This window comes from Faecalibacterium sp. DFI.5.82 (genome assembly GCF_029076575.1).
Classification (GTDB): domain Bacteria; phylum Bacillota; class Clostridia; order Oscillospirales; family Ruminococcaceae; genus Faecalibacterium; species Faecalibacterium duncaniae.
Genome location: NZ_JARFIS010000001.1, coordinates 1 through 111,533, shown reverse-complemented (window position 1 = coordinate 111,533; position 111,533 = coordinate 1). Strand labels below are relative to the sequence as shown.

123 protein-coding genes, 6 tRNA genes, 2 pseudogenes and 1 other annotated feature (1 of these 132 running past the window's edge) are annotated in these 111,533 nt (G+C 60.5%); of the genes and pseudogenes, 94 read left to right on the top strand and 37 right to left on the bottom strand.

Annotated features, from left to right (window positions below; genetic code table 11):
* The 7 genes from P0G09_RS00655 to P0G09_RS00625 form a co-directional block, all read right to left on the bottom strand.
* A protein-coding gene (locus P0G09_RS00655) for an S-layer homology domain-containing protein (protein WP_275251664.1) crosses the window boundary here: on the bottom strand, positions 1-1,140 show its 5' portion. Its footprint begins 960 nt before the window's first position; the window shows 1,140 of its 2,100 coding nt (coding positions 1-1,140); the start codon lies at positions 1,138-1,140; the stop codon falls past the left edge of the window.
* Between the two features lie 99 nt (positions 1,141-1,239).
* Positions 1,240-2,436 carry an ABC transporter permease gene (locus P0G09_RS00650; protein WP_275251663.1) on the bottom strand — a complete coding sequence of 399 codons (1,197 nt, stop codon included), beginning with the start codon at positions 2,434-2,436 and terminating at the stop codon, positions 1,240-1,242.
* Positions 2,433-3,182 (bottom strand): ABC transporter ATP-binding protein, encoded by a 750-nt coding sequence (locus P0G09_RS00645; protein WP_275251662.1) that lies wholly within the window; start codon positions 3,180-3,182, stop codon positions 2,433-2,435. Before P0G09_RS00645 ends, P0G09_RS00650 begins: the two co-directional genes overlap by 4 nt.
* Positions 3,179-4,918: an HlyD family efflux transporter periplasmic adaptor subunit gene (locus tag P0G09_RS00640; protein WP_275251661.1), complete on the bottom strand. Its 1,740-nt coding sequence runs from the start codon at positions 4,916-4,918 to the stop codon at positions 3,179-3,181. Before P0G09_RS00640 ends, P0G09_RS00645 begins: the two co-directional genes overlap by 4 nt.
* Positions 4,919-5,191: 273 nt before the next feature.
* Entirely contained in the window at positions 5,192-6,511 is a 1,320-nt protein-coding gene (locus P0G09_RS00635; RefSeq protein WP_275251660.1) for a histidine kinase dimerization/phospho-acceptor domain-containing protein, read from the bottom strand.
* Complete coding sequence (locus P0G09_RS00630) at positions 6,504-7,232, bottom strand: response regulator transcription factor (protein WP_275251659.1); 729 nt, start codon at positions 7,230-7,232, stop codon at positions 6,504-6,506. The genes P0G09_RS00635 and P0G09_RS00630 overlap by 8 nt, the downstream gene beginning before the upstream one ends.
* Before the next feature lie 228 nt (positions 7,233-7,460).
* A complete protein-coding gene (locus tag P0G09_RS00625) occupies positions 7,461-8,426 on the bottom strand; it encodes a calcium/sodium antiporter (protein WP_275251658.1) in 966 nt (321 codons plus the stop codon).
* Positions 8,427-8,593: 167 nt separating this feature from the next.
* Here P0G09_RS00625 and P0G09_RS00620 point away from each other — a divergent pair, with 167 nt between their 5' ends.
* The 66 genes and pseudogenes from P0G09_RS00620 to P0G09_RS00295 all read left to right on the top strand — a co-directional run bounded on the left by P0G09_RS00620 (position 8,594) and on the right by P0G09_RS00295 (position 52,019).
* A complete protein-coding gene (locus P0G09_RS00620; RefSeq protein ID WP_020989852.1) occupies positions 8,594-8,854 on the top strand; it encodes a helix-turn-helix domain-containing protein in 261 nt (86 codons plus the stop codon).
* 205 nt (positions 8,855-9,059) lie between these two features.
* Positions 9,060-9,482: a hypothetical protein gene (locus P0G09_RS00615; protein ID WP_256175059.1), complete on the top strand. Its 423-nt coding sequence runs from the start codon at positions 9,060-9,062 to the stop codon at positions 9,480-9,482.
* Between the two features lie 13 nt (positions 9,483-9,495).
* The gene (locus tag P0G09_RS00610; RefSeq protein WP_256175061.1) at positions 9,496-9,882 is read left to right on the top strand and encodes a hypothetical protein; all 387 of its coding nucleotides are present in this window, start codon (positions 9,496-9,498) and stop codon (positions 9,880-9,882) included.
* Positions 9,870-10,601: a hypothetical protein gene (locus P0G09_RS00605; RefSeq protein ID WP_256175063.1), complete on the top strand. Its 732-nt coding sequence runs from the start codon at positions 9,870-9,872 to the stop codon at positions 10,599-10,601. Before P0G09_RS00610 ends, P0G09_RS00605 begins: the two co-directional genes overlap by 13 nt.
* Positions 10,598-10,777 carry a hypothetical protein gene (locus P0G09_RS00600; RefSeq protein WP_008981460.1) on the top strand — a complete coding sequence of 60 codons (180 nt, stop codon included), beginning with the start codon at positions 10,598-10,600 and terminating at the stop codon, positions 10,775-10,777. The genes P0G09_RS00605 and P0G09_RS00600 overlap by 4 nt, the downstream gene beginning before the upstream one ends.
* On the top strand, positions 10,774-11,478 hold the full coding sequence (locus P0G09_RS00595) for a DUF6273 domain-containing protein (protein ID WP_275251657.1): 705 nt from the start codon (positions 10,774-10,776) through the stop codon (positions 11,476-11,478). The genes P0G09_RS00600 and P0G09_RS00595 overlap by 4 nt, the downstream gene beginning before the upstream one ends.
* Entirely contained in the window at positions 11,471-12,181 is a 711-nt protein-coding gene (locus P0G09_RS00590) for a 3'-5' exonuclease (RefSeq protein WP_256175067.1), read from the top strand. The genes P0G09_RS00595 and P0G09_RS00590 overlap by 8 nt, the downstream gene beginning before the upstream one ends.
* 4 nt (positions 12,182-12,185) lie before the next feature.
* The gene (locus P0G09_RS00585) at positions 12,186-12,449 is read left to right on the top strand and encodes a chitinase (RefSeq protein ID WP_118761564.1); all 264 of its coding nucleotides are present in this window, start codon (positions 12,186-12,188) and stop codon (positions 12,447-12,449) included.
* Between the two features lie 195 nt (positions 12,450-12,644).
* Positions 12,645-13,142: a cell wall hydrolase gene (locus P0G09_RS00580; RefSeq protein WP_275251656.1), complete on the top strand. Its 498-nt coding sequence runs from the start codon at positions 12,645-12,647 to the stop codon at positions 13,140-13,142.
* Positions 13,139-13,288 (top strand): hypothetical protein, encoded by a 150-nt coding sequence (locus P0G09_RS00575; protein WP_008981455.1) that lies wholly within the window; start codon positions 13,139-13,141, stop codon positions 13,286-13,288. Before P0G09_RS00580 ends, P0G09_RS00575 begins: the two co-directional genes overlap by 4 nt.
* On the top strand, positions 13,278-13,910 hold the full coding sequence (locus P0G09_RS00570; RefSeq protein ID WP_256175069.1) for a host-nuclease inhibitor Gam family protein: 633 nt from the start codon (positions 13,278-13,280) through the stop codon (positions 13,908-13,910). Before P0G09_RS00575 ends, P0G09_RS00570 begins: the two co-directional genes overlap by 11 nt.
* A gap of 12 nt (positions 13,911-13,922) precedes the next feature.
* A complete protein-coding gene (locus P0G09_RS00565) occupies positions 13,923-14,714 on the top strand; it encodes an ERF family protein (RefSeq protein ID WP_256175071.1) in 792 nt (263 codons plus the stop codon).
* Positions 14,714-15,136, top strand: a complete 423-nt coding sequence (locus P0G09_RS00560) for a single-stranded DNA-binding protein (RefSeq protein WP_223474796.1) — start codon at positions 14,714-14,716, stop codon at positions 15,134-15,136. The genes P0G09_RS00565 and P0G09_RS00560 overlap by 1 nt, the downstream gene beginning before the upstream one ends.
* 44 nt (positions 15,137-15,180) lie before the next feature.
* Positions 15,181-16,062: a hypothetical protein gene (locus P0G09_RS00555; protein WP_256175073.1), complete on the top strand. Its 882-nt coding sequence runs from the start codon at positions 15,181-15,183 to the stop codon at positions 16,060-16,062.
* On the top strand, positions 15,977-16,942 hold the full coding sequence (locus tag P0G09_RS00550) for an ATP-binding protein (protein WP_256175075.1): 966 nt from the start codon (positions 15,977-15,979) through the stop codon (positions 16,940-16,942). Before P0G09_RS00555 ends, P0G09_RS00550 begins: the two co-directional genes overlap by 86 nt.
* A 10-nt stretch (positions 16,943-16,952) precedes the next feature.
* The gene (locus tag P0G09_RS00545) at positions 16,953-17,471 is read left to right on the top strand and encodes a DUF4406 domain-containing protein (RefSeq protein ID WP_256175077.1); all 519 of its coding nucleotides are present in this window, start codon (positions 16,953-16,955) and stop codon (positions 17,469-17,471) included.
* Between the two features lie 5 nt (positions 17,472-17,476).
* Positions 17,477-18,082, top strand: coding sequence for a Holliday junction resolvase RecU (locus P0G09_RS00540; protein ID WP_256175079.1), 606 nt, complete (start codon positions 17,477-17,479; stop codon positions 18,080-18,082).
* Positions 18,082-18,730 (top strand): annotated as a pseudogene (locus tag P0G09_RS00535) (MT-A70 family methyltransferase). The gene P0G09_RS00540 and the pseudogene P0G09_RS00535 overlap by 1 nt, the downstream one beginning before the upstream one ends.
* A complete protein-coding gene (locus P0G09_RS00530) occupies positions 18,690-19,058 on the top strand; it encodes a hypothetical protein (RefSeq protein ID WP_008981445.1) in 369 nt (122 codons plus the stop codon). The pseudogene P0G09_RS00535 and the gene P0G09_RS00530 overlap by 41 nt, the downstream one beginning before the upstream one ends.
* Before the next feature lie 13 nt (positions 19,059-19,071).
* Positions 19,072-19,338 (top strand): hypothetical protein, encoded by a 267-nt coding sequence (locus P0G09_RS00525; protein WP_256175083.1) that lies wholly within the window; start codon positions 19,072-19,074, stop codon positions 19,336-19,338.
* On the top strand, positions 19,335-19,706 hold the full coding sequence (locus tag P0G09_RS00520; RefSeq protein WP_195385495.1) for a hypothetical protein: 372 nt from the start codon (positions 19,335-19,337) through the stop codon (positions 19,704-19,706). The genes P0G09_RS00525 and P0G09_RS00520 overlap by 4 nt, the downstream gene beginning before the upstream one ends.
* 33 nt (positions 19,707-19,739) lie before the next feature.
* Entirely contained in the window at positions 19,740-20,453 is a 714-nt protein-coding gene (locus P0G09_RS00515; protein WP_256175084.1) for a hypothetical protein, read from the top strand.
* A gap of 54 nt (positions 20,454-20,507) precedes the next feature.
* Complete coding sequence (locus P0G09_RS00510) at positions 20,508-21,284, top strand: hypothetical protein (protein WP_256175086.1); 777 nt, start codon at positions 20,508-20,510, stop codon at positions 21,282-21,284.
* A gap of 15 nt (positions 21,285-21,299) precedes the next feature.
* On the top strand, positions 21,300-21,518 hold the full coding sequence (locus P0G09_RS00505) for a hypothetical protein (protein WP_256175087.1): 219 nt from the start codon (positions 21,300-21,302) through the stop codon (positions 21,516-21,518).
* Positions 21,518-21,880, top strand: coding sequence for a hypothetical protein (locus tag P0G09_RS00500; RefSeq protein WP_256175089.1), 363 nt, complete (start codon positions 21,518-21,520; stop codon positions 21,878-21,880). The genes P0G09_RS00505 and P0G09_RS00500 overlap by 1 nt, the downstream gene beginning before the upstream one ends.
* Positions 21,873-23,255, top strand: a complete 1,383-nt coding sequence (locus tag P0G09_RS00495) for a DNA methyltransferase (RefSeq protein WP_256175091.1) — start codon at positions 21,873-21,875, stop codon at positions 23,253-23,255. The genes P0G09_RS00500 and P0G09_RS00495 overlap by 8 nt, the downstream gene beginning before the upstream one ends.
* Positions 23,256-23,324: 69 nt before the next feature.
* Positions 23,325-23,765 carry a hypothetical protein gene (locus tag P0G09_RS00490; protein WP_275251655.1) on the top strand — a complete coding sequence of 147 codons (441 nt, stop codon included), beginning with the start codon at positions 23,325-23,327 and terminating at the stop codon, positions 23,763-23,765.
* A gap of 209 nt (positions 23,766-23,974) precedes the next feature.
* Positions 23,975-24,643 (top strand): serine/arginine repetitive matrix protein 2, encoded by a 669-nt coding sequence (locus tag P0G09_RS00485; protein WP_275251654.1) that lies wholly within the window; start codon positions 23,975-23,977, stop codon positions 24,641-24,643.
* Positions 24,644-24,886: 243 nt separating this feature from the next.
* A complete protein-coding gene (locus tag P0G09_RS00480; protein ID WP_256175097.1) occupies positions 24,887-25,462 on the top strand; it encodes a protoporphyrinogen oxidase in 576 nt (191 codons plus the stop codon).
* Complete coding sequence (locus tag P0G09_RS00475) at positions 25,446-27,368, top strand: phage terminase large subunit family protein (RefSeq protein WP_256175099.1); 1,923 nt, start codon at positions 25,446-25,448, stop codon at positions 27,366-27,368. The genes P0G09_RS00480 and P0G09_RS00475 overlap by 17 nt, the downstream gene beginning before the upstream one ends.
* A 15-nt stretch (positions 27,369-27,383) precedes the next feature.
* The gene (locus P0G09_RS00470; RefSeq protein ID WP_118647711.1) at positions 27,384-27,650 is read left to right on the top strand and encodes a hypothetical protein; all 267 of its coding nucleotides are present in this window, start codon (positions 27,384-27,386) and stop codon (positions 27,648-27,650) included.
* 156 nt (positions 27,651-27,806) lie between these two features.
* The gene (locus tag P0G09_RS00465) at positions 27,807-29,384 is read left to right on the top strand and encodes a phage portal protein (protein ID WP_256175101.1); all 1,578 of its coding nucleotides are present in this window, start codon (positions 27,807-27,809) and stop codon (positions 29,382-29,384) included.
* Positions 29,371-30,591: a head maturation protease, ClpP-related gene (locus P0G09_RS00460; RefSeq protein WP_195385487.1), complete on the top strand. Its 1,221-nt coding sequence runs from the start codon at positions 29,371-29,373 to the stop codon at positions 30,589-30,591. Before P0G09_RS00465 ends, P0G09_RS00460 begins: the two co-directional genes overlap by 14 nt.
* Positions 30,591-30,998 (top strand): head decoration protein, encoded by a 408-nt coding sequence (locus tag P0G09_RS00455; RefSeq protein WP_256175102.1) that lies wholly within the window; start codon positions 30,591-30,593, stop codon positions 30,996-30,998. The genes P0G09_RS00460 and P0G09_RS00455 overlap by 1 nt, the downstream gene beginning before the upstream one ends.
* Before the next feature lie 18 nt (positions 30,999-31,016).
* Positions 31,017-32,087, top strand: a complete 1,071-nt coding sequence (locus P0G09_RS00450) for a major capsid protein (RefSeq protein WP_256175104.1) — start codon at positions 31,017-31,019, stop codon at positions 32,085-32,087.
* A gap of 22 nt (positions 32,088-32,109) precedes the next feature.
* Positions 32,110-32,529: a Rho termination factor N-terminal domain-containing protein gene (locus P0G09_RS00445; RefSeq protein ID WP_195385484.1), complete on the top strand. Its 420-nt coding sequence runs from the start codon at positions 32,110-32,112 to the stop codon at positions 32,527-32,529.
* A complete protein-coding gene (locus tag P0G09_RS00440; RefSeq protein ID WP_033121172.1) occupies positions 32,529-32,852 on the top strand; it encodes a sugar ABC transporter ATP-binding protein in 324 nt (107 codons plus the stop codon). Before P0G09_RS00445 ends, P0G09_RS00440 begins: the two co-directional genes overlap by 1 nt.
* Before the next feature lie 11 nt (positions 32,853-32,863).
* Positions 32,864-33,481: a hypothetical protein gene (locus P0G09_RS00435; RefSeq protein WP_256175105.1), complete on the top strand. Its 618-nt coding sequence runs from the start codon at positions 32,864-32,866 to the stop codon at positions 33,479-33,481.
* Between the two features lie 47 nt (positions 33,482-33,528).
* Positions 33,529-35,037: a phage tail sheath family protein gene (locus P0G09_RS00430; RefSeq protein ID WP_195385481.1), complete on the top strand. Its 1,509-nt coding sequence runs from the start codon at positions 33,529-33,531 to the stop codon at positions 35,035-35,037.
* Positions 35,037-35,549 carry a phage major tail tube protein gene (locus P0G09_RS00425; protein WP_195385480.1) on the top strand — a complete coding sequence of 171 codons (513 nt, stop codon included), beginning with the start codon at positions 35,037-35,039 and terminating at the stop codon, positions 35,547-35,549. The genes P0G09_RS00430 and P0G09_RS00425 overlap by 1 nt, the downstream gene beginning before the upstream one ends.
* A 57-nt stretch (positions 35,550-35,606) precedes the next feature.
* Complete coding sequence (locus P0G09_RS00420) at positions 35,607-36,017, top strand: phage tail assembly protein (RefSeq protein ID WP_195385479.1); 411 nt, start codon at positions 35,607-35,609, stop codon at positions 36,015-36,017.
* Positions 36,018-36,132: 115 nt separating this feature from the next.
* Complete coding sequence (locus tag P0G09_RS00415) at positions 36,133-38,190, top strand: phage tail tape measure protein (protein WP_195385478.1); 2,058 nt, start codon at positions 36,133-36,135, stop codon at positions 38,188-38,190.
* The gene (locus P0G09_RS00410; protein ID WP_008981420.1) at positions 38,162-38,386 is read left to right on the top strand and encodes a LysM domain-containing protein; all 225 of its coding nucleotides are present in this window, start codon (positions 38,162-38,164) and stop codon (positions 38,384-38,386) included. Before P0G09_RS00415 ends, P0G09_RS00410 begins: the two co-directional genes overlap by 29 nt.
* 4 nt (positions 38,387-38,390) lie before the next feature.
* A complete protein-coding gene (locus tag P0G09_RS00405) occupies positions 38,391-39,311 on the top strand; it encodes a hypothetical protein (RefSeq protein WP_256175106.1) in 921 nt (306 codons plus the stop codon).
* Entirely contained in the window at positions 39,311-39,721 is a 411-nt protein-coding gene (locus tag P0G09_RS00400; protein ID WP_243252281.1) for a pre-mRNA-splicing factor, read from the top strand. The genes P0G09_RS00405 and P0G09_RS00400 overlap by 1 nt, the downstream gene beginning before the upstream one ends.
* A 12-nt stretch (positions 39,722-39,733) precedes the next feature.
* Positions 39,734-40,309, top strand: coding sequence for a hypothetical protein (locus tag P0G09_RS00395; RefSeq protein ID WP_195385477.1), 576 nt, complete (start codon positions 39,734-39,736; stop codon positions 40,307-40,309).
* A 15-nt stretch (positions 40,310-40,324) separates the two neighbouring features.
* Positions 40,325-40,597, top strand: coding sequence for an early E1A protein (locus P0G09_RS00390; protein WP_195385476.1), 273 nt, complete (start codon positions 40,325-40,327; stop codon positions 40,595-40,597).
* 14 nt (positions 40,598-40,611) lie between these two features.
* Positions 40,612-42,003 carry a baseplate J/gp47 family protein gene (locus P0G09_RS00385; RefSeq protein WP_256175108.1) on the top strand — a complete coding sequence of 464 codons (1,392 nt, stop codon included), beginning with the start codon at positions 40,612-40,614 and terminating at the stop codon, positions 42,001-42,003.
* Entirely contained in the window at positions 42,004-42,654 is a 651-nt protein-coding gene (locus tag P0G09_RS00380) for a phage tail protein I (RefSeq protein WP_256175110.1), read from the top strand.
* A gap of 15 nt (positions 42,655-42,669) precedes the next feature.
* Complete coding sequence (locus tag P0G09_RS00375) at positions 42,670-43,419, top strand: phage tail protein (protein WP_256175111.1); 750 nt, start codon at positions 42,670-42,672, stop codon at positions 43,417-43,419.
* 33 nt (positions 43,420-43,452) lie between these two features.
* Positions 43,453-43,797, top strand: coding sequence for a hypothetical protein (locus P0G09_RS00370; RefSeq protein ID WP_008981412.1), 345 nt, complete (start codon positions 43,453-43,455; stop codon positions 43,795-43,797).
* A gap of 57 nt (positions 43,798-43,854) precedes the next feature.
* The gene (locus tag P0G09_RS00365; protein ID WP_256175113.1) at positions 43,855-44,199 is read left to right on the top strand and encodes a hypothetical protein; all 345 of its coding nucleotides are present in this window, start codon (positions 43,855-43,857) and stop codon (positions 44,197-44,199) included.
* Between the two features lie 12 nt (positions 44,200-44,211).
* On the top strand, positions 44,212-45,438 hold the full coding sequence (locus P0G09_RS00360; RefSeq protein ID WP_256175115.1) for a hypothetical protein: 1,227 nt from the start codon (positions 44,212-44,214) through the stop codon (positions 45,436-45,438).
* Positions 45,439-45,450: 12 nt separating this feature from the next.
* Positions 45,451-45,669: a hypothetical protein gene (locus P0G09_RS00355; protein WP_256175117.1), complete on the top strand. Its 219-nt coding sequence runs from the start codon at positions 45,451-45,453 to the stop codon at positions 45,667-45,669.
* On the top strand, positions 45,663-45,926 hold the full coding sequence (locus P0G09_RS00350) for a hypothetical protein (protein ID WP_238043177.1): 264 nt from the start codon (positions 45,663-45,665) through the stop codon (positions 45,924-45,926). Before P0G09_RS00355 ends, P0G09_RS00350 begins: the two co-directional genes overlap by 7 nt.
* Before the next feature lie 13 nt (positions 45,927-45,939).
* Positions 45,940-46,338: a hypothetical protein gene (locus tag P0G09_RS00345; protein ID WP_008981408.1), complete on the top strand. Its 399-nt coding sequence runs from the start codon at positions 45,940-45,942 to the stop codon at positions 46,336-46,338.
* Positions 46,339-46,358: 20 nt separating this feature from the next.
* Positions 46,359-46,487, top strand: coding sequence for a hypothetical protein (locus P0G09_RS00340; protein ID WP_255653996.1), 129 nt, complete (start codon positions 46,359-46,361; stop codon positions 46,485-46,487).
* Between the two features lie 171 nt (positions 46,488-46,658).
* On the top strand, positions 46,659-47,882 hold the full coding sequence (locus P0G09_RS00335; protein WP_256175119.1) for an RNA-directed DNA polymerase: 1,224 nt from the start codon (positions 46,659-46,661) through the stop codon (positions 47,880-47,882).
* The gene (locus P0G09_RS00330; RefSeq protein ID WP_275251653.1) at positions 47,791-49,500 is read left to right on the top strand and encodes a DUF6273 domain-containing protein; all 1,710 of its coding nucleotides are present in this window, start codon (positions 47,791-47,793) and stop codon (positions 49,498-49,500) included. The genes P0G09_RS00335 and P0G09_RS00330 overlap by 92 nt, the downstream gene beginning before the upstream one ends.
* Positions 49,497-49,667 (top strand): hypothetical protein, encoded by a 171-nt coding sequence (locus tag P0G09_RS00325; protein ID WP_008981404.1) that lies wholly within the window; start codon positions 49,497-49,499, stop codon positions 49,665-49,667. The genes P0G09_RS00330 and P0G09_RS00325 overlap by 4 nt, the downstream gene beginning before the upstream one ends.
* Positions 49,664-49,828: a hypothetical protein gene (locus tag P0G09_RS00320; protein WP_256175123.1), complete on the top strand. Its 165-nt coding sequence runs from the start codon at positions 49,664-49,666 to the stop codon at positions 49,826-49,828. Before P0G09_RS00325 ends, P0G09_RS00320 begins: the two co-directional genes overlap by 4 nt.
* Before the next feature lie 56 nt (positions 49,829-49,884).
* The gene (locus tag P0G09_RS00315) at positions 49,885-50,016 is read left to right on the top strand and encodes a hypothetical protein (protein ID WP_020989839.1); all 132 of its coding nucleotides are present in this window, start codon (positions 49,885-49,887) and stop codon (positions 50,014-50,016) included.
* Positions 50,017-50,073: 57 nt separating this feature from the next.
* Positions 50,074-50,439, top strand: coding sequence for a serine/threonine protein kinase (locus tag P0G09_RS00310; protein WP_256175124.1), 366 nt, complete (start codon positions 50,074-50,076; stop codon positions 50,437-50,439).
* A gap of 14 nt (positions 50,440-50,453) precedes the next feature.
* Positions 50,454-50,762 carry a hypothetical protein gene (locus P0G09_RS00305; RefSeq protein WP_256175126.1) on the top strand — a complete coding sequence of 103 codons (309 nt, stop codon included), beginning with the start codon at positions 50,454-50,456 and terminating at the stop codon, positions 50,760-50,762.
* A complete protein-coding gene (locus P0G09_RS00300) occupies positions 50,759-51,073 on the top strand; it encodes a phage holin, LLH family (RefSeq protein ID WP_195385466.1) in 315 nt (104 codons plus the stop codon). Before P0G09_RS00305 ends, P0G09_RS00300 begins: the two co-directional genes overlap by 4 nt.
* Before the next feature lie 58 nt (positions 51,074-51,131).
* Positions 51,132-52,019: a LysM peptidoglycan-binding domain-containing protein gene (locus tag P0G09_RS00295; RefSeq protein ID WP_275251652.1), complete on the top strand. Its 888-nt coding sequence runs from the start codon at positions 51,132-51,134 to the stop codon at positions 52,017-52,019.
* A 60-nt stretch (positions 52,020-52,079) separates the two neighbouring features.
* Here the strand turns inward: P0G09_RS00295 and P0G09_RS00290 are convergent, their stop codons facing one another.
* Positions 52,080-52,859, bottom strand: a complete 780-nt coding sequence (locus P0G09_RS00290) for a hypothetical protein (protein ID WP_256175128.1) — start codon at positions 52,857-52,859, stop codon at positions 52,080-52,082.
* Between the two features lie 132 nt (positions 52,860-52,991).
* On the opposite strand from P0G09_RS00290, the gene P0G09_RS00285 reads away from it, so the two are divergent.
* The 3 genes from P0G09_RS00285 (at position 52,992) to P0G09_RS00275 (ending at position 54,980) form a co-directional block, all read left to right on the top strand.
* A complete protein-coding gene (locus tag P0G09_RS00285; protein WP_342760514.1) occupies positions 52,992-53,228 on the top strand; it encodes a helix-turn-helix transcriptional regulator in 237 nt (78 codons plus the stop codon).
* Positions 53,229-53,608: 380 nt separating this feature from the next.
* Entirely contained in the window at positions 53,609-53,872 is a 264-nt protein-coding gene (locus P0G09_RS00280) for a helix-turn-helix transcriptional regulator (protein ID WP_008981396.1), read from the top strand.
* 58 nt (positions 53,873-53,930) lie between these two features.
* Positions 53,931-54,980, top strand: a complete 1,050-nt coding sequence (locus P0G09_RS00275; RefSeq protein ID WP_008981395.1) for an IS30 family transposase — start codon at positions 53,931-53,933, stop codon at positions 54,978-54,980.
* Between the two features lie 48 nt (positions 54,981-55,028).
* Here P0G09_RS00275 and P0G09_RS00270 read toward each other — a convergent pair whose 3' ends face one another.
* From P0G09_RS00270 to P0G09_RS00260, 3 genes are all read right to left on the bottom strand, one after another.
* Complete coding sequence (locus tag P0G09_RS00270; protein WP_275251651.1) at positions 55,029-56,327, bottom strand: putative ABC transporter permease; 1,299 nt, start codon at positions 56,325-56,327, stop codon at positions 55,029-55,031.
* A 70-nt stretch (positions 56,328-56,397) separates the two neighbouring features.
* Positions 56,398-57,546, bottom strand: a complete 1,149-nt coding sequence (fucO, locus tag P0G09_RS00265; protein WP_275251650.1) for a lactaldehyde reductase — start codon at positions 57,544-57,546, stop codon at positions 56,398-56,400.
* A gap of 293 nt (positions 57,547-57,839) precedes the next feature.
* Positions 57,840-58,499 (bottom strand): GntR family transcriptional regulator, encoded by a 660-nt coding sequence (locus P0G09_RS00260; RefSeq protein WP_005933151.1) that lies wholly within the window; start codon positions 58,497-58,499, stop codon positions 57,840-57,842.
* A 293-nt stretch (positions 58,500-58,792) separates the two neighbouring features.
* Between P0G09_RS00260 and P0G09_RS00255 the strand changes: the two genes are divergently transcribed.
* The gene (locus tag P0G09_RS00255; protein WP_005933149.1) at positions 58,793-59,269 is read left to right on the top strand and encodes a transcriptional repressor; all 477 of its coding nucleotides are present in this window, start codon (positions 58,793-58,795) and stop codon (positions 59,267-59,269) included.
* 13 nt (positions 59,270-59,282) lie between these two features.
* Positions 59,283-59,545 (top strand) — a binding site (T-box leader).
* 143 nt (positions 59,546-59,688) lie between these two features.
* Positions 59,689-61,263, top strand: a complete 1,575-nt coding sequence (gene asnB, locus P0G09_RS00250) for an asparagine synthase B (protein WP_275251948.1) — start codon at positions 59,689-59,691, stop codon at positions 61,261-61,263.
* Positions 61,264-61,320: 57 nt separating this feature from the next.
* On the opposite strand, the gene P0G09_RS00245 is transcribed toward asnB, so the two are convergent.
* From P0G09_RS00245 to P0G09_RS00155, 19 genes are all read right to left on the bottom strand, one after another.
* Positions 61,321-62,190: a hypothetical protein gene (locus tag P0G09_RS00245; protein ID WP_275251649.1), complete on the bottom strand. Its 870-nt coding sequence runs from the start codon at positions 62,188-62,190 to the stop codon at positions 61,321-61,323.
* Entirely contained in the window at positions 62,184-62,912 is a 729-nt protein-coding gene (locus tag P0G09_RS00240) for an ABC transporter ATP-binding protein (RefSeq protein WP_098922884.1), read from the bottom strand. The genes P0G09_RS00245 and P0G09_RS00240 overlap by 7 nt, the downstream gene beginning before the upstream one ends.
* Positions 62,905-63,285, bottom strand: a complete 381-nt coding sequence (locus P0G09_RS00235) for a GntR family transcriptional regulator (RefSeq protein WP_005933142.1) — start codon at positions 63,283-63,285, stop codon at positions 62,905-62,907. The genes P0G09_RS00240 and P0G09_RS00235 overlap by 8 nt, the downstream gene beginning before the upstream one ends.
* Before the next feature lie 153 nt (positions 63,286-63,438).
* On the bottom strand, positions 63,439-65,583 hold the full coding sequence (locus P0G09_RS00230) for a polyribonucleotide nucleotidyltransferase (RefSeq protein WP_005933140.1): 2,145 nt from the start codon (positions 65,581-65,583) through the stop codon (positions 63,439-63,441).
* A gap of 208 nt (positions 65,584-65,791) precedes the next feature.
* Complete coding sequence (gene rpsO, locus P0G09_RS00225) at positions 65,792-66,046, bottom strand: 30S ribosomal protein S15 (RefSeq protein ID WP_005933138.1); 255 nt, start codon at positions 66,044-66,046, stop codon at positions 65,792-65,794.
* Between the two features lie 147 nt (positions 66,047-66,193).
* Positions 66,194-67,114 carry a riboflavin biosynthesis protein RibF gene (gene ribF, locus P0G09_RS00220; protein ID WP_275251648.1) on the bottom strand — a complete coding sequence of 307 codons (921 nt, stop codon included), beginning with the start codon at positions 67,112-67,114 and terminating at the stop codon, positions 66,194-66,196.
* Between the two features lie 6 nt (positions 67,115-67,120).
* The gene (gene truB / locus P0G09_RS00215) at positions 67,121-68,005 is read right to left on the bottom strand and encodes a tRNA pseudouridine(55) synthase TruB (protein WP_342760513.1); all 885 of its coding nucleotides are present in this window, start codon (positions 68,003-68,005) and stop codon (positions 67,121-67,123) included.
* Positions 68,005-68,994 carry a bifunctional oligoribonuclease/PAP phosphatase NrnA gene (locus P0G09_RS00210; RefSeq protein ID WP_097772524.1) on the bottom strand — a complete coding sequence of 330 codons (990 nt, stop codon included), beginning with the start codon at positions 68,992-68,994 and terminating at the stop codon, positions 68,005-68,007. Before P0G09_RS00210 ends, truB begins: the two co-directional genes overlap by 1 nt.
* Positions 68,995-69,011: 17 nt before the next feature.
* Positions 69,012-69,401: a 30S ribosome-binding factor RbfA gene (gene rbfA, locus P0G09_RS00205; RefSeq protein ID WP_097772525.1), complete on the bottom strand. Its 390-nt coding sequence runs from the start codon at positions 69,399-69,401 to the stop codon at positions 69,012-69,014.
* 163 nt (positions 69,402-69,564) lie between these two features.
* A complete protein-coding gene (gene infB, locus P0G09_RS00200) occupies positions 69,565-72,042 on the bottom strand; it encodes a translation initiation factor IF-2 (protein WP_097770980.1) in 2,478 nt (825 codons plus the stop codon).
* Entirely contained in the window at positions 72,039-72,416 is a 378-nt protein-coding gene (locus tag P0G09_RS00195) for a 50S ribosomal protein L7ae (protein WP_098922892.1), read from the bottom strand. The genes infB and P0G09_RS00195 overlap by 4 nt, the downstream gene beginning before the upstream one ends.
* A complete protein-coding gene (locus tag P0G09_RS00190) occupies positions 72,403-72,699 on the bottom strand; it encodes a YlxR family protein (RefSeq protein ID WP_005933128.1) in 297 nt (98 codons plus the stop codon). The genes P0G09_RS00195 and P0G09_RS00190 overlap by 14 nt, the downstream gene beginning before the upstream one ends.
* 36 nt (positions 72,700-72,735) lie before the next feature.
* Positions 72,736-73,851, bottom strand: coding sequence for a transcription termination factor NusA (gene nusA, locus P0G09_RS00185; RefSeq protein ID WP_097772526.1), 1,116 nt, complete (start codon positions 73,849-73,851; stop codon positions 72,736-72,738).
* A 35-nt stretch (positions 73,852-73,886) separates the two neighbouring features.
* Positions 73,887-74,378, bottom strand: coding sequence for a ribosome maturation factor RimP (gene rimP / locus P0G09_RS00180; RefSeq protein WP_098922896.1), 492 nt, complete (start codon positions 74,376-74,378; stop codon positions 73,887-73,889).
* 124 nt (positions 74,379-74,502) lie between these two features.
* Positions 74,503-75,744 carry an aminopeptidase gene (locus tag P0G09_RS00175; protein ID WP_275251646.1) on the bottom strand — a complete coding sequence of 414 codons (1,242 nt, stop codon included), beginning with the start codon at positions 75,742-75,744 and terminating at the stop codon, positions 74,503-74,505.
* Between the two features lie 498 nt (positions 75,745-76,242).
* A complete protein-coding gene (locus tag P0G09_RS00170) occupies positions 76,243-77,664 on the bottom strand; it encodes a glycine--tRNA ligase (RefSeq protein ID WP_275251645.1) in 1,422 nt (473 codons plus the stop codon).
* Positions 77,665-77,903: 239 nt separating this feature from the next.
* Positions 77,904-78,389 carry a 23S rRNA (pseudouridine(1915)-N(3))-methyltransferase RlmH gene (gene rlmH / locus P0G09_RS00165; RefSeq protein ID WP_005933115.1) on the bottom strand — a complete coding sequence of 162 codons (486 nt, stop codon included), beginning with the start codon at positions 78,387-78,389 and terminating at the stop codon, positions 77,904-77,906.
* A 211-nt stretch (positions 78,390-78,600) separates the two neighbouring features.
* Positions 78,601-80,850: a DNA gyrase subunit A gene (locus P0G09_RS00160; protein WP_275251644.1), complete on the bottom strand. Its 2,250-nt coding sequence runs from the start codon at positions 80,848-80,850 to the stop codon at positions 78,601-78,603.
* A gap of 184 nt (positions 80,851-81,034) precedes the next feature.
* Positions 81,035-83,026 (bottom strand): toprim domain-containing protein, encoded by a 1,992-nt coding sequence (locus tag P0G09_RS00155; protein ID WP_097770972.1) that lies wholly within the window; start codon positions 83,024-83,026, stop codon positions 81,035-81,037.
* A gap of 326 nt (positions 83,027-83,352) precedes the next feature.
* Here P0G09_RS00155 and P0G09_RS00150 point away from each other — a divergent pair.
* From P0G09_RS00150 to recG, 6 genes are all read left to right on the top strand, one after another.
* Positions 83,353-83,428 (top strand) — tRNA-Phe (locus tag P0G09_RS00150).
* Between the two features lie 40 nt (positions 83,429-83,468).
* Positions 83,469-83,544: transfer RNA gene (locus tag P0G09_RS00145), tRNA-Gly, on the top strand.
* Positions 83,545-83,574: 30 nt separating this feature from the next.
* Positions 83,575-83,648, top strand: a tRNA-Asp gene (locus P0G09_RS00140).
* Positions 83,649-83,684: 36 nt separating this feature from the next.
* Positions 83,685-83,760, top strand: a tRNA-Gly gene (locus tag P0G09_RS00135).
* Positions 83,761-83,789: 29 nt separating this feature from the next.
* A tRNA-Cys gene (locus P0G09_RS00130) sits at positions 83,790-83,864 on the top strand.
* A gap of 94 nt (positions 83,865-83,958) precedes the next feature.
* The gene (gene recG / locus P0G09_RS00125; protein ID WP_035394160.1) at positions 83,959-86,019 is read left to right on the top strand and encodes an ATP-dependent DNA helicase RecG; all 2,061 of its coding nucleotides are present in this window, start codon (positions 83,959-83,961) and stop codon (positions 86,017-86,019) included.
* Positions 86,020-86,105: 86 nt separating this feature from the next.
* Here the strand turns inward: recG and P0G09_RS00120 are convergent, their stop codons facing one another.
* The 3 genes from P0G09_RS00120 to P0G09_RS00110 form a co-directional block, all read right to left on the bottom strand.
* Positions 86,106-86,642: a hypothetical protein gene (locus P0G09_RS00120; protein WP_005933107.1), complete on the bottom strand. Its 537-nt coding sequence runs from the start codon at positions 86,640-86,642 to the stop codon at positions 86,106-86,108.
* An 88-nt stretch (positions 86,643-86,730) separates the two neighbouring features.
* Positions 86,731-87,240, bottom strand: a complete 510-nt coding sequence (locus tag P0G09_RS00115; RefSeq protein WP_275251643.1) for a transcription repressor NadR — start codon at positions 87,238-87,240, stop codon at positions 86,731-86,733.
* 57 nt (positions 87,241-87,297) lie between these two features.
* Positions 87,298-88,656: an alpha-amylase family glycosyl hydrolase gene (locus P0G09_RS00110; RefSeq protein ID WP_215697076.1), complete on the bottom strand. Its 1,359-nt coding sequence runs from the start codon at positions 88,654-88,656 to the stop codon at positions 87,298-87,300.
* Between the two features lie 196 nt (positions 88,657-88,852).
* Between P0G09_RS00110 and glgB the strand changes: the two genes are divergently transcribed.
* The 5 genes from glgB to P0G09_RS00085 all read left to right on the top strand — a co-directional run bounded on the left by glgB (position 88,853) and on the right by P0G09_RS00085 (position 97,431).
* Positions 88,853-90,796, top strand: a complete 1,944-nt coding sequence (glgB, locus tag P0G09_RS00105; protein WP_275251642.1) for a 1,4-alpha-glucan branching protein GlgB — start codon at positions 88,853-88,855, stop codon at positions 90,794-90,796.
* Positions 90,797-90,936: 140 nt separating this feature from the next.
* Positions 90,937-92,859 (top strand): hypothetical protein, encoded by a 1,923-nt coding sequence (locus P0G09_RS00100; protein ID WP_275251641.1) that lies wholly within the window; start codon positions 90,937-90,939, stop codon positions 92,857-92,859.
* Between the two features lie 17 nt (positions 92,860-92,876).
* Positions 92,877-93,857 carry a trigger factor gene (gene tig / locus P0G09_RS00095; RefSeq protein ID WP_275251640.1) on the top strand — a complete coding sequence of 327 codons (981 nt, stop codon included), beginning with the start codon at positions 92,877-92,879 and terminating at the stop codon, positions 93,855-93,857.
* A 4-nt stretch (positions 93,858-93,861) separates the two neighbouring features.
* Positions 93,862-95,121 carry a 4Fe-4S dicluster domain-containing protein gene (locus P0G09_RS00090; RefSeq protein WP_275251639.1) on the top strand — a complete coding sequence of 420 codons (1,260 nt, stop codon included), beginning with the start codon at positions 93,862-93,864 and terminating at the stop codon, positions 95,119-95,121.
* A gap of 276 nt (positions 95,122-95,397) precedes the next feature.
* The gene (locus tag P0G09_RS00085; RefSeq protein WP_156059480.1) at positions 95,398-97,431 is read left to right on the top strand and encodes an ABC transporter substrate-binding protein; all 2,034 of its coding nucleotides are present in this window, start codon (positions 95,398-95,400) and stop codon (positions 97,429-97,431) included.
* Positions 97,432-97,524: 93 nt separating this feature from the next.
* Here P0G09_RS00085 and P0G09_RS00080 read toward each other — a convergent pair whose 3' ends face one another.
* Complete coding sequence (locus P0G09_RS00080) at positions 97,525-97,827, bottom strand: Dabb family protein (protein ID WP_156059481.1); 303 nt, start codon at positions 97,825-97,827, stop codon at positions 97,525-97,527.
* A gap of 85 nt (positions 97,828-97,912) precedes the next feature.
* On the bottom strand, positions 97,913-98,227 hold the full coding sequence (locus P0G09_RS00075) for a hypothetical protein (RefSeq protein ID WP_005933091.1): 315 nt from the start codon (positions 98,225-98,227) through the stop codon (positions 97,913-97,915).
* Positions 98,228-99,479: 1,252 nt separating this feature from the next.
* Here P0G09_RS00075 and P0G09_RS00070 point away from each other — a divergent pair.
* The 8 genes from P0G09_RS00070 (at position 99,480) to pepT (ending at position 106,926) form a co-directional block, all read left to right on the top strand.
* Positions 99,480-100,163: a F0F1 ATP synthase subunit A gene (locus P0G09_RS00070; RefSeq protein ID WP_227612855.1), complete on the top strand. Its 684-nt coding sequence runs from the start codon at positions 99,480-99,482 to the stop codon at positions 100,161-100,163.
* Between the two features lie 37 nt (positions 100,164-100,200).
* Positions 100,201-100,425, top strand: coding sequence for an ATP synthase F0 subunit C (atpE, locus tag P0G09_RS00065; RefSeq protein WP_005933085.1), 225 nt, complete (start codon positions 100,201-100,203; stop codon positions 100,423-100,425).
* A 17-nt stretch (positions 100,426-100,442) separates the two neighbouring features.
* Positions 100,443-100,934 carry a F0F1 ATP synthase subunit B gene (gene atpF / locus P0G09_RS00060; RefSeq protein WP_005933084.1) on the top strand — a complete coding sequence of 164 codons (492 nt, stop codon included), beginning with the start codon at positions 100,443-100,445 and terminating at the stop codon, positions 100,932-100,934.
* Positions 100,924-102,678, top strand: coding sequence for a F0F1 ATP synthase subunit alpha (gene atpA, locus P0G09_RS00055; RefSeq protein ID WP_275251638.1), 1,755 nt, complete (start codon positions 100,924-100,926; stop codon positions 102,676-102,678). Before atpF ends, atpA begins: the two co-directional genes overlap by 11 nt.
* Complete coding sequence (atpG, locus tag P0G09_RS00050) at positions 102,665-103,543, top strand: ATP synthase F1 subunit gamma (RefSeq protein ID WP_275251637.1); 879 nt, start codon at positions 102,665-102,667, stop codon at positions 103,541-103,543. The genes atpA and atpG overlap by 14 nt, the downstream gene beginning before the upstream one ends.
* 185 nt (positions 103,544-103,728) lie before the next feature.
* Positions 103,729-105,141, top strand: a complete 1,413-nt coding sequence (atpD, locus tag P0G09_RS00045; RefSeq protein ID WP_005933079.1) for a F0F1 ATP synthase subunit beta — start codon at positions 103,729-103,731, stop codon at positions 105,139-105,141.
* Positions 105,141-105,548 carry an ATP synthase F1 subunit epsilon gene (gene atpC, locus P0G09_RS00040; protein ID WP_097770960.1) on the top strand — a complete coding sequence of 136 codons (408 nt, stop codon included), beginning with the start codon at positions 105,141-105,143 and terminating at the stop codon, positions 105,546-105,548. Before atpD ends, atpC begins: the two co-directional genes overlap by 1 nt.
* A 160-nt stretch (positions 105,549-105,708) precedes the next feature.
* Positions 105,709-106,926 (top strand): peptidase T, encoded by a 1,218-nt coding sequence (pepT, locus tag P0G09_RS00035; RefSeq protein ID WP_253493372.1) that lies wholly within the window; start codon positions 105,709-105,711, stop codon positions 106,924-106,926.
* 78 nt (positions 106,927-107,004) lie between these two features.
* Here pepT and P0G09_RS00030 read toward each other — a convergent pair whose 3' ends face one another.
* The gene (locus P0G09_RS00030; protein WP_242700964.1) at positions 107,005-108,378 is read right to left on the bottom strand and encodes a potassium transporter TrkG; all 1,374 of its coding nucleotides are present in this window, start codon (positions 108,376-108,378) and stop codon (positions 107,005-107,007) included.
* Between the two features lie 524 nt (positions 108,379-108,902).
* Between P0G09_RS00030 and P0G09_RS00025 the strand changes: the two genes are divergently transcribed.
* From P0G09_RS00025 to P0G09_RS00010, 4 genes and pseudogenes are all read left to right on the top strand, one after another.
* Positions 108,903-108,979: transfer RNA gene (locus P0G09_RS00025), tRNA-Arg, on the top strand.
* Between the two features lie 569 nt (positions 108,980-109,548).
* Positions 109,549-109,752 carry a hypothetical protein gene (locus P0G09_RS00020; protein WP_223385014.1) on the top strand — a complete coding sequence of 68 codons (204 nt, stop codon included), beginning with the start codon at positions 109,549-109,551 and terminating at the stop codon, positions 109,750-109,752.
* Positions 109,749-110,678 (top strand): DUF6017 domain-containing protein, encoded by a 930-nt coding sequence (locus P0G09_RS00015; RefSeq protein ID WP_002304312.1) that lies wholly within the window; start codon positions 109,749-109,751, stop codon positions 110,676-110,678. The genes P0G09_RS00020 and P0G09_RS00015 overlap by 4 nt, the downstream gene beginning before the upstream one ends.
* A gap of 6 nt (positions 110,679-110,684) precedes the next feature.
* Positions 110,685-110,807, top strand: a pseudogene (locus tag P0G09_RS00010) (AAA family ATPase); the annotation flags it as partial.
* 65 nt (positions 110,808-110,872) lie between these two features.
* Here P0G09_RS00010 and P0G09_RS00005 read toward each other — a convergent pair.
* Positions 110,873-111,533 (bottom strand): DUF4368 domain-containing protein (locus tag P0G09_RS00005; RefSeq protein ID WP_275251636.1); only part of this gene is annotated, 661 nt, incomplete at its 5' end.

The following is a 111,533-nucleotide window of genomic DNA, read 5'->3' as shown; positions in this document are numbered from 1 at the left end:
GGGAAAGTTCAGGCTCTTGTCCACATTCACGGTGCGGGTCACGCCATCGGTACAGGCCACCTGCACGCTTTGGAGCACATCCGCGCCATTTTCCTCGGTCAGGCTGCGGGAGGCAGTCTGCACCACGCCATAGAACACGCTGTCGGCTTCCTCGCCGGTCAGAACGGCCACCGCCTCGTTGTTCATGCCCAACAGCAGGGTGACCACCTGCCCCACTCCGCCGCCATTGAGGGACGAGAGGACCGATGCCGCTGCCGAGGAAGCCAGCGTGTAGCTGGTGCCTGCCACTGTCACACTGGTGGGGGCGCTGGCGCTGGGTGAGACCGCCGTGATGCGGCCCGCCGCCTTGCGAGAGTAGATCCAGACCGTTCTGGCGCTGGCGCTGTAATAGTAGACATCGTAGGCGTTCAGAGTGGCATCTGTGGCCACGGTATCATTGCGGTAGACCGCCGCCGGGGCAAAGGGCAGCTGGGTGGTGCCATCGGCCACAAAGGGGCCCTCCACACTGCTGAGCAGCACTGAGGACAGGTCGATCCGGCCATCCGTCACGGTAAAGCCCAGCGTGGCGGCATAGGTCTGGTTCTCAGCGGTGCTGGCCGTCAGGGCATTATAGAAGAGCACAGCGGCATCCTCCAGGGTCAGGCCCTGCCCCTGCACGGCGCTCAAACCGGCCCGCAGGCCCAGGCTGCTGGCCTTGTTGAGCTGTGCCGCCGGGAAGCTGCCGCTCAGGGTGGTAACATCATAGCCCAGCAGCTTGAGGGCGGCGGTGCAGGCCTCTTCCAGCGTCACACCGTTATCGGGCCGGAAAGAACCGTCGGTGTAGCCGCTGAGCCATCCCTGCTGGACGGCAATGCGGATATAGGGGGCATATTCGTTTCCGCTGTCCACGTCGGTGAACAGGGTGCCGGTGTTCCCCTGCGTGGCGGCGCTCTCCCGATAGGCCGAGAATGCCACCAGCAGCTTTGCCAGCTGGCCCCGAGTCAGGGCGGTGCTCAGGGCGGAGGCCTGTTCGCTGGTCAAGCCGCCCAGCGTCACGGCAGTCTGCACCGCCGCATTGCTGGCAGCGGCATTTGCCGGCACCACCAGCATCAAGCAGGCAATGCTCACCGCCAGCAAAAGGGAAAGGATTCTTTTTTTCATGGAAGATTCTCCTTAAGATTGTGTTTCCTCTATTCCAGGCTCCCCTGCCAGGGGAGCTCCGCAAGGCGCTGGCGAAGCCAGACCGAAGCGGTGAGAGGTTTAATCATATCTCAATGCTTCAATGGGGTTCAGCCTTGCGGCGCGCTTGGCGGGCAGGTAGCCGAACAGTACACCGATGCCCACCGAGATGCCAAAGGCCACCAGCACTGAGGTCATGGAAGGGGCCACCGTCAGTTCCATATCCGACACCAGCAGCGGAAGCACCCGGTTGGCCAGAGCGCTGAACAGATAGCCCAGTGCAATGCCAAGCAGGCCGCCCAGCGCGGAGGTGGTGGCCGCCTCAGTGACGAACAGGCCCAGAATGCTGCGTTCCTTGGCACCCAGCGCCTTGCGAATGCCGATCTCCCGGGTGCGCTCGGTGACGGACACCATCATAATGTTCATAATGCCGATGCCGCCCACCAGCAGGGAGATGGCTGCAATGGCGGTCAGGATCGCCACCACCATGTTGATCATGCTGGTCATGGTCTCCAGCATCTCGCTCAGGCTGGTGATGAAATAGCCGTCCTCCGCGTGGAGGATGGATTCGATCCCTACTACCAGAAGATTCTTGCCCTCATCGGCAAGTTCATCGCTCACCAGAACCACGCCGTAGGAGCTGGCGCTGGTCTTGCTGATGCGCTGGGCGGTGGTATAGGGCACAAAGATCATGTCATCGTCGGTGCCCTCCTGATCGGTCGTACTGCTGACATTGGCTTCCAGCACGCCCACGATGGTAAATCTCTCACTGCCGATCTTGATGGTCTGGCCGATGGCGTTGCCGCCGTATGCCGCACGGGCAATGTAATCGCCCACCACGCAGACCTTTTTATTGTCCGTGATGTCCACATAGGTCAGGCCCCGGCCCTGAGCCAGCATGCGCCCCATCATATCCAGGTAGGTCTCATTCACGCCTTTGACGCTCGTATAGCCATAGGTGGTGGTATCCACCTTCACGGTGCTGTCCAGCGTGGTGGTGGGCGACATGCCGGTGAACACCTCCGGGTGGCTGTCCACGATATCGTACAGCTGCTGCACGGTCACAGTGCGGGAGCCGCGGCCCGTGATCTGGACGCTGAGGACATTGGTCCCCATCTCAGAAAAGCTGTCCTTGATGCTCTGGGTCATGCCGTTGCCCAAGCCCACGATGACGATAACCGCCGTGACACCGATGATGATGCCCAGCATGGTCAGAACGGTGCGGAATTTGTTGCTCCAGATATTCTTGACTGCTTCGCGGAAGGTCTCGTAGATCATGCGTCCCCCTCCTGTTCTGCCGGTTCAAAGTTCAGTGTCGGCTGAACGATGGCCTCCGGTGCCCGGGCATCGCCGTCGTAGACCACGCGGCCATCCTCCAGCCGGATGATGCGCTGGGCCTGCACGGCAATGGAGTTGTCGTGGGTGATGAGCACCACGGTGTTGCCCTGCCGGTGGAGCTGCTGCAGCATTCCCAGCACCTCGCGGCCGGTGTGGCTGTCCAGCGCGCCGGTGGGCTCGTCGGCCAGAATGACCGCCGGGTTCCCGGCCAGCGCCCGGGCAATGGAGACGCGCTGCTGCTGGCCGCCGGAAAGCTGGCTGGGCTTGTTTTTCAGCTTATCGCCCAGCCCCACCTGCTCCAGTGCCTGGCGGGCCCGGCGGCGGCGCTCGGCGCGGGGCACGCCCGCATAGATCAGCGGCACCTCCACGTTTTCCATCAGATTCAATTTGGGCAGCAGGTTATACTGCTGGAAGATGAAGCCCAGCATCTCGTTGCGCACCTCGGCCTGCTCATTGCCGGACATGTTGCCCACCTCCCGGCCATTGAGCCGGTAGCTGCCCGCTGTGGGCACATCCAGGCAGCCGATGATGTTCATGCAGGTGGATTTACCGGAGCCGGACTGGCCCACGATGGCCACGAACTCGCCCTTTTCAATTTTCATGCTGATGTGGTCGGCGGCTTTTACCGTGGTGTCACCCATCCGGTAATATTTGCACACATCCTCAAATTCGATCAGAGCGCTCATTGCGGGCCACCTCCCGGTGCACCGCCACCGTTCGGGCCGCCGCTTCCACCACCGCCCTGACCGGGTCCGCCGACCACCATCATCTCCTCCATCTGTCCGTCAGCGCTGACAGAGGCGGTGCTGCTGGCGGTGTAGGCTACGGTGTCGCCTTCCTGCAGGCCGCTTGTTACGGCGATGTAATCATCATCGCTGGTGCCGGTGGTCACCTTGACATAGACATAGCCCTCCGGAGCGGTCATGCTGGGGTCGGCGTTGGCAGCGCTGGGGGAATCCTTGGTCACCAGCACATAATCGCCCCGCACCACAGCAGCATTTGGGATGGAAAGCGCGTTCTCGGTGCTGGCCGTCGTGATCTCGGCGGTGGCATTCATGCCGGGCAGCAGGTCACCGGTATCGTCGATGCGGATGGTGACAGGATAGGTGGTGGTGCCGCCTGCCGTGGTGCCCGCCTTGGATACGCTGGTGACCACGCCGGTAAAGGTGCGGTCAGAGATGGCATCCGCGGTGATGGTCACGCTCTGCCCCTCCTTGATGGAGAGGATCTCCAGTTCGTCCACATTCACCGTCATCTGCAGATAGCTCAGGTCGTAGATGGTGCACAGGCTGGTGCTGCCTGCTGCGGTATTGCTCACGGTGTCGCCCGCCTTGACCTCCTTGGAGATGACCGTGCCGCTGATGGGCGAGGTGATGGTATAGTTGTTCAGCTGATCCTCGGTGTCCTCCATGGACATCTGGGCACTGCGCAGGTTATCGGAGGCGTTCTGCACCTGCTTGGTCAGCTCCTTGCCGGAGATCCTGACCAGCGCGGTATCGGCGCTGACGGAGGAGCCCTCTTTCACGCAGAGGGCGGTCACGGTGCCGCCGGTGGAGGCGGTGATGGTCTGCTCGTTCTGGTAGCTGAATTTTGCCGATGCCAGTGCGCTGACCCCGTTGATGCTGGCCGTTGCGGCCTGCGTGGTGGTCAGGCTGCCGGTGTTGTTCACCGCAATGGTCACGGTGCGCACCAGCAGGTTCCCGCTGCTCAGAGCATCCGCACCGGAGACGGAGCGCACGGTGCCGGAGACGGCCTCAAAGGTGCCGTCCAGCGTGACCTGTGCGGCCTGCCCCACGGTAAAGTTCGCCGCATCCGCCGCCGGGAATTCCAGCGTCAGCAGCAAGGTGGAGGCATCCCGCACGGTGGCCACCTCCTGCCCGGCGGCGACCACATCGCCCACCGCCACCTTATAGGAGGCCAGCGTGCCGCCGATGGTGCTGCGGACGTATTGTGCATCCACGGCATCCTCGTAATTGCGCTGGGCCTGATCCAGCGAGAGCTGGGCTTTTTCCACGCTGTTGGCGGCGTTGGAGCTGTCGATGGTGTAGAGCACCGTTCCCTCTTCAATGGTGTCCCCCACCGCAAAATCGGCGGTGAGCACAGTGCCGGACACCAGCGCATTGACGGTGTAGGTGTTGGCTGCGGCAATGGTGCCGGAGCCGCTGAACACATTGGTGATATTCCGGCGCTCCACCGCGCTTTCCAGATATTCGGTATCTACGCCTGCCGGTTTTGCGCCCTTCCCGGGCAGCAGGAGCGCACCGGCCACTGCGGCTGCGCAGGCGGCAGCGGCAATGCGCTTCCAGTTGCGCCTTACAAAAGGTCTCCAGCCCTTCGGTCTTTGTTCTGCAGGCACTTCCAGCGCCAGATTGAATTCCTGGTCGCTCTGTTCCTGCGGCGTTTGTTTCTTTTTTCGCAGCATTGGTTGCCCCTCCCTGATGTTATGGCCGGGTGCAAAGCCGCACCCGCCCTTCTTCCAACAGTATAGCGGGCCTTTCTTAACATTCGCCGGAGATATTTCTTAAGACTTGCTTAAGTTCGGTGGAAAAAGTGTAAAAAGAAACCCTCCCCGTCATCGCATTGCAATGCCGCCTCCCCCGAAGGGAGAGGCTATGCAGGCTCTATCCGAGGTGCTGCATTGGCTCCCCCTTCGGGGGAGCTGGCAAAGCCGTAGGCTTTGACTGAGAGGGTTGTCTTATTCTACCGGAAACAGCAGCGTCATGGTGAACTGCTCATTCTCCTGTTCGATCTTGCAGTCTGCGTGCATCTTATCCATCATGGTCTCGATGCTGGTCAGGCCCACCTTGGTGCTTTCCACTGCCGGGGGCGCGGGCAGGACATGGTTGCGGAACACAAGGCCCGCCCTTCCCTCCTGCCGCAGGAACCGCACCTCGATGGGCCGGGCTGGGTCGGCGTACTTGATCAGGTTGGAGCCGATATTATCCAGAATGCGCCGGATGTACTGCGCCCGCACGGTCAGGAGCACATCCTCGCTGCCCAGCTCCAGCGCACAGGCAAAGCCGCGCTGCTGCAGCATCTCCACCATCTCGGCCAGCGGCTCCTCAAAGATCTGGGAGAAGCGGGCCGGGGCATCCAGCTGCACCACGGTGTCCCGGGTGACCAGCGCGTACTCGAACAGATTGTCGGACAGTTGCTTGATCTGCCGGGCCTTACCGTCGATCTTTGCCAGATATTCATCCTGCTGGGCCTCGGTCTCGTGTTTGTGGTGGCGCAGGATCTCGGTATAGAGCAGCAGGGTGGTCAGCGGGGTGCGCAGGTCGTGGGACATCTCAGTGATCAGGCTCTTGACCTTGGCGGCGGCCTGGGCCTCCTCGGCCTGCTGCTGGCGCAGGGTCAGACGCAGGCCATCCAGACTGGTGGCCAGCAGGGCCAGCTCATCGTCTCCCTGGATCGTGATGGGATGGTCAAGGTCACCGCCCTCCATGGCCTGGATCTCCCCGCTGAGCAGGAGGATATAGCGGATGATCTTCCGGCTGCTCAGGAAGAAAAACAGTGGGAAAAGGGCAAAGCTGACAAGCAGCAGGATCTCGCACCCTTTGCCGTAATAGGCATCCACGCCGTTGTAATAGAACATTGCGGTGGTCTCTTTGTCCGAAAAAGTGAGCGAGTACATCGGGAGCCAGTGCTCGGCCGAAACGGCCGGAACCGCTTCCGTCACGTTTCCCCGCCCCTCGTAGACCGGAGCGACCAGCGGATAGGAGGAATAGAGCATCCGGGAGCGGTCGTAAATGATGAACATCGTGCTGCCGTTCCGCACAGACCAGTCGTCCAGCTTGTCGATATCCCGGCTGGAAAGACCGCGCCGGTCGATATAGCTCTGCAGCTCCTGCACCTGTTTTTCCACAGCCCTCTGCTGGGTTTCCGGCTGGTCAAAATAAAGCCACAGGGCTTTATTCAGCACGACCTGCATTCCCACCAGAAACACAGCACTTGCCAGTGCTGAGAACAGGATCATCAACACCAGCTTGCCGGAAAGTCCCAGCTTTTTACGCATGATCCTTCTCCTCCCCAGGCACAAAGCGGTACCCTTTCCCCCACATGGTCTGCAGACGGGCGGGGTTCTGCGGATCTTTTTCGATCTTCATCCGCAGATTGCGGATATGTACCATCACGGTGCCGTTGGAGGTGTAGAAATAAGGTTCCTGCCACACATCCTCGTAGATCACCTGCACCGGGAAGATGCGCTGGGGGCTCTGCATGAGCAGCCGCAGGATCTTGTACTCCGTCTCGGTCAGGTCGATCTCCTCCCCGTCCACCCAGACGCGGTTGCAGTCCAGCGCCAGCCTCACGCCATGGCTGCACAGGGTCAGGTTCTCGGCCCGGGCCGGGGCCTGCCCCTTGCCCTGATAGACACAGTACCGCCGCAGCAATGCCTTGACCCGGGCGCTGAGCTCCGCAAAGGAAAAGGGCTTGGGCAGGTAATCGTCCCCGCCCGCGGTCAGGCCCAGCAGCTTATCGGACTCCTGTGATTTTGCCGTGAGGAACAGGATTGGCACTGTGGAGAGCTTGCGCAGCTCCTCGCAGACGCGCAGGCCGCTCATACCCGGCATCATAATATCCAGGATCACCAGATCGACCTCCGGGCGGAACACCTCCAGTGCCCGGGTGCCGTTTTCGGCTTCGATGATATGGTATCCCTCGCCGGAAAGCAGGATGCGCACGCCGTCCCGGATATCCGGATCGTCCTCCGCGATCAGAATGGTCTGCTCTGCCATGGTCTTCTCCCCTTTTTGTCATTCTCGGTTCTAGTATAACAGCAGTTTCCTGCATTTTCCATGAAATTTTTCTAAGGATTTCTTAAGAAAGCGCCGCTTCCGGTCAGCCCCTGCTGCGGGGACAGAAAAAAGGCATCCCCGCAAACGAGGATGCCTTTCTCAAAACGGTTTTCTACCCCAAAGCGCCCGCTCCGGCGTGGAGCCGGGCCGGGTCTCCGGCGCAGAGGCTTACATTGCAAACTGGACGGCGCAGAAGGCTGCATAGATGCAGAGCAGCAGCACGCCCTGCCAGCGGGAGAGCCTGCCCTTGAGCAGAGCGGGCACGGTCAGAAGGAGCATGACCGCGAACATCACGGGCAGATCCATGACCAGAGAGGAATTGATGCCCATGATGGTAGAGTTCTGCGGGATGCTGAAAGGCGACACCGTGATGGACATGCCGCTGACCAGCACCAGATTGAACACGTTGGCACCAATGACATTGCCCAGCGAGAGGGAGCCGTGGCCCTTTGCCAGCGAGGTGATCGCCGTGACCAGCTCAGGCAGAGAGGTGCCCAGCGCCACAAAGGTCAGGGCAATGACGGATTCCGGCACGCCCAGCGCCTGCGCGATCAGGGTGCCGTTGTCCACCAGCAGATTTGCGCCCACAGCGATCAGGGCTGCGCCGAGGACGAGCAGGCCGATCTCCTTGGCAAAGGACATTTCCTTTTCCGGCTCGTCCTCATCGTCTTCCGGGGCGGGGGCGTTTTTCATCGCCAGCACATTGCAGACCATGTAGGCCACGAACATTGCCAGCAGCACAATGCCGATGGGGCGGCTGAAGTAGCCGGTGGTGTAGGCCACGCCCGCATACAGGGCCGCTGCCACAAAGAAGAACAGCACCGGCACCCGCAGGCTCTTGGGGTCCACCTTGCCCGGGCGGACCGCAACGGTGATGGCCGCGATCAGGGCCGCGTTGCAGATGACCGAGCCAATGGCGTTGCCATAGGCGATCTCGCCGTGGCCGGTCATGGCCGAGGTGGTGGAGACCATGACCTCAGGCAGGGTGGTGCCGATGGACACCACCGTGGCACCGATGAGCAGCTCCGGCACCTTGAAGCGGCGGGCGATGCCGGTTGCACCGTCCACGAACCAGTCGCCGCCCTTGATGAGGCAGAGCAGGCCCACGATAAACAATAATACAGGGATCAGCATATAAAATCTCTCCTTTTTAATCCAAAAAGTATTATACCTGTTTCCCCTGCAAAACGCAAGCAAAATCGTGCATTTTTACCCAGCCGCTGTCCATTATCATTAAACGCACAGAGACTCAACTGAGTCGGCTGTGCGTTTTTTCTTTACTACAACCCCATAGGACGGAGGTGAGACTGACGGGAAAGTACCGCTACCTGACCTTCGAGGACAGGAAGAAGATCGAGGCGTGGCATCTGCTCGGAGATCGGCCGGTCGATATTGCGGCCCGCCTGAGCGTCCACCACACCACGATCTACAAGGAGCTCCAGCGAGGCGCGACCGGCGCGCTGGACGCCAACCAGCGCGAAGGGTACAGCGCAGAGCTCGCCGAGAGGCGGCTGCGTGAGAGCTTCAAGCGCAGAGGTAAACGAGCACCGGCCGCACAGTAGCCAAGAACACCCGGCAGCGCCGGGCCGAAGAAAGGAGAGCCCAACATGAAAACGACCACACGACCCCGACGCTGAAAATGGACGAGCTGCGCACCCCCTCCGCGCTGCTCTCTGAAGCGATCCGGCGGTCGTGTTTCTGCTTTTCAGGGACTCGACACCACTAAGATCCCCGGCTCTGGCCGGGCCAAGACGAAAGGAGACCACCATGACACACAACCCCAATGTGTACGGCTATGTAAACGGGAAACCCGTCTTTTCCCGCGACGAGTTCATCTTTGAACACCGCAAGCGCGGCCCTATTGAGGACGATGCCGAGCTCATAGCCTTCGCCGAAAAAGCAACGAGCGGCTGGCATAACGCCGGCTGGAGCCATAGCTTTATCAGCTTCTACCTCAGCGACTACGCGCTGAGCGAACCCTTTGCAAGCCTGACGCTAAGCGAGTTCGGACGCCTGAAGGAGCTCCAGCAAGAAGCACGCGAAGCCGCCAAAGCTGCGGACGACGCTCGGTTCTGGCGGCTCAAGGAGACGATCAACTGGGCCGACAACAGCGTCGAGGAAATCTACGAGGACAAAGACGGTAACACCAAGCACGTCACGGTCGTCGGCCCGCACGGCGACGCCTGCTGAGGAGGTGCGGAACATGAACGCCAAAGCCATCCGGCAGCTCGCCGACGTCACGCTGGACAAGTACCGCAGCTCGATCCCCCGCAAAGCCTTTGAGGAGTTCGTGAAGGGCATCATCGCCGGCGAGAACCGCGCGACCGCCTTCAGATACGAGGCGACCCCAATCTGCCGGGCCTCGTTCCCGTCCACGCTGGACGAGGACGGCGCCCGCTGCACCGTGGAGGTCACGGTCTACCGGCTGAACGCCGTGGCCGCCACAGCCTTCCTGCTGGACGGGCCCGAGACGCTGCTGCGGCACATCGGGCTCGACGAGCGGGACACATACACCACCAAGCACGAGATCGACGACCTTGTCACCGTCGTGCACATCACCAGAGAGGAGGCGCCAGCATGGCAGCACTGAGAGACATCGCCCGAGACTTCGCCGCGGAGATCCGCGACGGCATCGGCTGGACAATCGTGTATCGCACCGGCCGCTCGTGGAACGCCCTGACGATCTGGAGCGGCATCTGGAACGGCGAGTGGGAGACTGACGACCTCAACGACGCCATCGGGATCCTGAAGGCAGACCCGGACGCCGTCATCGTCAACGGCTACTACTGCGGCCACTTCGGTGAGGACATGACCATCGACGAGATCGCCGCCGGGATCCGCTGGCACTACGAAGGCGGCCGCAACCGCCTCGCGGACTATTGCGAAGTCACGCAAGGCCGGGATGCCCTCGAGGAGGGCCGCAAGGCTGCCGAAGCTGTCGGCCTCCCGTTCTGTGAGCGTCTGACCGACGGAGGCGACGACGAGCTGAGCCCCTACGTCTACGACGGCAGCATGACGCTCGCCGATCGTGAGAAGATGCAGCAGGCCCGCGAAGCCTTCGAGAAGCTGGCCGACGCTCTGCGGGAAATCGCCGCCAAGCTGGCCGAGGCCCTGAAGCCGGTCATCAACGCCGTGCTCTCTGCCCTCAAAAAGCTCTGGAAGGTATCGGCCAAGGCCATCGGAGTGCCACCGAAGTGGCTGCACCTCGCAGCTCACGCAAAGAAAGCCAGAACCCGGAAGAAGTACCGCAACCGCATCCGGCGCTACGTTTTCGAGGCTCTGGCTGCGGAAGGAGGTGGAGGCCCATGACAGCCAAGTGCGTCGGCTGCGGGCTCGACTGGAACGTCAGCATCTACCAGAAGATCCCCCGCACCGGCTACATCTGCCCGCACTGTGAGAGCCGGCTCCGCGCCGGCGAGACCCTGCCAAACATTCAGGCCAGCCAGAAGGCTCGGCCGCAGAGAACGAAAGGAGCAACCCCATGAAAAAGATCGCACTCAAGAACGCCGCCCGCGGCACGGCCTTCGACTATGCCGGCCAGAGCTGGATCCTGCTGGAGAATGATGACGGCCGCGCCCTCTGCCTGAGCAAGGACATCATCGAGACCCGAGCCTTTGACGAGGGCAACTGCAACAACTTCGCCGTCGCCAGCAGCAAGGAATACCTCAACGGCGCCTACCTCGACAACCTGCTCGAGGACGTGAACGGCCCCAACGCCTTCCTGACCACGGAGCTCGACCTGACCACCGACGACGGCCTGAAGGACTACGGCACCTGCACCGTCACCATCTTCCTGCTGACGGTCGACCAGTACCGGCGCAACCGCGACGTCATCCCCAACGCAGACGACTGGTGGTGGCTCTCCACAGCCTTCAGCACGAAGTCTAACGGCTACGAGTCACTCGCCCGCTACGTCAGCTCCGATGGCGCGCTGCACTGGGACGGCGCCTGCTTCGGCATCCGCGGCCTGCGCCCCGCTTGTTATCTGGACTCCGATCTCCTGATCTCCGTCGAGGACGACGAAGCCACAGACGACGTCACGCCGGAGCACGCCGGCGAGATCATCGCGGCGCTGGCCGAGCAGTTCGGCGGCACCTTCGCCACCGAGGATCAACTGACCACAGCCCTCTCGTTTATGCTCGGCACTCTGAGAGCCACCCGCGAGAAGGAGGCCCGGTATGAGTAACCTCTCCACCCTGTTCGACCGCTACAAGGCCCTCGTCGTGTTTGATACCGAGACCAGCGGCCTCGACTTCGACAACGACCAGATCATCGAGCTCGCCGCCCTGCGCGTGGAGCGCACGGCCACAGGCAGCCTGCGGATCGCCGGCAAGATGGACACCTTCATCAAGCTGCCAGAGGGCGAGGCCCTCCCGGAGAACATCGTCAGCCTGACCGGCATCACCGACGAGCGGCTCCAGACCGAGGGCGTGCAGCCGGTCAAGGCAGCCGGCCAGATCGCCAAGCTCATGCAGAACGGCCCGACCCTGATGATCGCCCACAATGCACAGTTCGACGCCTGTTTCCTCCGTGGCCTGCTCCGCGGCCAGAAGGTCGGCCGGATCGACTGGCTGGACAGCCTGACGGTCTACAAAGACCGCAGGGCCTACCCGCACAAGCTCGCCAACGCGATCATCGCCTACGACCTCACTGGCAAGGTGCAGAACAGCCACCGCGCCATCGACGACGTGCTGGCCCTGTTCGAGGTGCTGAAGGCGATGGACGACGAACGCGAGGATCTCGGCAGCTACGTCAACCTGTTCGGCTACAACCCCAAGTACGGCGTCAGCGGCCGCCGGATCGTGGGCGTCAGATATGAGCCGCAGAGCTTCAGCAAGGGCCTGACTCGCCCGGAGCAGACGCTCCCGGCCCGCGTGGCGCGGAGGTGACAGCATGAGCCCGGAGATCACGATCACGAGCGAGGAGCTGCGCGAGCGCGTCGAGGATCGCCTCGACCGCTGGATCCCTGACGACGTCTGGAACCGTGCCGAGCCCTACGCCCGCCACAAAAATGAAGTAAACCGGCAGCGGCACCCCGAGATCGACTACTACGACAACGACTACCTCGTGCTGCTGACCGCTGACACCGTCCGAGAGACCGAGTTCAGCGACCTCACTCACGCCCTCTGTGATCTGACCGTCGCACGGGCTCAGTGAAAGGAGAAACCAATGGAAACCACAAAAGAAAGGGCCGCCCGTTGCGACCGGGCGACCCATGCGAGAAGATCCAGCAGCCTGCCAGCATACGGATCCCGCACCGCAAGTATAACACGCCGGCGCCGCCGTGCCAAGAGGAAAGCCCTGAGAGCTGCCACGCTGGCCGCTGCCGTCCTTCTGCTGGGCGGCATCTCTGTGGCAATCTTCACCACCCCGGCCGGCAGCAAGCAGGAGACCAACATCCTGCCGCCGACCACCACTGTCGGCACATACATCCCGGACACCCCCGCCCCGGCCGCTGAGACCGTGGAGCCGACCGAGCCCGCCGTGCGCTACCCTCTGACCGACGCCGAGCGCGACGTCGTCGAGCGCGTGGTCATGGCCGAGGCCGGCGGGGAGTCCTTCGATGGCCAGATGCTCGTCGCTCAGTGCATCCTCAACGCAGCCGAGAAGCGCGGCGTCGAGCCCTCTGAGGCCGTCGTCCTTTATAGCTACACCAAGAGTCGGCCAGATCCCACGCAGCGTGTCAAGGACGCCGTCGCGGCCGTGTTCGACCGAGGCGAGACCGTCGTGGACGAGCCGATCCTCTACTTCTACAACCCCGCCCTCGTGACCAGCGACTTCCACGAGAGCCAGATCTTCGTCATCGAGGAAGGCGGGCACCGTTTCTTTGCAGAAAGGAGCACCAGATGAAACACCTCACCGAAATGAAGCCGGGCGAGACCCTGCACCTCCGCAGCGGCCGCGACCTCGAGCTCGAGAGCGTCACCCCTGTCACCTGCGGCGTGATGCTCACCTTCAACGTCACCGAGAGAAAGGAGCACAACAATGAGCGATAAGACCACCGCGGCCCTCGCTGCCGAGCAGGCAGACGTCGAGGCCACCACCACACAGGAACCCGAGCTGCTGCCTGCTGCCACGCTGGACGAGCTGGAGCAGGTCGACCTCGGCACCGTCGCAGAGGGCGAGCGCGCCCCGTTCCGCATCACTGACGACCGCTGTGCCGACTGGGCCATCCGCAAGATCGCCGACGAGCGCAGCGAGTACGACCGCCTGAAGGCTCTGGCCGACGAGCAGATCGCGGCCATCAACGAGAAAGTCGCCGCCGCCCGCAAGCGCATGGAGAACGGCACCTCGTACCTCATAAGCTGTCTGGCCGACTTCTTCGCCACCGTCCCCCACAAGGAGACCAAGACGACGGAGAAGTACCGGCTCCTCTCCGGCACCCTGACCTTCAAGAAGGGCACCACCAAGACCAAGCTCGACGAGGCCAAACTGGTGCCGTGGCTCAAAGCCAACGGCTACGGCGAGCTCGTGAAGGTCGAGGAGTCGACCCGCTGGGCCGACCTGAAGAAGCTGCTCAGCTACACCGGCGACATCGCAACCCTGACCGAGACCGGCGAGATCGTGGAGGGCGTCACCGTCTACGAGACCCCGGGCATCTTCACGGTCGACGTGTAAGGAGGCACCGACATGGCAGAAACCAAGAAAACCGAGGCGGCCGCTGCTGCGGCCCCTCCTGAAGCCGCCTGCCTGACGCTCCGGCAGAAGCTCGTCGAAATGCGGAAAGCCTGCCCGGAGATCGTCAAGAAGCAGCACAGCGACGGCGTCAGCTACAAGTACGCCAAGATCTACGACGTGTGGGAGAAGATCACCCCCATAATGAACGAGCTCGGCGTCGACTTCGACGTCATCAGCGAGCAGGCCACGCGCCACGCCGAGAACGGCGACCCGGTCTACTGGATCACCATGCAGACCAAGACCCGCAACGGCGACAAGCTCATGTTCCTCTACGAGGCCGACCTGACGATCCGCTGGCTGAACCTCGACAACGACGACGAGACAATCGAGGCCACCGTCCACGCCGTCGGCTGGAACGATGACCCCGCCAAGGCCAAGGGCGCGGCCCACACCTACGCCCTGAAATACTACCTTTTCGAGAAGTTCACCGTCGACCAAGGCGAGGACGACCCCGACAACAGTGACTTCGGCGCGCAGGGCAAAGGATCCGGCGCTGGAGGCCGCCAGCAGGCCACGCAGGGCCGTCAGGGGCAGAGCTCCGGCCGTCTGAGCGACGCGCAGCTCGCACGCCTCTACAAGAAGGCAGAGGCCGCGGGAATGACCAAGGAGCGCACCAACGCCCGGATCGTGGAGAAGTACAAAAAGCAGGATCCGGCCGCCCTGACTCGCCAAGAGTACGACGAGATCTGCACGTCCCTCGACAACGCGGCCGCACAGCATAACCAGCAAGGAGGAAACGCCTAATGTATAACCACACCGGCCTCCAAGGCCGTCTAACCGCCGACCCTGAGCTCAGGTACACGCAGCAGGGCACGGCGATCACCAGCTTCACCCTCGCCAGCGACACCGGCCGCAAGACCAAGGACGGCAAGAAGATCACCAACTTCATCGAGTGCGTCGCATGGCGCGCACAGGCCGAGTTCGTCTGCAAGTACCTGAGCAAGGGCCGCCTCGTCCTCGTCGAGGGCGAGCTCACGAGCCGCAGCTACGAGGACAAGGACGGAAACCGCCGCAAAGCCGTCGAGATCACGGTCGACTCCGTCCACTTCTGCGACAGCAAGAAGGACGGCGGCCAGAGCTCTGGCAGCGACTTCGCCGATCCGGGCTACTCTGAGGGCTCCGGCGACTTCACGGAGATCGAGGACAATGGCGACCTTCCATTTTAACCTGACCGCCGGACGACCGGCAGACGACCAAAAGCAGGCCACAAATGAACGACCACAGAAAGGAGGTGACGACCGTGGCATGGCTGCAAGTGCATCAGACACTCAAGGATCACCGCAAACTGTTCGACGCTGCTGACCAGCTCGAAGTCGAGCCGCCGCACATGATGGGGCTGCTCGTCTCGTTCTGGCTGTGGGCCCTCGACAACGCCCCGACCGGCAGCCTCGTCGACATCACGCCGCGCATGATCTCGCGGGCTGCTCAGTGGGACGGAGACCCCGAAAAGCTGGCGAAAACGCTGATCCGGGCGGGCTGGATCGACGAAAAAGAGGACGGGACGCTCGAGATCCACGACTGGTACGAGTACGCCGGCAAGCTGATCGACCAGCGGCAAGCCGAGAAAGAGCGCTCCCGCAGTCGCCGGGCCGCTGCTGCGGCGTCTGCCGACGCATCGCCGGACGACCCAACGCCGACCGCCGGACGACCGGCAAACAGCCGCAAGAAAGCCGGAGGCAGAGTAGACCAGAGTAGAGAAGATAAGACAAGAGAAGGTAATACACCCCCTTCCCCCTCTGACGAGGGGAGTGACAGCGGCACGAAGTCGCTCGTCGAGGCCAGATTTCTCGAGTTCTGGAAAGCCTACCCGAAAAAGACCGGCAAGCAGTACGCTCTGAAGGCGTGGAACAAGATCAAGCCCACCGCTGAGCTCCACGAGAGGATCATGCAGGCGGTCGACGCTCAGAAGCGGAGCGACCAGTGGCGCCGGGAGAACGGGCGCTACATACCGAACCCGAGCACATGGCTCAACGGCGGCTACTGGGACAATGAGGAGGTGAACGAAGGTGCAGAAAATCAGCGAGATCCTGAACAGCCCGACGGCTCCGGCCGAGACTGGGGCAAGGGCTTCAAGCCGGCCGACGACGAGTGACGCCGGTAACTGGATCTGGAGCAACGACGAGCGCCTCGCCGGCCGTCCCGGAGTCCCTGAGCCCGTCCCCTGCGAGTTCTGCGGCGCCCTGCGCTACCACAAGGGCATCCAGCTCGGCAACCGCATCCTCTGGCCTCCCTACGGAGCCGAGCGATGCACCTGCCCCGAGGCCGTGGCTGCCTATGAGAAGGCGAAGGCAGAGCGCGAAGCTGCTGAGGCCGCAGCCGCCAAGGCTGAGGAGGAGAAGAAAATGCGGGATCGCATCAAGCGCATCGTCGGCGAGTCAGGCATGGGCGACCGTTTCCTGCGGCGCACCTTCTCCACCTTCCAGCTCACCGACGACAACAAGCGAGCAGCGGCAGCCGCCCGGCGCTATGCCGAAGGCTTCGACGCCATGCTGCCGCAGCCCGGTCGTCAGGAACCCGGCCGCAACGGCCTGTTTATCGCGGGCCCGCCGGGCACCGGCAAGACCCACCTCGCCGCTGCCATCGCCAACCACCTGATCGCGCAAGGCAAGCCAGTCATCTGCATGACGATGATCGACCTGCTGGAGCGCATCAAGCGCACCTACTCCACGACCGGCGGCAGCGAGAGCGACGTCCTGAAGATCTACAAGACCGTCCCACTCCTCGTGATCGACGACATCGGCAAGGAGCCGCCGACCGAGTGGGCGATCTCCACGGTCTACAACATCATCAACGGCCGCTATGAGGCATACCTGCCGACCATAGTGACCACCAACTACGACACCGAGGCCCTGATCGACCGCATGACGCCGCGAGAAAGCCACGACAGCATGACGGCCCGGGCCACCATCGACCGGCTCATGGAAATGTGCAGGAGCATCACCCTCACCGGCCAGAGCTGGCGCTCACGATAGGAGGAACAACATGAAAAAGGTTTACATCTGCTCCCCGTGCCGCGGGGACTACGAGAACAACATCCAGCGCGCCAAGGAGTACAGCCGCGCGGCTGTGGAGAAGGGCGTCATCCCCGTCACCCCGCACATCTATCTCACGCAGTTCATGGACGACAACGTCCCCGAGGAGCGTGAGCTGGCCCTGAAGATCGGCAGCGAGCTGGTGCTCGGTTGCTCCGAGCTGTGGGCCTTCGGTATTGACCACCCTTCGGCCGGTATGGCCGCGGAGATCGAGCTCGCCAAGGCGCACGGCATCCCCGTCCGCAACGGCTTCGAGGCCATCAGCGAGCTGAAGCCCGACGAGGAGCCCGAGGACAAGCCTGACATCGGCAGCGTGACGCTGCACCTGCCCGCCTTCAGGGCGATGGCCGTCTGCAACCAGCACCTCGACCACGGCCCCATCAGCATCGAGCTGGATGGCAGCGTCATCCTCGAGCTCGCCGACCGCCTGATCTCCGATCCGGGCGTCCACATCGAGATCGGAGGCTGAACGCCGTGACGAAGTACGACCCGAGAAAGAACGCGGAGGGCTACAACGACCCGACGCCATACGCAGCCGAAAAACACATGATGGCGCAGATCCGCGGCAAGCAGGCCAGAGTCGCCGGCGGCTACTTCGAGAATATCATCTCGGCCTCGTGCGACTACTACCTCAGCCGCGGCCTCGCAAAGATCGAAAAGACGCCGGAGCCCATGAAGCCCCTCGGCGCTAAGAACCGCAAGGGCCAGTTCCTCGCCTGCTATACCAAGCAGGCCCAGCCGGACTATGGCGGCACCCTGAAGGGCGGCCGGAGCATCTACTTCGAGGCCAAGCACACCGACGACGAGCGCATCGAGCAGCGCCGGCTCACTCAAGAGCAGCAGGACGACCTCGAGGCCCATCACAAGCTCGGCGCCATCGCCTTCGTGCTCGTCTCCGTGAGCCTGACGGACTTCTACCGCGTGCCGTGGCCCGTCTGGCGTGATATGGCCGAGATTTACGGCCGCAAGTACATGACGCACGCAGAGCTCTCCCGCTACGAGGTGCCGGCGACGGCCGGCTTCATCAAGTTCCTGCACGGCATCGAGTCGGAAGTGCCCGGAAAGGAGGCAACAACGTGATCCCGTTCCCGGATAAGAAATACAGCATCATCTACGCCGACCCGCCGTGGAGTTACAGCGACAGCGGATGCTCGGGCGCGGCTGCCGCGCAGTACGCGACCATGAGCATCAACGAGCTGAAGCAGCTCCCCGTCAACCCTGCGAGGGGGGGGGGGGGGTATAGCTGCTGACGACTGTGTGCTCTTTATGTGGGCCACATACCCGAAGATGCAGGAGGCCCTCGACCTGATCGAGGCGTGGGGCTTCAAATACAAGTCGATCGCCTTCCAGTGGATCAAGCAGAACCGCAGCGGAAACGGCTACTTTTTCGGCCTCGGCCGCTGGACTCGAGGTAATACCGAGCCCTGTCTGATCGCTATCAAAGGCAAGCCGAAGCGCATCAGCGCCGGCGTCGGTCAGCTCGTATTCTCGCCGCTGCGCAGGCACAGCCAGAAGCCCGCCGAAGTGCGCGACAAGATCGTCGAGCTGATGGGAGACCTGCCCCGCATCGAGCTTTTCGCCCGAGAAGCCGCCCCGGGATGGGACGCGTGGGGCAACGAAGCGCCGACGCCTGAAGTCAAGGACGTGCCAGCCGACAGCGTCGAGCTGGCCGGAAAGGAGGAAACGCATGAACCAGACAACCAAAGAGACCCGGCGCCGCAGCTATGACGCCGTACTCCCCAAGCGGGCCGCCCGCTGCCGCCTGATCCTCGAGACCCTCGGCAACCGTGAGCTCACGGCCAGCGAGATCACTGAGGAGCTCGTCGCAGCCGGCCGGATCCCGTACTTCAACCGCAACTACGTCGCCCCTCGGCTCACAGAGCTGAAGGAGATCGGGATCCTCACGACGGTCGGCCGCCGTAAGGCCACCCGCTCGGACGCCACCGAGGCCGTGTGGGCCAGAGCGGAGCCTTCAGGCCCCACGGGCCAGACGGCCGCAGCCTACGCAGACAACCCGACCGAGGCCGAGCAGATGACGCTCGGATCGGCCACCTGAGAGGAGGGCCAGCATGGAACGTCTGACCCACGAGAGAGTCAACGGCATCAAGACGGGCTACTGGAGCGCAGCCACCAAGGAGGTGCTCGTCCAGAAGCTCGCCGCCTATGAGAACACGGGCTATGAGCCCGACGAGATCCGCGCAGCCATTGAACGGGCTGCCAAGAGCAGCGAAACCAAAACCGCGACAGTCATGGCCGAGTGTATTGCGGGCGCCCTGAAGGACACGCTCGAGAAGTACGGAACGGCCGGAGACAAAGAGAAAGGAGCAACCACATGAACGAACAGAACCAGCGCGACAGCATCATGTCGATGGCTCGCGGCGCCTTCGAGGAGCGCGTCGACTATGAGATGGACAAGGTGATCCAGAACATCCTCGACCCCAACACGAAGGCCACGGCCAAGCGCAAGATCACCCTCACCATCGAGCTGACCCCGGACGACGAGCGCCGCACCATCGGCGTCTCCGTGACGGCCAAGTCTACGCTCGCAGCCACCAACCCCGTCGCCACGGCCCTCTATGTCACCTCTGACGGCAACGGCGAGCTCGTCGTCGCCGAGATGGTGCCGCAGGTGCCCGGCCAAATGAACATGGACGGCACGCAGCAGGAGGCCCCGAAGCTCCTGAAGCTCGTCCAGCACGCATAACAACCCACAACACAAAACAAGGAGGACAACACAATGCTCGCAAAAATGATCGACAAAATCGTCAGCCTGAAGGAGACCAAGATCTTCGAGATCGGCGGCCAGACCTACGCCGACGCATCCCTCACCCGCATCCCGCCCCACGTCGACCGCCCCGACTGCATCAGCGTCAGCGGCCTCGATAGCATCTGCAAGCTGATCCGCACCGAGCTCGAGAAGGTCGGCACGACCATCATGGTGCAGGTCAAGAGCAACGACACCGTCGAGGTGATGACCACCTACCTGAGCGACTTCTCCCGCAACACGCTCTACCGCGCCAAGGCTGACGCCCCGGGCCTGTACACCGGCTTCAGAGGACGCGAGGTAGCTCTGATCGAGCTGCGGAGCCTCTGCATCCCCAACGAGGGCACGACCTACCTGCTCGACCTGCTGAGCCGCATGACCAACGAGAACAGCGTCAGCACCAACGACAACGGCGTCACGCAGACCGTCGAGGCCCGTCAGGGCGTCGCCCTCAACGCGGTCGTCGAGATCAAGCCCCGCGTCATGCTGCGGCCGTTCCGCACCTTCCTCGAGGTGGAGCAGCCCGAGAGCGAGTTCCTGCTGCGCGTGGATCCCGACGAGGGGATCGGCTTCTTCGAGGCTGACGGCGGCATCTGGAAGCTCGAGGCCAAGAAGAACATCGCCGACTACTTCCTGAAGAACATGGGCGATCTGATCGACGCCGGCAAGGTCGTCGTCATGCAGTAAATGGAGCGCCGGGCGGGCTCCGGCCCGCTCGGCTTTTCTGAAAGGAGCAGCACCGTGAAAGAATACGAAACCCTCACCCGTGAGAAGGTCGACGTCGCGCCCTTCGGCTGCGGTATGCCGGAGACCCACCTGATGCAGGACTGGAGCGACAGGATGCTCGACCTGATCCTGAACGGGCCCACCATCAACGGCATCAAGAAGGACGAAGTGCGGGCCATGCTGCGCGAGACCTACGCGGCCCTGAAGCAGTACGAGAAGATCGGCCCGATGGCCTCGCCCTTCATCAACGACCCGACGGCCATCGTGGCCCGGGCCTTCTCTGAGCTCTACCCCGGCGTCGAGTACGTCGCGCAGTACGTCCCCGACCTGCGGGACGAGACCAACGGCACCGCCTACGGCCTGACCATCTTTCCCGACGACGGCAGCACGCCGATCGTCTGCATCTCGGCCGAGGCGCCCATCAGCGCCGCCCCTGAGCTGCTGGCGCACGAGCTGGCACACGTCGCCACCCCGGAGGACACGGAGCACGGCGAGAGCTGGAGCGCAGCGTCGGAGGCCATATTCACGAAGTACAACGAGCTCCTCGACGCCATGATCCCCGACGAGCCTGAGCCCATCCTCTCGCCCCACCGGCCCGGAGACGGCGGGATCCTCACCATGCCGCTGCGTGATAACGTCCCGGAGCCTCCGACGGACGACTGGCAGCTCACCACCTGCCCCGTCTGTGGCGCTGAGTGCTGGCAGACAGACACGGCCCGCCGGATCCTCGCACTGGAGCCCGACGTCCGAACCGCCTGCACAGCCTGCGCGCTGAAGGGGCTCGGCAAATAATACTGGAGGTAATACATGAACAACGAAAGAAACAACAAAACGGCCGGCGGGATCGGCTTCTGCGGCCTTCTCGCCGTCGCCTTCATCGTCCTGAAGCTCACCGGCGTCATCAACTGGAGCTGGCTATGGGTACTGGCCCCGATCTGGATCCCGACCGCCATCACCCTCGCCATCATCGTGATCGTGCTCGTGGCCATACTGGTCAGAGAGCTGACGAAGGGAGGCCGCCCGTGATGACCACGGAGGAACGCCGGACCCTGCTGGATCGTGCGATCACGGCCTACGGCGCGCCGGCACAAATGGACATGGCCGTCGAGGAGATGGCCGAGCTGACCAAAGCCCTCTGCAAGGTGAAGCGCGTGAGCTGCGCCGCAGAGGCGAGGGCTGCACTCGAGAACGCGGTCGAGGAGATGGCCGACGTCCAGATCATGCTCGACCAGCTCCGCATCATCTTCCACCGATCTACCGAGGAGATCGAGGAGGCGAAGCTGGAACGGCTGAAAAACCGTCTTGACGGCCAAAACAACTGGCGGGACTCCAGCCTTCACAAGTGGATTGAAAATCAATTCTCAGCAGGAGGTGACGGCCATGAATAAACCACAGCCGCAGACCGGCCCCGAGATCGAGGAGTACAGCACCACGGCAACGCCCAAGGCATACGCCGGCAGCGTCCCCGTGTTCTGCGCACACGACGCCATCGTCCCGCTGAAGGATCTGCGGCCTAACCCCAAGAACCCCAACCAGCACCCGCCGGAGCAGATCAAGCTCCTCGCCTCTATCATCCGGGCGACCGGCTGGCGCGCTCCGATCACCGTCAGCAAGCGCAGCGGGCTCGTCACCAAGGGCCACGGCCGCCTCATGGCCGCGCAGCTCGATGACCTGACCGACGCCCCGGTCGACTATCAGGACTACGCCAGCGAGGCCGAGGAGCTGGCCGACCTGACGGCCGACAACCGCATCGCGGAGCTCGCCACCACCGACAACAAGATGCTCGCCGAGGTTTTCGCCGACATCGACACCGGCGAGATCCCGTTCATGCTCAGCGGCTACACCGAGGACGACTACGGCAACATCGTGACGGCCCTCTCTGAGGCGCTGCACACCAAGGAGCCGAGCGACGACCCCGACGCCGAGATCCCGACCCCGGCCGCGCCGGTCACGCAGTACGGCGACCTCTGGATCCTCGGCCGGCACCGCGTCCTCTGCGGAGACTGCACCCGGCCGGAGGATCGCGCCCTACTGCTCGACGGCAACAAGCCCGAGATCCTGCTGACCGACCCGCCCTACTGCTCGGGCGGCAGCAAGGAGTCACAGAAGTCGACCGGCAGCATCGGCACCGAGCGAAAGAACGGCAAGGCCCCGAAGATCGCCAACGACATCCTCAGCACGCGCGGCTACCAAAACCTGATCCGCGGCGCGCTCACCGACATCCCCTGCCTCTACGCCTACATCTTCACCGACTGGCGTATGTGGGTATATCTGTTCGACCTCGTCGAGGCGGCCGGCTTCGGCGTCAAGTCTGAGATCGTATGGGACAAGGGCACGCCGGGCATGGGCGTCGGCTGGCGCTCGCAACATGAGCTCATTCTGTTCGGCGCCAAGGCTGCCACGCACTTCGACGGTCACAAGGGCTACGGCAACGTCCTGAGCATCTCCCGCTCCGGGAATGAGCTGCACCCCACGCAGAAGCCCGTCGAGCTGCTGGAGAAGCTGGTCGACAACACGGACTTCGCCACGGGCGTCTATGATCCCTTCGGCGGCTCCGGCACAACGCTGGCCGCCTGCGAGGCATACGGGCAGCCCTCCTACATCATGGAGCTGACGCCCGCCTTCACGGACGTGATCGTCAAGAGGTACATCAGAATAACAGGAAAGACAACCGTGCGCTGCGTCCGTCAAGGCCGAGAGCTACCGCGCGAGGAGATCGCCGCGATCTTCGAGCCTGACGAGGAAGGAGGTGAGCAGGAGTGACGCCCTGACATAATGAGCGAGAAGCCGATCACACAACGGATCAAGGACAGGCTCGCGGCCTACACCGCCATGCTGAGGGACATCGACAACCAGCTCGAGCGCCTCGACCGCATGGAGATGACGATGGCCTCCCCGCCCGGCCCTGATCTGACAGGTATGCCCCGCGGATCTGGCACACCATCCGACCGCACCGGCATGATGGTGGAGCGGAAAATGGAGCTCGAGGAACAGATCGACCGGCTCAAGGCTGAGGAGAAGCAGGAGCGCAACGCCATCGAGGGCCTGATCCTCCAGCTCTCCGACCCCGACGAGCGCGCCGTCATCCGGCTGCGCTACTTCGACCGGGCCGACTGGGAGAGCACCTGCGGCGTCCTGTTCGGTGATCGGCGGGACTACATCGACAGAGTGGACGCCTACCAGAACAGGACATACAAGATCCACGGCCGCGCCCTGCTCAACCTCGCCGCCGTACTGGACGAGTTGGAGCCCCTGCCTGAGCTGCGGCAGTAAAACGCAGTAAAAGGAACAAAAGGGAAGTAAAAGGAATTGAAAAGCAGTAGCGACCCGTGCTATCCTATATCCTGCAAAAGACCGCCGGACACACGGGCAACGCCGTGACAATTCCGAGCGGCTGACCAGAGGAAAACCGAATAACAACCGACGGCAAGAGGCCGACGGGCGAACCAACGCCCGCCGGTCTCTTTTTGCATATTCAGGAGGTGACAATAACGGCAAAGGCAACTATCACCATGCAGGTCGAAAACTTCCAAAAGCTCATGGACACTGTCGCGCAGATCGACGAGCAGGGCCGCAAGGCCGTGAAGGCCACCGTCCGCGACGTCAAGGCCAGAGCGCCGAGCTGGATCGCTCAGGAAGTCACATCGGTCTACAACATCAAGAAGGGCGAGATCACCCCGTCCGGCAAGAACAGCAGCAAGCCGAAGAAGATGGCGGGCAGCGTCAACGTCTCGGGAGAGACCATCGAGGAGCTGACCATCACCTACTCCGGCCGGATGCTCACCCCTGTGCGCTTCGGCATGACACCAAAGACCGCACCGCCGGGCAAGAGCTACACGCTGCGGATGCAGGTGGTCAAGGGGCAGAAGAAGGTCATCGGCCGTTACCTGAACACCCGCACCCCGGGCGGCCCGTACTCCGAGCGATCGCACAACATCCTCATGGGGACGGGCAACACCAAGGCCGGCGGCGTCAGCGCCATTCCATTCCAGCGAATGAGCCGGACGCGCACCGACATCAAGAAGTTCACCACCATCTCGGTGCCCTCCATGATAACCAGCGAGCGCACCAATGAGAAGATAATGACCCGACTCCAAGAGGAGACGGCCAAGCGCCTCCAGCACAACCTCGACCGAGCTCTCGGGAAGTAGCCCACAGCGGCCCGCAGGGCGCCCACCACGGCGCCCTGCACCGAGCCCGGCCCCACACCGCCAGACGCGCACAGAGCGCGCCACAGCGCCGCGCAGACGCCTCCACGGCCGCGCGCAGCGCCGCAAGGTACTGTGACGGGCCTCTCTGGCCTGCGGTGCTGGCGAGCCCAAAAAACGCGCAGCCGGGGAAAATTTTTTTCGGGCCGTTTCGTTTCGCCCGAGCGGCAGAAAGGAGGGAACGCCATGCCGAACCCAACCAACAACAAGCTCGTCGACAGTAAGACCATCGCGGCCCTGTTCGACATGACGCCCCGCCGAGTGCAGCAGCTCACCAAGGAGGGCGTCATCACCGCGGTCAAGGAAGGCAACGCCAACCGCTACGACCTGCTGCCGACGATCCAGAGGTACATCCGATACCTGACGGCCAAGGCCAACGGCCGGGAGCCGTCGAAGAAGGACAGCGAGATCGAGGGCCGGCGTCTGGAGGCTGAGGCTGACCTCAAGCGCAGCAAGGCAGACATCGCCGCCCTCCAGCTCAGCGAGCTCGAGGGCACCATGCACCGCAGCGAGGACGTCGAGGCTGTGATGACCGACCTCGTCTACAATATCAGGTCGATGCTCGTGGCCCTGCCGGGCCGTCTGGCCGTCGACGTCACCGGCGCAGCAACACCCGCCGAGGCGTCCGAGATCATCCGCACAGAGGTCTACAAGATCCTGACGGAGCTGGCCGGCTATAAATACGATCCCGAGGTGTACGCCCGGCGAGTAAGGGATCGGGAAGGCTGGGGCGAACAGCTCGCCGATGACGCGGACGACTAAAAAAGCCGCCGCGAAGCTCAATACCGCCATCGCCGGAGCGGTCAAACGCTTCGCCCCGCCTGAGAGTCTGACCGTGGACGAGTGGGCCGACAAGCACCGCCGCCTCTCCCCGGAAAGCTCAGCCGAGGCCGGCCCGTGGCGCACCAAGCGCACCCCGTACCTCGAGGAGCCCATGCGGGCCTTTACGGATCCGAAGGTGCACAAAATAGTCATGGTAGCCGCTTCTCAGGTCGGCAAGTCCGAGCTCGAGCTCAACATCATCGGCTACATCATCGACCAAGACCCCGGCAGCATCCTCTACGTCCACCCGACCATCGACGACGCCCGAAAGTTCAGCCGCCTCCGCGTGGCCCCCATGATCCGCGACAGCAAGCCCCTGAAGGCGAAGGTGCACGACGTCAAGGCCAAGGACAGCGGCAACACGATCCTCCAGAAGTCTTTCCCGGGCGGTATGCTCACCCTGACCGGCTCCAACAGCGCCTCGGCTCTGGCCTCCACGCCCGCCCGCTACATCATCGGCGACGAGCGCGACCGCTGGGCGACCAGCGCCGGCACCGAGGGCGACCCGTGGGCGCTGGCCGAAGCACGTCAGGCCACATTCTACAACGCGAAGGCGGTCGAGGTCTCGACCCCGACCATCAAGGGCAACAGCAACATCGAGACGAGTTTTTACCAAGGCACGCAGGAACGCTGGTGCCACCGCTGCCCCGAGTGCGGGGAGTACAGCGAGATCGTGTTCGACAATATCCATTTCGACCCGGAGGTCAAGCGGATCCGCGGGAAAAAGTCGTGGAGCCTCAAGAGCGGCGTCTCGTGGAGCTGCCCGGCCTGCGGCTGCCTGATCCCCGAGGACGTCATGCGAAAGCAGCCGGCCAAGTGGATCGCCGACAACCCGGACGCCTACAAAAAAGGCGTCCGTTCTTTTTGGCTCAATGCCTTCTCGAGCCCGTGGACTCCGTGGGAGAAGATCGTCCTCAAGTTCCTCGACGCCAAGGATGACCCGCAGCGCCTCAAGGTCGTCTACAACACCCTGCTCGGCCAACTGTGGGAAGATCGCGGCGACCTCGAGGACGAGGACACCATGCTCGCCCGCCGCGAGGACTACGGCACCCGCCCGGACGGCACCCCTGTGGAGCTGCCTGACGGCGTGCTCGTGCTGACCTGCGGCGTCGACACTCAGGACAACCGCCTCGAATACGAGGTGGTCGGTCACGGGAAGTACGGCGAGACGTGGGGCATCGTCAAGGGCTACATCATGGGCCGACCAGACACCCCGGAGGTCTGGCAGCGGCTCGACGACGTGGTCGGCCACGTCTACAAGTTCAAAAACGGCCGCGGTCTGAAGATCTCCATCACCTGCGTCGACTCCGGCGGCCACTTCACCCAAGAGGTCTATGAGGCGTGCCGGGCCCGCGTCGGCAAGCGCGTCTTTGCCATCAAGGGCAAGGGCGGCGACGGCATCCCCTTCGTCTCGCCTCCGAGCAAGGTGCCGATCCGCGACAACAAGCGGATCACCTGCTGGCTCTACACCATCGGCGTCGACGCCGGCAAGGCGACGATCATGGCTAATCTGAAGGTGCAGGAGGCCGGGCCGAAATATTGCCATTTCAACCGGCACCCCGACGCCGGTTATGACCTCAATTTCTTCAACGGGCTCCTCTCTGAGAAGCTGGTGCTCACGCACACACGCCGCGGCGACCGCTGGGCGTGGGAGAAGCTGCCCGGCCACAACCGCAACGAGGCCCTCGACTGCCGCGACTATGCCAACGCCGGCCTCAAGATCATCAACCCTGACATGGACGCCATCGAGCGCCGCCTGCAAGGGCTGGAGGAAAAGCCGAAGGCCCCGCAGCAGCAACGGCAGCGGCCACGGCACAACCGGGCCGACGCCTTCGACGACTGGTAAGGAGGACACACCACAATGAGAAAGACCCGCGAACAAATCGAGTACCAGCTCTCCATCAAGAGGAACCGGCTGGAGCTCTACCTGAAGCGAGAGGCCGAGATGCTGGACGGAGGCGTCCAGAGCTACGGCATCGGCTCGCGCAATCTGGCCCGCTACAACACCGACCTCGGATCCATCCGGGCCGCCATCAAACAGCTCGAGGCAGACATCGAAGCCCTCGAGGCCGCACTGAACGGCGAGAAGCCGCGAAAAGCTGTGGGAGTAGTGCCCCGAGACTGGTGAAAGAAGCCCCAAAAGGGGCTTTTTTCATAGGCCGACGCCGGGAGTTTTCGCTCCTTTTCTCCCGGCCCGGCCATCTTCACCATGAAGGAGGTGAGCACCATCAGCAAAAGAAAAAGCAGAAGCCGCCCACAAAACAGGCGGCAGCAGCCGCGCCCCGTGAATAAGGGCTACGGCGACGCCGGCGCAAGCTGGCACAAGAAGGCGACCAAGGGCTTCAGAGCTATGAGCGGCAGCCCGAAGGAGGACATCGACGCCAACAACTACACCCTGCGGCAGCGTGCCCGGATGCTTTACATGGCAGCCCCGATCGCCACCTCTGCCATCCGCACCAACCGCACCAACGTCGTCGGCATCGGCCTCCAGCTCAAGAGCCGGATCGACCGCGAGGCGCTCGGCATGACGCAGGAGGCCGCGGACGCATGGCAGGCTCAGGCCGAGCGGGAGTTCGCCCTCTGGTCTGAGAACAAAAGGGCGTGCGACGCCACCGGCGTCAACAACTTCGCAGCCATGCAGCAGCTCGCACTCTCCTCGTGGCTGGTCAGCGGCGACGTGTTCGCCGTCGTGAAGCAGTACGAACCGACGCCGCTCACGCCCTACTCGCTGCGCCTTCACCTGATCGAGGCCGACCGAGTCGCCACACCGACGACCTCCGGCATCATCACCCCGATGCTGCTGACCACCGGCAAGGCGGCCAACGGCAACACCATCTACGACGGCGTCGAGGTGAACGGTGACGGCCAGATCGAGGCGTACCACATCCGCAGCACCTACCCCTTCGAGCTCGGCAGCACGACGACAACGTGGGCCCGCGTTCAGGCATACGGTGAGCGGACTGGCCTGCCGAACATCCTGCACGTCATGGAGAGCGAGCGGCCGGATCAATACCGCGGCGTCAGCTATCTCGCGCAGGTCATCGAGCCCCTGCTCCAGCTTCGCCGCTACACCGAGAGCGAGCTGACCGCAGCGGTCGTCGAGTCGTTTTTCACGGCCTTCATCAAGACCGAGGCAGGCGCCGGCGACAACCCGTTCAACGAGGTCGGGAGCAGCCTGCCGGAGGTGAGCCGAGATCCTAACGAGTACGAGATGGGCCCCGGCCAGATCAACATCATGGAGCCCGGCGAGGACGTGACCTTTGCAGACCCCAAGCGGCCGGCCAGCGGCTTCAACACCTTCCTGCGCGCCATCTGCGAACAGGTGGGCGCCGCGCTCGAGATCCCGGCCGACCTGCTGCTCAAGAGCTTCAACAGCTCGTACAGCGCCAGCCGTGCCGCCCTGATGGAGGCGTGGAAGGCGTTCCGCATGAGGCGCAAGTGGTTTGTCGATGACTTCTGCACGCCAGTCTATGAGATCTGGCTCTCTGAAGCCGTCGCCCGCGGCCGCATCAGCGCCCCGGGCTTCTTCGCAGACCCGACGATCCGCGCCGCATACCTCGGCGCCGAGTGGATCGGCCCCTCTCAGGGACAGCTCGACCCGACGAAGGAGATCACGGCCGAGATCCTCGCCATCGGCGAAGGCATCACGACCAGAGAGCAGGCGACCATCCGACTCAACGGCGGCCAGTGGGACGCCAATGTCGACCAGCTCGCTCGGGAAAACGAGAAACTGCGCGCAGCGCAGGGGCAGGTCGACCAGAGCACGGCGGCCAGCGGCACGATCTCCGCAGCTCTGCGGGAGGCGATCGTCGCCGAGGCCATCAAAAGCATCAAGGAAGGAGACAAGCATGAGAACGCATAACACTCCCCGGCTCTGCGCCGGGCCTCAGACTGCGGGCACGCCGATCAAGTTCTGGAACGTCGCCAGCACCGGCGACGACGAGGGCGAGATCACCCTCTACGGCGACGTCGTGAGCCGCCAGCCTGTGGACTGGTGGACGGGCGAGCCCGAGCCCGGCCTCTACATCGCGCCCGAGAGCTTCATGGAGGATCTCGCGGCCGTCAAGGGCAAGAGCAACATCACCATCAAGATCAATAGCTGCGGCGGCGACCTCTACACCGGCATCGCCATCCACAACGCCATCAAGGGCCTGACCGGCCACAAGGTCGTCGTCGTGGAAGGCATCGCAGCCAGCGCGGCCAGCGTCATCGCCTGTGCAGGCGACGAGGTGCAGGTCTATCCCGGCAGCATGGTGATGATCCACGGCGTCGCCGGGCTGCTCTACGACTACTACACCCTCGCAGACCTGAAGAAGCTCCAGAAGGACTTCGACGCGAGCGAGCGGGCCATCGCGGAGATCTACCACGCCAAGACCGGCATCGAGGTCGACCAGCTCCGCAGCATGATGACCCGCGAGACGTGGATGGTCGGGCAGGAGGCCATCGACAACGGCTTCGCCGACACCCTGCTCACGGACGAAGGCCCCGACGTCACTCTGAGCGCCGACAAGAAGGTGCTCCTCGTCGCCGGCATCCGGCACGACGTCAAGGGCTTCAGGCGCATCCCGGGGACGATCCCCATCGACAACAGCATCCACGCCGCCCCTGCGGCTGGAAATAAACACGCGGCCGCCAAGAACGACGGCCCCAAGAAGGAGGACAACAAGACCATGACCCTCGAAGAAATGAGAGCACAGCACCCCGACGTCGTGGCTCAGATCGAGCAGCAGGCGGCCGAAACTGCCAGAACGCAGGAGCGCGCCCGCATCGAGGCCATCGACAGCATCGCCGCAAGTGTGGGCGACGCGCAGCTCGTCAGGGACGCCAAGTACGGCGAGACCCCCTGCACCGCTGAGCAACTCGCGCTCAAGGCCATGCAGAAGCAGGCGGCCCTCGGTGCCAAGCACCTGAAGGACGCCAAGGCTGACAACGACGAGTCCGGCGCTGCCGGCGTCGGCGCTGCCCCTAACGGCGGCGAAGAAGGCAGCGAAAGCGACGACAAGGCAAAGGTGGACGCCATCGTCGGCCTCTACAACTCCACCAAGTCTCAGAACGGAGGTAAGAAGTAATGAGCAAGAGACTGGACGAAAACCTCGGCAGCGTCGGCTATGACGGCCTGATCGTTGCCAACGAGCCCGTCGCTGACGTGCTCACCGTGACCATCCGCAAGGAGGCCACCGCCGCGGCCACCTATAAGCGCGGCACCGTGATGGCTCTGTCTGCCGGCACCGCCGGCGACGGCAAGCTGGTGATCCTCGGCTCCACCGCGACCACCAACGAAACCCTGACCGCCAACTGCATCCTCGCCGAGGACGTGGAAGTCGGCACCACCGCGGACGTGACCGTGCTGGCCTACCGCACCGGCCACTTCGCCCGCAACAAGCTGGCCGTCGCAAGCGGCTACACCCTGAAGGCAACCGACGAGGAGGAGCTGCGCAAGGCCGGCATCCTGCTCTCCGACGCCATCGAATACTAAGAGAAGGAGGACAACAAAATGCCTTTTAACTTCTACGACACCCACACGCTGCTCATGGCCGTGCAGCAGCTCACCCCTGCCGCGACCTTCCTGCGTGACCGCTATTTCCCCACCAACGACGCGAGCGACATCTTCGCCACCGATGACGTGCTCGTCGAGTTCCGTGACGGCAGCAAGAAGCTGGCGCCCTTCGTGGCCCCTCGCAAGGGCGGCGTCACCGTCCTGCGCGCCGGCTACAATATGGAACGCTACACCCCGCCCTTCGTGGCTCCCCGTCGCGTCCTGACCCTCGACGAGCTGCGCAAGCGTGGCTTCGGCGAGGCCCTTTACTCTCAGCTCACCCCTGAGCAGCGCCAGCAGACCCTCATCCTGCGCGACGCTGACGAGCTGGGCGAGCTCATCACCAACCGCGAAGAAGCGATGGCCGCCGAGACCATGCTGACCAACGGCTGTGTGATGAAGCACATCGCCGACGACGTCGACAAGGCTGACGAGATGGAGATCCGTTTCTACTCCGAGGCCAGCAACCCCGCAACCTACACCCCGACGGCCAAGTGGGACGCCACCGGCGGCAAGATCCTGAAGGATCTGGAGGCTATGATCCGTATGCTGACCAAGCGTGGCCTCCGCGCCTCCGATCTGGTCTGCTCCCCGGACGTGGCTGACACCATCATCAACGACGCGGCCGTGCAGAAGCTCCTCGACAACCGCCGCATCGAGATCGGCAACGCGGAGCCCGAGCTGCTGCCTGACGGCGCTGCCATCGTGGCCCGCCTGAACGTCCTCGGCCGCATCATCAGCGTCATCTCCTACGACCTGACCTATACCGACGACGAAGGCAACGACAAGCTCTACATCCCGTCCGGCAAGTGCGTCCTCACCGCTCCCGGCGCTGGCCGCACCGCCTACGGCGCCGTCTCTCAGGTCGAGCAGAGCGACGGCGAGTTCCACACCTACGCCGGCCGCCGCGTGCCGAAGTATGTGAGCAGCGCCGAAGGCAACAGCCGCACGCTGACCATCTCCAGCCGCCCGCTGATGATCCCCAACAACAAGAACCCGTTCATCGTTGCGGACGTCCTGACGGACTGAACGCAGCAGAAAGGAGCAGAGCATGATCCAGATTATCAAGGGCACCTTCGGCTACTATAACGGCCGCAAGGTGATCCCCATCACTGAAGCAGACGGCCCTCAGAAGTTCGACGACGAGCTGGAGGCCCGTCTGGTGAAGGAAGGCGTCGCCAAGTACATCGGCGAGCAGGACGAGCCTGCCGAGCAGCCCGCACCCGATCACGGCGACGACGCCGACGAGCCTGCCAGCACCAACACCGCGGCCGACGAGGCCCCTGAGTACGACGAGGACATGAAGCTCGACGAGCTGAAGGAAGTGGCCGCGCGCTATGGCGTGGACGCCTCTGCCATGCGCAAGAAGGCCGACGTCATCGCTGCCATCGAGGCCGCCAAGGCCGAGCAGCCCGATGACGGCACCGACGACGAGGAGCCCCCTCAGATCGGCGCCGCCGATCCTGTCTGATGGCCTTCAGCTTCAAGGCGATGGTCGAGGCCGACCGCCGGCGCACGTTTCTCAATCTCGACGAGTTCGGTGAGAAGCACACCGTCGAAGGCCGGGCCATCGCTGCCGTGCTGGACGACAACGCCCTGAAGGAACGCCAAGGGGGGCAAGAGCTGAGCGTCGCGGAGTCCTCTCTGCTGCTTTACGCGGCGGTCGAGGATCTGCCTGCTCGGCGCCCGGCGGGCGAAGGGCTCAACGTCGACGGCCGCGAGTACATCGTCAACGACTGGAGCGAGGACATGGGGATCGCCACCGTGGCCCTCGGCCAGACCGTCACCATGTAGGAGGTGCCGCCATGTCCATCGTCAACAGCATCGAAACCGTCCGGGACTGGCTGACCGCTGAGGTCTGCCCTCTGGTCAAGCTGAAGCTCCCGGACGATAAGGCCACAGACGCCTCCTACCCCTACAAGCTGGTCAACCCGGCCGCCTTCTCGCTTTTCGTTCCCTCAAAGGACAGGACGCCGCCGAACATCGCCGCACCGATCCCGTCGGTCTGCGTGCAGCTCGTTCAGGGCGACGACCGCCTGATCCGAAGTGCCCGCAGCGTCAAGATCCGGCTCCTCTTTTCGGCGTGGGATCCCGGCTATCACGGGCCCGACATTTACAAGCCGAAAGGCGACGGCAACGGCTCCTACGTCCAGCAATACAACGAGGCCGCGGCGGCCTACTTCGTGAAGAACGGAGAGGGCTGGCGTGACGCATGGAATTTTGTGGACACAGCCCTCCGACGGATCGAAAACGCCGAGTACCTCGGCGACCTCCGCGTCATCAAAGAGGAAGGCATCTCCTTCGGCCCCGTCGCCGAGCAAGACGCCGTCCCCGACTTTTACCCGTACTGGTTTGCGTGGGCTGAGTTCTCCGTCGAGGAGGCGCTGACCCGCAACCCGGAAAGCTACCAACACCTGCTTTAAGGGCGGCCCTGTGGCTGCCCTAATTTCATGCAAAGGAGGATAAGCAGATGGCAAACGAATACCTCTACGGCGCCTACGGCCACATCGGCGAAACTGTGGCACAGAGCGCCGTGCAGGCGGGCACCACGCCGGTCTATATCGGCACGGCACCCGTCAACCTCGTGCGCGGCTTCGGCAAAGCCGGCGTCATCAACGCGCCGATCAAGATCACCAGTCTGGTCGACGCGCAGAAGAAGCTCGGCTACGCGGCCGACTGGGGCACCTTTACCCTGTGCGAGGTTATGTACGCACATTTCAACAACACCCTCGGGAACATCGGCCCGATCTACGTCATCAACGTGCTCGACCCCTCTGAGGGAAAGCACCGCAAGGAGGAGGCCACCACCAAGACCCTCGCCTTCACCGGCGGCCGTGCCGAGTTCGCCAGCAGCACGATCATCCTCGACACGCTGACCATCGCAAAGGCGACCAGCGGCAACTACGTCGAGGGCTCTGACTACGCCGTGGACTACAACTTTACCAAGGGCACGGTCATCATCACCAGCCTGAAGGACGACGCGCAGCTCACCGGCAACCTGACGGCCACCTTCTACGAGGTGGACGACAGCGTCGAGGACAGCGACATCATCGGCGGCGTCACCTCCTCCGGCGAATACAGCGGCCTGAGCGCGATCACGCTGCTCTATCCCGAGCAGTTCGCGGTCTGCAATCTGATCGCGGCCCCCGGCTGGAGCCACAGTCCTGCCGTCTATAATGCTATGCTGACGGCCAGCCAGAAGATCAACGGCCACTGGGACGCCTTCGTCGTGGCTGACCTGCCCCTCGTGGACAGCACCGCGCAGGCGGTCGACACGATCACCAAGGCAATCGCATGGAAGAAGGCCAACGCCTTCACCGGCGAGCGCTCCAAGGTCTACTGGCCGCAGGGCGTGGACAATCTCGGCAACGTGTACCACCTGAGCACGATGGCCGTGGTCGAGCTCATGCGCGCCGACTTCAGCCACAACAGCGTCCCGATGGAGACCTGCGGCAACAAGGCTATCCCCATCATCAAGCAGTATTTCGGCGCCAACGCCAACAACCGCGGCTTCGACCAGCAGACCGGCAAGGAGCTGACGCAGAACGGCATCAGCACCGCCGTCGCGTGGGGCGGCGAGTGGGTACTGTGGGGCGACCATACCGCCGCCTATACCTATGGCGCAGACGTGGATCCCCGCGCGATCTTCGACGTCTCCATGCGGATGCTCATGCACATCACCAACAGTTTCCAGCGCGAGTGGAGCCCTGAGATTGACAGCCCCATGACCCGGGCTCTGAAGGATCGCATCATCAACCGCGAGCAGGAAAAGCTCGACGGTTATGTGAGCATGGGCGCCCTGCTGGGCGAGCCTGTGATCCTGTTCCTCGAGAGCGAGAACAGCACCACCGACGTGATGAATGGCGACTTTCGCTGGGACATCGCCGTCACCCCGACCCCGCCCCTCAAGTCTGCGAGCGTCTACGTCGCATACACCGACGCGGGCTTCTCTGTCTACTACGAAGGAGGTGACGAGTAATGGCAAACCTGTGGCTCGACCTGAAGGGCCCTATCCTCGCCGACACCGTCTACATCGGCGGCACCCTCGTCGCCAAAGACGTGACCATCTCGCTGCCGGCCGTCACTCCCGTGACCGCTGACTTCAAGGCTATGGGAACCTACACCGCCCCCATCCTCGGCCAGATCGAGGCTATGGAGGCGTCCATCACCAAGATCGGCATCGACCTCGGCCTGCGGAACATGATGAAGCTCGAGAGCAAGACCATCGAGATCCGCTGGGCTCAGGACGTGAAGCAGGCCGACGGCTCCACCAAGACCGAAGGCTGCAAGGCGTTCCTCCGCTGCGTCTCCAAGGGCATCCCGGGCCTCTCTGTGGATCCCGGCAACACCAGCGAGAACGAGGCCACGTTTGCCGTGAGCCGCTACCAGCTCTACGTCGGCGGCGCTGAATACTGGCTGATCGACCAGCTCAACACGATCCTGCGCGTCGGCGGCGTCGACTACGCCAAGGACATCCGCAGCCTGCTGTAACCCGAAGGGCGCCGCGCCTATGCGGCGCCCTCTATTTATAGAAAGGAGACGCACCCAATGAAGAACACCATCAAGCTCGACAACCCCGTGCAGATCAACGGCAAGAGCTACGACGAGCTGACCTATGACATCAGCGAGATCACCGCACAGGCGTTTGCTGAAGCTGACGCCAGAAAGCTGAGCGCCAGCGGCTCCAAGAACGGCAACGCGGCCGGCGCGGCCGAGCTGGACTACGGCCTGCACCTCTACCTCGGCTTCGCTGCCATCATCGCCATCAACCCCGAGATCGACATCTCCGACCTCGAGCGCGTCCGCGGCTACGACGTTATGAAGATTATGAGGATCGGCCGGGATTTTATTTCCGGGAAGTCGGAGGAACCCTACACCCCCGACAGCTCCGACGCGCAATCCGAGACTACGCCCGAGCCTTCCACACGTCGACGCGAGACCTCGGAGAGCGAAGGCTGACCGACTTCCTGACCGAATACGGGGAGGCCGTCGAGGAGGCCAAGCGGCTCCAAGCGAGCCGGCCGACTCGTGCGGCCAGCTTTAAGAAACCCCACATCAGAAGGAGGTGACGCACATGGCAAACGGAAAAACGATGCAGGCGGTCGTCAATCTGGCCGGCAGCATCGACCCATCACTCGGCAAAGCCATCGAACAGGCTCAGAAGAAAATCAGCGGCCTGAACGTGAAGGCGCTGGCCGTTGGTGCAGCCGTGGGCGGCATCGCTGTGGCGACAGGCAAGGCAGTCGTCGAGGCCGGAAAGTACATGAAGGATCTCGGCGCGTCCTTCGATGACGCTGCTGATGCTATCCGCATCGGAACCGGCGCCACCGGCGACGCGCTGGATGGGCTTCTGGATGACTTCGACGCCGTCTACAAGAGCGTCCCGACCACAATGGAGGACGCCAGCAAGGCGATCGCAGACTACAACACCCGCCTCGGCCTCACCGGCCCGCAGCTTCAGGAGATCTCCAAGCAGGCCATCCAAGTGAGCGATATGCTCGGGGACGACCTCGGCAGCGTGATCGAGGAGTCGAGCCAAGCCTTCCAACAGTGGAACATCGACGCCGACGACATGGGCGGCGCTATGGACTACATCTTTAAGGTCAGCCAGAGCACGGGTATGGGCTTCACGGATCTGATGGCAGATATGCAGAAGTTCGGCCCGCAGCTTCAGGAGATGGGCTACTCCTTCGAGACGGCGAGCGCCCTGATGGGCCAGCTCGACAAAGCCGGCGTAAACACCGACGAAGTGCTCGGCGCCATGAAAAAGAGCGTCGCCACACTTGCCAAGGAGGGCATCAGCGCCAGCGACGGGCTCGCCATGTACTACGAAAAGATCAAAAACGCCGGGACGGCCGCAGAGGCCGCCAGCATCGCGTCGGAGATCTTCGGTACAAGGGCGGGCTCCACGATGGCCGCAGCGATCCGAGACGGCTCTCTGGCCGTCGCAGACCTGACGGCTGAGCTGCAAGAAAACGGCGAGACAATCGCCGGCGCAGCCGATGACACCTACGACTTCGCCGAGCGGCTTCAGGTTATGAAGCAGGGGCTCGAAGTGGCCCTCAAGCCTATGGCGAACACTGTGTTCGACGGGCTCAACAAGTTCATGCCGACCCTGCAAAAGCTGATGGAGCAGATCACTCCGGCCATCTCCAAGGCGGTCGAGGCTGCGGCCCCGTTTGTCGACGAGTTCCTGACCGGCGCGGCCGACGCCCTCGAGGACGTTCTGCCCCTGATCTCTCAGCTCGCGGCCGACCTTCTGCCCGTTCTGACGCAGCTAATGAGCACTCTGCTCCCGCCGCTTCTCAGCCTCGTGCAGACGCTCCTCCCGCCACTCATGCAGATTGTTTCCGCGATCCTGCCGCCTATTGCCAGCCTGCTCGCCACCGTGCTCCCTATTATCACGCAGATCGTCAGCGCCGTGCTGCCTGTGCTGGTGAGCATCATCTCGAGCCTGCTGCCGGTCATCACCCCGCTGCTGGAGGTGGCCCTGCAAATCGTCAACAGCGTCATCATGCCGCTGCTTGATCCCCTGATGCAACTCGTTCAGGCGCTACTCCCTCCGATCCTGAGCCTGATCGGTGCCATCACCCCACTGCTGACCCCGCTGCTGTCTATTCTGGAGCCCATCGCCAGCGTGCTCGGCACGATCGTCGGCTGGGTATCGAAGATTGTCAGCTTCGGCTCCGGCGTCATCTCCAAGATCGCCGGCCTGTTCGGAGGTGGGGGCGGCGGCAGCGCGTCCGTCTCTGGCTATGCGACCGGCGGCTTCACGAGAGGCCCGTCCATCGCTGGCGAGGATCCGCACTACCCGACCGAGGCCGTCATCAGCTTCAACCCTGCATACCGCTCGCAAAACCTGTCCTACTGGGCCGAGGCGGGCCGGATGCTCGGAGCATCTGACGGCGAAAGCGACTACGAGCTGCTCAGCGGCGGCTCCGGCACCGCTGTGGTCTACGACCTGAGCGGGCTGTCCTTCTCCCCGCAGATCAAGATCGAGGGCGACACCGACGAGGACGCCCTGATCCGAAAGCTCCGCGACCTCGAGCCGGAGTTCATCGACTTCATCCTCGAGGCACTCAGCAGAAGGGAGGGCGGCGCCTATGTCACAGCAGACAGTCGGCTTTATTGATTATGTGGCGCAGGGCGGCGACACCTTCGACAGCATCGCGCTCGTCGCCTATAACGAGGAGCGCATGGCAAGCACCATCATCGAGGCCAACCCCGACCTCAGCGACGTGCTGATCTTCGAGGGCGGCGAGGCTGTGCGGATCCCGATCGTCGAGACCGTGGAGACGCCGGAGACCCTGCCGCCGTGGAGGAGGTGACGCCGTGAAAATCCTATACGAAGGCGTCGACATCTACCCGGACATCAGCGTCCACCGCTGCTATCACGATATGTACGCCGAAAAGCAGAGCGACGAGCTGCTACTCAAACTCAACGACACCCGCGAGCTGTGGGACTCGTGGAACCCCAAGAAGGGCGACACCATCGCCATCGAGGACGGCGCTGCCAAGACGGGCAAAATGTTCGTCGAAAGCGTCGTCCCCGAGTCCGGCATCATCACCCTGCGGGCCTATTCCGTCCCGCAGTCTGCGAAGGATACGCGGAGCAAATCGTGGGAAAAGGTCAAGTTCCTGCAACTGGCCCAAGAGGTCGCCGGCCGTCACGGCCTGACGCTCGAGACCTACGGGATCACCGACCAGACCTACGACTACGTCGAGCAGAACAATCTCGCGGACTTCGCATTTTTTCAGAACCGCTGCACCCTCGAGGGCGCGGCGTTTCTGGTGTACGACGGAAAGCTGGTCGTCTACGATGAGGCGCGCATGGAAAGCCAGCAGCCCGTCGACACCATCACCATCACCCCGGCCAATGACTTCGAGTACCGCGACGAGGGCACCAACGCCTACGGCTCGGCCGAAGCAGTCAACGGCGGCCTGATCGGCACCTTCACAGCCCCGAGCGGCGGCGACAAGGTACTGCGCCGGATCCTGCCCTTCCGCATGACCGACCAGAGCGAGGCCGACCGCTTCGCCAAGGGCCTGCTCCGGGACGCCAACAAAAACGCGACCGTCGGCACCCTTTGGACGGGCTCGCTGCTGCGAGACTATGCGGCGGGCTCTGTGGTCACGCTGGCGACCGAGGGCGTCAAGTCGTGGGACGGCACGGCCTTCATCAGCCGGATCCGGCACGACTACGTCAAGACGCGGAGCAAACTATACCTCCGCAAGCCACTGGAGGGATATTGATGAACAGCAACAACCAAATGATCCAGAAGGGCAAGATCTCCAGCGTGGAGGGAAAGGCCGACAGGAACGGAGACAAAACCACGGCCAGAGTGCTCCCAAGCACCGCCGACAGCATGGTCACGCGGCCGCTGACGATCCCGTGGTATCTGCGCGGGGAGATGGGAAACCTGACCCCCGGCACAGAAGTCGCCTACGCTATGTTCGAGGACGGCACCGGCATCATCCTCTCCCGCATGGACGGAGAGTGGGGCGGCATCGTCCCGGGCGACATCACCGTCAAGAAGGGCGCGCTCACGATGCAGGACAAGGGCATCAGCGTCCCGTCGGCAGACGTGACAGCCACGGGCATCAGCCTGACCGGCCACACTCACACAGACAGCCGAGGCGGCACCACTTCTGGCCCACAGTAAGGAGGGATAGACATGGCCGTCATGGCATCGTGGAACGGCAAGACGTGGGGCGTCTCCAGCCAGAGGATCGCCGCACTCAACGGCATCTCCCACAGCGTCGAGCTCGACACGGAAAACAGCGACGACAAAGCCGGATCCCCGGCGACCAAGACCAAGGCGCTCAAGCTGCAAAGCATGAGCTTCGACTTCGATCTGGCCGCCGCGGTCGGCTGCGACGTGCGCAGCGAGTACGAGTCGTGGACGGCGCTGGTCGGGCAGTATGCCCCCTTCTATCTGGCCGGCCGGCGCTTCGGCCCGGCCAACCTTCAGCTCACGGGCGTGAGCCTATCAGACACCAAGCTGGACAACCTCGGCAGGATCCTGACCGGCAAGATCACGATCAAGCTGACCGAGTACGCCGAGGAGGCCAGCAGCAAAAAGGCCAGTTCTGGAAAATCCGGCAACAGCGGCAAGAGCGGCAGCAGCTCCAAGTCGGCGGCAGGCATCGCCACCTACAAGGAGCTCGGCATAAGCTCCTCGGCTGTGAACGTCGGAGCCTCCAGCAGCGCCAAAGCATCCAAAAAGCCAACCAATGCGCAGCTCAAGTAAAGCGAGGTGATCCCAATGAAAGCATCTGGCAACGGAGCGCCCGAGATCTGCGTGCAGAACCTCCTCAAGACCATCCGCGGGGAGGTGCCCTACGAGCGCATCAAGGGGATCGACCGCACGCTGATCGACAAGCCGAGCGAAACCGCTGCGACCGATCTGGCCGCCGACGTGGAGTTCGTTGTGGAAACCTACGAGCCCCGCGTGCAGCTCAGTGACTCCGACCTGAAAGCCCTGACCGCTCAGACCGGCGACTTCGAGCTGCGGGCCAGCATCGAGAACATCACATGAAGGAGGTGAACAGCGTGAGCGACGCGACAAATATCTACGGCGAGGACATCAAACTCACCACGACAGACGCGAGCACCCTATACAAGACCATCATCACCGAGCTCGAAAAGGGCGCCGGCGAGCCGCTCTACCCGGGCGACGAGCGCCGGATCTTCGGCGAGGCTCTCGTGCCCGTGTTCGTTGCCCTCTACAACAGCCTCAACGACGTCGGCCGGCAGACGCTTCTCCGCTATGCGAGGGGCGAGGTGCTGGACGCCATCGGCGAGCGGCAGGACGTGAAACGACTGGAAGGCACACCGGCCAAGACGACCATGCGCTTCTCCGTCTCCACGCCGCAGGAGAAAAACATCATCATTCCGAAATGGACGAAGGTGACGCCGGACAGCGAAAACTATTTTGCCACCGACGAGATCGCTGTGCTGCAAGCTGGCGCCTACTCTGTGGAGGTGCCGACCTCGGCCGTGAGCAACGGCACGAAGTTCAACGGCTACGCAGCCGGCACGATCGGCACCCTCGTCGACCTGATCCCCTACATCGAGTCCGTCACCAACCTGACCGAAACAGCCGGAGGCGATGACGGCGAACCCTACACCACCGAAGGCGACAACCGCCTCCGCGAGCGGATCCGTCTGGCTCCCGCCAAGAGATCCACCGCGGGCCCCGAACAGGCTTACATCTACTGGGTAATGACGGCCGACAGTTCCATCGTGGACGCGAGGGCCGTCAGCGAGAAGGAAACCGTCAGCGAGACCCTCACGGTCTACGACGGCAAAGCCTTCAAGGGCGGCGGCACGCTCCTGACCGACACCCTCGTCGTGAAAGCCCACGGGCAGAGCACGGCGGCGGTCAAGGACACGGACTACACCGTCGACTACACCGACGGCCTGCTGACCATCACGCTCAAGGGCAGCCTCTCGGCCGCCGAGAGCATCGACATCATCATCACCCGCACGCTGGAGGGCTGCGTCAAGATCGTGCCCCTGCTGGAAGGCGGCGGGATCCCTGACGCTGCCATGCTGGCGAAGGTGCTGGACGTGGTCAACGCAAAGGACATCCGGCCGCTCACTGACAAGGTGAGCGCCGTGCCCCCGGAGGTCGAGACCTATGACATCGAGATCGTGTACTACACCACGCCGGAGAGCGAGGCCGAGGTGATCGCCAACGTCGAAGGCACCGGCGGTGCGATCGACCGCTACAACGAGTGGCAAGTCGCGGCTCTCGGCCGGGACATCAACCCCGACCAGCTCCGCAAGCGGATCCTCTCGCCTTCGTGGGGAGAGAACCTGACCGGCGCCTTCCGCGCGGACGTCGTCAAGCCGACCTACAAGGCCCTCGACGACACGCAAGTCGCCAAGTTCAGCGGCCACCTGACCGTCAGCCACAAGGTCGAGAGCGAGGTGGTGTAAATGCGGCTCAATGAGACCGAGATGGTCAAGCTGCTGCCTGCGTGGATGCAGGAGGACGGCAGCGACAAGGGCCTCGCCGCCGGCTGCGACATCGTCAGCCGCGACGCCTATGCGCGCCTGAAGCTCCTGAGCAGGTGGGACAAGATCGACCAGCTCAGCGACGCAGAGCTCGACGAGATGGCGTGGGAGCTGAACATCCAGTGGTATGACAGCACCGCGCCCATCGCAGCCAAGCGGGCCGTCATCCGCAACAGCGACCGCGTCTACTCAAAGCTCGGCACCCCCTACGCCGTGGAGCAGATCGTGGCCGACTACTTCGGCACCGGCGAGGTCAGGGAGTGGTATCAGTACGGCGGGCAGCCGCATCACTTCAAGGTGCTGAGTGACAACCCGAGCCTCGTCAACAGCAACCTCGACCTGTTCCTGAAACTGCTGCGGACGGTCAAGCGCCGCAGCTCATGGCTCGACGCGATCCTGATCTGCCTGACCGGCGAAATGTTCCTTTATTCCGGCATGGCCGTCAGGGATCACACCCAAGAGGTGCACGTCATGGGCAGCGACGAGATCCACATCTACCACGCGGCCGTCGTCCACGACAACAACCGCGAGACCGTCAGCATCGGCACCGACGCGGCGGTCATCTCAGACTAAGGAAAGGAGATAGACATGGCTGCATTTATCAACAACGACATCACCACCGCCGGCCTGATCGTTCTGGCGAAGGGCGTGGCCGGCCAGAAGATCAACTACACCAAGATCGTCCTCGGCGATGGCTACCTCGAGGAGGGCCAGACGCCCCGCACCCTCACCGGCGTGGTCAGCCCGAAGGCGACCGTCGACATCACGAAGCTGAAGATCAACGGCGACGGCACCGTGGCCGTCGGCGGCATCTTCACCAACGGCGACGAGACCGAGGGCTTCTACTACCGCGAGCTCGGCCTTTATGCCGAGGATCCCGATCCCGAGGTCGGCGAGGTGCTGTACTGCTACGGCAACTGCGGCGATCTGGCCGAGTGGATCCCGCCCTCCGGCGGCGCCACCATCGTCGAGAAAACCATCGACATCGTCACCGCGATCGGTACAGCCACCAACGTGACCGCCTACATCCCCGCCGACGCCTACGCCACGAAAGAGGACTACGAGACCTACAAGGCCATCGCCCTCGGCGCTCAGGCTACGGCCGAGGAGGCTCTGGCGATCGCACGGCAGGCCATCGCAATCGCGCAGGCCGCTGAGGCTTCGGTGAACGACCTGAGCAACGCGGTCGGCCAGAACACCAGCAAGATCGCAACGCTGTGGGACGCCGTTTTCAGCGAGATCACGACCAACCCCTTCCAGATCACGTTCGCAGACCTGACGGGCATCACCCTGACGGCCGGCATCTGGAACAGCGGACTCCAGCGCCTCGAGTGCTAAACTACCGGCCAAAGGCCAGAAAGGAGGCCGCCCATGTATAGAGGCACCACACCAACCATCACCATCAACTGTGACATCGACGTCAGCGAGTTCGTGACAATGTGGGTAACATTCCGCACGCAGCAGCTCGCCACCTATGCCCCACCGAAGCAGGTGGAAGTCACCAAGCACCTCGGGGACGAGGGCGTCGACGCGACCGACAAGGTCGTCACCGTCAGCCTGACGCAAGCCGACACGCTGCTGCTCGGCTCTCTGTCCCCTGACGAGGATCAACAGGTGGAGGTGCAGATCCGCGGCAGGACGGAGGACGGGCGCGCGTTTGCGAGCAACATCATGACCGCCCCGCTCAGCCGGATCCTGAAGGACGGCGTCATCTAAGTGAGCGTCGACTTCAATGCCTCGTTCTCTGGCAGCGCGGAGACCTTCGGGGCAAGGATGACCGAGACGCCTGCCTCCATGACCGCCTCCATGAAGGAGACGGGCGGCGGCAGCACCTCAAACTACGAAGCCCTGCGCAACAAGCCCAAGATCAACGGGCACGAGCTGATCGGCGACATGACGCCGGCACAGCTCGGCATCACGGACGACAGGCACCACACCCACAAGCAGGCGCAGGCAGCGAAGGTGTGGACAATCGCCCACAACCTCGGAAAGCGGCCCGCCGTCACGGTCGTTGACAGCGCTGGCACTGTGGTCATCGGGGAGATCGACTACCTCGACGACAACACCGTGCGCCTGACCTTCTGCGCGGCCTTTTCCGGGACTGCATACTTCAACTAAGGAGGTAAACCCGTGAAAATCCTGACAAATCTGGATCTCTCGCAGAACGAGATCCAAAACGCCATCATGCAGCCGCTCGCTGCACCTCCGGCCAACCCGAAGCTCGGCCAGATCTATTTCAGTAGCGTCGACCTGACGCTGTACCTGTGGACGGGCGAGAAATGGATCCCCGTACCGACCAAGCTCTCGCAGCTCGAGAACGACAGCAAGTTCATCACGGCCAAGGACGTCCCCGAGGGCGCAGCAGCGTCCACGACCACGCCGAAGATGAACGGCACCGCCGCCGTCGGCTCCGAGACAGCGTTCGCTCGCGGCGACCACGTCCACCCCAAGGACACCAGCAAGCTGAACACGGACGGTGACGGCTCCAATGTGACCGTCGCCTTCGAGGCTGCGGCCAAGCGCGAGGCACCCACCTCCGGCGAGAAGCTGAGCGTCCTGCTCGGCAAGGTGCTGAAGTTCTTCAGCGACCTCAAGACCGTGGCCTTCTCCGGCAGCTATAAGGATCTGAGCGACAAGCCGACGATCCCGTCCGCTGCTGCTGACGTCGGCGCGATCCCCGCAACGGAAAAAGGCGCAGCCGGCGGCGTGGCCGAGCTGGACAGCGGCGGCAAGGTGCCGGCCAACCAGCTCCCGAGCTATGTGGACGACGTCGTCGACGCCTACATCCGCACCGGCGCCACGGCCCTCGGCGCTGACTGGCTGAGCAAGACCTCCGGCGGCGCAGCCCTGACGCCTGAGTCCGACAAGATCTACGTCATCCTGAGCGAAGGCGAGTACCAGAACAAGACGTACCGCTGGAGCGGGACGACCTACGCCGTCATCGGCAACGACCTCGCCCTCGGCGAGACTGCGAGCACCGCCTACCGCGGCGACCGTGGCAAGACGGCATACGACCACAGCCAGAGCGCCCACGCTCCCGCCGACGCTGAGAAGAACGTCCAGAGCGACTGGAACGAGACAGACGGCAACAGCGACGCCTTCATCAAGAACAAGCCCGCGATCCCGAAGGCTGTCACCAAGACCATCCAGACCCTCAGTGACGCGGCGAGCAAGAGCTTCACCGTCACCGGCTACATCCTCAGCGTGATCCTGATCGACAGCGTCACCAAGGAGCAGGTCATCGGCGACGTCTCTTTCGAGAACGCCACGGCCTCGGCCAACGGCAAAGTCACGGTCACGCTCTCGGCTGCCCCCTCCAACCCGATCCTCGTCGTCATCACAAGCATCGCACTGTAAGGAGGCCGGCCTATGAAACACTACGGAGCAGTCGACGACCCGAAGGACATCACGACGAAGGAGTATGTCGACGCGGCTGACAACGCTCTGAAGGTGAAGGTCGACGCCCTGTGGGACTTCGTTTGCACGGACATCACGAGCAACCCCTTCCAGATCACATTCGACGATCTGGAGGGGCTGACCGTGAGCTCCGGCATCTGGAACACAGGGCAGCGGAGGCTCGAGTGCTGATGGGAAATTGCTACAACTACACCCCGATCCCACCGGCCGAAGCCTCCTGCATCATCGCGCACCTGTTCGTCGAGCTGGCCCTGCCCTGCTCCTGCTGCAAGCGGGAGGACGGCGTCATCGTCATTCAGGGCAAGACCTACGACGGCAGCAGCGCCCGCGTCACAATCAAAGGCGAGGAGGTGAGATACTACGGCAAGCAACGGACACTCGCGGCCATACGAGCGGGCCAATGTAGGCCGCCCGCCCTTCGGCCGTGACAAACTGCCCGAGATGCAGGTCATCACGGACGCCAAGGAGCTCGAGAAACACACCTACATCAAGACCAGAAACCCGGCCGTATTTCCGAAGAAGGAGCGGCTCGGTCTGGCGCAAAGGATGATGAACGAGGCCAGCGATCTCGTCGCCGATCTGATGGAGGCCAACGATCTGCTCCTGACAGATCCCGAGGAGCGTGAGCTCAGGTATCGCGCGCAGCGGTCGGCGCTTCGCAACTGCCGAAAGCTGATCCACCACATCGAGCTCGCGCATGAGATCCTCAGCGGCTTCAGCGATGACGCCTTTGCATACTGGGCGAAGATGGCGGCCGGCGTAAAGAACCAGACCGCCAAATGGTACAAAACCGATAAAGAGAGGGCCGCCAAACTGGACGCACAGAAGCGTCACCAGTGAGGCGGCCCTCGGGGTATGCCTTGTTTTTTCGTGCCGGCTCGGCCAACAACGCCCGCAACGTCAACACCGATGGCACGCTGAACAGGAACAACGCCTACAACGGCAACAACGGCCTGCGCCCCGCTTCGATGGATCGCCCGACTTATTAACCGCCCGGAGACGGGAGGCGAACACTGTGCCCCATCATCCAAGGAAGGCATATCCCTCCCGCAGCCGTGGCCGTCTGACCGGCCCGGTCATGGGTAAACACAAGACCGCCGATGCTCCCGGCGGCGCACGCAAAGCGTGGCCGGAGCTATACACGGCGGGGAGACTTTTCAATGGAGAATATCGTAAACAGCACCATCGCGCTCTACAAAGCATACCGCAAAACCCGCTGCGGAAAGCGCGACAACCCGACCGCCATGCGCTACCGCATGGAGGCCATCGAGCGCACCGTCGCCCTCTCTGAGAGGCTCCAGCGGCGCGACTATTCCTTCGGGCCCTACTACCCCTTCAAGGTGTACGAGCCCAAGGAGCGGCTCGTCCTCGCCATCGACTTCGAGGGCAAGGTCGTCCAGCACTCGCTCTGCGACAACGTCCTCGAGCCGGCGTTCTCCCGGCGCTTCATCCGGGACAACTATGCCGGCCAGATCGGCAAAGGCACCCACGACGGCCTCGACCGTCTGGCTGCGGCCATGCGCCACTATTTCTTCAGCCGAAAGGCAGCGGACGAAGCAGCCCGCAAGGCTGCCGGCCTGCCGCCTCGGCCGATGAACGAGTGGGACTACGCCGACGGCTGGGTACTGAAGGGCGATTTTTCAAAGTTCTTTTACACCCTGCTCCATTCCTACTGTTACGAAACGGCCCGCCGGGCCCTGAATTGGCTGAAGGATCCCGAGCTGATCGACTTCGCCGAGTGGCTGCTGTGGCTCATAATCGACAGCACGCCAGACCCCGGCATCCCGATCGGCAACCAGTCGAGCCAACTGCTCGCGCTGCTCTATCTGGACGCCTTCGATCACTGGCTGCGGGATGACCGCGGCCTCGTATATGGCAGGTATATGGACGACTTCTACATCATCCACAGCGACAAGCTGCTGCTCCGGCAGATACTCAAGGAGATCGAGGCGTACATCAAGCCGCTCGGCCTTCGGCTGAACGGCAAGACGCAGATCCTCCCGCTGAAGAACGGCATCGACTTCCTCGGCTTCCACACATACCTCACACAGACCGGCAAGGTCGTGAGGAAAGTGCGGGCCAAGAGCATCGACAACATGAAGCGCAAGATCCGCAAGTTCCGCACTCTGGTGGACTCCGGCAAGATCACCCTCGACAGCGTCGTGCAATCCTACGCGAGCTGGACGGGCCACATCTCACACGGCAACACCTACCACCTGCGGCAGAACATGGACGCCTATTTCTTCAGCTATTTCCCGGAGCTCAAACCATCACCGAAAGGAGACACAACTCATGGCCCAAAAACTGAGCAACCTCGCAAACAAGTCGAAGGTCAAGTTCGGCAGCCTGTACGGCAGCCCGATCATCTGGATCGTGGCCGATAAGAACCACGCAGGCTACCCCTCCAACAGCGTCACGCTCGTGACCAACCAGATCATCAAGATGCTGTGCTTCGACGCGACAGAGCCGAGCAACGGCAACAGCGACCGCCGCAACTACGGCAACAACCGCTACATCTACTCGAACCTACGCCAGTGGCTCAACAGCCCCGCGGCTGCCGGCCAGTGGTACACCGCGCAGCACTCCGCAGACCAGACGCCGGACTCCTCCCACGTCTGGAACGGCGTCAACCCGTACAGTGGCCTCGCCGGTTTTCTGAACGCCTTCACCGCCAACGAGCGGGCAGCTCTGCTGAACACCACCATCACGGTCGGCAAGAGCTCCACAGACGGCGGCGGGACGGAGACCTGCACGGACAAGATCTTTCCTCTGTCCTGCACTGAGGTCGGCCTGAGCGGCGACCACGTCTGCGGCAGCAAGCTGGCGATCTTCAGCGACAACAACAGCCGCATCGCCACCGTGACGGCCTCCTGCGTCGCCAATTCCAACTATTCCAGCAACCCGGGCTCTGGTACCGCGTGGTACTACTGGCTGCGTGACGCCTATGCCGGCTCGGCCCACCTCGCCCGCTTCGTCCGCGCCGGTGGCGCGCTGGGCTGGAGCCTCGCCTTCCTCGGCCTCCTCGGCCTGCGCCCCGCTTGTAATCTGTCCTCTGATCTCCTGATCTCCGACTCCGTCGACTCGGATGGATGCTATACAGTGATCTACAATCAGGCGCCCACAGCGCCGTCGTCCATCACTGTCCCGAGCGAAGTGCTCGGCGGCGAGAACCTGAGCATCTCGTGGGCGGCCTCCACCGACCCCGACGGCAACCTCTCCGGCTACGTTCTGGAGCGCAAGGTCGGGAGCGGCACATGGGCGCAGGTCTACAAGGGATCCGCACGCACCTACACCGACACCATCACCTACGGATGGACGAGCGTGCAGTACCGCGTCAAGGCATACGACGCAGCCGGCGCGGAGAGCGCATACACCACCAGCGCCACCCGCACCGTCACCAACAACCGGCCGCCCGTCATCAGCGGCACGGACGGCGCCCTCGGCAGCTTCAGCACGGCGGCCCCGTCCTACGAGTACACCGTCACCGACGCCGACGGCCATCAGGTCGACGTCGTGGAGATGCTGGACGGCGTGACGCTGCGCAGCTACACCGTGACCCTCGGCCAGACCAACACGCTGACGATCGGCTCCGAGGCGTGGCTGAAGGTCGTGAACGGCAGCCACACCCTGAAGATCGTGGCGACCGACGCCAAGGACGCCAGCGTCACCCGCACGCTGACCTTCACCAAGGCCGTCACGTCCGTCGAGTTCGAGCAGACCCTCGCTATGGAGGCCGACGCCATGCCGACCAAGGCCCTCGTCAACATTCAGGGCAATTTCCCGGCCGGCTGCACGCTTCAGGTCTGGATCTGCAACAACGGCAACGACGCGAGCCCGACGTGGGAGGACATCACGCAGAAGGCCCGCACCGGCCAGAAGCACTACTTCACAAACAAGACCAAGACGGCCGCAGCGTGGGGCGTCAAGGTCAAAGCCAAGCTGCTCCGCGGCTCTGCTACGGAGACCTGCTACATTCAGTCGATCGGAGGTAACTTTGCATGATTAAACACAGAGCCGACAGCATCCAAAAGCTGAACGACGAACAGGCCGCAGAGGCCAAGAAGGACAAAACCATCGCCGAGCAGGCTGACACCATCGAGCTGCTGAAGGGCTGCATCATGGAGCTGGCCGACGTGGTCTACGGCGACGGCGGGGAGGTAACAGCATGAGCAAGATCGTCGAGCTGTACGTCAGGGAGCTGACCCGCGAAGGCTCCATCATGACCATCAACGACGTCCCGAAGAAGCTGCGCAAGCAGGTCGAGGACGCCATCGCTGCCATCGAGGCAGCCGCAAACGCTGGCACCGCGAAGGAAGGGGCGACCGAATGATCGCCCGGGCCCTCGCGTGGCTATTATTAAAAATTGCAGGAAAGGAGGAGCGTGAAATGCTGGTACGTCTGTATGCAGGCGAGATCATCATGGGCCGCATCACCGAGGACAACGTCCCCGCGAAGCTGAAGGCCCGCGTGCACAAGTATCTCGTCGACATGGGCTACTTCGACGACGTCGAGGAGTAAGCCCAACAACAAGGAGGGCCGCGCCATGCGGCCCTCCGGCTTTTATGAGGTGACACAATGATCGAAATCAACATCGGTGCGCTCGTTGCCCTACTGGGGATCCCGACGGCCGTGACCGGCTTCTGCTTCTGGATGCTCGAGCACAGGATCCAGAAGCGAGAGAAGGAAAAGGAGGCCGAGGAGGCCAAACAACAGCAAGAGGCAGCGGCTCGAGAGCGAGCCCGTGAGGATCTTCAGATCATCACCATTCAAGGCACGTCGGCAGCCATCGCACTCGGCGAGGCGACGGCCCGGGCCGTGCAGCGCATCCCCGACGCGCATTGTAACGGAGATATGCACGCGGCCCTCGACTACGCTGCCAAAATCAAGCACGCGCAGAAGGACTTCCTCACCAGTCAGGGGATCCACGCGATCATCGACTGAGGAGGTGGAGCAGCATGGCCGCAAAGAAGCGCCGGCGCAAGCGGAAAAAGAAGATCGAGGCGAGCAAGAAGCTCGCATACTGGGCGGCCATCGTGGCGAGCCTCAGCGCGGCCACGTCCTACCTGCTCTCAGCCTTCGGGCGTGACCCGGTCAGTGAAGTGACTGGCACGATCTTCACCGCCTGCGTCGGCTATCTAATCACATACGCCGGCAAGAGCCTCGGCGAGAAAATCAGCCGAAACCGCCACAGGCTCGACGCCGACGGCAACCCGCTCCCGGATCCATCCGGGGACACTCTCAACAATGAGGAGGCACAAGGATGAACACCATCGACATCACCCCTATCGTCAACGCAGCCATCGCCCTGATCGGCGCCGGCGTGAGCGTTTTCCTGATCCCGTGGCTCAAGAGCCAGACCACCGAGGCACAGCGCAAGGAGCTGACCGCGTGGGTAAAGATCGGCGTCGCTGCTGCTGAGCAGCTCTACAAGGGCGCCGGCCGCGGCGAGGAGAAGAAGCAGTACGTCATCGACTTCCTGAAGCAGAAGGGCTTCAAGGTCGACGAGGAGAGCGTCATCAACGCGATCGAGGCAGCAGTCAAGCAGCTCAACACCGAGGGCCTGACTATCGAATGACGGAGAGGGGCGGGCTCCGGCCCGCCCTTTTTCTTTTTACAGCTAAGGAGGTAAAATCATGAGCAAATGCTACGCATCGGCCGTCCTCGCCATCGCTGCGGCAGAGATCGGCTACCACGAGAAAAAGAGCAACAGCCAGCTCGACAACCCGACCGCCAACGCGGGCAGCGCCAACTATACCAAGTACGCCAGAGACTTCGACGAGAAGTACCCGAAATGGTACAACGGCAAGAAAAACGGCTTCGCGTGGTGCGATATGTTCGTCGACTGGTGTATGCTGACTGCCTTCGGATACACGAACGCGCTGCGCCTGCTCTGCCAGCCTGAGAGATCCGCAGGTGCCGGCTGCACCTACTCCCTCATGTACTACGAGAAGCAGGGCCGCTATCACGCCAAGGATCCCAAGCCCGGCGACCAGATCTTTTTCAGCACCGCGCACTCCAAGAGCAACGTCAGCCACACCGGCCTCGTCGAGAAGGTGGACGGCAGCAAGGTCTACACCATCGAGGGTAACACCTCCGACCAAGTGGCCCGCCGCTCCTACTACCTGAGCGACAGCTACATCGTCGGCTATGGCCGCCCGGCCTACGACGCGGAGCCCGGGAACGCCAACACGGGCAGCCAGACGTCGAGCAACGGCACCACCAGCGAAGTGACCTACACGGTCGTCGCCGGCGACACCCTGAGCAAAATCGCGGCCAAGTACGGGACGACCTACCAGAAGCTCGCAGCGTACAACGGGATCACCAACCCGAACATCATCAGAGTCGGCCAGAAAATCAAGATCCCGGGAACGGCAGCCCCCAAGAAAACCAACGCCGAGCTCGCCAAGGAGGTCATCGCTGGCAAATGGGGCAACGGCGCAGACCGCAAGAAGCGCCTCGAGGCCGCTGGCTACGACTACAACGCCGTCCAGCAGGCCGTCAACGCAGCACTCTCGCACTGAGCTACAACTTCACACGCACAAGAAAACCCGCCCGGAGATCCCGGGCGGGCTTTTCCTGTTTTATAGGGCCCCGCGCTGCTTCAATCTGGCGGCGGCCATTTTGTAAACCTTCGTGCCTCTGTTCGGGCCTGCGAAATCATAGACATCACGATCCTCCAGAGACTTCAGCAGGGCAGGATCTTCAGCAATCTCAGCCCCGCAACTGCGCAGAAACTCATACACCGAAAGACCACGCGGATCGCTGAACCTTCCACCGCTCTCCTGCCGGTAAACGGCATAAGCATACAACTCGCCCCGAGCGGCTCCGTGCATCTGGCTGACCATATACGAAAGCAGAGCCTTTTCACCGACAAAGCGCGAAAACTTCACCCCGCAGGCGTGCGCATACAACGAAAGGCCGGGATCTGGTGCAGCCTCGTCCTCGTCGGTGATCCTGCTGATGATCGCGCTGACGTCCTCCTTGCATACGCCGTCGGGGAGCATGGCCTCGAGTTCGAGCGCGTAGTCCATTTGCCGATCGGTCGGCGGGATCTGCGGCTCCACCTGCACAGTCATGGGCTCAACGAGGCCATCATCCGCAGCCGCAGCTCTGGCGTCAGCCTCGGTCTGCGCCTCATATCGTTTCGTGTTTTTTCTCCCCGTGCTGGAGTTCATGCCAGTAACGCAAAAACGCCCATAGTTTACAAAACCGCCGGACGGGCTCACATAGCCGCCGATCTCGGCAAGCGGGAGCTCGCCGCGCGTCCGTTGCTTCACTTCTACGGTCTGAGCGTGGATCGTGGCCGTGATCGCAGGAGCCGGCTCTGGCTCCTTTTTCTTCAGAAAGCTAAACAGCCCCATGCAGTACCTCCTCCTGATGACTTTGTATTTATTAGTGTTTAGTCATCTTTGGCATAATATTACCATGCCAAAACTGGTAAAGTCAATATTGCATAGTCATCTTTAGCGTAAAGGGAGGCGAGGGCTGCGAAGATATACAAACCAGACGGCAGGTGCAACATCTCCGGGGAGAGAGTCAAGGAGGAGCGGCTGCGGGCAAACCTGTCACAGGAACAGCTCGCCTACAAGCTCCAGATCATCGGGCTGGACGTCACGCAGAAGGTCATCAGCAGGATCGAGAACGGCAGCCGAGTCGTCGCTGACTACGAGCTGGACTATCTGGCGACCGCTCTCGGCACCACCATCAACCACCTGCTCGGGAAAGAATGAGAAAACCGCACGGCAGCGACGCCGTGCGGCTTTTTTTGTGGAAAAACGCGGGAAAATGTTGAAAATCTGCCGAATTATGCTTGACATTATAGAGCAAATGCTCTATAATATAATCACAGGCAAGGGATAGCCGAGTACAGAAAGAAAGGAGAACAAAACCGCGGAAAGGAGGCAAAGCCGTGGATGCTGAGCAGATGAAAAAACTGCTCGAGCTGCTGGAACAGGCTCTAAAGTGTGAACAGGTTGCCACCATTACGATCACGATAAAGCCGAACCAAAAGCCCAAGCAGTAAGGTCGAAGGACGGCGGGAAAAATCCCGCCCGCCGTTCCTTTTCATTATAACCACGAAACCACGGCAAAGTCAAGCGGGAGGAACAACATGGACATCTCGATCAAAGTGACCTACAAAAGCGAGGGGCTGCAAAAGCTCCGCAAGGCTGCCGGCCTGTCTCAGTCTCAGCTCGCCGATCTGGCCGGGATCAAGGTGCAGGTGCTCCAGCAGTACGAGCGCGGCGCCCGGGACATCAACGGCGCGAAACTGCCGACGCTGCTGAAGATCTGCAACGCGCTGGAGTGCAGGCTGGCTGACATCATCACAGACGAGGAGACGCTCGAGCTCCTGAAAAAGTACGAGGAACACTGACACACAGAAGGGGCGGCCGGCGGGCCGCCCCTTTTCTTTTATCACGGAGGGGAACACAATGGGACAGCACTGGAGCCATCTGACGCCGACCAAGCGCATCCAGCTCGACGCCTTCATCCGCGCAGGAATGAAGCCGACAGACATCGCCAAAGAGCTCGGCGTCCACCATACGACCATCTACCGGGAGCTGAAGCGGTGCACCTATGAGCACCTCAACAGTGACTACACCACCGAGACCAGATATAACCCCGAAGGCGCGCAGGCCCGCTATGAGGCCAACCTCCGCGCCAAGGGGCCGGAGCTGAAGATCGGCAACGACTACGAGCTGGCCGACTACCTGATCGCCAAGATCCGCGACGAGAAGTACAGCCCGGAGGCCGCGATCGGTGAGGCCGAGGTCAAGGGCTGGCCCTTCAAGACCCACATCTGCGCGAGCACCGCCTACAACTACATCCGCGGCGAGATCTTCGGCGACGAGCTGACCGTCTCCATGCTGCCGCAGCACGGCAAGCGCCACCAGCCGGAGCGCCCGGCCGGATCCATGCCCCGCAAGCCCGCCGGCCGGAGTATCGAGGATCGCCCTGAGCACATCAACGACCGCAGCACCTTCGGTCACTGGGAGATGGACAGCGTCGAGAGCTGCCAAGGCGTCAGCAACACCTACATTGTGATGACCGAGCGCAAGACCCGCCGTGAGATCATCATCCCCTCGCCGGATAAGACGAGCGCCAGCGTCGTCGCTGCCCTCGACACCCTCGAGAAGAAAGTCGGCTCCAAAGTGTTCCCGCTGATCTTCCAGTCGATCACCTGCGACAATGGCTGCGAGTTTGCCGACGCCGCCGGGATCGAGCGCAGCATCACCGGCCGAGGCCCTCGCACCGAGGTCTACTACTGCCACCCGTACCGGCCGAGCGAGCGCGGATCCAATGAGAACCAGAACGGCCTCATACGTCGGCACCTGCCGAAGGGCACCGACCTGAGCACGATCTCCTACGAGGAGACCAAGCGGATCGAGGACTGGCTGAACAACTACCCCCGCAAAATGTTCGGCTATCTGTGCTCCGAGCAGCTTTTCCGGGAAGAAATCGCCCTCATTCTGGCATCATAAAAAATATTTTTGCTTTTTTGTGCATTTACTCTTGACAAATGGCCATTTTTACCCAGCCTTCTCCACCTTTTTGGCGTTGGGGTAGATGCGCTCCATCCGGGCATTGTCAAAATGCTCATCCAGCAGCACATCCACCGCATTGGCCGGAGCCGCGCCGCTGGTGCGGGCATCGTAGCGGGCCAGCGCCAACGCACTGGTCACAAGGTTCACGGCCATGAACACAGCCAGCAGGGCGGTCATCCAGGGACGGATCCTGCGCTTGACTGCCTTCATCCCCTTTGCCACCAGCGGGTAGCCATAGCGGATCCAGGTCACGGCCGCAATGCCCCAGAAGAAGCAGTACAGCAGGTTGATGCGCCCGCCCAGATTGAACTTGAAGCCGCTGTAATCCCAAAACACGGTGCCAAACAGCAGCTCTGTTACGGCGCTGCACACATACTCATACGCACCGCCCAGGATCACACCGAACCAGAAGATGCGGCTCTCGCTCTTCTGTTCACCGCCCCGCAGCAGGATGGCGGCCAGCACCAGCGCCAGCCCCCACACCACGCTGAACGGGCCCCAGACCAGGCTGGAACGGCTCATCCAGACCCCGGCGGTGATGCGGCAGAAGATGGTCTCCACCACATCTCCGAGGAAAGCCCCGATGACAAAGAGCCAGAGCAGGTCGGCAAGGGAGAGCTGCTTTTCGGCACTGGTGGTGGGCTCCGGACGCGCCGCAGCAGGGTACGCCCGCTGGATCCGCTTTTCCACGCTGGCGGTAATTTTCTGCCGCAGCCTCTCCGAGCCCCTGCCCAGCTCCCGATTCAGCTGCTCAAGCCGTGGGTGGCGGTTCGCATACCGGCTGACCACCACCATGGCAGAGATCTGGTCAAGGACGGCCAGCGCCATGCCGACCCACACCACAGCGTGGAACAGCAGCGGCGGCAGGTGGGCGCAGAGCCGGAACAGCAGGTCGTTGCCCCAGCGGACTGCCGCCATGCCCAGCAGACCCCACAGCAGGGAGTATTGCAGGCAGACATAGCCGTCCAGATTGAACTTTTTATCGGAGTAGTCCCACCAGCGGCGGTGGTGGATCCGTTCCAGCAGCTTGGCAGTCAGCCACTCCACCACCGTGGCATAGATCATGCTGCCGAAGAACAACGCCGCCAGGCTGGCGCGCTGGTCGTTCAGACCGATGGTGATAAGCACTCCTGCCGTGCCGTACACAAAGCAGAAGGGGCCGGAGGCCACACCGCGGTTGGTGAATCGGCGGCCCTTTGCGGTTGCAACAACGGTCTCGCCTACCCAGCCTAAAAAGGAATATACCAGATAAATTACACAAAGAGTATAGAGATTCAGGTTCATAGCGCTCCTTTCCCGGAACAAAAAGGGGCCGGGAAGCGGTGTTCCCGACCCTCTTTGTTCAGTTTACGAATTACAGCTGGCTCTTATACAGTGCCTCGATCTCCTCCACGCTGGTATCGCGGGGGTTGCCGGGGCGGCAGGCATCTGCAAAAGCAGACTCGGCCAGGAAGTGGATGTCCTCTTCCTTCAGGATGCCCTGCAGGTTTGCGGGGATGCCCACATCTGCGCTCAGCTGCTTGACAGCGGCGATGGTGGCATCGGCGGCCTCGACATCGTTCATCTCGTCGATGCCCTTCACGCCCATGGCCTTGCCGACCGCGCGGTAGCGCTCCCCGGCAACGGTCTTGTTGTACTCCAGACCCACCGGCAGCAGGATGGCGCAGGCCACGCCGTGGGGGGTATCATACAGAGCGGACAGACCGTGTGCCATGGAGTGGACAATGCCCAGACCCACATTGGAGAAGCCCATGCCGGCGATGTACTGGCCCAGAGCCATGCCCTCGCGGCCCTCCGGGGTGTTCTGCACGGCACCGCGCAGGTTCTCGCTGATGAGCTTGATGGCTTCCAGATGGAACATATCGGAGATGGTGCAGTGGCCCTTGGTGATATAGCCCTCGATGGCGTGGGTCAGAGCGTCCATACCGGTGGCGGCGGTCAGGCCCTTGGGCATGGAGGACATCATATCGGGATCGACCACAGCGATTTCGGGGATATCGTTGGTGTCCACGCAGACGAACTTGCGCTTCTTCTCCACATCGGTGATGACGTAGTTGATGGTGACCTCAGCCGCAGTACCGGCGGTGGTGGGCACGGCAATGGTGAACACAGCGTGCTTCTTGGTGGGAGCCACGCCTTCCAGAGAGCGCACATCCGCGAACTCGGGGTTGTTGATGATGATGCCGATGGCCTTTGCGGTATCCATGGAGGAGCCGCCGCCGATGGTCACGATGCAGTCTGCCTCAGCAGCCTTGAAGGCTGCCACGCCGTCCTGCACGTTGGCGATGGTGGGGTTGGGCTTGATCTCGCTGTAAACAGCGTAGGCGAAGTTTGCAGCATCCAGCAGGTCGGTGACCTTCTTGGTCACGCCAAACTTGATCAGGTCGGGGTCAGAACAGACAAAAGCCTTCTTGTAACCGCGGGTGGTCAGCTCGGGAACGATGTTCTCAATGGCACCGTGGCCATGGTAGGAAATGGTGTTCAGAACAATGCGATCAGCCATAATTATTTTCCTCCAAAATCATTCTGCCCGCCTGCCAGCGGGCTCTCTCTGTTGTTAAGGATACCACATTGTTAAACAATATTCAATGTACTTTTCTTTTGATTTCTATGAATTTTTTACACTTTCCAGCAAAAGAAAACGCTGTACCACTCCCTCAGTCTCGCATTCGCCCGACAGCTCCCTCTAGGAGGGAGCCTTAACGCGGCGGCCAACGCAAAAGCCTCCCTCTGAGAGGGAGGCGGCATCGCATCAGCGATGCCGGAAGGAGTGATACAGCGTTTTTATCGTTTCATTTACCACAGCCGGATGACCTTGATGACTCCCTCGGCCTTATCGCGGGCCAGCTCAAGGTGATGCTGCAGCGCATCGGCGGCGGTGTTCCAGTTGTCGCTCAGGGCGGCATTCAGAATTTCCAGATGCTCCTCACAGGTCTGATCCTGATTGATCATGCTCACCTTACCGGTCATAATGCGGAAACGAGTGTTCAGGCCGGTGATGCGGTCATAGCCAGAGCGCAGATATTTGTTGGGCAGGCTGCTCATCAGCAGCTCGTGGAAATCATCGTCGGATTTGCAGAAGTCGTCGATCCGCTCGGGGTGGTGCATCAGCTCAGTGTAGGCCTCCAGCTGCTCCCGGGGGATCAGGTTGCCGTAGGTGCGCAGGGCGTAAGGCTCCACCAGCAGGCGCATCTCGAACATGCTGTGCACATCCTCTTCGGTAATGCCGGAGACCATCAGCCCCTTTTTGGGCAGGATGGTGATCAGCCCCTCCTGCTCCAGGCGGCCCAGCGCGTCACGCATGGGGGTGCGGCTGATGTTGCCCATCTCAGCGCAGAGCTTCTGCTCGTTCAGAAATTCGTTGGGGCGGTACTCGCAGTTCAGAATCTTCGTTTTCAGGTACTGGTAAGCCTGCAGCTTCAGGCTGAGCTTTGACTGGGAATCCATCTCTTTCATTGTTCTATCTCCTAGTTCGCAAGCAGGACCATTCAGGCAGCAATCAGTCGCCCGCCGGACAGCTTGTATCCCTTAAATAATCCAAGTAATCATTAACATTATTATCACATATCCGGACAATGTTTACAAGACTTTTTTGAAAACTTTGGGAGCTTTTCCGTTTTGAACAGATATCATGCATTATTTTGCTATAAATTGAACAGTTTTTTTGTGCTTGTCGCCAGTGTTTCGTTCTTGTTTTGCATCGAAGGATAAATTGTGGTACACTTGACCTGGAAAGGAAGGCTGATACCATGGCAGGTCGCGGGGGGTACAACACCAAAACCCGGCAATTGATCCTGGATTATCTCATCAACAACCGCCAGCACGCGGTCAGTGCATCCAACATTCTGGAACATCTGGAGGCAGAGGGGGCCAGCCCCAATCCCACCACGGTGTACCGGTATCTGGACAAGCTGGCAGGCGAGCAGCGCATTATGAAATATGTGGCCGATAAGGGCGAAAAGGCCGTGTTCCAGTATGTGGACGAGGGCCGCCACTGCCGCGAGCATCTGCACCTGAAGTGCGTGCAGTGCGGGCGCATCTATCACCTGGACTGCCACTTTATGGATGAGGTGCGTGCCCATCTGATGGCAGAGCACGGCTTCACCCTGCAGTGCGAGGGCAGCGTTTTGTACGGATTGTGCCGCAGCTGCGCACAAAACAGCCCCCATCCGGGGCAGACCGCACAAAAATGCGAACACTGTGTTGACACGGACAAAGAGCCGTGATACAATGCAGGCAGGAAAAGCGTTGATCGGGAAAAGTAAGTGCTCAAGGTTCTTTTGCAGCGAGTGCGGGCCGGTGGAAGCCGCACAGAGAATGAGCCCCGAACGAACCCCCGTGAGCTTCCCCCTGAACCTGCTTCGGGCAGTTAGTAGGGGCCGACGGCAGCCGCTCGTTATCGCGGCAGTGCTTTCAACGGGGAGAGTACACAAAAGTGACTGGTGTGTTCGCGCACCGGTAATTTAGGTGGCACCACGGATACGGCAGCATTCGTCCTAGCAATGGGATGAAGGCTGCCGTATTTTTTTATTTGCAAAAACCTCTCAGTCACCGGGAAACTTGCCTCTCCTATCAGGAGAGGTGGCAATGCGAAGCATTGACGGAGAGGTTTAGAGAGAGAGGGGTAAGAAATATGTGTTGTGTTATGGGTTACACGGGGCACGACCTGAGTGCCGCCAAATTCAAGGAGTATCTGCTGCGCACCGTGATGCGCGGGCCGGACGACCAGCGTGTGGTGGAAGGGCCTTTTGGTCTGATGGGCTTTGGCCGCCTTGCCATCATGGGCCTGACCCCGGAGGGGATGCAGCCCTTCTACCGCGGTGCCGACTGCGTGGTCTGCAACGGTGAGCTCTACGGCTTCCGCTTTGAGAAGGAGATCCTGAAGCGCCGGGGCTACAAGTTTGCCTCCGACTGCGACTGCGAGATCCTGCTGCCGCTGTATTACGAGTACGGTCTGGATATGTTCCGCCACATGGACTCCGAGTTCGCGCTTATTCTGTATGATTCCCGCAAGGACCGGCTGATCGCAGCCCGCGACCCCATCGGCATCCGTCCGCTGTTCTACGGCTATTCCAAGTCCAGCCACCAGATCGCCTTTGCCTCCGAGATGCAGAACCTGATCGGCTGGTGCGACGACATCCGCCCCTTTCCCATCGGCAGCTACTACTGCGATGGCCGCTTTGTCCGCTATGAGGACATTGCCGACGTGCCCGCCCCCATGGAGGATGACATGGAGACCACCCTGCGGAACATCCGCGAAAAGCTGATCGCAGGCGTGGAAAAGCGTCTGGATGCCGATGCCCCTGTGGGCTTCCTGCTCTCGGGCGGTCTGGATTCCTCGCTGGTCTGCTCCATTGCAGCCAAGAAGCTGGGCAAGCCCATCCGCACCTTTGCCATCGGCATGGACACCGATGCCATCGACCTGAAATATGCCCGCCAGACCGCCGATTATCTGGGCAGCGAACACCATGAGATCATCATCAACCGGGACATGGTCATCCAGAGCCTGGAGGAGGTCATCCGGCTGCTGGGCACCTGGGATATCACCACCATCCGCGCCAGCATGGGCATGTACCTGCTCTGCAAGGCCATCCACGAGCAGACCGATGTGCGCGTGCTGCTGACCGGCGAGATCTCCGATGAGCTGTTCGGCTACAAGTACACCGACTACGCCCCCACCGCCGATGCCTTCCAGCAGGAGAGCCAGAAGCGCATCCGGGAGCTGTACATGTACGATGTCCTCCGGGCCGACCGCTGCATCTCCGCCAACAGCATCGAAGCCCGCGTGCCCTTTGGCGATCTGGATTTTGTGCGCTACGTCATGGCCATTGACCCCGAAAAGAAGCTGAACAGCTACGGCAAGGGCAAGTACCTGCTGCGCAAGGCCTTTGAGGGCGACTGGCTGCCCCCGGAGATCCTCTGGCGCGAAAAGGCCGCCTTCTCCGATGCCGTGGGCCACAGCATGGTGGACGACATCAAGGAGTACGCCGAGGGCCTGTACACCGATGAGGAGTTCCAGCTCCGCCGGGCAAACTACTCGGCCCACTGTATGCCCTTTACCAAGGAGAGCCTGTTCTACCGCGAGATCTTCGAGAAATACTATCACGACCAGAGCCGCACCATCGTGGGCTTCTGGATGCCGAACAAGGCATGGCCCGGCTGCAACGTCAACGATCCTTCTGCTCGTGTGCTGGCAAACTACGGCGCTTCCGGCGTGTAATCCTTTTTCCAGACAGCAAAAGACGGTGTGTCCGCTCCGGGCACACCGCCTTTTTGTTTACTCCAGATTCAGTTTATTTTTCATCAGCCACCGGGTCAGGAAGAAGTATGCCGCCGCAATGGCTGCAGTCACGGCAAAGCAGAACAGATAGCCAACGTCTGTTCCAAGTGCCGCCGTCAGCCAGCGCATCGGGGTCACTCCATAGCTCACACCGGTCACGTTCACATCCACGACCCGGTACGTGACATCCACGATCATACTCACATCATTCGTGCCCAGCAGCTTATCGAGCTGGGTCTCCACGATGTTCAGGCCGATAAACGCGAGGATCCCGGCCACCATCACATGCTTGGGGAATTGATGGGCGATCATACAGGCAGCATAAACGCAGAGGATGAGGCTTGCCAGCCGGGCCAGATTGATGAGGATGGTCCAGAACGTCACCAGCCAGAACTTCGCGCCCAGTTCCCCATACAGCATCCCCCACAGCTGCATCCAGCTGTCCCAGTTCTCCGTGCCGAGGACTTCCGCGTCCAGCACACCGATGCTGACCATCCCTGTGATGCAGACGATGCCCACCAGGCCGCTGCACAGCACCCAGACCATGCTGGTGAGGAGCTTGGAGAGGATGAGCTGGGTCTCGGTCACGGGCAGGGTGTGCATCAGGTAGCCTTCACGTCCCAGCAGATTTTTATAAAAGCGCTGGACCGTGCTGACAAAACAGAGCACCGCAATGGCGAAGATGACAGAGACATACACGATCATCAGAATCACTTCGAGATTCTGGAAGCTTGTGCTGTGAGCCAGCGCGTGTTCCTGCCGGAAGGTCACGCCCAGCACCACGCTCAGCAGCGCCAGCGCCAGATACAGCCCGAAGTACAGGCTTTTGGTGGCCTTGAACTCATATTTCAACAATTGCTTCAGCATTTGAATACCTCCCGGAAATACGCATCAACGCTCTTGCCCTCGGTCTCGCGGATATCATCCACAGCGCGGTGCGCAAAGATTTTGCCGTCCTTCAGGAACACAGCCTCGTCCAGCACCGGCTCAATGTCCTCGATGAGGTGGGTAGAAATGACAACAGTCGCGTCCTTGCTGTAGTTGGAAATGATGGTGTTCAGGATGTAGTCCCGGGCCGCAGGGTCCACGCCGCCGATGGGCTCATCCAGCAGGTAGAGACGGGCGTTGCGGCTCATGGCCAGCACCAGCTGAACCTTCTCCTTGTTGCCCTTGGAAAGGGTCTTGAGCCGGGCATTGGGGGCGATGTTCAGCCGGGCCAGCATCTCATTGGCCTTGTCGGCATCAAAGCCGATGTAAGCCTTGGCCTGACTGGGCGTGCCGTAAAAATCCCGGAACATCTCCACCAGCTCCTCCACCCGCATCCAGTCGGGCAGCCAGTCGGCATCCGGCAGGTAGGAGACCAGCTCCTTGGTCTCCGGGCCGGGGGCCATGCCCGCGATCCGGATGCGGCCTTCCGTGGGCTGCAGCAGACCATTGGCCAGCTTGAGCAGGGTGGTCTTGCCGCTGCCGTTGGGGCCCAGCAGCCCTACGATGCGGCCAAAATCCAGCTCCAGATCGATACCGTCCAGCGCGGTCTTTTCCTTTCCGTATACTTTTGTCAATTTTTCACAGGTCAGCACTTTACTCATGGGGTTCTACCTCCTCTGTATCCCAGTGCTCCAACAGGGCTGCCGCCTTTTCCGGCGTGTAGCCGATGCTGCGCATCTTCTCCAGAAAATCTGCCGCGATGTCATGGGCGGCGGCAGCCCGCAGTTGTTCGATCAAATTCGTATCCTCCGTGACGTAGCGTCCGCTGGTGCGCTCGGTGCGCACAAGGCCCTCACTTTCCAGCTGGGCCAGAGCCCTCTGCATCGTGTTGGGGTTGACCCCGGCAGCTGCGGCCAGATCCCGCACCGAATCCAGATGGCCCCCCGGCGGGTAGGTGCCCGCCAGAATTCTGGCTTTGAGCCGTTCCACCAGCTGGGCATAGATCGGGCGGCTGGCATCAAACTGTTCACTCATTCTGCTTTGCCCTCCTTATGTGTTGCTGTATTAAGCAACTAATACAATAATACACATTTTTGCATTTCTGTCAAGAGGAAACCCAAAAATTTTTTCGGACAGCAAAAAGGGACCCCGCAGCCAACCGGCTGTGGGGTCCCTCTGATTTATGGATTACTGCTGCTCCTGCGCGGCGCGCTTGGCTTCCAGCGCCAGAATGGCATCGCGGCGGCTCAGGTTGATGCGGCCCTGCTGGTCGATGTCCGTGACCTTGACCACGATGGCATCACCCACGGCGACCACATCCTCCACGCGCTCCACACGCTTGGTGTCCAGCTTGGAGATGTGCACCAGCCCTTCCTTGCCCGGTGCGATCTCCACAAAGGCACCAAAGTTCATCAGGCGGGTGACCTTGCCCTTGTAGATGGCACCGATCTCGGGGTCCTCCACAATGGTCTTGATGGTGAAGATGGCGCGCTTTGCGTCCTCCTGATCCACGGCGGAGACGAACACATGGCCGTCCTCCTGCACATCGATCTTGCAGTTGCAGGTGGCACAGATGTCCTGGATGACCTTGCCGCCCTTACCGATCACGTCCTTGATCTTATCGGTGGGGATCATCATGCTGAACATCTTGGGAGCCCAGCGGCTCAGCTCCTCACGGGGCTGTGCGATCACGGGTTTGATGATCTCGTCCAGGATGTACAGGCGGCCCTTGCGGCACTTCTCAAAGGCCTCGGCAATGATATCGTAAGTCAGGCCATCGATCTTGATGTCCATCTGGATGGCAGTGATGCCCTTGCGGGTGCCGCCCACCTTGAAGTCCATATCGCCGTGGAAATCCTCCACGCCCTGAATGTCCAGCATGGTCATCCAGCGGTCGCCCTCGGTGATCAGGCCGCAGGAGATGCCGGCAACAGGTGCCTTGATGGGCACACCGGCATCCATCAGAGCCAGCGTGGAACCGCAGATGGAAGCCTGAGAGGTGGAGCCGTTGGAGCTCAGGACCTCAGAGACACAGCGGATGGTGTAGGGGAACTCCTCCAGAGAGGGCAGCACGGGAACCAGAGCGCGCTCTGCCAGTGCGCCGTGGCCGATCTCGCGGCGGCCGGGGCTGCGGGGTGCGCGGGCTTCGCCGACAGAATACGGCGGGAAGTTATAGTGATGGATGTAACGCTTGGTCTGCTCGTCGGTCAGGTCGTCCATCAGCTGGTTGTCCTTGGTACCGCCCAGGGTGCAGGTGGTCAGCACCTGGGTCTGGCCGCGGGTGAACATACCGGAACCGTGGACCCGGGGCAGGATGCCCACTTCGGCAGCCAGCGGGCGGATCTCGTTGATGCCGCGGCCATCCACGCGCTTGCCCTCATCCAGCAGCCAGCGGCGGACAACGTACTTCTGCATCTTGTAGCTGACAAGGTCGAGATCTGCGTCAGACAGGTCGGGGTACTCCTCAGCGATCTTGTCCATGATGGGCAGCAGGGCAGCATCCCGCACATTCTTGTCATCGGTATCCATAGCGGCCTTGAAGTCGTCCAGATACTTGTTCTGGATGGCGTGGAACACGTCCATATCCAGACCCACCACCTGGAAGTCGATCTTCGGCTTGCCGCGCTCTGCAACGATGCCGTTGATGAAGGTGATGATCTTCTTGATCTCAACGTGGGCGGCCTTGATGGCATTGAGCATGGTGTCCTCGTCCACCTCGTTGGCACCGGCCTCGATCATCACGATCTTGTCCATGGTGGCGGCAACGGTCAGGGCCAGGTCGCTCACCTTGCGCTGCTCCTGGGTGGGGTTCAGGACGATCTCGCCGTCCACCAGGCCCACCTGAACACCGCCGATGGGGCCGTTCCAGGGGATCTCAGACACAGCGGTGACCAGAGATGCACCGATCATGCCGGCGATCTCAGGGCTGCAATCGGGGTCCAGGCTCATCACGGTCATGGTGATGCAGACATCGTTGCGCATCTCCTTGGGGAACAGCGGGCGCATGGGGCGGTCCACCACGCGGCTGGTCAGGATGGCGCGCTCACCGGGGCGGCCCTCACGGCGCATAAAGCTGCCGGGGATGCGGCCTGCGGCGTAGAGCTTTTCCTCATACTCCACGTTCAGGGGGAAGAAATCCACACCTTCGCGGGGCTTGGGGCTCATCACAACGTTGCACAGCACGCAGGTCTCGCCGTAGCGGATCAGGGCGCTTGCGTTGGACAGGCCGCACATCTTGCCCATCTCGACCTTGAACGGACGGCCAGCCAGCGTGGTCTCGTAGACCTTGAAGTTTTCAAAGGTCTCTTTGCGGGAACCAAATTCAATTGCCATTTGGTTTTGCCTCCTTTGTCCTTTTGCGGTTTATCTTCTTATCTTCCAAAAGGCAGCGGCCAGCGCATCATAGCAATAAAGCCAACGCCCGTGCCTTTTACAGCACAGGCGCTCGATTTACTGCTGCAACGCGCAGCAGCGGCCTGTTGTTCCTCAAAAAAGAGCAAAGGGCAGGCACCACAATGCGGTACCTGCCCTCTGTTTTCTATTACTTACGCAGACCCAGGGTTGCGATCAGAGCACGGTAACGCTCGATGTCCTTCTTCTGGAGGTAGGCCAGCAGATTGCGGCGGCGGCCAACCATCTTCATCAGACCACGGCGGCTGTGGTGATCGTTAGGGTTCTTCTTCAGGTGCTCGTTCAGCTCGTTGATGTGAGCGGTCAGCAGAGCGACCTGAACCTCGGGGGAGCCAGTGTCCTTCTCGGTCAGAGCGACTTTGGCCATAACTTCCTGCTTGTTCATAGTAACAGTACCTCTTTATAAAATTTTATTTGCCGTCGGCACAGAATGCGGGAAAACGGTACTCCCAAATGGGCATACTCCCAGCCCCGTGCCGCGGTAACATGGCTAGTATAACAGAAATCCGTGCAAAAAGCAAGAAAAATTTTACTATGCTTTTGCAAAATAGGCCTTGGCGCGCCGGGCCGCATGGTCGATGCAGGCCTTCAGCTCGTCCAAGGTATCAAACTTTTTGCTGGGACTCAGGTAGGCGTAGAACTCCACCACCGGGTCGGTACCATAGAGGTCGCCGGAAAAATCCGGGATAAAGGTCTCACAGGTCACCTTGGTCTCGTCCGAATTGACAGTGGGCCGGGTCCCCAGGCCGGTGGCCGAGGGATACCAGGTATCACCGATCCGGGTGCGGGTGATGTAGATGCCGTAGCGGGGCATCTGGAAGCCCGCCGGGTAGATCTGGTTGATGGTGGGCACGCCCAGCGTGTGGCCCAGACCCGCCCCGTGCTGCACCGCGAAGCGAATGGCATAGGGCATCCCCAGCATGGCGTTGGCGGCAGGCACATCGCCGCCCTCCAGTGCCGTGCGGATGCGGGTGGAGGACACCGGCTTTTCCTCAAACTGTGCCATGGGCACCACCACGACCTCCACCCCCAGCGGGGCGCAGAGCTCCTTCAGCAGCTCGGGGGTCCCGGCGGCCTTGGCACCAAAGGTAAAGTTTTCGCCGCAGAACAACGCCTTGGCGTGGCAGTCCTGCACGATGCCGTACACGAACTGCTCCGGGGTCATGGCGCGGATCTCCTCAAACTCGGGGCAGAGGTAATACTCCACTCCCAGGCTTGCGATAAGGGCATGCTTATCCTCGGTGGAGAGCAGACGGCGGCCCTTCATTTTGCTGTCAGCGGGCAGCTTGAAGGTGAACACCGCCGGGGCAGCGCCGTGGGTCTTTGCCCACTCCACTGCTCCCTCAATGACGGCACGGTGGCCGATGTGGATACCGTCGAAGTAGCCCATGGCAACAGCAGTGCCGCCCTCATGTTCCAGCGCCAGCGGCGACAGAGATGAAACGATTTGCATTGGTCGTCAGTTCCTTTCCACGAACAGCTTTTCCACCTTGAGCACACCGTTCACCACATTGGCAAGACCCAGAAACTGCCCTCCGGCGTTCCGCACGCGGTAGCGGCCGTCGGCAGCGGGATAGCGGCTGGTGGGGCACCCGTTGTAGAGATGCTGCTCCACCCGCTCGTCCGCCACCAGCAGCGGCAGGCTGGCGAACACGCTTTCCACCGGCAGCATCAGAGCCTGCAGGGCCTCCGGCCCCGCGTCCTTTGCCGCCTGGATCTCTTCCAGCGTGTGGGCATCGGCTTCGGAATACACCCCGGCGGCCACGCGGCGCAGGGCGCTCATGGTGCCCTTCTGGCCCATGGCTTCGGCAATCTCCTCCAGCAGCACCCGGATATAGGTGCCCTTGGAGCACTTTACGGTCAGGGCATACTCATTTTCCGCAGGGCTGCCCTCGTACCAGATGTCCAAAATCTCGATCGGCCGGGCCTTGCGCTCCACGGTCTTGCCCTCGCGGGCCAGCTTATAAAGCGGCTGACCGTTGATCTTGACCGCCGAGTACATGGGCGGGGTCTGCATCCGGGGGCCGAAGAACTGCGGCAGAACGGCCAGCAGCTCCTGTTCCCCTGCCGTTACCGGGGCGGTCTCCAGCACAGTGCCGGTCACATCCCCGGTATCGGTACGCTGGCCCAGCCTGAGGACAGCGCGGTAGGCCTTGGTGTGGTCGAGCTGCAGATCAACTGCCTTGCTGGCCCCGCCGCAGAACACCGGCAGAACACCGGTCGCCATGGGGTCCAGCGTACCGCTGTGGCCCAGTTTCCGGGTGCCCAGAATGCCCCGCAGTTTGGCAATGACATCAAAGCTGGTCCAATCGGTGGGCTTATCAACAATGAGGATTCCCTGCATCATGCTTCCTCCTGCGGTGCATCAAGAACAGCTTCCACCTCAGAGAGGATCGCGCTCTTGGCGTTGTCAAGGTTGCCCAGCAGCTCACAGCCCGCCGCACGGGTGTGGCCGCCGCCGCCCAGACGGCGGGCAATGGCACAGGCATCCACGCCCTTGGCGGTGCGCACGCTGATGCGGTAGCTGCCGCCGGGCTGCTGGCGCAGGGTCAGGCCGACCTTCACGCCCTCAATGCTGATGGGCAGGCTGGTCAGCTCTTCCAGATCCGCAGGGTCTACCCTGCTCTGCTCGATCTCATCCCGGGTCAGGTAGATGAGGGCGCAGCGGCCATCCAGATGATATTCCAGATGGTTGCGGGCGATCCGCTCGGCTTCCATCCGCTCCCGGGACTTGGTGTCAAACAGCAGGGTGTTCAGCTCCTCCACATGGGCACCGGCCTCCATCAGCTTGGCCGCAGTGATGTGGGTGCTTGCCTTGGTGGAAGAGAACTTGAAGCAGCCGGTATCCGTGGACAGGCCGGTATACAGGCAGTCGGCAATGTGGGGGGTGATCTCCACATGCATGGCACAGATCACCTCATACAGCAGCTCTGCCGCAGCGGCGGCGCTGCCATCCAGCAGCGTGAACTCGGCGTAGCCGCTGTTGCCTGCATGGTGGTCGATGCACAGGTCCACATGGCGCGTGTACTGGGGAACGCCGTTGCCCTCGCCAAACAGCTGGACGCTGGCAACATCCACAGCCACCACGATCTGCGGCTCAAATTCGCCCTTGAACAGGCGGGGGTTGGTAAATGCGTACCGGCCGGGGATGGGGTCGGCGCAGAGCACGGCTGCGTGTTTTTCCAGTGCAAGCAGCGCATAGTAGAGCGCGCTGCCGCAGCCGACCGTATCACCATCCGGGTTTTTGTGGCACAGAATCAAGATGTTATCCGCAGCAAGCAGCTTTTCTGCCATCTGCTGTACATTCAGCTGTTCTGTCATCCCATGTTCCATCCTTTCCGCAAGGCTGATTATTCCTCGGTCTCTTCCGGCTGGCTGGTTTCCTCAGCGTCACCGTTCACGTTCAGCGTGCGGAGCAGCTCATTGATGTGGGCTGCGTAGGCGGCACCGTCGTCCTCCACAAAGATGAAGCGCGGAGCCTTCCGGATGTGCATCTTCTTGCTGACCTCGGTGCGCACATGGCCTGCGGCACGGTTCAGTGCCTCGATGGCGGGCTTGGGGCCGTCCTCGCGGCCCATCACGCTCACATAGACCTTTGCAACATCCAGGTCAGGTGTCACATCCAGACGGGTGACGGTCAGCAGACCGCCCTCCAGGCGGGGGTCCTTCAGCCGTCCGATGATGGCAATGACCTCACGCTTCATATCCTGGGCAAGACGACCCATATTTTTCTGAGACATAGCTTCTCCTCTAAAACAAAACCCCTCAGTCTCGCTTGCGCTCGACAGCTCCCCTAATGGGGGTGCCTTTGGCATAAAGATGAGGCTTCACCCGGCTGCCAAGGCCTCCCCTACTAGGGGAGGTGGCATTGCGAAGCAATGACGGAGAGGTTTAATCCGTTCCTTAGTCCCGATATTCTTCCATCTTGAAGGCCTCGTATACGTCGCCTTCCTTGACATCGGCAAACTTTGCCAGCGTAACGCCGCACTCGTAGCCCTCGGCCACTTCCTTGGCATCATCCTTGAAGCGCTTCAGAGATGCGATCTCGTCCTCCGTGATGACGATACCGTCACGGACAACGCGCACCTTGCTGTCGCGGGTGATCTTGCCGCTGGTCACGCGGCAGCCTGCAACGGTGCCCACATTGCTGATCTTGTAGACCTGACGGACCTGCAGCTCACCCAGAGCGACCTCGCGGAACTTGGGAGCCAGCATGCCCTTCATAGCATCGGTGACATCGTTGATGGCATCGTAGATGACGCGGTACATCCGCATCTCGACCTTGGTGGCAGCGGCTTCTTCCTTGGCCACGTTGTCGGGGCGGACATTGAAGCCGATGATGATGGCGTTGGAGGCATCGGCCAGGTCAACGTCGGACTTGCTGATGGCACCGACACCGGCGTGGATGACGCGGACGCGCACCTCATCATTGGAGATCTTCTCCAGGCTCTGCTTGACGGCCTCGGCGGAGCCCTGCACATCAGCCTTGACGACAATGGCCAGCTCCTTCATATCGTTCTGTGCCATCTGGCTGAACAGGTTATCCAGAGTGACCTTCTGGAAGGAGGAGAACTGCTTCTCCTTGGCAGCGGCAATGCGCTGCTCTGCCAGCTCACGGGCCAGACGCTCGTCGGCAACGGCCTCAAACAGGTCGCCTGCCTCGGGCACAGCGGTCAGGCCGGTGATCTCCACGGGGGTGGAGGGGCCTGCATCGTTCAGCAGCATGCCCTTGTCGCTGCGCATGGTACGCACACGGCCCACAGCGGTACCGGCAATGATGACATCACCGGCATGCAGGGTGCCGTTCTGCACCAGAATGGTGGCGATGGGGCCCTGGCCCTTGTCCAGACGAGCCTCAACAACGGCACCCTTGGCGCGGCGGTTGGGGTTGGCCTTGAGCTCCATGACCTCAGCTTCCAGCGCGATCCGCTCCAGCAGGTCGTTGATGCCCATGCCGGTCAGTGCGGAAACGGGGATGCAGGCAACGTCGCCGCCCCAGTCCTCGGTGATGATGCCGTACTTGGTCAGGCCTTCCATCACGCGCTCGGGGTTTGCAGTGGGCTTATCCATCTTGTTCATGGCCACGATGATCTTGACATTGGCAGCCTTGGCGTGGTTGATGGACTCCACGGTCTGGGGCATGATGCCGTCATCGGCGGCAACGACCAGAACAGCGATATCGGTCATGTTGGCACCGCGGGCACGCATGGAGGTAAATGCCTCGTGGCCCGGCGTATCCAGGAAGGTGATCAGGCTGTCGTTGATCTTGACCTGATATGCACCAATGGCCTGGGTGATGCCGCCAGCCTCGCCTGCGGTGACATTGGTCTTGCGGATGGCATCCAGGATACTGGTCTTACCGTGGTCAACGTGGCCCATGACACAGACAACGGGGGGACGCTCCACCAGATCCTCGGCGGAATCCTCCTCCTGGGTGAACAGGCGCTCCTCGATGGTCACATGCACCTCGTGCTCGACCTTTGCGTGGAACTCCTCAGCCAGCAGAGATGCGGTATCAAAATCAATCACGTCATTGATGGCGTGCATCTCACCCATCTGCATGAACTTGGCAATGACCTTGCCGGCCTGCTGCTTCAGGCGGGCAGCCAGCTCACCGACGGTGATCTCATCGGGGATCATCACCTTCAGCTGTGCGTTGCGGGCCTTTTCCAGCTGGATGCGCTGCAGGCGCTCGAACTCGGTCTCGCGCTTGCCCTTCTGGAACTGCTGGCGCTGGCGCTGGCCGCGCTGGGTGAACTTCTGCTTGTTGCCCTGCGGGGTGGGCTTACGGCGGTTCTCGGTGTTCTTGGTGGAAGCCAGATCGTCATAGCGGGCATCGAAGCGGTCCACGTTCACATCCACAGTGCGGGTATCGACCGTCACCTGGCTGTCCTCGCGGCGGACAGAGACGGACTGAGCGGGGGCAGCAGAGGCCTTGGCACCGGTCTCGCGGGCCAGCTCGCTCAGGGAGACAGTCTTCTCCTCGCGCTTCTTGTGCTGCTCGTTCTTCTTCTCGCCGTGCTTATTGTTGTTATTGTTTGCCTTGGGCTGCTCTGCCTTTGCGGCAGGGGCAGCGGGCTTTGCCTCGGGCTTCTTCTCAGCAGCCTTGGGCTCTGCCTTTTTCTCCGCAGGCTTCTCGGCCTTTTTCTCCGCCTTCTTTTCAGGCTGGGCAGGCTGCTTTGCGCTGTTCAGGTACTCGTCCAGGCTGGCAACGCTGTTGTCCTTGCTGAATTTCTCCAGCAGGTAGTTCAGCTCGTTCTCTTCCAGGGTAGAGCTGTTCTTCTTGCCGGTGCTGCCCATGGCAGCCAGCTCATCCAGGACCTTCTTTGCAGAAACATTCAGGTCCTTTGCAAAATCGCTCACTTTATATTTTACGGTCATTCGCTCATATCCTCCTCATTTTTGATTGCCCCGCAGTCCGAAAGACGGTCAAAGCAGAGCTTTGCGAGGTTGCGGTCAGTCACCGCGTAAACAGCCACAGGCTTGCGGCTGATATCGGCCAGGCGGTCCTGGGTCAGCGGCATGGAGATCACGTCCACCAGGTCGCCCACAGCGTAGTTCAGGCGCTGCACGGTCTTAGCGCTGGCATCGGACGTGACCATTACCAGCCATGCCTTGCTCTTGACGCAGGCATCTTCCACGGCATCAAAGCCCATGGTCAGCGCGCCTGCCTTGCGGCAGAGGCTCAGCGCCTGAAATAGCGCTTCTTCCGGGGCCATTTTGGGCTTTTCGGGGGTATTGTTATGCTTCGCCATTCGGCTGGGCCTCCTTTTCCACGTCGGCCAGCTGTGCGGCCAGCGCATCGTAAACCTCGGCGGGAACCGGCTGCTCAAAGCAGCGCTCCAGCGCCTTTTTCTTTTTGGCCTTTGCCAGACAGGCCGGGTCCGGGCAGAGGTAAGCGCCGCGGCCCGGCTTCTTGCCCACGGGGTCGATGCTGATCTCGCCGCTGGGGGCGCGCACCACCCGCACCAGTTCCTTTTTGGGGCGGCTGGTCATGCAGCCGATGCACTGGCGGGCAGGGATCTTTTTTTGTGCCATCCGGTTTCCCTCCTTCAGGTGCGGTCACAGCCGCTCTTACTCAGCGTCCTCGGTCTTGGGCTCGGCAGCCTTGGGCTCCTCGTCCTCGCCGTAGTAGCCGCTCTCGGGGCGGATGTCGATGTTGTAGCCGGTCAGGCGGGCGCACAGGCGGGCGTTCTGTCCCTTGTTGCCAATGGCCAGGCTCAGCTGCTGGTCGGGTACGGTGACGCGGCAGGAGCGGGTCTCGCCGGGCAGCAGCTCGACCTTGAGCACCTTGGCGGGGCTCAGGGCAGCGGAGATGAACTCGGAGACATCCTCGCTCCACTTGACGATATCGATCTTCTCACCGCCCAGCTTCTCGACCACAGCGGCCACACGGTCGCCGTGGGGGCCGATGCAGGCAGAAACGGGGTTGACGTTGGCATCCTTGCTCCAGACAGCCATCTTGGTGCGGGCACCGGCCTCGCGGCTGATGGCCTTGACCTCAACGGTGCCGTCATAGATCTCGGGCACTTCCAGCTCGAACAGGCGCTTGACCAGGCCCGGGTGGGTGCGGCTGATCATCACGCGGGCACCGCGCTCGCCGCTGACCACGTCCACAACGTAGACCTGCAGGGTCTGGCCCTCGGTGTAGGTCTCGCCGGGCACCTGCTCGTTGCGGGGCAGGATGGCCTCGCCGCCCTTGCCCAGGTCCAGGGCCACGATGCCCTTCTCGTTGTCCACACGGGTAACGGTGGCCTGGATGATATCATGGGCGCGGGACTGGATCTCGCTCAGCTGCTGGCTGCGCTCGGCTTCCCGGATGCCCTGACGGATGACATGCTTTGCGGTCTGGGCGGCAATGCGGCCGAAGTCCTTGGTCTTGAGGGGGGTCACAACGCGGTCGCCGACCTCATAGCTCTTGCGGATCTTCTGGGCCTCGGTGATGCCGATCTCGGCGTGCTCATCGTACCAGTCCTCATCGGCGACAACGTTCTGCACCAGAGCGACGTTGAACTTGCCGCTGTCGGGGTCGATCTCCACCAGAACGTTGTCGTCCTCGACCTCATAGTTCTTCTTGACAGCGATCACGATGGCAGCCTTGATCTTCTCGATCAGGTACTCTGCGGTGATGCCGCGCTCATGCTCCAACATGGAGAGAGCTTCAAAAAAATCATTGTTCGCTGCAGCCATTTTTCGGGTTCCTCCTAAATATCATTCTTTCTCTTTTAATCAAACAGGTCCTCGTCGTCACACAGGCGCACCGTGCTGACGGCGGAAAGCTCGAACTGCATGGGGCCGGCCGGGCCTTCCAGCGTGATGGTATTGCCTTCGCGGGAAGTCAGGAGGCCGGAAAACTCCTTGACACCGTTCTCGTTGGCCCGGTACAGCCTGACGCTGACCTTCTGGCCCCGAACGGCTTCGTAGTGCTCCGGGCGGGTCAGCTTGCGGCCCAGGCCGGGGCTGCCGACTTCCAGATAATAGCTCTGTTCAATGGGGTCCGCCTCATCCAGGATGGGGTCCAGCGCATGGGAGACATCGGCACAGGTGTCGGTGTCCATGGTGGTGCCGTCCGTTTTGTCGATGAGGACACGGAGATACCAGTCCGGCCCTTCCTTTTCAAAGACCACGTCCCACAGGCGCAGGCCCATGCCCTCCACAGTGGGGCGGACAAGCGCTTCGACTCTCTGGGCGGTATTTCCGCCAGACTGCTTCGCCATAAAAACCTCCAAACAAACAAGAAACGCGGACCTTGCGGCCCACGTTTCAGTAAAAGTTATATCGTACTATTAGAATATAGCATACTTCCGGTAATTATGCAAGGGGTTTCGTGAAATTTTGCCCTTACAGCACCCAGACACCGTTCCGGAACAATTCCACCACACGGCCGTCACGGCACTTGCCGGTGATATGGCTGTCCTCTGCACCGATCATCACATCCTCATGGATGGTGGACTGGTTCATGCCGCGCTCTTCCAGCTGCTCCTTGGTCAGGCCGGTGCCGCCCTCGGTGGTGCCGGGGTAGCTGGCACCAAAGGCGATGTGGCAGGCAGCGTTCTCATCGAACAGAGTGCTGTAGAACAGCGCGCCGCTGCGGTTGATGGGGCTGGATGCAGGCACCAGTGCCACCTCACCGATATGGCGGGCACCTTCGTCGGTATCCAGCAGCCGGCCCAGCAGGTCAGCACCCTCCTCGGCTCCATGCTCAACGACCTTGCCATCCTTGAAGGTAACATGGAATCCCTTGATGAGCTGGCCATTGAACACATAGGGCTTGGTGCCGTAGACGATGCCGTCCACCTTATCCTTGTGGGGAGCAGTGAACACTTCCTCGGTGGGGATGTTGGGCAGGAAGAACACGCCCTTCTCGTTCTTGCTGCCGGCGCTCTCCCAGCTGGCCTTCTCGGCCAGGCCCACGGTCAGGTCAGTGCCGTTGGCGCTCTCAAAGTGGACGCTCTCCAGATCAAGATCATTCATCTTCTCGCCCAGACTGGTCAGACGGTCCAGATGTGCCTTCCACTCGTTGACGGGGTCACCGCCGGTCACGCGGCAGACATCAAAGATGAGCTGCCACAGCTTCTCGATGGCGGCATCCGTGTCCAGCTCGGGGAACATCTTCTTTGCCCAGGGGGCGCTGGGCATGGCGGCAATGGACCACTGCACCCTGTCGTTCATGGTGTACTCCCGCCAGGGAGCCATAAATTTCCGGTTGGCGGCGTTCACACGGCTGATCTTGGCACCATCCAGGCCGGCGTAGACCTCGGGGTCATCCGCAATGAGGTGCAGCACGCAGACACTGCCCTCGCTCTCTGCGTAGTCGAGGTAGCGGCGCAGCTGGTAGGGCTTGCTGTCGGTCAGGGCCTCCTCGCTGCCCAGCTCCATCCGGGTGCGGGATACGGCATTGTCGCTCCAGTCCACCTGAACATCACGGGCACCGGCCTCGAAGCCGCTGCGCACGCACAGGCGGGCCAGCGGGGCAGCCTCCAGCGGGCAGCGGATGATCATGGTCTGGCCCGGCTGAGGGTTCACGCCCACCCGGACGATAAAGTCAGCGTATTTTTTGAGCAGTTCATCAAAGTTTTTCACAAAAGGTTCCTTTCTGCCGCAAGAAACGGCATGGTTGTTTTGCCCTAAGTATACCCTCTTTTTTCAATTCTGTCCATCGGATAAAAGAAAACAGACGCTTCCGGCGTTGAAAAACGGGGAAACGTCTGCTATACTAACCTTGGGAGTGCTGTCCACATACGGTAAGCGGTCTAACCTTTCCGGCCCAAGCGTCGGGGAGGCGAATATTTTTTGTCGTGCCCCTGACGCTCTGCTGCGAAAGGGGTGATGCTCTATGACGCTATTGGAAACTTTAGCCCTGCTGACGTTGCTTGCAACCGTCGGCTTTGGCGTGTTCGATATCGCATGGAAAATCTTTACACACAAAAAATGACCGCCCTCAGCGTCCAAACCTGAGCGGTCATTCTTTGTGAATAACTTGCCGGGAAGGTACTGACCGTTTGCCGGACAGCACTCTCTTTATCTATAATATACCACAGCCCCGCCGAAATTGCAACGGCGGGGCTGTTTTTATTTGGATCAGAACTCGATCTTGCTCTCGATATAGCTCTTGAGCTCGGAGATGGGCATACGCACCTGCTCCATGGTGTCACGGTCGCGGACGGTGACGCAGTTGTCAGCTGCGATCCCCTTGGCCTCGTCACCCACGGTGTCGAAGTCCACGGTGATGCAGTAGGGAGTGCCGATCTCATCCTCGCGGCGGTAACGCTTGCCGATGGAACCGGTATCATCGTAGTCCACCATGAAGTACTTGCTCAGCTCATTGCGGATCTCCATGGCCTTGTCGCCCAGCTTCTTGCTCAGGGGCAGCACAGCGCACTTGTAGGGAGCCAGAGCCGGATGCAGGTGCAGGACGGTGCGGATATCTTCCTTACCCTTGGCATCGACCAGATGCTCCTCATCGTAAGCCTCACACAGGAAGGCCAGTGCCACACGGTCGCAGCCCAGAGAGGGCTCGATCACGTAGGGGATGTAGTGCTCGTTGGTCTCGCTGTCGAAGTACTCCAGGCTCTTGCCGGAGGCCTCCTGATGGCGGGTCAGGTCGTAGTTGGTGCGGTCTGCAATGCCCCACAGCTCGCCCCAGTCGGTGAACGGGAAGGCGTACTCGATATCAGTGGTGGCACGGCTGTAGAAGGCCAGCTCTGCGGGCTCGTGGTCGCGCAGGCGCAGGTGCTCCTTCTTGATGCCCAGGCTCAGCAGCCAGTTCTCGCAGTAATCCTTCCAGTAAGCGAACCAGTCCAGATCGGTGCCGGGCTTGCAGAAGAACTCGCACTCCATCTGCTCGAACTCGCGGGTGCGGAAGGTGAAGTTGCCCGGGGTGATCTCGTTGCGGAAGGCCTTGCCCACCTGGCAGACACCGAAGGGCAGCTTGCGGCGGGTGGTGCGCTGGATGTTGGCAAAGTTGACGAAAATGCCCTGTGCGGTCTCAGGGCGCAGGTAGCAGGTAGAAGAGCTGTCCTCGGTAACACCGATGGCAGTCTTGAACATCAGGTTGAACTTGCGGATGGGGGTAAAGTCATGCTTGCCGCAGACAGGGCAGACGATGTCCTCGTGGTCGGCGATGAACTGATCCATCTCATCAAAGCTCATAGCATCCACATTGACCTCGGGATGCTCCTCACCGATCAGCTTATCGGCACGGTGGCGTGCCTTGCAGGCACGGCAGTCCAGCAGAGGGTCAGAGAAGCTGGAAACGTGGCCGGTGGTCACCCAGGTCTGGGGGTTCATAATGATGGCGGCATCCAGGCCCACATTGTAGGGGCTCTCCTGGACAAACTTCTTCAGCCATGCTTTCTTGACGTTGTTCTTAAACTCAACGCCCAGGGGGCCGTAGTCCCAGCTGTTGGCAAGACCGCCATAGATCTCAGAACCGGGGAACACGTAACCACGGTTCTTGCAGAGATTGACGATCATATCAAGGGTCTTTTCGCTCTGTTCCATTGTAATAACATCCTTTCCGTCCGCGGCTGGCTTGCCGTGTCGTGTGTGTTGTTTCGGGCAGCTTTCCCCACTGCCGCGTATCTTTACTTTACCATGTTTTCTTATATTTGTAAAGCAAAAGGCCGCTGCATTTCTGCAACGGCCCTTTCTTTCTGAGAAACAGGCGGGGTGACGTTTCCCACATCTCCTAACACCGGGCGACGGCTGCCTGTTCCGTCCTCTGTTTCTCTTTGCAAGTTTTACTTATGATACTTCATACCGGCATTGATGGTACAGGCCCGGTAGATCTGTTCGGTCAGCACCAGGCGGGCCAGCTGATGGGGCATGGTGATGCGGCCCATACTGAATCTGAGGGCTGCGGCTTTCTTCACTTCATCGGACAGGCCGTGGGAGGAGCCGATGACGAACGCCACATCCCCTGCCCCGCTGTTTGCGCGGTCGGCCAGGAACTGCGCCAGCTCATCGGAGGAGATCTGCCTGCCCTCAATGCACATGGCAACGATGGCAGCACCCTTGCGCACATTGGAGAGGATGGCTTTTCCTTCCTTATCCAGTGCTTTTTTCACCACAGCATCGGAGGCATTTTTCTCCTCGATCTTTTCCTCCGGCAGCTCGATGATCCGGAATGCCGCAAAGGCAGCCAGACGCTTCTGGTACTCTGCCACGCCCTCGGCAAAATATTTTGCGTTCATTTTACCAATACAGATCAGGTCAATATTCTGCATTACAGCTTCCTCTTTTCAGGATAAACGATTTAAAATTGTCTCCGCTACTGCTTGAACTCCCTCAGTCACGGCTTACGCCGTGCCAGCTCCCTCGGAGAGGGAGCCTCTGGCGAAACCGAATACTTTGCAATTCAAGCAAAAGCTTTCCCGCCATGCCAAAGGCCCCATCCTAGAGGGGACTGTCGAGCGAATGCGAGACTGGGGGAGTTTTTTACAGCATTGTCAGCTGCTCGCCCTCGTCCTCGGCGCGGATGAGCGCGCCGGTGGCGGGCAGGCTGCGGACACGGTAGCGGTGGGGGTTGGCAAGCTCCAGCGTTTCCGCCGGGACAACAGATGCAATGGTCTGGTTCTTTTTCAGGGTCACAACAGCAACACCCTGGCTGTCGCGGGTGGTCTTGGCAGCGATCTGCGCCGTGTTGACCAGCAGCATCCGGCCAGCGCTGGTGCGGATGGCCAGCTCCGTGTCCTCGGGCAGGAAGAGCAGCTTTGCCAGCGGCTCCTTGTCGGAGTAGGCCTTGAGCAGCTTGCGGCGGTTCTGCTTGGTGGCGTAAGAGGCCAGCGGGATCTTTGCGCACTTGCCGCCCGCAAAGAAGAAGAGGACATAGCCGCTGTAATCTCCCGTGATGACCATAGCGAGGATATTCTCACCCTCATCCATTCCCAGACGGCCCGGCAGATAGATGCCCATCTGGGCCACCTTGCCGTCCTCCAGCTCGTTCAGGCGCACCTTGTACACCTGCTGTTTGTCGGTAAAGAAGAGGGCCTCCACGTTGTTCCGCGTCTCCACCTGATGGATGATCTCATCGCCCTCTTTCAGCTTGTGGGCACCGGCGGTGCGCAGGCTCTGGGGCGGGATCTTTTTCAGGTAGCCCTCACGGGTAAAGAACACGGTAACAGGATAATCAGGGATGGATTCCTCTTCGGCACCGCTCTCCTCCTCGGGCAGATCATACAGGATCTCGCTGCGGCGGGGCTGTGCGTACTTTTTGGCCACATCGTTCAGCTCATTGATGATGATGCGGCGGATGCGGGCAGGCTTTGCCAGAATATCGTTCAGGTCGGCAATGTCCTTTTCCAGCTGTTCGATCTCACCCGTCCGTTTGAGGATATACTCCCGGTTCAGGTGACGCAGCTTGATCTCAGCCACATAGTCGGCCTGCACCTCGTCGATGCCAAAGCCGATCATCAGGTTGGGCACCACCTCGGTCTCCTCCTCAGTGGTGCGGATGATATGGATAGCCTTATCGATATCCAGCAGAATGGCGGCAAGACCCTTGAGCAGGTGGAGCCGCTTTTCCTTGCCGTGGAGATCGTAGTAGGTGCGGCGGCGGACACACTCCATGCGGAAGGCTGTCCACTCCTGCAGGATCTCCCGCACACCCATGACCCGGGGCTGACCGGACACCAGCACGTTGAAGTTGCAGCTGAAGCTGTCCTCCAGCGGGGTGGTCTTGTAGAGCTTGGCCATCAGCTTTTCCGGGTCCACGCCGCGCTTGAGGTCAAGGGTCAGCTTGAGGCCGTTCAGGTCGGTCTCATCCCGCATATCGCTGATCTCTTTGATCTTGCCCGCCTTGACCAGCTCGGCGATCTTGTCCATGATGGCTTCCACAGTGGTGGTGGGCGGGATCTGCGTGATCTCCAGCATATTCTCGCCGGGCACCACATTGTACCGGGCACGCACCTTGATGCTGCCCCGGCCATTCTCATAGACCTCCCGCATCTGGGCCTCATCGTACAGGATCTGGCCGCCGCCCACGAAATCCGGGGCAGGCATGGTGGTGGAGATATCGTGTTTGGGATCCTTCATCAGGGCCACGGTGGTGGCGCACAGCTCTGCCAGATTGAAGGAGCAGATGTTGCAGGCCATGCCGACTGCAATGCCCAGGGTATTGTTGGCCAGAATGGTGGGGAAGGTCACGGGCAGCAGGGTCGGCTCGGTGGTGGTGCCGTCGTAGTTTGGCACAAAGTCCACGGTCTCCTTATCGATATCCCGGAACAGTTCCTCGCAGATACCCTCGAGCTTGGCCTCGGTATAACGGGCAGCGGCGCAGGACATATCCCGGCTGTACGCCTTGCCGAAGTTGCCCTTGCTGTCCACAAAGGGCACCAGCAGGCTCTCGTTGCCCCGGCCCATGCGCACCATGGTATCGTAGATGGCGGCATCACCGTGGGGGTTCAGGTGCATGGTGCTGCCCACGATGTTGGCCGACTTGGTGCGGGCACCCTTCAGCAGACCCATCCCGTACATGGTGTACAGCAGCTTGCGGTGGGCGGGCTTGAAGCCATCGATCTCGGGCAGGGCGCGGGAGACGATGACGCTCATCGCGTAGGGCATATAGTTTGTCTCCAGCGTGCTGGTGATGGGATCTTCCAGCACACTGCCCGCGTTCAGGATCTCAACGCCGTCGCCCAGCTGCGGGCGGACAGGCTTGGTCGTTTTTTTGGTTGTTCGTTTTGCCATTTTTGCTCCTCTATATCAGCATCTATATCCCGGATCCAACCCCTCAGTCTCGCATACGCTCGACAGCCCCCCTAATAGTGGGGCCCTTGGCATAGAGGGGAACTCGCAGGGCGTTCCGCAACGCCAGGGCCTCCCCTACTAGGGGAGGTGGCAATGCAAAGCATTGACGGAGGGGTTTATCTCGTCAGCTCACATCCAGATCATCCAGATATTCCGCGCCGTGCTGTGCAATATGCTCCTTGCGTCCGGCAAGGTTGTCTCCCAGCAGCAGGTCAAACACCCGGGCCGTTTCCTCCACGTCCGTGGGCAGCACCTTGATCAGGCGGCGGCTCTCGGGGTTCATGGTGGTCAGCCACATCATCTCGGGGTCGTTTTCGCCCAGACCTTTGGAGCGCTGGATGGTATACTTTTTGTCGCCGATCTCCTTCAGGAATGCTGCCTTTTCCGGCTCGGTGTAGGCAAAATAGGTGTGGTCCTTTGTGGTGATCTCATACAGCGGCGATTCCGCGATATAGACATAGCCCTCGTTGATCAGAGTGGGGGTCAGCCGGTAGAGCATGGTCAGCACCAGCGTGCGGATCTGGTAGCCGTCCACGTCAGCATCGGTACAGATGACGATCTTATTGTAGCGCAGATTATCGATGTTGAAGGTGGCAAGCTCCTTGTTATGCTTGCCGCCCAGCTCCACGCCGCAGCCCATGACCTTGATAAGGTCCACGATGACATCAGACTTGAAGATGCGGGCGTAATCGGCCTTCAGGCAGTTCAGGATCTTGCCGCGGATGGGCATGATGGCCTGATATTCACTGTCGCGGCTCTGCTTGACCGCGCCCATAGCGGAATCGCCCTCCACAATGTAGAGCTCCCGGCGGGAAGCATCCTTGGTGCGGCAGTCCACGAACTTCTGCACCCGGTTGGCCAGATCGATCTGGGTGGAGAGCGTCTTTTTGATGCTCTGGCGGGTCTTTTCGGCGTGCTCGCGGCTCTGCTTGTTCACCAGCACCTGCTGGCAGATCTTCTGGGCCTCCTCCGGCTTTTCAAGGAAGTAGACCTCCAGGTAATGCTTGAGGAAATCAGTCATGGCCTGCGAGACGAACTTGTTCGTGATGGCCTTCTTGGTCTGGTTCTCGTAGCTGGTACGGGTGGAGAAGCTGGACGAGACGTAGACCAGGCAGTCCTGCACATCCTGGAAGCTGATGGCGCTCTCGCCCTTCTTATAGAGGTTCTTGTCCTTCAGGTATTTGTTGATCTGATAGACAAAAGCCGTACGGACGGCGTGCTCGGGGCTGCCGCCGTGTTCCAGCCAGGAGGAGTTGTGATAGTATTCCAGCAGCTGCACCTTATTGGAGAAGCAGAAGGCAGCACTCATCCGCACCTTATAATCCGGCTGATCCTCACGGTCACGGCCGGAGGCCTCGCTTTCGCAGCTGAACACCGGGGTCAGGGTGTCCTCTCCTGCCACCTCCTGCACATAGTCGGCAATGCCGTTCTGGTAGCACCAGCTCTCCTTCCAGGGCTTGCCGGTGGCGGGGTCCTTCTCCTTTTCGTCCGTAAAGTTCAGGGTCAGGCCCGCGTTGACCACGGCCTGACGGCGCAGCACATCCTTATAGTAGCTGCCGGGCACGTCAATGTCCGTAAACACCTCATCGTCGGGCTTCCAGTGGATGATGCTGCCGGTACGGCGGCCCTTGTAGGGCTCCTTCTGCAGGCCGCCCACGTTCTCACCCTTTTTGAAGTCGAGGTGGTAATGAAAGCCGTCGCGGTAGATATCGGCGGTCATCCAGGCAGAGGCGTACTGGGTGGCGCACAGGCCCAGGCCATTCAGGCCCAGGCTGAACTCGTAGTTGTCCTCGCCCTCACCGTATTTGCCGCCCGCGTACATCTCACAGAACAGCAGCTCCCAGTTGTAGCGGCCCTCGCCGTTGTTCCAGTCCACGGGCATACCGCGGCCAAAGTCCTCCACGATCACGCTGCCGTCCTTGCAGCGGGTCACATTGATGGTATCACCGTGGCCATCACGGGCTTCATCAATGGAGTTGGAGACGATCTCAAAAATAGAGTGGGCGCAGCCCTCCACGCCGTCTGAGCCAAAGATGACGGCCGGGCGCTTGCGCACACGGTCGGCGCCCTTCAGCGAAGTAATGCTTTCGTTGCCATATTCCTGTTTTCTTGCCATGCTGTCCTCCGGGCCTGTTCTCTTGTAATGAGCAGGTCGTCAAATCAAAACGCCTTTGCTCTTTCCCTTATAATAAGTATAAGCGATGTGTAAAGAGCAAAAGCGTCGGTGTTCTTTTCTTTTATTAAACCATAGGTTGTATTACTTGTCAATTTCTTCGGGCAGATTTCTTGTCCTCCTGATCCGGCAGAAAAAAGCCCAGAAAGTCATTCTTATTTTGCGCGTTGAAACGCATAAAATGAAAAAAGTTTCAGTTTTTTTCAAAAATTTTGAATTTACCCCTTTACAAAATCAAAATTTCAGGTATAATAATCATCGTCCGGTGCGCCTCTGTAGCTCAGTCGGTAGAGCAGGGGACTGAAAATCCCCGTGTCATTGGTTCGATTCCGATCGGAGGCACCATCTTTCAGAAGAACAAGAATTACTCCTGTTCTTCCGATATGCGGCCGTAGCTCATCTGGTAGAGCGCCACCTTGCCAAGGTGGAGGTAGCGAGTTCGAGCCTCGTCGGCCGCTCCATAACGGAGTGGTAATAATCACTCCGGATATGGCCCGGTAGCTCAGTTGGTTAGAGCACCAGCCTGTCACGCTGGGGGTCGTCGGTTCGAGCCCGATCCGGGTCGTCTTTCCCTGTGGTGCAAGGGTAAATGCACCAATATGCGGCCGTAGCTCATCTGGTAGAGCGCCACCTTGCCAAGGTGGAGGTAGCGAGTTCGAGCCTCGTCGGCCGCTCCAAATGGAGTGGAAATATTCACTCCAAATATGGTGACGTGGCCAAGTGGTAAGGCAAGGGTCTGCAAAACCCTCATCCACCAGTTCAAATCTGGTCGTCACCTCCAAAAGTTCCCGGAAGCTGTGGCTTCCGGGATTTTTTGTTTTCTTTTGCCGCCGGACGTGCTAGAATAAAGAAAACCACGAGAGGAGTCTCCTGCCATGCCCGCTGAACATCACACCACCCTGACCCCGGACACGCCGGTGCGCTACCTCAAGGGCGTGGGGCCCAAGACCGCCGAGCGGTTCGAGAAACTGGGCATCGTGACACTGGCCGATCTGCTCTGCCACTATCCCCGGCGTTACATCGATTTTTCCCGTCCCTACTCCATTGCCGAGGCCCCGCCAGACACCGAGTGCGTGGTGAAGGCCGAGGTGTTCGCCAAACCTGCCGGGCGCATCCTGCCGGGCGGGCGGCGGATGGAGCGCATCACCGCCGGGGACGATGTTTCCAGCCTGGAGATCACCTGGTTCAACAATCCCTATGCCACCCAGAAGCTGGAGCTGGGGCAGGAATACTATTTTGAGGGCATCGTGACCGGCGGGATGCTTCGCCGTCAGATGGTCAACCCGCAGGTGCGCACAGCGGCACAGATCACCGCCGCTCCTTTCGAGGCCGTTTACCCCCAGACCGAGGGGCTTTCCAGCACCGTGATCGCAAAATGCATCCGGCAGCTGCTCCCCCATGCGGAACTCCTGCCCGACCCGCTGCCAGAGGAGATGCTGAAAAAATACCGCCTGCTCTCCAAGGCCGATGCTGTGCGGGCCATCCACTGCCCTGCCACGGAAGAGGAGGCTTTTGCAGCCCGGCGGCGGCTCATCTACGAGGAGCTGCTGGTGCTCCAGTTGGGCATTGGACGAATGAAGAACCGGGGCAGCGCCTCCACCGGTGCACCCATGCAGCGGCTCGACCCGGCCCCCTTCTGGGCATCGCTCCCCTTCTCCCCCACCGGTGCCCAGCGCCGGGCCGTAGACGAAATTCTGACCGATCTGTCCGGCAGCACCTCCATGAACCGCCTTTTGCAGGGCGATGTGGGCAGCGGCAAGACGCTGGTTGCCGCCGCCGCCATCTGGGCCTGCATCCGCAGCGGATACCAGGCGGCCCTGCTGGCCCCCACCGAGATTCTTGCCGCCCAGCACGCAGAGAATCTGAACCGGATGCTGGCCCCCTTCGGGATGCGTGTGGCCCTGCTGACCGGCGGCATGAAGGCCGCCGCCCGCCGCACCACGCTGGCTGCCATCCGCAGTGACGAAGCCGACCTTGTGGTGGGCACCCACGCCATCCTGAGCGAGGGCGTGGAGTTTGCCCGGCTGGGTCTGGCTGTGGTGGACGAGCAGCATCGCTTCGGCGTGCGCCAGCGCGGAATGCTGGCCGAAAAGGCTGCGAACCCCCATCTGCTGGTGATGAGCGCCACGCCCATTCCACGCACATTGGGCCTGCTGATCTACGGTGATCTGGACATCTCTATCCTTGATGAGCTGCCCCCGGGCCGCAAGCCCGTCAAGACCCGGTGCATCACCGGAAAAAAGCGGCGGGATCTCTACGGCTTTCTCGACCGGGAGATCGGAGCCGGACGGCAGGTATATATCGTCTGTCCCGCCATCGAGGACACGCCGGACGGCGGGCTGAACGCCGTGAAGAGTTACTACGAGGACATTGCCAAAGCCCTTCTCCCCGACCGCCGGGTCGGCCTGATGCATGGTAAGCTCAAGCCAAAGGAGAAAGCCGCGGTAATGGACGATTTCAAAGCCGGCCGGCTGGACGCACTGGTATCCACCACTGTCATCGAGGTGGGCGTGGATGTCCCCAACGCCACCGTCATGGTCATCGAGAATGCCGAGCGCTACGGCCTGAGTGCCCTGCACCAGCTGCGGGGCCGCGTGGGCCGGGGTGCCGCCGAGAGCTGGTGCTTCCTTGTCAGCGACAACACCGCCGAGAGCGTCCAGAAACGGCTCAAGTTCCTCTGCTCCACCTCGGACGGCTTCGCCGTGGCACAGTTCGACCTTGAGACCCGCGGCCCCGGCGACTTTTTCGGCAGCCGACAGCACGGCCTGCCCACCCTGCAGATCGCCGACCTGATGAACGACACCCGCACCCTTCACGCCGCTCAGGCCGAGGCCGCCGCTCTGCTGGCCGCAGACCCCCTGCTGGAAGCGCCGGAGCACAGCCTGCTCGCCGCGCAGGTCGAACAGATGTTCACAAAGGCTGGAGCCATGAATTGAAACAATAAAAAGAACCGGTTTCCATGTATTTTAAAATGAGAAAGGCTCCTGCGAAAGCAGGAGCCTTTCTCATTATTACGATTCTGTCATCGGTTCAGGCTTTGCGCCGCCTTGGCGATCACAGCCAGCAGATTGACCAGATGTTCCACGTCCATCTGGCCGCTGTTGTTGGCAAAGGCATAGAAGCAGCCCTGCACGCAGAAGGAAAGCAGGATGCCCCGGTCGGGGTCCGCTGCAAAGGTGGGGTCTTTGGCCGCCAGACGATCTCGCAGACCCTTTTCAATGCAGTTGGCAAAGATCCCCTGCCTTGCCCCGGAGAAAAGGATGTTCACCGCCTCCTGGTTCTGAACAAAGGCATGGAACAGTTCACGGGTCAGCTGCTCTGTGTGTGCAGCGGTAAGCCCCACATTGGGCACACTGTCCAGAATGACATGGATGAGCTTGTTCTCCAACCGGCTGGACAGCTCATAGATATCCTCATAGTGGGCATAAAAGGTGGATTTGTTCACCTTGGCCAGTGTGCACAGGTCTTTGATCCTGATCTTCTCCAGCGGCTGGCGGGCACGCAGCTCCATGAATGCCTTTTCGATGGCGCGGTCAGTCTTTTCAATGCGGATGTCCAAAATAATCCACCACTTTCATTGTTTCGTTGGATATCCAACGCTTTTCGTTTTTCGGGGATAGACAGTTTGTTCGAGTTTTCTTACAATATCAATAGAGAATCCCTTTCTCTCTCAGCGCGGCTTCGATCCTCTGGAATGTTTCTTCATCCGGGCAGCGGAGGGTGTGCAGGTGCACGCCGCCGGTCATCCGGCTGAGCAGGCACTCCGGGGTATTGACTGCCTGGGTGATAAAGGTGTCCACATCGTATCGGCTGGCGAGGTTCAGGTTGCCCCGCAGTTCGCCGTAAAGCGGGTTTTCCACCGCCACATCGACCACCACGCCTCCCTGATCCACCACCGTGTAAAGCTCGGTGCGCATCTCATCGGCGGTCCTGTGCACACAGGCCAGGATGCCGGTGTAGCCGCCGGGGGTCGGGTGGAACTGATACCCGCGCGGGGTGGCCTCGATTTCGGCCCCGCCTGCCCGCAGAAGGGCCACGTCCCCCACCACGATCTGGCGGCTGACCCCCAGCTTTGCGGCCAGTGCACTGGCACTGATGGGTGCGCTGGCCCCATGGAGCTGTTGCAAGATCTTTTCCCGGCGCTGTGCTGCGTTCATTGTTGTTCCCCCTGTCAGCATTTTTCCCTATTATAATAGTGCATGACAGGTGTCCTGTCAATCCAGACGCAGGACCGTGGCGTAATTGGAGGGCAGCTGGACCTTCATCCGGCCAGATGCAAGGCTGACCATCACATTCTCAGCGCCCACGGTATCGGCCAACAGGTCCGTTGCAGCGTTGGCCTCCACCGGCAGCTGGAACTCCATCTCCGCCGGGCCGTCGCCGTTGTTGAATACGGCCACGAGGGCTTTTCCATCCAGCACCCGGGCAAAGGCATAGCACTGGGTGGTCAGCTGGAGCTCCTTCACCTCGCCCCAGCTCAGGGCCGGGTATTCGGCCTTCAGCCTGCCCAATGCGGCGTACACACTGGTGACGGGGTTGGTGGTCAGGTCATCCCGGAATTTGTCCAGCTCCAGGCAGGGGCGCAGGGGCCAGTCACTGCCCCACTCCTTTTTGCCCTCGATGCCAAATTCGGAGCCGTAGTAGATGGACGGAATGCCCCAAAGCGTGTATACTAGAATTGCAATGTGCCGGATGTGCGCCTTGTTCCGCAGTTTATTGGGCAGGCGCTCCACATCGTGGTTGTCGGAAAAGGTATAAAGCCGGGTGTCGTGGCAGAGCCCCTGCAGGCGGCGCATGGTGTGTGCGATCTCAAAATAGTTGTGGTCGTTGTGGCCGCTCCACAGGCCCTTGTGCAGCTCATAGTTGGTAACGGAGTGAAGCATTTCAGGGTTGGCCCAGCGGCTGTAATCGCCGTGGATGACCTCGCCCATCAGCCAGAACTCAGGCTTGACCTCGTTGGCAAGGCGGCGCAGGCCCTTCATAAAGTCGAAGTCCAGCACATCCGCTGCATCCAGCCGGATGCCGTCAATGTCGAATGCATCGACCCAGAAGCGGATGGTATCATAATGGTAGTTCTGCACCTCGGGGTTGCGCTGGTTCAGCTTGACCAGCAGGTTGAAGCCGCCCCAGTTGCCGTAAGAAAAACCGTCGTTGTACTCGTTGTTGCCCCAGAAGTTCACATCGCAGAACCAGTCCTTATAGCGGGAATTCTCGCGGTTGGCCTGCAGGTCTTTGAAGGCAAAGAAATCCCGGCCCACATGGTTGAACACACCGTCCACAATGACCTTCTGGCCCCGGGCGTGGCAGTTGGCCACGAACTCCCTGAACTCCTCGTTGGTGCCCAGGCGGCGGTCCACCCGGCGATAATCGATGGTATCATAGCCGTGGGAGCCGCTCTCGAACAGCGGGCCGATATAAATGGCCGTGCAGCCCAGGTCTTTGGAGGCGTGCTCGGCCCAGGCGTTCAGCTTTGCGAACGCGCCCGGTGTGGGCTGGCCGTCGTTTTCGTGCGCACAGCCGCACAGGCCCAGCGGATAAATGTGATAAAAAACTGCGGTATCATACCATGCCATAGTTACTCTCTCCCATATCATTTCTTCTGCCGCCCAGCAGCGGCAGGCTCAGTATACCACAAACTCCGCCAATTGTGTGGATGTTTGATAAATTTTCTGCATAGTCTCCGTTAAAATCAGCAAGTGTGACGATTTTGATCAAAAATTATTGGTAAATATGACCGGGTGTATCCCGTTGAGAAAAGGAGAAATCTGCATGAATTTTCCCACCATCGACCGCTCGTTCTTTGCGGGCGAATGCTTTGATGCCTACCGTGTGCTGGGCGCGCACCCCTGCCGGGATGACTTTGGGCAGGAGGGCTGGCGGTTTGCCGTGTGGGCCCCGGGGGCCGTGGCTGTGGAGATCTGCGGCGGCTTTGACGGCTGGGGGCCGGGCGTTCCCATGCAGAAGGCCGACACCGGCGTGTGGAGCGGCTTTGTGCCCGGCCTTGCCGAGGGAGAGCTGTACAAATACCGCATCCACGGCAAGGATGGCAGCACCGTGATGCGGGCTGACCCCTACGCCTTTTCCACCGAGCTGCGACCCGGCACGGCCAGCAGGCTGGCCCGGATGGACTTTGCCTTTGACGATTCCAGCTGGATGGAGCGTCGGGACAAGTGCCGCAACCTGCCCGTGAACATCTACGAACTCCATGCAGGCAGCTGGAAGCACAAGCCCAACGCCACCCGCGAGGACGGCTCGGACGGCTGGTACAATTACCGGGAGCTGGCCCGGGAGCTGATCCCCTGGCTGCTGGATCACCGCTTCACCCATGTGGAGCTGCTGCCGCTGGCAGAGCATCCCTTTGACGGCAGCTGGGGCTACCAGACCACCGGTTACTTCTCTGTCACCAGCCGCTACGGCGACCCCGCCGACTTTGCGGCCTTTGTCAACGCCTGCCACCGGATGGGCATTGGTGTCATCATGGACTTTGTGCCCGTCCACTTTGCCGCCAACGGCGACGCGCTCGCCAACTTTGACGGCACCCACCTCTACGAGTACGACAGCGATGTGGGCCACAGCGAGTGGGGCACCTGCAACTTCAACTATTACCGCCGGGAGGTGTGCAGCTTTCTGAACAGCGCCGCTGCCCTCTGGATGGATGTCTACCACTGCGATGGCATCCGGATGGATGCCATCTCCCGTGCCCTTTATTGGCAGGGCGACCCCAACCGCGGCGTGAACGAGGGCGCTGTTACCTTCCTGCGAAACCTGAACCACGGCCTGAACGAGCGCTGGCCCACCGGCATCTACACCGCCGAGGACTCCACCAACTTCCTCAAGGTCACCGCCCCCACCCGCTACGACGGCATCGGTTTCGATTACAAGTGGGACATGGGCTGGATGCACGACACACTGGATTATTTTGCCACACCCTTTGGTGAGCGGCCCGATGTCTACCACAAGCTGACCTTCAGTATGCAGTATTTCTACAACGAGCTGTATCTGCTGGCACTCAGCCACGACGAGGTGGTGCACGGCAAAAAGACCATCATTGATAAGCTGTGGGGCACCTACGAGGAAAAATGCGCCCAGCTGCGCACCCTTTACTTCTACATGTACACCCACCCGGGCAAAAAGCTGAACTTTATGGGCAATGAACTGGGGCATTTCCGGGAGTGGGATGAGAAAAAGGAGCTGGACTGGGGCCTGATGAAGTATCCCTTCCACGACAGCTTCCAGAAATATTTTGCCGAGCTGGGCCGCCTGTATGCCACTGAACCCGCCCTCTACGATGGCGAATACAACCCGAACTGCTTTGAGTGGATCGCCTGTGAGAGCCGGGACGAAGGTGTGTACGCCTGGCTGCGGAAGGGCGCGGGCCAGACCATCCTCTGTGTGATGAATACCCAGAATACCGCCCACAAAAAGTTCCCGCTCTACTTCCAGTACCCCTGCGCCGCCGATGAGCTGCTGAACAGCGAGGCTGCCTGCTGGAACGGCGCGGACCGCAGCCGCACCAGACACCTGCACACCACCGATGGCGGCGTGTACGGCCGGGACTACACCCTGAGCGTGGATCTGCCCGCCATGGGCAGCCGGATGTACCGCATCACGCCGGAGGCTCCCCACCCGGAAGCCGCACAGGCCTCTGCCCGCAAGGCCGCCGCCCAGAAGCGCAAGGCCACCATCGCGGCAAAGCAGAATTCCAAAAAGTAATATCGCATTCAAAATATCCCGTCTGCTGAAATGCAGGCGGGATATTTTATCTTCCGGGGGCCTGCCCTCTTGCCTGTGCCGCCCGGAATCATTATACTGTAAGCTGTAATATTGTGGTTCAAAACCGAGGAGCATGTACAATGTCAACGATACTTTCTGAAAAGAAGACCCTTTCACCCTGGGCAAAGGGCGGCATCGGGCTGGGTGCTGGAGCACTCCTGCTGGTGCTGGTGGGTCTGCTGTTCCCCACCGCGGCGGCATTCTTCCCGCTGGTGAGCCTGTGGTGCAGCTGTGTGCTGTTCTACGGCGCGCTGTGGGTGCTGCACACTGCCGGTGTGGAGCTGGACTTCTTCCACCGCGCAGCCATTATCACCTTCTGGGCCGGAGCTGTGCTCTACTTCTATTGGGCGCTGGGGCGGCGGCAGTTCATCTACGCCTGGGATTATGTGAACTACATTCAGAAGCAGTTCAATACCGAAGCGGCTTTTGCGCTGGGTCCGGTGGCCGGTTTTAAGTACATCATAAGCACATTTTCTGAAGACTACACCAATTTCATCACTCTGTTCACTGAGTTCCCGTTCTGCCTCACCGCAAAAACGGGTGACAGCTACGCTTTTGCGCAGGTTTTCTGTGTGCTCCCCAGCCTTATGCTGATGCTGGCTGGTCTCACGATCAAAATCGGGCAGATTCTGGAGGTCAAGAATAAGTTCTGGTATTTTATCATCGGCTTTTCCTGGGTGCTGACCTATCCGTTCCTGCGAATGAGCGCTATGCTGGCACAGCCGGACTGGTTCGGTCTGATCTTCGCTTTTGCCATTCTGCTCCTCACATTGGACTACCGTTTTGAAAAGCTGGAGCCGGGGCGGTTCGTGCTCATCTTCCTGGCAACGGCCGCGCTTATCCTGAGCCGCCGCTGGTACTTATATTTTGTGGTGGGCTATTATTTTTCTTATGCGCTTCTGCTTTTTGTAAGCAGTGCAAAGCTCGCAAAACAGGGCCAAAAGGGCCTTGCCCTGCGCCGAGTACGCAACCTCATCCTGTTTGGTGTCTGCGCCATGGCAGCAATGGTGGTCCTGCTCTGGCCCATGGTCAGCAAGATCCTGGCTTTTAACTACTCCGACCGCTATTCGTACTATAATGTCGGCGGCATTGCAGTAGAGCTCTATTATCATGCCATGCGCACCGGCCTGCTGAACCTTATTTTGATCCTGTTTGGTTTGTGGCTCTGCGTCAAGCGGAAAAAGCCCAGCCTGCCTGTGTTGGCGCTGTGTGAGCTGATGCTCAGTATGCTCTTATTTACCCGAGTGCAGAATTCCGGCTCCCATCAGATGCTGCTGTACGTGCCCGCCTATATCATTCTGTTTCTCTGCGGTGCGGCGGGTCTGGCAGAGAGTATCGAGCATTTCAAAATACCAAAGCTTTGTTTCTGGGTCTTTACACTGTTGTTCGCCGTGTCGGTGCGGTGCTCCCCGCTCACTGTCATGGCCTTGCCAGAGTTCGTTATCCATGCGTTCCACCCGGCAGACCTTGCTGAGTATCAGCGGCTGGACGAGTTGACCTATGACCGCAAGGACAAACCGCAGATCCAGGCCATGGCACAATGGCTGGTTGAACATCTGGGGGAGGGTGAGGTCGCCTATATGATTCCGGATGACATGCTCTACAATCCCGGCCATCTGCGGAACTGTGACCTGCCCAACCATGCACTGGACGGCAAGTTGCCGGACAGCTTCTCGGTGCCGGGCACCCACTATTTCCCCACCGGTTTCTTTGATGCCAGATATGTGGTAACTGCAGACCCGTTCCCCCTCTCACTGGCTCCGGACACGGAACTGGGCCACCGGTTCAACGCCGTTTTTCTTCAGCTGAGAGAGACTACCCACCAGCAAGTTGCGACCTTCGATATGGGCAACGGCACGGTGTTCACGATCTGGGAACGCACCACTCCCGTGACACGTGAGGAAGTGGAGACCTATCTCCATGAATTTGATGCTGAAAACGCCAAATACCCAGAAATGTTTTCCTCTGTTGTGGAAAACTGGCTGGCTGTTCATGGTTTATAAAAGGAGAGTAAAACGATATGTCCAACAACGCAAAAAATCTACCAGAAGTAAAATTAGGTCAGTACAAGGGGCTGGCTTTCACCCGCCATGTGCGGCCGCTTTCCGAAAAGACCATTGACCAGGAGATGGTCCACCAGACCCGGATGCGCTCCGTCTACCACAACTCCACCGCCCCCGCCAAGCGCGGCAGCCGGGTCCTGCTGGATTTTGTCGGCTTCATGGACGGGGAGGAGATCCCCGACAGCCGGATGGAAAAGGTGATGGTGGTTCTGGGGGACGGCAAGCTGATGCCCGCCGCCGAAGATGCCATCTACGGCCACACCGCTGGCGAGACCTTCCGCTTCGATTTCACTTACCCGGAGCAGTTCCGGGTGGAGGAGCTCTCCGGCAAGACCGCACAGTTTGAGATCAAGCTGCACTCCGTGGCCGAAAAGACCACCCCGGAGCTGAACGAGGAATTTGCCCGGGCACAGGGCTATGCAGACCTTGCCGCCATGCGCGAGGCCGTGCGGGCCAAAAAGCGGAAGATCCACGAAGATGCCGCCGACCGCGCCGCCGGGCAGGAGCTGCTGGCAAAGGTCGGTGCTAACCTGACCGTGGATCTGCCCGAGGCCATGCTGGACCGCACCGCCGACAACGAGATGCGGATGCTGGAGCAGCGGCTCTCCCGCAGCAACATCACCCTGGAAAAGCACTGCAAGAACAGCCACACCACCGCTGCCGCCCTGCGGGCAGGCTACCGTGACGCTGCCGAGCGGAACCTGCGCTCCATGCTGGCCTCCCGCTCCATTGCTGAAGCCGAGAACATCACCGTGAGCACGCTGGAGGTCAACAACGAGTACCGCCGCCTGTCCCAGCTGCAGGACACCCCGGAGGCCGATATCCGCCGGGTGCTGAGCCCGGACACCCTTGCCGCCGCACTGGTTGCACAGAAAGTCCAGCGCTTCCTGCTGGACAACGCCGACATCACCACGGTGATGGACCCCGAAAAGGAGTGATCCTATGAGTATCTTTACGCGCTACGCCATGGATGCGCTGATGAAGACCACCCACCCCGAAGTGAACCGCAAGCAGTGCTGGAACCTGCACCCCCACCGCACCCCCTGCACAGCCTGCAAGGACATCTGCCCCTATGGCGATGAGATCTTCACCCGCCCCAACCTCGTCAAGGACTGGGATCCCTGCACCGACTGCGGCCTGTGCGTCTCGGCCTGCCGGTCGGGCTGCATTGCCCCCTCGCCGGAGCAAGTGCAGCGGGACATCTCCCCTGCCGACAGCGATGGCGACACCATCTGGATCGGCTGCGAAAAATCCACCCGCAAGAACACTGTGGTGCGCACCTGCGTCTCGGCCTATTCGTGGGAAGCGCTGGCCTACCTTGCCCTGAACAAGAAGATCGTCCTCGATCTGACCCCCTGCGGCGAGTGCGAGAACGATGTCTGCGCCGAGCATCTGCGTGCCGTTCTGACCCGGCTGGTGGAGTTTTTCGGCCAGCCCCTGTTCGAGGCCCGGTTCACGCTGGCATACGAGCTGGACGATGCCCCCTTCCACGTCAAGGAATATTCCCGCCGTGAGATGATGGAGCAGGTGACCTCCGGCTCCAAAAAGGGCACCAAGCAGCTGCTGCGGATGCTGCCCGGCCTGCGCAGCGAGGACGAGAGCAGCCAGGATTTCCGGCTGCTGCTCCACCAGTACACCAAGCAGCTCAAGGCAGTGTCCGAAACGCCCCTGCGCTATGGCTACCACCTGCCCAACTTCACCCAGAAGTGCTTTGCCTGCGGCCGGTGTGAGAAGAGCTGCCGCAGCGGTGCCATCAAGTTTGAGGACCTGCCCGACGGCCAGACCCGCGCGGTGATCACGCCGTGGAAGTGCAGCGAGTGCGGGGTCTGCGTTGCCGCCTGCTCCAACGGCGGTCTGGACGGCCTGAAGCTGCGCCAGCTCACCAGCCTTGGCCCTGTCAGTGTCTACAAGTGCACCAAGACCCTCTGCAAGGAATGCGGCAAGCCCATTGCGCCCAACTGTGCGGACGGCATCTGTTCTGTCTGCCGCATCAAGCTGCGCTCCAAAAAGCGTCAGGAGGAGGCTGTGGCCCGCGCCAAGGAGCGTCAGGCCGAGCGCGAGGCCAAAAAGGCCGCGGAGGCAGCTGCAAAGGAGCTGGCAGAAGAAATTAAAAATGCCTCACCCTCTCAGCCGCCTATCGGCGGCAGCTCCCCCGAAGGGGGAGCCCCTGGCGTTCCGGTCACTTCCACTGTAAATGAATAAAACTTGCTTTCCCAGTTTGCCAAAGGCTCTCCCTTTGGGAGAGCTGGCATTGCGGAGCAATGACTGAGAGGGCGAGCATGTTTCCCATTGACGCAGCTCCAAAAAAATGCTATAATTCTTTTTAACCACCCAGCTGTGGTCGGGAGGACAAGTTACAAAGGCGTAACGGATGTGTTTCCGTTACGCCTTTTTTGCTTCCCGCTGCCGGGAAACAGCGGGCCTGTCGGCTTTGGGCGGCAACCAGACTTCAACACGAAGAAAAGAGGGAATTTCATTATGAAACAGTCTATTTCTCGTCGTCAGTTCCTCAAGGCAAGCGGCCTGGCAGCCGCAGGTGCCTGCGCCGCCGGTCTGCTGTCCAGCTGCGGCGGCAAGAGCGGCGGCAGCTCCTCCGGTTCTGCTTCCGGTGCGGATACCAGCAAGTACACCGTGCTTTATTCCAGCCAGCCTGCAACCCTGAACTATCTGACCACCGCCACCGACCTGGAAATGGTCGTGGGTGCAAACTGTGTGGACACCCTGGTCGAGTACGACAACAAGGGCGTGATGCGCGATGGCCTGGCCACCAAGTGGGAGTGGGATGCCGACACCCTGACCTGGACCTTCACCCTGCGCGAGGAGAACTGGGTGGACAACAACGGCGAAGTCGTTGCCCCCGTGACCGCACAGGACTTTGTGGATGCCCTGCAGTATGTACTGACCCCGGATTACGCTTCCTCCAACGTGGGCCTGGTCACCGCCTACATTGCCGGTGCGAATGATTACTACAACTATCACGTCTACCTGACCAATGCTGAAAACGGCACTGTGGACGATGACGGCACCACCTATGTCACCGATGGCAGCGGCAACGTGACTGTGACCGCAGCAGACGGCACCGCTTCCACCTACGCCCCCGTGGACTTTGATTCCGTGGGCGTGACCGCTGTGGATGACCACACCCTGGCCTACACCCTGACTTACGATTTCCCCGGCTTCCTGAGCCTGCTGTGCTACCTGCCCTATGAGCCCGCTTACGGCCCCCTGCTGAGCGAGATGGGCGACCAGTATGCCACCAGCGCCGAGACCCTGTACAGCTGCGGTGCTTTCTACCTGTCTGATTACGAGTCTCTGGAAACCTGGATCATGAAGAAGAACCCCGAGAACTATGATGCGGACAATGTCTTTATCGACACCATCAGCCGCATTTACAATGCCGAGGCTGCCGTGAACGGCCCCGAGATGATCAAGCGCGGCGAGATCGACGAAGCCACCATCGGCTCCGATATTCTGGACAGCTGGCTGGCCGACGATACCACCAAGGACATGGTCTCCATGGATCGTCCCAACACCAACTACACCTACTTCTACATGTTCAACTTCATGCCCTTTGCACACGAGTTCTCCAACTGGAACGTTGAGGGTGTGGATGCAGAATACGAACCCGAGAACTGGGCCAAGGCCATCAACAACACCAATTTCCGCAAGGCCTTCCTGTACGGCATCAACAACGCCGTTACGCTGGCTGTCAGCGCACCTCTGGGCTATGACAGCTACAAGTTGAACACCATCACTCCCCCGAACTTCTGCGCCACCACCGATGGCGTGGACTACACCCAGTGCGGCGGCCTGGCCGACCTGACCGAGTTCTTTGACGAGGCCAAGGCCAAGGAGTACCGTGATGCCGCCATTGAGGAGCTGACCGCACAGGGGGTCACCTTCCCCATCAAGGTGCAGCTGCCCTACAACCCCTCCTCCACCGACTGGGACAAGCAGTGCCAGGTGCTCAAGCAGCAGCTGGAGGGTGTGCTGAACGACGGCACCGACTTCATCGACATCATCATCACCGCCGGCCCCTCCGACAGCTTCCTGTCTGCTGTGCGCCGCAACGGCAAGTTCGAGTTCCTGCTCTGCAACTGGGGCGCTGACTACTCCGACCCCGAGACCGAGACTGACCCGTTCTATCAGGCTAAGGATTCCCGTGGAATGCGCTATGCTTACCTGCGCACCGGCGTGGAGGACGGCTTCATCACCGGCGAGACCGCAGATGCTGTTATGGCCTACATGAACGCCATCGAGGCCGCAAAGCAGATCACCGATGACATCGATGCCCGCTACAAGGCCTTTGCCGATGCCGAGGCTCTGCTCATCACCAACGCACTGGTCATTCCGCGCGGCATGAGCGTGCCCGCCTATCTGGCGACCCGCCTGAACTACTGGGAGGGCCAGTACGCTTCCATCGGCTTCTCCAACAAGCGCCTGAAGGGCATCCATGTCCTCGACCACTACATCTCCATGGACGAATACGAGGCAAACCGTGACGCTCGCTAAGCGTTCCTTCTTCTCATAACACAAAATACACCCCCTCTGCACGGCAGTTTCTGAAGCTGCGCCGCAGAGGGGGTGTTCTTTTTGCATGTTCAGTTACACTTCAAAATCCAGGCAGACACGGGTCTTGGTGTAGGGGCGCACCTTGCCATCGGCCACAGCCACGTGGGCGAGGTGGGTGGAGTAGCCCTTGAGGGCGGCTGCATCGGTAAAGGTGGTATCCAGCATCAGGTCTGCGTTGGAAGAGGGCAGGCCGTTGATGTTCACATGCACCTCCACAAGGCCCGGGATCTGCCCTGCCAGGCCCTCCAGCCCGGTTTTGATGTTCGCCTTGATCTCTGCCTTTTCGGCGGCAGAAAGCTCGTCCTTGAGCTGCCAGAGAATGATATGCTTGACCATAGAAAATACCTCCTGCGTTTTCTCCATTGTAGCAGAGAAATGCAGGAGGTGCAATTGGTTTTTGAGAAACGGCAGAGCTCTATTTTTAGTCGTTGCTGTGCTCCCACGATTCATACGCAACGACGTAGATGACATCCACGATCACCATAATCACCAAGACCACGGTGCGGGCTGTGCGGGCCTCTGGGAACACGATCAGAACATTGGAAAGGCCAAACGTAATACCGTTTGCCAACTCCCAGATGCCATTTTTCTTCTGCCAGAACGCCCGATATTCAGGGTCACGGTTATACTGGTTGAATGGGAGGTTAATGAGCGGATCCTTGCCCATCAGGTCGCGCACGCCAGTAATAAACCACAGTACCGTGAGTACGATTGTAAAAAGAACAGAACCTGTCATAGGAAATGCACCTCCTTTTCTATCAGAATAACACACGGCCATGGAAAAAACAAGGACGGAATTCAACTCTACAAAAGGGAAGGCCCCGCCCGCAAACAACGGCCGCACAACAAAAAACCAGCCGGATCGAGGCGTTTGCAAGCCCTCGTCCGGCTGGATACTTACTTCTTCGGAGTCATAAGCCTCTTCTCCTTGGGTTCTCTCATTTTCGGAGTATGCGTTTCACAGGGTGACTCTCCTTAGAAACTACCTGAAACTGAAGAGTTTTATGCAAGGGGATGAACTACTCTAGTACATTGGACTGACCCTTCTCTTAACTGTTGGACTGCGGTACCGAGATTCTGAAGATGAATTTCATATTACCACATTCTTTCGAGTTAGATTTACCAGGGATTCCATTGCTTAGTACATTGGAGTTACTCCTTTTTGGTCATTCAAACAGGTGCATCCGTGTAACTGTCCTCATCATGGGAGATCACCTCGGGCGGATCTATTTGAATTGCCAGGGGATTTATTCTGACAGACTGTACTGTTTTCGCATTTTTGATGCTCAAGACCGGCTCTTTGATTTGTTTTGTTATACGGGGGAAACATCCCGTTTGTGGAGAGCCTCTGTTTTGCTTCTCAGCGAATCCCGACAGTCTGTCCGAACTGTGCGGGTTCCATATCAACCATCGGTCTCGCTCCTTTCTGCTTAAAGTCAGCGGGGTTAGCTCTCATTTGAGCTTCTGCTGTACTTCTCTGGTTTCTGGCTTTATTATACAGGAAGATGCACAGTTTGTCTATTCGCAGAGTGCACAACAAATCAGACATACTTTTGCATCAAAAGTCCAAATTTCTGGGATACATGAATTTCCCCTTTCCGGTGCACTGCTCCACCTCCCTGGGCAAAGGCTCTGCCCCGCAGATCGTGCAGGGCCATCGCAGACACTGCTCCGGCATGTTAAATAGGTATCATCACAGAGCATACAGCTATATAAATCTGATATGCCCGCTATAAGATCTGTGAATAATAATGCCGATTTCACCTCATCCAAAGGCCAGAAAATGGTACAAATGGCTAAGAATCAGCAAAGAGATTGTGCAAATCGCATAGTTTCTCCCCTGTGCTTTTTGCAATCTGCACAACTGTTTTCATCCAAAGCAGAATTGGAATATAACAAAAAGTAGAATGTTAGGTGGAGGGCTGTAAAACCGACAGAAATCGTGCTATGATACCATCACAAATTAAGAAAGGAGAGAGTGCTAATCAATGAATGCGTTGACTGCTGCTTTGAAAGAAGAGCTGAATGTTGACATGGTCACGGTGTTCGGGCTTTCCATTCCGGAGTCCGTGGTCGTGAGCTGGGGCATCATGGCGTTTCTTGTCATCGGCTCCATCCTGCTGACGCGGAATCTGCGGGTGGATCACATCACCAAGCGGCAGGCCATCCTGGAAACGGTCGTTACTACGATCAATGATTTCTTTGTGGGCCTGCTGGGCGAAAGTGGAAAGCGCTATGTCCCCTATCTGATGAGCGTGGCACTGTACATCGGCTGCTCCAACCTGATCGGTGTGTTCGGCATCAAGCCCCCCACAAAGGACCTGAACGTCACAGCGGCCCTTGCTCTGATGAGCATCTGCCTGATCGAGTATGCCGGCATCCATGCACGCGGCGGCGCTGGCTTCCTCAAGAGCCTGGCTGCCCCCACCCCCATCATGGCCCCCATGAACGTGCTGGAGGTAGCCATCCGGCCCACCAGCCTGTGCATGCGACTGTTCGGCAACGTGCTGGGCGCTTTTGTCATTATGGAGCTGATCAAGCTGGTGGTGCCTGTGTTCGTGCCTGCCATCTTCAGCCTGTATTTTGACCTGTTCGATGGTCTGATCCAGACCTACGTCTTTGTGTTCCTTACCTCTTTGTTTATGAAGGAGACTATGGGAGACGAAGAGTAAACCCTTTCCATCATCAAATCAAAAGGAGATTAAAATTATGAACGGACTTATCGCTCTGGGCGCTGGCATTGCAGCGCTGACTGGTATTGGCGGCGGCATTGGCATCGGCATTGCAACCGGCAAGGCAACCGAGGCTATTTCCCGCCAGCCCGAGGCTTCCGGCAAGATCCAGACCAACCTGCTGCTGGGTGCTGCTCTGGCCGAAGGTACTGCAATTTTCGGTTTCGTCGTTGCACTGCTGATCATCCTGTTCCTGGGTTGATAACGGAGGCATGACGAATGCTGACACTGAATCTGAATCTTCTGTATACAGTCGTCAACGTTCTGATTCTGTTTTTGCTGCTGCGGAAATTCCTGTACAAGCCTGTTATGGGGATCATCGCACAGCGTCAGAAACAGGTGGATGACGCACTGAATGCCGCCGAGACCTCCAAAAAGGAGGCCGCTGCGGCCATGAACGCTGCGCAGGACAAGCTGCGCAATGTGGACACCGAGGCTGCTGCCCGCCGCGAGACTTACGAGCAGCAGGCCGAAACTGCAAAGCAGCAGCTGCTGGCCGAGGCCCAGAAACAGGCCGATGCCATTGTAGCCGAGGGCAAGGCCGCTGCTGAGGCAGAGCGCCAGCACAAGCTGCGCGAAGCCGACGCACAGACCACCGCACTGGCCCGCGCTATGTGCGAGAAGCTGCTGAGCCGGAACCTGACCGAGCAGGACGATTCCCGTTTGCTGGACGATCTGCTGGAGAAAGCAGGTGCTGAGCATGGCAACTGAGTTCAGCCGCGAATTCTTCTCTGAGAACCGCATCGTCAAGGCCGATCTGCGCGCCGCACATCAGCTCCGTGAAGAGGACATTGCCCGCATCAAGGCCGAGGTCAAGAAGCTCTATGATGCCACTGAGGTCATCCTGAATGTCTCGGTGGACGAGAGCCTGCTCTCCGGCTATGTGCTGCAGGTGGGCGACCGGGTATTCGACAACTCCGGCCGCCACCAGCTGGATCAGATGATGGCTGGCAAGCCCTCTCTGGCCACCCTCAAGACCCGCATCGAGGATTACAAGCCCGCCCAGACCTCTGCCGAGGGCGGCGTGGTCATCTCCTCTGCCGATGGCATCGTGCAGGTGGAGGGCATGGACAAGGCCGTTTACGGCGAGATCGTCACCTTTGAGAACGGTGCCAAGGGCATGGTCGAAAGCGTGGACCCGGGCAAGCTGGGCATCATGCTGTTCGACGGTGCCGAGACCGTGGGCGTGGGCACTCTGGTGACCCGCAGCGGCAAGCGCGCCGGCATCCCTGTGGGTGATGGTTTCCTGGGCCGTGTCATCGACCCGCTGGGCGAGCCCATTGACGGCAAAGGCCCGGTGAACGCCGAAGGCTACAACCCCATCGAGAAGCAGGCCCCCGGCATTCTGGAGCGTCAGAGCGTGGATACGCCGCTTCACACCGGCATCCTGGCCATCGACTCCATGTTCCCCATCGGCCGCGGCCAGCGTGAGCTGATCATCGGCGACCGCCAGACCGGCAAGACCTCCATTGCCACCGATGCCATCCTGAATCAGAAGGACACCGGCGTGCTCTGCATCTATGTTGCCATCGGCCAGAAGGCTTCCTCCATCGCCCGCGTGGCCGAGGACCTCAAGAAGCACGGTGCCATGAGCTACACCACCATCGTGGCTGCCACGGCTTCCGATTCCGCTCCCCTGCAGTACATCGCACCCTATGCGGGCACTGCACTGGCCGAGTATTTCATGTCCAAGGGCAAGAGCGTCCTGATCGTCTACGACGACCTTTCCAAGCATGCGGTGGCCTACCGTGCCATCTCCCTGCTGCTCCGCCGCTCTCCCGGCCGTGAGGCTTACCCCGGCGACGTGTTCTATCTGCATTCCCGTCTGCTGGAGCGCTCCTGCCGGATGCGCGACGATCTGGGCGGCGGTTCCATCACTGCCCTGCCCATCGTTGAGACCCAGGCGGGCGATGTCTCTGCTTACATCCCCACCAACGTCATCTCCATCACCGATGGTCAGATCTTCCTGGAAAGCGCCCTGTTCAACGCAGGCAACCGCCCCGCCGTCAACGTCGGCCTGTCGGTCTCCCGTGTGGGCGGCGCTGCCCAGACCAAGGCCATGAAGAAGGCCAATTCCAACCTGCGTATCGAGCTGGCCCAGTACAAGGATATGGAGTCCTTTGCCCAGTTCAGCTCTGATCTGGACACTGAGACCCGCCGCCAGCTGGAACACGGCAAGGCCCTGACCGAGATGCTCAAGCAGCCGCTGTACCAGCCCAAGTCCGATGCCGAGCAGGTGGTCGTGCTGACCCTGGCTTCCCACGGGATGCTGGACGACCTGCCGCTGGCTGACCAGCGCGCAAAGACCAATGCCTTTGTGCGCCAGTTCCACGCCGATGTTTCCGGCACCATGGACGCGATCACGTCCACGGGCAAGATCACCCCGGAACAGGTGGACACCATCCTGACCGCGTGGAAGGCATTCGCGGGAGGGGAGAGCAATGGCATCCAGTAAGCTGCTCAAGGAGCGGATCGAGAGCATTCAGGATACTATGAAGATCACGAATGCCATGTACCTGATCTCCTCCTCCAAGCTCCGCAAGGCCCGGCAGAACTACCAGAATGTTCTGCCCTACTTCACCCGGATGCGGGATACCATCTCCCGCGTGGTGCCCCACCTGCCCGACGAGCCGGAGCACCCCTTCTTCCACGAGCGGGATCTGGAGAACCCCAAGCGGGCCTACATCGTGCTGACCGCCGACAAGGGCATGGCCGGTGCTTACAACCAGAACCTGCTCAAGTTCCTGCGGGAGCACGCCGACCAGAACGACCGGTTCTATGTCATCGGTCAGGTAGGCTACCGTGCCCTGCTCCACAAGGATTCCCGTCTGGTGGAGGATTTCCATTACGGTGCCACGGCTCCCACCCTGCAGCGCGCCCGTGATATCACGGTGGATGCCATCGATGATTTCAAGTCCGGCAAACTGGACGAGATCTACATCGTCTACACCAAGATCCAGAACGCGCTGACCAGCGAGCCGGTCATGGAACGCCTGCTGCCGCTGGATCGTGCCCACCTCACGCCTGCTCCCAAGGGTCTGGGCGACCCCCGCGGCGAGGTGGAGATGTTCCCGGATGCCTGGACGGTGTTCGAGCAGACGGCCCCCATCTATATGCACGGCATGATCTTTGGTGCCATGACCGAGAGCTTCTGCGCCGAGCAGAGCGCCCGCATGACCGCCATGGATTCCGCCACCAAGAGCGCCAAGGATATGATCCACGATCTGGAGCTGGAGTACAACCGCTCCCGTCAGGGTTCCATCACCCAGGAGATCACCGAGATCATCGGCGGCGCGGCGGCGGTACAGAATAACGAGTAACATGCTCACCCTCTCAGGCCGCTTCGCGTCCAGCTCTCCCAAAGGGAGAGCCCTTGGCATAAAGATGAAGTTTGCACGGACTGCCAAGGCCTCCCACTTTGGGGGAGGTGGCATCGCGTGAGCGATGACGGAGAGGGTGAGGACGCTGAAGCGTTTGCAAGAAACATAGTATAAGAGGCAATTGTATGATACAGGGAACTATTATTCGAGTAGCGGGCCCCGTGGTGGATGTCAAATTCACCGGGGGCAAGCTGCCTGCCCTGCAGGAAGCGCTGACTGTGACCGCAGAGGGCACTGAGCGCACCATGGAGGTGGCGCAGCACGTCGATGAAACGACGGTGCGCTGCATCATGCTTTCTGCCAGCGAGGGTCTGGGCAAGGGGATGGAAGTTACCGCCACCGGCCACGGCCTGAATGCCCCTGTGGGCGAGGGCACTCTGGGCCGCATGTTCGACCCGCTGGGCCGCCCCATCGACGGCAAGGGCCCGGTGGACGATCTGCCCCACTGGCCCATCCACCGCAAGGCCCCCAGCTTTGCGGAGCAGAAACCTGCAACTGAAATTCTGGAGACCGGCATCAAGGTCATCGACCTGCTGGCTCCCTACGCCAAGGGCGGCAAGATCGGCCTGTTCGGCGGTGCCGGTGTCGGCAAAACCGTGCTGATCCAGGAGCTGATCCACAACGTGGCCACCGAGCACGGCGGCTACTCTATCTTCACCGGTGTCGGCGAGCGCTCCCGTGAGGGCTGTGACCTCTGGGGCGAGATGAACGCTTCCGGCGTTCTGAACAAGACCGCGCTGGTCTTTGGTCAGATGAACGAGCCTCCCGGAGCCCGTATGCGGGTCGCCGAGACAGGCCTGACCATGGCAGAGTACTTCCGTGAGGAGACCCACAAGGACGTGCTGCTGTTCATCGATAACATCTTCCGTTTCGTGCAGGCAGGCAGCGAGGTCTCCGCCCTGATGGGCCGGATGCCCTCCGCCGTGGGCTATCAGCCTACCCTGGCCAATGAGCTGGGTGCCCTGCAGGAGCGCATCACCTCCACCCGCGACGGCTCCATCACCTCGGTGCAGGCCGTCTACGTCCCCGCCGACGACCTGACCGACCCGGCTCCTGCAACCACCTTCGCCCATCTGGACGCAACCACCGTTCTGAGCCGTAAGATCGTGGAGCAGGGCATCTACCCCGCTGTCGATCCGCTGGCTTCCACCTCTCGCATTCTGGAAGCCGATATCGTGGGCGAGGAGCACTACCGTGTGGCCCGCAAGGTGCAGGCCACCCTGCAGCGCTATCAGGAGCTGCAGGACATCATCGCCATCCTGGGCATGGACGAGCTGAGCGAAGAGGACAAGCTCACCGTCACCCGTGCCCGCAAGCTGCAGAAGTTCCTCAGCCAGCCCTTTGCAGTGGCCGAGAACTTCACCGGCCTGAAGGGTGTGTACGTCCCGCTGGCAGAGACCGTCAAGGGCTTTGCCGCCATTGTGGACGGCCAGTGCGATGACCTGCCCGAGTGGGCATTCTTCAACGTGGGCACCCTTGCGGATGCCCGCAAGAAGTACGCAGACAAACAGGCGGAGGAAAAGGGCGGTGCCAACTGATGGAAAAGTTCATCCTGAACATCACGGCTTCCAGCGGTGAATTCTATCAGGGCTACTGCGAGAGCCTGACCCTGCCCACCGGCGACGGCGTGTACGGCGTGCAGGCCGGGCACAACCCCGTGCTGGTGGCTCTGCACATGGGCATTGCAAAGTTCACCGTGGACGGTGAAACCCGCGAGGTGCTGGTGGGCGACGGCATTGCAGAAGTAACCCCCACCTTTGTCCTGCTGCTGGTGGACAGCGCCGAGCGGCCCGAAGATATCGACCGCAACCGCGCCGAGGCTGCCCGCATCCGGGCCGAGGAGCGCCTGCAGCACAAGCAGAGCATGCACGAGTACTACCAGAGCAAGATCGCACTGGACCGCGCCATGCAGCGCCTGCAGACGGCCGCCAAATACAAGCGTTAAACGCTCCCCTCAAACAGAACACCGTCAGCCTGACACAACGGGCTGACGGTGTTTTTGTTGTTTTACTGCGCTTCGATCTGCGCTCCCCCTGCTGCACCCTCTTGTAAATTGCCGCGGAAAAGCGTATCATAGAATCAAATACAAGCAAAGGAGCATTCTTATGCGTGCATACGAGCGACTGTTGAATTATGTCCGCGTTTACACTACCTCCGACCCCGAGAGCGGCACCCACCCCTCGGCAGAGCGGGAGTTTGACCTGGCCCGCCAGCTGGTGGAAGAGATGAAGGCTCTGGGCATCGAGGATGCCCGGGTAGACGAGCACTGCTATGTCTACGGCAGCATCCCCGCCACCCCCGGCTGTGAGGACAAACCTGCCCTGGGCCTGATTGCCCACATGGACACCGCCCCCGATGCTTCCGGCGAGGGTGTTTCCCCCATCCTGCACGAGAATTATGACGGCCGTGATGTCACCCTGCCCGCCACCGGCATGGTGATGAAGGTCTCCACCTTCCCCTTCCTGGCCGACCTCAAGGGTGAGACTCTGATCACCACCGACGGCACCACCCTGCTGGGCGCAGACGACAAGGCCGGTGTGGCAGAGATCCTGACCGCCGCCGAGATCCTCCTTGCCGAGGGCCGCCCCCATGGCAAGCTCTGCATCGCCTTCACCCCCGACGAGGAGATCGGCGAGGGCGCTTCCCTCTTCGATATCCCGGGCTTTGGCGCGGATTTCGCCTACACCGTTGATGGCGGTGACGTGGGCGGCATCGAGTATGAGAACTTCAACGCAGCTGCCGCCACCGTGACCATCCACGGCTTCTCGGTGCATCCCGGCTCCGCCAAGGATGCCATGATCAACGCCTCCAATGTGGCCATGGAGTTCCACACTGCCCTGCCCATCATGGCCCGTCCCGAGACCACCGAGGGCCGTCAGGGCTTCTACCACCTCTGCCAGATGTACGGCGACGTGACCAACGCAAAGCTGGGCTACATCCTGCGCGACCACGATGCCGACAAGTTGCAGTATAAGAAGGATAACCTCCTCCACATTGCCGATTACCTCAACGGAAAGTACGGCCCCGGCACCGTGGAGGTGGAGATCAAGGACAGCTACCGCAACATGCTGGAAAAGATCAAGCCCCACTTCCATCTGGTGGAGAACGCCCGCAAGGCCATCGAAAAGGCCGGTCTGACCCCCGAGGAAGTGCCTGTGCGCGGCGGCACCGATGGTGCCACCCTGAGCTGGAAGGGTCTGCCCTGCCCCAACCTGGGCACCGGCGGCTTCAACTTCCACGGCGTGTGCGAGTGCACCACTGTAGAACGCATGGACAAGGCAACTGAAATCCTGCTGAATATCGTGGAGATCTACGGCAAATGATTCCGCTCCCGGAACGTTTCCACGCTGACTGCACATAAAAATGGACGGCTCTCGAAAACGAGAGCCGTCCATTTTTTCTTATCCCACGTTGATTTGTCCAACGGGCAGGATCTTGCGCTTGTTGTCATCGGGTTTGCTGGTCAGGCTGATGGCAAAGGACACCGGGCCCACACGGCCCATGAACATCACCAGCATATACAGCAGCTTGGCCCCGGTGTTCAGCTGGCTGGTTACACCCACCGAAAGGCCCACGGTACCAAAGGCGGAGCAGGATTCAAAGATCGCGTCAATGACCGTTACAGCATCCGAGGTGTTGTAATAGACCACCACGGCAGAGCCCAGCGCCGCCACCATGCCCAGCATGATGATGGTCAGAGCGCGGTAAACGGTCTTGGATTCAATGTGGTGGCCGCCGATGACACAATCGTCCCGGCCCTGCGCCACGCTGCGCATGGTCAGGATCAGAACGGCAAAGGTGGTCACCTTCACACCGCCGCCGGTGGAACCGGGAGCCGCGCCGATGAACTGCAGAACGCTCATCAGCAGCTTAGTGATGGGCCCACAGGCGGCCAGGTCGATGGTGTTCATACCGGCGGTACGGGTTGACACCGACTGGAACAGGGCCGCCATCACCTTGCCCGGCACGGACAGCCCGCCCATGCTCTTGGGGTTGTTCCACTCCATCAGACCGATGAGGGCGGCGCCGCCCACCCACAGGATGCAGGAGAAAAGCAACACCATCCGAGCATGGAGAGACAGGTGCCGCTTCTTGCGCCACTCTCCGATCTCCACCCAGACCATAAAGCCCAGACCGCCTGCCATGATCAGGAACATGATCACAGCCTGTACATAATAATTACTGACATAGGGAGCCAGCGAGGAATACTGCCCGAACCGGCCAAACAGATCGAAGCCCGCATTGCAGAACGCCGAGATGGCCGTGAATGCACTGATCCAGATGCCCTCCGCACCAAACTGCGGCACAAAGGCGATCATCAGAAGCACCATACCAATGATCTCAAAAGTCATCGCCAGCTTGACCACGATCTTCAGCACATCGGTGGCCTGCGAGTAGCCGCTGGCCGAAACGCTTTCTCCCAGCAGCCGCAGGTCCTTAAAGCCCATCCGGCGTTTGGCAGCCAGCGCAAAAAAGCTGGTCAGGGTCACCAGGCCCAGACCGCCCACCTGGATCAGCAGCAAAACCACCGCCTGCCCAAAGGGCGTGAACTGCGTCCAGGTATCCCGCACGACCAGACCTGTCACACAGGTGGCACTGGTGGCAGTGAACATGGCATCCACCACGCCCAGCCGACCGCTGCGGCTGGAAATGGGCAGTGTCAGCAGCAACGTTCCCAGCGCGATCAGCAGCACAAAGCTGATGCAGATGACCTGCGTTGCACTGCTGCCCAGCAGCCAGCCGCGCCGACGCGATGCTCTCTTTTTCCGTTTCATCCCCATAAGTTGGCTCCTTTTTGTGCCGGGCCGCCTGTGCTGCACCTGCACTTCATTCTGCACCCATGCCGCGCATGAGCACCTCTCCTATAGGATACACCTTTTTTCTTTCCGATTCAACTTGATTTTGTGGGGAAGTTGCGGTATTATAATATGGTATCCGTCTTCATAGCTCAGCTGGATAGAGCGTTCGCCTCCTAAGAATTCGGTCAACCTGATACCTTGGGGGCAGAAGTGATTGCTCTAATCAAAAGCAAGACCGGGAATCGAAGTTTTCTCAACAATTTTTGATGCAACAAGTTTAACACCGTTCCGGTTGCAACGCAGTCGGTCACTTCGTTGTGAAAAGCATTCCATACAAAGTGCAGAAAAGTCAAAAATCAACGATAATACATATATGTCTCTATACCTCAGCTGGATAGAGGGTTCGCCTCCTAAGGTTGCGTTACAACGGCCACCTCAAAAAAAACTAAATAAGGGATTGCAGTTCGACTTTGATCGGGCTATAATCATATATCAGACACGTCCATATAGCTCAGCTGGATAGAGCACACGCCTCCTAAGCGTGGGGTCGGAGGTTCAAATCCTCTTATGGACGCCAGTGAACAACGCCGAAAGCCTTTGTTTTCAAGGGTTTTCGGCTTTTCTTATATAAAAAGCTACGAAAAAGCTCTTTCACTGTATGAGATAAAATTCTACTCCAAAATTTGATTTTTGACAACCCCTCCAGAATCGAACGGTTGTTATAAGACAAAATCGCCAGCTAATTTTTAGCAGAAAACGGGCTGTTCTTGCTAATGAAAATGCCCTTCCTGCTAATCAGCCCCAAAATCGTGCCAAAAATCCAGCTAATCAAAAAAGGCGGATGTTTTGAATACCATGCAGTTATAGCAGATAAAATTAAATATCGTTATGTACATAGAGCGTCTATTTGCCCCGCATTGGGGATGGATAGGCGCTCTTTTTTTATGCCCAAACCCATGGGCAAATACAAGAGATTGGAGGTGTTTTATTTGAGCAAGCCTGTTTATACCGCAGACAAGCCGAGCGACTGTCATTACTGCTACTTCTGGACGAATGGCAGAAAGGGCTGCCGTCTGGGTAGAAATAATTGCTACTACTTAATCTCTTTGCCGCCGAAACCCAAGTCGGAATGTGATGGCTGTCCCTATGGGCGAGATCACCCGTGCATTGGTTGGTGTACGAAGAAGGTTATGCGTGAAGTGGGGCTTCGTTGATATGGATGTGTATGAACAGGAATACCGCTTCTACTATTTTGCCCGATGTCCTTACGAAAAGACGGATACGACTTTCCGCAGCATTCCGCTGACAACAGAAAGTTTTCCGCAGAAAGAAGGTGGTGAAGCCGTGTGAGTTTTGATTATTTTTACGGTCAGCAATCCGATCTATTCACATTCTATCGAGTTCCGAAGGTGTTGTTCACGAACGAGAGGTTCTGGAATATTTCTGCCGATGCCAAGATGCTGTATGGCATTTTGCTTGACCGCATGAGCCTGTCTGCCAAGAATGGTTGGATAGATAAAAACGGTAGAGTGTATATCATTTTTACAATCGACGAAGCGAAGATGGCTCTGAACTGTGCTGAACAAAAGGCTATCAAGCTGCTCAGTGAACTTGAGAAGAAAGCAGGATTGATTGAACGTAAGCGCCAGGGTTTGGGAAAGCCCAACCTGATCTATGTGAAGAACTTTATCTCTGCTGTGGATTCACAACTCTTGAATTGTGAAAATCACAATTCTGGAACAATGGAAATCACAACTCAAGAACTTCCGAAATCACAATGTAATAATACTGATATTAAAAATACTGAATTTAGTGATACTGATTCTATCTTTCCTTCCGGAAATGGTGGAATGATGGACGAGAATGACCGGTATCAAGAATACTTTGATTATTTCTCGGATCAGCTCAGTATGGATTTGTTGAAGAAGGATTACCCTTACGATTCCGAAATGCTGGATAACATTCTGGAGTTGATCGTTGAAACAGTTTGCACGAAGCGACCGTTGATTCGCATTGGTGCAGAGGAGCGTCCGGCAGAAATTGTCCGCAGTCGGTTTATGAAACTGAATGCCGAACACATTCGATATGTTATGGACTGCTTCAAGGAGAACACCACAAAGATTAGAAATATCCGTCAGTATATGCTGACTACGATATACAATGCGCCGACGACAATAGACACCTACTACGATGCTCTTGTTCGGCACGATATGTCACACGGATATTTGGAAGGAGGATTTAAGAAATTGAAAATGAAGCGAGAGGAAGGAGAGTGACGATAAATGTCGAAAAAAGCAACCATCATTGCGGTGGTCAATCAGAAAGGAGGCACTGGAAAGACCACCACCACCGAGAATCTGGGCGTTGGCTTGGCTCTTGAAGGAAAAAAGGTGCTTCTGGTAGAGCAGAGTTCCCATAAAACAGTATTTGCAAAAGTTCCCGCAATGGGGCAGATTTGGCGTGACTTCGGTCACGCCTTTTCTTTTGCTTCCAGTTCATCCAGAGGGATATACCCCAGCCCATCATACTTAATATGGATGTGCTGCACCCGCTTTCCGCTGGACTTATCCGGGGCATCCACATAGATGGCCGACACCAGTTCACGGAGAGCATAAGGGGTGAGTTCTTCAATATGAACGTACTTGTGCGCTTTCTGGACGAACTTCTCAATATTCTCGATCTGCTGTTCCTGTACTTCGATTTCCTGCTGGATAGAGAGGGCTTCCTCTTCCAGATGCTTCTGTTCGGCATCGTAGCTCTGGCTCATCATGTCAAAGCGTTCATCGCTCAGCTTTCCGCTGGCGTTATCCTCGTAGATTTTCATGAACAGCCGTTTGAGGTCTGCAATCCGCTTCTCATTCCGGGCAAGCTGCTTCTTCAGGACGGTCAGCTTTTCGGTGCTTTCCACCCGAAGCTGCTCCTCCATGACCTTGCGGAAGTAGTCTTCATGACGGAGAATGTAGTCCGTCACCCGCTGAACATGACTCAGTACACGTCCTTCCAGAACCTTTACCCGGATGAAGTGTCCCTTGCACTTGCTCCCGTTCTTCTTGTGCAGAGAGCAATCAAAGAAGTCTTGACTGAAGTCCCTGTTGTTGGACGAACCATATTGCATCTTAGAACCGCAGTCA

What these genes read in the sequence shown, in the direction of transcription:
- P0G09_RS00650 (WP_275251663.1), bottom strand. Translation starts at nt 2,436, where the DNA reads ATGATCTACGAGACCTTCCGCGAAGCAGTCAAGAATATCTGGAGCAAC.
- P0G09_RS00645 (WP_275251662.1), bottom strand. Translation starts at nt 3,182, where the DNA reads ATGAGCGCTCTGATCGAATTTGAGGATGTGTGCAAATATTACCGGATG.
- P0G09_RS00640 (WP_275251661.1), bottom strand. Translation starts at nt 4,918, where the DNA reads ATGCTGCGAAAAAAGAAACAAACGCCGCAGGAACAGAGCGACCAGGAA.
- P0G09_RS00635 (WP_275251660.1), bottom strand. Translation starts at nt 6,511, where the DNA reads ATGCGTAAAAAGCTGGGACTTTCCGGCAAGCTGGTGTTGATGATCCTG.
- P0G09_RS00630 (WP_275251659.1), bottom strand. Translation starts at nt 7,232, where the DNA reads ATGGCAGAGCAGACCATTCTGATCGCGGAGGACGATCCGGATATCCGG.
- P0G09_RS00625 (WP_275251658.1), bottom strand. Translation starts at nt 8,426, where the DNA reads ATGCTGATCCCTGTATTATTGTTTATCGTGGGCCTGCTCTGCCTCATC.
- P0G09_RS00615 (WP_256175059.1), top strand. Translation starts at nt 9,060, where the DNA reads ATGACACACAACCCCAATGTGTACGGCTATGTAAACGGGAAACCCGTC.
- P0G09_RS00610 (WP_256175061.1), top strand. Translation starts at nt 9,496, where the DNA reads ATGAACGCCAAAGCCATCCGGCAGCTCGCCGACGTCACGCTGGACAAG.
- P0G09_RS00605 (WP_256175063.1), top strand. Translation starts at nt 9,870, where the DNA reads ATGGCAGCACTGAGAGACATCGCCCGAGACTTCGCCGCGGAGATCCGC.
- P0G09_RS00600 (WP_008981460.1), top strand. Translation starts at nt 10,598, where the DNA reads ATGACAGCCAAGTGCGTCGGCTGCGGGCTCGACTGGAACGTCAGCATC.
- P0G09_RS00595 (WP_275251657.1), top strand. Translation starts at nt 10,774, where the DNA reads ATGAAAAAGATCGCACTCAAGAACGCCGCCCGCGGCACGGCCTTCGAC.
- P0G09_RS00590 (WP_256175067.1), top strand. Translation starts at nt 11,471, where the DNA reads ATGAGTAACCTCTCCACCCTGTTCGACCGCTACAAGGCCCTCGTCGTG.
- P0G09_RS00585 (WP_118761564.1), top strand. Translation starts at nt 12,186, where the DNA reads ATGAGCCCGGAGATCACGATCACGAGCGAGGAGCTGCGCGAGCGCGTC.
- P0G09_RS00575 (WP_008981455.1), top strand. Translation starts at nt 13,139, where the DNA reads ATGAAACACCTCACCGAAATGAAGCCGGGCGAGACCCTGCACCTCCGC.
- P0G09_RS00570 (WP_256175069.1), top strand. Translation starts at nt 13,278, where the DNA reads ATGAGCGATAAGACCACCGCGGCCCTCGCTGCCGAGCAGGCAGACGTC.
- P0G09_RS00565 (WP_256175071.1), top strand. Translation starts at nt 13,923, where the DNA reads ATGGCAGAAACCAAGAAAACCGAGGCGGCCGCTGCTGCGGCCCCTCCT.
- P0G09_RS00560 (WP_223474796.1), top strand. Translation starts at nt 14,714, where the DNA reads ATGTATAACCACACCGGCCTCCAAGGCCGTCTAACCGCCGACCCTGAG.
- P0G09_RS00555 (WP_256175073.1), top strand. Translation starts at nt 15,181, where the DNA reads ATGAACGACCACAGAAAGGAGGTGACGACCGTGGCATGGCTGCAAGTG.
- P0G09_RS00545 (WP_256175077.1), top strand. Translation starts at nt 16,953, where the DNA reads ATGAAAAAGGTTTACATCTGCTCCCCGTGCCGCGGGGACTACGAGAAC.
- P0G09_RS00530 (WP_008981445.1), top strand. Translation starts at nt 18,690, where the DNA reads ATGAACCAGACAACCAAAGAGACCCGGCGCCGCAGCTATGACGCCGTA.
- P0G09_RS00525 (WP_256175083.1), top strand. Translation starts at nt 19,072, where the DNA reads ATGGAACGTCTGACCCACGAGAGAGTCAACGGCATCAAGACGGGCTAC.
- P0G09_RS00520 (WP_195385495.1), top strand. Translation starts at nt 19,335, where the DNA reads ATGAACGAACAGAACCAGCGCGACAGCATCATGTCGATGGCTCGCGGC.
- P0G09_RS00515 (WP_256175084.1), top strand. Translation starts at nt 19,740, where the DNA reads ATGCTCGCAAAAATGATCGACAAAATCGTCAGCCTGAAGGAGACCAAG.
- P0G09_RS00505 (WP_256175087.1), top strand. Translation starts at nt 21,300, where the DNA reads ATGAACAACGAAAGAAACAACAAAACGGCCGGCGGGATCGGCTTCTGC.
- P0G09_RS00500 (WP_256175089.1), top strand. Translation starts at nt 21,518, where the DNA reads ATGACCACGGAGGAACGCCGGACCCTGCTGGATCGTGCGATCACGGCC.
- P0G09_RS00495 (WP_256175091.1), top strand. Translation starts at nt 21,873, where the DNA reads ATGAATAAACCACAGCCGCAGACCGGCCCCGAGATCGAGGAGTACAGC.
- P0G09_RS00490 (WP_275251655.1), top strand. Translation starts at nt 23,325, where the DNA reads ATGCTGAGGGACATCGACAACCAGCTCGAGCGCCTCGACCGCATGGAG.
- P0G09_RS00480 (WP_256175097.1), top strand. Translation starts at nt 24,887, where the DNA reads ATGCCGAACCCAACCAACAACAAGCTCGTCGACAGTAAGACCATCGCG.
- P0G09_RS00475 (WP_256175099.1), top strand. Translation starts at nt 25,446, where the DNA reads ATGACGCGGACGACTAAAAAAGCCGCCGCGAAGCTCAATACCGCCATC.
- P0G09_RS00470 (WP_118647711.1), top strand. Translation starts at nt 27,384, where the DNA reads ATGAGAAAGACCCGCGAACAAATCGAGTACCAGCTCTCCATCAAGAGG.
- P0G09_RS00460 (WP_195385487.1), top strand. Translation starts at nt 29,371, where the DNA reads ATGAGAACGCATAACACTCCCCGGCTCTGCGCCGGGCCTCAGACTGCG.
- P0G09_RS00455 (WP_256175102.1), top strand. Translation starts at nt 30,591, where the DNA reads ATGAGCAAGAGACTGGACGAAAACCTCGGCAGCGTCGGCTATGACGGC.
- P0G09_RS00450 (WP_256175104.1), top strand. Translation starts at nt 31,017, where the DNA reads ATGCCTTTTAACTTCTACGACACCCACACGCTGCTCATGGCCGTGCAG.
- P0G09_RS00445 (WP_195385484.1), top strand. Translation starts at nt 32,110, where the DNA reads ATGATCCAGATTATCAAGGGCACCTTCGGCTACTATAACGGCCGCAAG.
- P0G09_RS00440 (WP_033121172.1), top strand. Translation starts at nt 32,529, where the DNA reads ATGGCCTTCAGCTTCAAGGCGATGGTCGAGGCCGACCGCCGGCGCACG.
- P0G09_RS00435 (WP_256175105.1), top strand. Translation starts at nt 32,864, where the DNA reads ATGTCCATCGTCAACAGCATCGAAACCGTCCGGGACTGGCTGACCGCT.
- P0G09_RS00430 (WP_195385481.1), top strand. Translation starts at nt 33,529, where the DNA reads ATGGCAAACGAATACCTCTACGGCGCCTACGGCCACATCGGCGAAACT.
- P0G09_RS00425 (WP_195385480.1), top strand. Translation starts at nt 35,037, where the DNA reads ATGGCAAACCTGTGGCTCGACCTGAAGGGCCCTATCCTCGCCGACACC.
- P0G09_RS00420 (WP_195385479.1), top strand. Translation starts at nt 35,607, where the DNA reads ATGAAGAACACCATCAAGCTCGACAACCCCGTGCAGATCAACGGCAAG.
- P0G09_RS00415 (WP_195385478.1), top strand. Translation starts at nt 36,133, where the DNA reads ATGGCAAACGGAAAAACGATGCAGGCGGTCGTCAATCTGGCCGGCAGC.
- P0G09_RS00410 (WP_008981420.1), top strand. Translation starts at nt 38,162, where the DNA reads ATGTCACAGCAGACAGTCGGCTTTATTGATTATGTGGCGCAGGGCGGC.
- P0G09_RS00400 (WP_243252281.1), top strand. Translation starts at nt 39,311, where the DNA reads ATGAACAGCAACAACCAAATGATCCAGAAGGGCAAGATCTCCAGCGTG.
- P0G09_RS00395 (WP_195385477.1), top strand. Translation starts at nt 39,734, where the DNA reads ATGGCCGTCATGGCATCGTGGAACGGCAAGACGTGGGGCGTCTCCAGC.
- P0G09_RS00390 (WP_195385476.1), top strand. Translation starts at nt 40,325, where the DNA reads ATGAAAGCATCTGGCAACGGAGCGCCCGAGATCTGCGTGCAGAACCTC.
- P0G09_RS00380 (WP_256175110.1), top strand. Translation starts at nt 42,004, where the DNA reads ATGCGGCTCAATGAGACCGAGATGGTCAAGCTGCTGCCTGCGTGGATG.
- P0G09_RS00375 (WP_256175111.1), top strand. Translation starts at nt 42,670, where the DNA reads ATGGCTGCATTTATCAACAACGACATCACCACCGCCGGCCTGATCGTT.
- P0G09_RS00370 (WP_008981412.1), top strand. Translation starts at nt 43,453, where the DNA reads ATGTATAGAGGCACCACACCAACCATCACCATCAACTGTGACATCGAC.
- P0G09_RS00365 (WP_256175113.1), top strand. Translation starts at nt 43,855, where the DNA reads ATGACCGAGACGCCTGCCTCCATGACCGCCTCCATGAAGGAGACGGGC.
- P0G09_RS00355 (WP_256175117.1), top strand. Translation starts at nt 45,451, where the DNA reads ATGAAACACTACGGAGCAGTCGACGACCCGAAGGACATCACGACGAAG.
- P0G09_RS00345 (WP_008981408.1), top strand. Translation starts at nt 45,940, where the DNA reads ATGCAGGTCATCACGGACGCCAAGGAGCTCGAGAAACACACCTACATC.
- P0G09_RS00335 (WP_256175119.1), top strand. Translation starts at nt 46,659, where the DNA reads ATGGAGAATATCGTAAACAGCACCATCGCGCTCTACAAAGCATACCGC.
- P0G09_RS00330 (WP_275251653.1), top strand. Translation starts at nt 47,791, where the DNA reads ATGGCCCAAAAACTGAGCAACCTCGCAAACAAGTCGAAGGTCAAGTTC.
- P0G09_RS00325 (WP_008981404.1), top strand. Translation starts at nt 49,497, where the DNA reads ATGATTAAACACAGAGCCGACAGCATCCAAAAGCTGAACGACGAACAG.
- P0G09_RS00320 (WP_256175123.1), top strand. Translation starts at nt 49,664, where the DNA reads ATGAGCAAGATCGTCGAGCTGTACGTCAGGGAGCTGACCCGCGAAGGC.
- P0G09_RS00315 (WP_020989839.1), top strand. Translation starts at nt 49,885, where the DNA reads ATGCTGGTACGTCTGTATGCAGGCGAGATCATCATGGGCCGCATCACC.
- P0G09_RS00310 (WP_256175124.1), top strand. Translation starts at nt 50,074, where the DNA reads ATGATCGAAATCAACATCGGTGCGCTCGTTGCCCTACTGGGGATCCCG.
- P0G09_RS00305 (WP_256175126.1), top strand. Translation starts at nt 50,454, where the DNA reads ATGGCCGCAAAGAAGCGCCGGCGCAAGCGGAAAAAGAAGATCGAGGCG.
- P0G09_RS00300 (WP_195385466.1), top strand. Translation starts at nt 50,759, where the DNA reads ATGAACACCATCGACATCACCCCTATCGTCAACGCAGCCATCGCCCTG.
- P0G09_RS00295 (WP_275251652.1), top strand. Translation starts at nt 51,132, where the DNA reads ATGAGCAAATGCTACGCATCGGCCGTCCTCGCCATCGCTGCGGCAGAG.
- P0G09_RS00290 (WP_256175128.1), bottom strand. Translation starts at nt 52,859, where the DNA reads ATGGGGCTGTTTAGCTTTCTGAAGAAAAAGGAGCCAGAGCCGGCTCCT.
- P0G09_RS00280 (WP_008981396.1), top strand. Translation starts at nt 53,609, where the DNA reads ATGGACATCTCGATCAAAGTGACCTACAAAAGCGAGGGGCTGCAAAAG.
- P0G09_RS00275 (WP_008981395.1), top strand. Translation starts at nt 53,931, where the DNA reads ATGGGACAGCACTGGAGCCATCTGACGCCGACCAAGCGCATCCAGCTC.
- P0G09_RS00270 (WP_275251651.1), bottom strand. Translation starts at nt 56,327, where the DNA reads ATGAACCTGAATCTCTATACTCTTTGTGTAATTTATCTGGTATATTCC.
- fucO (WP_275251650.1), bottom strand. Translation starts at nt 57,546, where the DNA reads ATGGCTGATCGCATTGTTCTGAACACCATTTCCTACCATGGCCACGGT.
- P0G09_RS00260 (WP_005933151.1), bottom strand. Translation starts at nt 58,499, where the DNA reads ATGAAAGAGATGGATTCCCAGTCAAAGCTCAGCCTGAAGCTGCAGGCT.
- P0G09_RS00255 (WP_005933149.1), top strand. Translation starts at nt 58,793, where the DNA reads ATGGCAGGTCGCGGGGGGTACAACACCAAAACCCGGCAATTGATCCTG.
- asnB (WP_275251948.1), top strand. Translation starts at nt 59,689, where the DNA reads ATGGGTTACACGGGGCACGACCTGAGTGCCGCCAAATTCAAGGAGTAT.
- P0G09_RS00245 (WP_275251649.1), bottom strand. Translation starts at nt 62,190, where the DNA reads ATGCTGAAGCAATTGTTGAAATATGAGTTCAAGGCCACCAAAAGCCTG.
- P0G09_RS00240 (WP_098922884.1), bottom strand. Translation starts at nt 62,912, where the DNA reads ATGAGTAAAGTGCTGACCTGTGAAAAATTGACAAAAGTATACGGAAAG.
- P0G09_RS00235 (WP_005933142.1), bottom strand. Translation starts at nt 63,285, where the DNA reads ATGAGTGAACAGTTTGATGCCAGCCGCCCGATCTATGCCCAGCTGGTG.
- P0G09_RS00230 (WP_005933140.1), bottom strand. Translation starts at nt 65,583, where the DNA reads ATGGCAATTGAATTTGGTTCCCGCAAAGAGACCTTTGAAAACTTCAAG.
- rpsO (WP_005933138.1), bottom strand. Translation starts at nt 66,046, where the DNA reads ATGAACAAGCAGGAAGTTATGGCCAAAGTCGCTCTGACCGAGAAGGAC.
- ribF (WP_275251648.1), bottom strand. Translation starts at nt 67,114, where the DNA reads ATGCAAATCGTTTCATCTCTGTCGCCGCTGGCGCTGGAACATGAGGGC.
- truB (WP_342760513.1), bottom strand. Translation starts at nt 68,005, where the DNA reads ATGCAGGGAATCCTCATTGTTGATAAGCCCACCGATTGGACCAGCTTT.
- P0G09_RS00210 (WP_097772524.1), bottom strand. Translation starts at nt 68,994, where the DNA reads ATGGAACATGGGATGACAGAACAGCTGAATGTACAGCAGATGGCAGAA.
- rbfA (WP_097772525.1), bottom strand. Translation starts at nt 69,401, where the DNA reads ATGTCTCAGAAAAATATGGGTCGTCTTGCCCAGGATATGAAGCGTGAG.
- infB (WP_097770980.1), bottom strand. Translation starts at nt 72,042, where the DNA reads ATGACCGTAAAATATAAAGTGAGCGATTTTGCAAAGGACCTGAATGTT.
- P0G09_RS00195 (WP_098922892.1), bottom strand. Translation starts at nt 72,416, where the DNA reads ATGGCGAAGCATAACAATACCCCCGAAAAGCCCAAAATGGCCCCGGAA.
- P0G09_RS00190 (WP_005933128.1), bottom strand. Translation starts at nt 72,699, where the DNA reads ATGGCACAAAAAAAGATCCCTGCCCGCCAGTGCATCGGCTGCATGACC.
- nusA (WP_097772526.1), bottom strand. Translation starts at nt 73,851, where the DNA reads ATGGCTGCAGCGAACAATGATTTTTTTGAAGCTCTCTCCATGTTGGAG.
- rimP (WP_098922896.1), bottom strand. Translation starts at nt 74,378, where the DNA reads ATGGCGAAGCAGTCTGGCGGAAATACCGCCCAGAGAGTCGAAGCGCTT.
- P0G09_RS00170 (WP_275251645.1), bottom strand. Translation starts at nt 77,664, where the DNA reads ATGGAACAGAGCGAAAAGACCCTTGATATGATCGTCAATCTCTGCAAG.
- rlmH (WP_005933115.1), bottom strand. Translation starts at nt 78,389, where the DNA reads ATGCAGAATATTGACCTGATCTGTATTGGTAAAATGAACGCAAAATAT.
- P0G09_RS00160 (WP_275251644.1), bottom strand. Translation starts at nt 80,850, where the DNA reads ATGGCAAAACGAACAACCAAAAAAACGACCAAGCCTGTCCGCCCGCAG.
- P0G09_RS00155 (WP_097770972.1), bottom strand. Translation starts at nt 83,026, where the DNA reads ATGGCAAGAAAACAGGAATATGGCAACGAAAGCATTACTTCGCTGAAG.
- recG (WP_035394160.1), top strand. Translation starts at nt 83,959, where the DNA reads ATGCCCGCTGAACATCACACCACCCTGACCCCGGACACGCCGGTGCGC.
- P0G09_RS00115 (WP_275251643.1), bottom strand. Translation starts at nt 87,240, where the DNA reads ATGAACGCAGCACAGCGCCGGGAAAAGATCTTGCAACAGCTCCATGGG.
- P0G09_RS00110 (WP_215697076.1), bottom strand. Translation starts at nt 88,656, where the DNA reads ATGGCATGGTATGATACCGCAGTTTTTTATCACATTTATCCGCTGGGC.
- glgB (WP_275251642.1), top strand. Translation starts at nt 88,853, where the DNA reads ATGAATTTTCCCACCATCGACCGCTCGTTCTTTGCGGGCGAATGCTTT.
- P0G09_RS00100 (WP_275251641.1), top strand. Translation starts at nt 90,937, where the DNA reads ATGTCAACGATACTTTCTGAAAAGAAGACCCTTTCACCCTGGGCAAAG.
- tig (WP_275251640.1), top strand. Translation starts at nt 92,877, where the DNA reads ATGTCCAACAACGCAAAAAATCTACCAGAAGTAAAATTAGGTCAGTAC.
- P0G09_RS00090 (WP_275251639.1), top strand. Translation starts at nt 93,862, where the DNA reads ATGAGTATCTTTACGCGCTACGCCATGGATGCGCTGATGAAGACCACC.
- P0G09_RS00085 (WP_156059480.1), top strand. Translation starts at nt 95,398, where the DNA reads ATGAAACAGTCTATTTCTCGTCGTCAGTTCCTCAAGGCAAGCGGCCTG.
- P0G09_RS00080 (WP_156059481.1), bottom strand. Translation starts at nt 97,827, where the DNA reads ATGGTCAAGCATATCATTCTCTGGCAGCTCAAGGACGAGCTTTCTGCC.
- P0G09_RS00075 (WP_005933091.1), bottom strand. Translation starts at nt 98,227, where the DNA reads ATGACAGGTTCTGTTCTTTTTACAATCGTACTCACGGTACTGTGGTTT.
- P0G09_RS00070 (WP_227612855.1), top strand. Translation starts at nt 99,480, where the DNA reads ATGAATGCGTTGACTGCTGCTTTGAAAGAAGAGCTGAATGTTGACATG.
- atpE (WP_005933085.1), top strand. Translation starts at nt 100,201, where the DNA reads ATGAACGGACTTATCGCTCTGGGCGCTGGCATTGCAGCGCTGACTGGT.
- atpF (WP_005933084.1), top strand. Translation starts at nt 100,443, where the DNA reads ATGCTGACACTGAATCTGAATCTTCTGTATACAGTCGTCAACGTTCTG.
- atpA (WP_275251638.1), top strand. Translation starts at nt 100,924, where the DNA reads ATGGCAACTGAGTTCAGCCGCGAATTCTTCTCTGAGAACCGCATCGTC.
- atpG (WP_275251637.1), top strand. Translation starts at nt 102,665, where the DNA reads ATGGCATCCAGTAAGCTGCTCAAGGAGCGGATCGAGAGCATTCAGGAT.
- atpD (WP_005933079.1), top strand. Translation starts at nt 103,729, where the DNA reads ATGATACAGGGAACTATTATTCGAGTAGCGGGCCCCGTGGTGGATGTC.
- atpC (WP_097770960.1), top strand. Translation starts at nt 105,141, where the DNA reads ATGGAAAAGTTCATCCTGAACATCACGGCTTCCAGCGGTGAATTCTAT.
- pepT (WP_253493372.1), top strand. Translation starts at nt 105,709, where the DNA reads ATGCGTGCATACGAGCGACTGTTGAATTATGTCCGCGTTTACACTACC.
- P0G09_RS00030 (WP_242700964.1), bottom strand. Translation starts at nt 108,378, where the DNA reads ATGAAACGGAAAAAGAGAGCATCGCGTCGGCGCGGCTGGCTGCTGGGC.
- P0G09_RS00020 (WP_223385014.1), top strand. Translation starts at nt 109,549, where the DNA reads ATGGGCGAGATCACCCGTGCATTGGTTGGTGTACGAAGAAGGTTATGC.